Origin of the sequence: Pseudomonas sp. PDM30, assembly GCF_019218985.1 — a bacterium.
Classification (GTDB): domain Bacteria; phylum Pseudomonadota; class Gammaproteobacteria; order Pseudomonadales; family Pseudomonadaceae; genus Aquipseudomonas; species Aquipseudomonas jessenii.
Genome location: NZ_JAHUWM010000003.1, coordinates 115,344 through 228,873, shown reverse-complemented (window position 1 = coordinate 228,873; position 113,530 = coordinate 115,344). Strand labels below are relative to the sequence as shown.

General features: G+C 60.3%; 106 protein-coding genes and 2 pseudogenes (2 of these 108 only partly in view). 49 read left to right on the top strand and 59 right to left on the bottom strand.

Translation table 11 applies throughout. The features are described from left to right. On the top strand, window positions 1-599 hold the 3' portion of the coding sequence (locus KW840_RS08430) for a helix-turn-helix domain-containing protein (RefSeq protein WP_218494950.1). It extends 277 nt beyond the left edge of the window; only the last 599 of its 876 coding nucleotides appear in the window; its start codon lies off the left edge, out of view; it ends in the stop codon at window positions 597-599. 142 nt (window positions 600-741) lie between these two features. Here the strand turns inward: KW840_RS08430 and KW840_RS08425 are convergent, their stop codons facing one another. The 5 genes from KW840_RS08425 to KW840_RS08405 form a co-directional block, all read right to left on the bottom strand. Beyond that, window positions 742-3,171, bottom strand: a complete 2,430-nt coding sequence (locus tag KW840_RS08425) for a TonB-dependent receptor (protein ID WP_218494949.1) — start codon at window positions 3,169-3,171, stop codon at window positions 742-744. A gap of 237 nt (window positions 3,172-3,408) precedes the next feature. Further along, complete coding sequence (locus KW840_RS08420) at window positions 3,409-4,398, bottom strand: FecR family protein (protein WP_218494948.1); 990 nt, start codon at window positions 4,396-4,398, stop codon at window positions 3,409-3,411. Continuing rightward, on the bottom strand, window positions 4,395-4,973 hold the full coding sequence (locus KW840_RS08415; protein ID WP_218494947.1) for an RNA polymerase sigma factor: 579 nt from the start codon (window positions 4,971-4,973) through the stop codon (window positions 4,395-4,397). Before KW840_RS08415 ends, KW840_RS08420 begins: the two co-directional genes overlap by 4 nt. Window positions 4,974-5,196: 223 nt before the next feature. Next, window positions 5,197-5,604, bottom strand: a complete 408-nt coding sequence (locus KW840_RS08410; RefSeq protein ID WP_057716375.1) for an HPF/RaiA family ribosome-associated protein — start codon at window positions 5,602-5,604, stop codon at window positions 5,197-5,199. A gap of 214 nt (window positions 5,605-5,818) precedes the next feature. After that, entirely contained in the window at window positions 5,819-6,766 is a 948-nt protein-coding gene (locus tag KW840_RS08405; RefSeq protein ID WP_057716376.1) for a LysR substrate-binding domain-containing protein, read from the bottom strand. Window positions 6,767-6,901: 135 nt separating this feature from the next. On the opposite strand from KW840_RS08405, the gene KW840_RS08400 reads away from it, so the two are divergent. Further along, entirely contained in the window at window positions 6,902-8,278 is a 1,377-nt protein-coding gene (locus KW840_RS08400; RefSeq protein WP_218494946.1) for an L-serine ammonia-lyase, read from the top strand. 309 nt (window positions 8,279-8,587) lie between these two features. Then, a complete protein-coding gene (locus KW840_RS08395; RefSeq protein ID WP_218494945.1) occupies window positions 8,588-8,902 on the top strand; it encodes a DUF3509 domain-containing protein in 315 nt (104 codons plus the stop codon). Here KW840_RS08395 and KW840_RS08390 read toward each other — a convergent pair. After that, complete coding sequence (locus tag KW840_RS08390) at window positions 8,899-9,399, bottom strand: phosphate-starvation-inducible protein PsiE (protein WP_057716379.1); 501 nt, start codon at window positions 9,397-9,399, stop codon at window positions 8,899-8,901. The genes KW840_RS08395 and KW840_RS08390 overlap by 4 nt on opposite strands. 276 nt (window positions 9,400-9,675) lie before the next feature. Here KW840_RS08390 and KW840_RS08385 point away from each other — a divergent pair. Then, window positions 9,676-9,915, top strand: a pseudogene (locus tag KW840_RS08385) (YebG family protein); the annotation flags it as partial. A gap of 188 nt (window positions 9,916-10,103) precedes the next feature. Here the strand turns inward: KW840_RS08385 and KW840_RS08380 are convergent. Next, window positions 10,104-11,123 carry a Glu/Leu/Phe/Val dehydrogenase dimerization domain-containing protein gene (locus tag KW840_RS08380; protein ID WP_057716381.1) on the bottom strand — a complete coding sequence of 340 codons (1,020 nt, stop codon included), beginning with the start codon at window positions 11,121-11,123 and terminating at the stop codon, window positions 10,104-10,106. 183 nt (window positions 11,124-11,306) lie between these two features. Between KW840_RS08380 and KW840_RS08375 the strand changes: the two genes are divergently transcribed. Next, window positions 11,307-12,110, top strand: a complete 804-nt coding sequence (locus tag KW840_RS08375; RefSeq protein ID WP_218494944.1) for a SirB1 family protein — start codon at window positions 11,307-11,309, stop codon at window positions 12,108-12,110. A 57-nt stretch (window positions 12,111-12,167) separates the two neighbouring features. Here KW840_RS08375 and maiA read toward each other — a convergent pair whose 3' ends face one another. From maiA to hmgA, 3 genes are read right to left on the bottom strand one after another with little or no spacing between them, the layout of a single operon-like run. Next, complete coding sequence (gene maiA / locus KW840_RS08370) at window positions 12,168-12,803, bottom strand: maleylacetoacetate isomerase (protein ID WP_057716383.1); 636 nt, start codon at window positions 12,801-12,803, stop codon at window positions 12,168-12,170. 12 nt (window positions 12,804-12,815) lie between these two features. Next, a complete protein-coding gene (gene fahA, locus KW840_RS08365) occupies window positions 12,816-14,120 on the bottom strand; it encodes a fumarylacetoacetase (protein WP_150812783.1) in 1,305 nt (434 codons plus the stop codon). 3 nt (window positions 14,121-14,123) lie between these two features. Then, entirely contained in the window at window positions 14,124-15,428 is a 1,305-nt protein-coding gene (hmgA, locus tag KW840_RS08360) for a homogentisate 1,2-dioxygenase (protein WP_218494943.1), read from the bottom strand. Window positions 15,429-15,591: 163 nt separating this feature from the next. Here hmgA and KW840_RS08355 point away from each other — a divergent pair, with 163 nt between their 5' ends. Further along, window positions 15,592-16,389, top strand: coding sequence for an IclR family transcriptional regulator (locus KW840_RS08355; protein ID WP_218494942.1), 798 nt, complete (start codon window positions 15,592-15,594; stop codon window positions 16,387-16,389). A gap of 15 nt (window positions 16,390-16,404) precedes the next feature. On the opposite strand, the gene KW840_RS08350 is transcribed toward KW840_RS08355, so the two are convergent. From KW840_RS08350 to KW840_RS08340, 3 genes are all read right to left on the bottom strand, one after another. Continuing rightward, entirely contained in the window at window positions 16,405-18,948 is a 2,544-nt protein-coding gene (locus KW840_RS08350) for a LuxR C-terminal-related transcriptional regulator (RefSeq protein ID WP_218494941.1), read from the bottom strand. 141 nt (window positions 18,949-19,089) lie between these two features. After that, the gene (locus tag KW840_RS08345) at window positions 19,090-20,460 is read right to left on the bottom strand and encodes a DUF1329 domain-containing protein (protein WP_150812787.1); all 1,371 of its coding nucleotides are present in this window, start codon (window positions 20,458-20,460) and stop codon (window positions 19,090-19,092) included. Between the two features lie 23 nt (window positions 20,461-20,483). Then, the gene (locus KW840_RS08340) at window positions 20,484-22,277 is read right to left on the bottom strand and encodes a DUF1302 domain-containing protein (RefSeq protein ID WP_218494940.1); all 1,794 of its coding nucleotides are present in this window, start codon (window positions 22,275-22,277) and stop codon (window positions 20,484-20,486) included. 582 nt (window positions 22,278-22,859) lie between these two features. Here KW840_RS08340 and KW840_RS08335 point away from each other — a divergent pair. Beyond that, window positions 22,860-23,630, top strand: a complete 771-nt coding sequence (locus KW840_RS08335) for an N-acetylmuramoyl-L-alanine amidase (protein ID WP_218494939.1) — start codon at window positions 22,860-22,862, stop codon at window positions 23,628-23,630. A 74-nt stretch (window positions 23,631-23,704) separates the two neighbouring features. On the opposite strand, the gene KW840_RS08330 is transcribed toward KW840_RS08335, so the two are convergent. From KW840_RS08330 to KW840_RS08315, 4 genes are all read right to left on the bottom strand, one after another. Beyond that, the gene (locus KW840_RS08330; RefSeq protein WP_057716392.1) at window positions 23,705-24,616 is read right to left on the bottom strand and encodes an SDR family oxidoreductase; all 912 of its coding nucleotides are present in this window, start codon (window positions 24,614-24,616) and stop codon (window positions 23,705-23,707) included. Window positions 24,617-24,916: 300 nt separating this feature from the next. After that, complete coding sequence (locus KW840_RS08325) at window positions 24,917-25,819, bottom strand: alpha/beta fold hydrolase (RefSeq protein WP_057716393.1); 903 nt, start codon at window positions 25,817-25,819, stop codon at window positions 24,917-24,919. After that, window positions 25,819-26,601: a class II aldolase/adducin family protein gene (locus KW840_RS08320; RefSeq protein WP_218494938.1), complete on the bottom strand. Its 783-nt coding sequence runs from the start codon at window positions 26,599-26,601 to the stop codon at window positions 25,819-25,821. Before KW840_RS08320 ends, KW840_RS08325 begins: the two co-directional genes overlap by 1 nt. Window positions 26,602-26,792: 191 nt before the next feature. Further along, entirely contained in the window at window positions 26,793-27,248 is a 456-nt protein-coding gene (locus tag KW840_RS08315) for a flavodoxin (RefSeq protein WP_218494937.1), read from the bottom strand. 102 nt (window positions 27,249-27,350) lie between these two features. On the opposite strand from KW840_RS08315, the gene KW840_RS08310 reads away from it, so the two are divergent. Together KW840_RS08310 and KW840_RS08305 are read left to right on the top strand one after the other, a co-directional pair. Beyond that, a complete protein-coding gene (locus KW840_RS08310) occupies window positions 27,351-27,827 on the top strand; it encodes a PAS domain-containing protein (protein WP_218494936.1) in 477 nt (158 codons plus the stop codon). A gap of 54 nt (window positions 27,828-27,881) precedes the next feature. Beyond that, on the top strand, window positions 27,882-28,487 hold the full coding sequence (locus tag KW840_RS08305) for a hypothetical protein (RefSeq protein WP_057716397.1): 606 nt from the start codon (window positions 27,882-27,884) through the stop codon (window positions 28,485-28,487). A gap of 3 nt (window positions 28,488-28,490) precedes the next feature. On the opposite strand, the gene KW840_RS08300 is transcribed toward KW840_RS08305, so the two are convergent. Continuing rightward, window positions 28,491-29,450, bottom strand: a complete 960-nt coding sequence (locus KW840_RS08300) for a MerR family transcriptional regulator (protein WP_218494935.1) — start codon at window positions 29,448-29,450, stop codon at window positions 28,491-28,493. 224 nt (window positions 29,451-29,674) lie between these two features. Between KW840_RS08300 and KW840_RS08295 the strand changes: the two genes are divergently transcribed. The 7 genes from KW840_RS08295 to KW840_RS08265 all read left to right on the top strand — a co-directional run bounded on the left by KW840_RS08295 (window position 29,675) and on the right by KW840_RS08265 (window position 34,304). Next, complete coding sequence (locus tag KW840_RS08295) at window positions 29,675-30,244, top strand: antibiotic biosynthesis monooxygenase (protein ID WP_057716399.1); 570 nt, start codon at window positions 29,675-29,677, stop codon at window positions 30,242-30,244. Between the two features lie 171 nt (window positions 30,245-30,415). Further along, window positions 30,416-31,126 (top strand): dihydromonapterin reductase, encoded by a 711-nt coding sequence (folM, locus tag KW840_RS08290; protein WP_090453111.1) that lies wholly within the window; start codon window positions 30,416-30,418, stop codon window positions 31,124-31,126. Between the two features lie 19 nt (window positions 31,127-31,145). Continuing rightward, window positions 31,146-31,706, top strand: a complete 561-nt coding sequence (folE, locus tag KW840_RS08285) for a GTP cyclohydrolase I FolE (protein ID WP_008046221.1) — start codon at window positions 31,146-31,148, stop codon at window positions 31,704-31,706. Between the two features lie 2 nt (window positions 31,707-31,708). Further along, on the top strand, window positions 31,709-32,080 hold the full coding sequence (folX, locus tag KW840_RS08280) for a dihydroneopterin triphosphate 2'-epimerase (RefSeq protein ID WP_007970304.1): 372 nt from the start codon (window positions 31,709-31,711) through the stop codon (window positions 32,078-32,080). A 97-nt stretch (window positions 32,081-32,177) separates the two neighbouring features. After that, the gene (locus KW840_RS08275; RefSeq protein WP_046040093.1) at window positions 32,178-32,474 is read left to right on the top strand and encodes a DUF1244 domain-containing protein; all 297 of its coding nucleotides are present in this window, start codon (window positions 32,178-32,180) and stop codon (window positions 32,472-32,474) included. Beyond that, window positions 32,467-32,805, top strand: a complete 339-nt coding sequence (locus KW840_RS08270; protein WP_102669101.1) for a HopJ type III effector protein — start codon at window positions 32,467-32,469, stop codon at window positions 32,803-32,805. Before KW840_RS08275 ends, KW840_RS08270 begins: the two co-directional genes overlap by 8 nt. Window positions 32,806-33,053: 248 nt before the next feature. Continuing rightward, a complete protein-coding gene (locus KW840_RS08265; RefSeq protein WP_218494934.1) occupies window positions 33,054-34,304 on the top strand; it encodes an aspartate aminotransferase family protein in 1,251 nt (416 codons plus the stop codon). A gap of 9 nt (window positions 34,305-34,313) precedes the next feature. Here KW840_RS08265 and KW840_RS28460 read toward each other — a convergent pair. Both KW840_RS28460 and trxB read right to left on the bottom strand, forming a co-directional pair. After that, a pseudogene (locus KW840_RS28460) lies at window positions 34,314-34,394 on the bottom strand (outer membrane lipoprotein carrier protein LolA); the annotation flags it as partial. An 87-nt stretch (window positions 34,395-34,481) separates the two neighbouring features. Beyond that, window positions 34,482-35,438: a thioredoxin-disulfide reductase gene (trxB, locus tag KW840_RS08260; RefSeq protein WP_095965873.1), complete on the bottom strand. Its 957-nt coding sequence runs from the start codon at window positions 35,436-35,438 to the stop codon at window positions 34,482-34,484. Between the two features lie 314 nt (window positions 35,439-35,752). Between trxB and cysZ the strand changes: the two genes are divergently transcribed. Continuing rightward, window positions 35,753-36,505, top strand: a complete 753-nt coding sequence (cysZ, locus tag KW840_RS08255; RefSeq protein ID WP_057716404.1) for a sulfate transporter CysZ — start codon at window positions 35,753-35,755, stop codon at window positions 36,503-36,505. Window positions 36,506-36,541: 36 nt separating this feature from the next. Further along, the gene (locus tag KW840_RS08250) at window positions 36,542-37,741 is read left to right on the top strand and encodes a glycosyltransferase family 1 protein (protein ID WP_218494933.1); all 1,200 of its coding nucleotides are present in this window, start codon (window positions 36,542-36,544) and stop codon (window positions 37,739-37,741) included. A gap of 115 nt (window positions 37,742-37,856) precedes the next feature. Here KW840_RS08250 and KW840_RS08245 read toward each other — a convergent pair whose 3' ends face one another. From KW840_RS08245 to KW840_RS08235, 3 genes are all read right to left on the bottom strand, one after another. Beyond that, a complete protein-coding gene (locus KW840_RS08245; protein WP_218494932.1) occupies window positions 37,857-38,960 on the bottom strand; it encodes an NADH:flavin oxidoreductase in 1,104 nt (367 codons plus the stop codon). A gap of 191 nt (window positions 38,961-39,151) precedes the next feature. Further along, window positions 39,152-39,634, bottom strand: a complete 483-nt coding sequence (locus KW840_RS08240; protein ID WP_056728393.1) for a glutathione peroxidase — start codon at window positions 39,632-39,634, stop codon at window positions 39,152-39,154. A gap of 122 nt (window positions 39,635-39,756) precedes the next feature. Continuing rightward, on the bottom strand, window positions 39,757-40,242 hold the full coding sequence (locus tag KW840_RS08235) for a peptidylprolyl isomerase (protein WP_007942189.1): 486 nt from the start codon (window positions 40,240-40,242) through the stop codon (window positions 39,757-39,759). On the opposite strand from KW840_RS08235, the gene KW840_RS08230 reads away from it, so the two are divergent. The 3 genes from KW840_RS08230 to KW840_RS08220 are packed head-to-tail and all read left to right on the top strand — an operon-like array spanning window position 40,211 to window position 43,603. Beyond that, complete coding sequence (locus tag KW840_RS08230; RefSeq protein WP_057716672.1) at window positions 40,211-40,537, top strand: DUF3565 domain-containing protein; 327 nt, start codon at window positions 40,211-40,213, stop codon at window positions 40,535-40,537. The two genes, KW840_RS08235 and KW840_RS08230, sit on opposite strands and share 32 nt — an antisense overlap. 60 nt (window positions 40,538-40,597) lie before the next feature. Further along, window positions 40,598-42,697: a phosphate acetyltransferase gene (pta, locus tag KW840_RS08225; protein WP_218494931.1), complete on the top strand. Its 2,100-nt coding sequence runs from the start codon at window positions 40,598-40,600 to the stop codon at window positions 42,695-42,697. Then, window positions 42,698-43,603, top strand: coding sequence for an acyltransferase (locus KW840_RS08220; RefSeq protein WP_218494930.1), 906 nt, complete (start codon window positions 42,698-42,700; stop codon window positions 43,601-43,603). Window positions 43,604-43,786: 183 nt separating this feature from the next. Here the strand turns inward: KW840_RS08220 and cysN are convergent, their stop codons facing one another. From cysN to KW840_RS08205, 3 genes are all read right to left on the bottom strand, one after another. Next, the gene (cysN, locus tag KW840_RS08215) at window positions 43,787-45,685 is read right to left on the bottom strand and encodes a sulfate adenylyltransferase subunit CysN (RefSeq protein WP_218494929.1); all 1,899 of its coding nucleotides are present in this window, start codon (window positions 45,683-45,685) and stop codon (window positions 43,787-43,789) included. 9 nt (window positions 45,686-45,694) lie between these two features. Continuing rightward, the gene (gene cysD, locus KW840_RS08210; protein ID WP_008046199.1) at window positions 45,695-46,612 is read right to left on the bottom strand and encodes a sulfate adenylyltransferase subunit CysD; all 918 of its coding nucleotides are present in this window, start codon (window positions 46,610-46,612) and stop codon (window positions 45,695-45,697) included. Between the two features lie 247 nt (window positions 46,613-46,859). Then, window positions 46,860-47,618 carry a Nif3-like dinuclear metal center hexameric protein gene (locus tag KW840_RS08205; protein WP_057716409.1) on the bottom strand — a complete coding sequence of 253 codons (759 nt, stop codon included), beginning with the start codon at window positions 47,616-47,618 and terminating at the stop codon, window positions 46,860-46,862. A 103-nt stretch (window positions 47,619-47,721) separates the two neighbouring features. On the opposite strand from KW840_RS08205, the gene algW reads away from it, so the two are divergent. The 3 genes from algW (at window position 47,722) to KW840_RS08190 (ending at window position 51,807) form a co-directional block, all read left to right on the top strand. Continuing rightward, a complete protein-coding gene (algW, locus tag KW840_RS08200; protein WP_057716410.1) occupies window positions 47,722-48,882 on the top strand; it encodes a Do family serine endopeptidase AlgW in 1,161 nt (386 codons plus the stop codon). Window positions 48,883-48,969: 87 nt separating this feature from the next. Beyond that, window positions 48,970-51,075, top strand: coding sequence for a TonB-dependent siderophore receptor (locus tag KW840_RS08195; protein WP_218494928.1), 2,106 nt, complete (start codon window positions 48,970-48,972; stop codon window positions 51,073-51,075). 12 nt (window positions 51,076-51,087) lie between these two features. Continuing rightward, window positions 51,088-51,807: a DUF4198 domain-containing protein gene (locus KW840_RS08190; protein ID WP_218494927.1), complete on the top strand. Its 720-nt coding sequence runs from the start codon at window positions 51,088-51,090 to the stop codon at window positions 51,805-51,807. Window positions 51,808-51,945: 138 nt separating this feature from the next. Here the strand turns inward: KW840_RS08190 and hisC are convergent, their stop codons facing one another. The 10 genes from hisC to KW840_RS08140 all read right to left on the bottom strand — a co-directional run bounded on the left by hisC (window position 51,946) and on the right by KW840_RS08140 (window position 59,908). Continuing rightward, window positions 51,946-52,998 carry a histidinol-phosphate transaminase gene (gene hisC, locus KW840_RS08185; RefSeq protein WP_218494926.1) on the bottom strand — a complete coding sequence of 351 codons (1,053 nt, stop codon included), beginning with the start codon at window positions 52,996-52,998 and terminating at the stop codon, window positions 51,946-51,948. 2 nt (window positions 52,999-53,000) lie between these two features. Continuing rightward, window positions 53,001-54,338 carry a histidinol dehydrogenase gene (hisD, locus tag KW840_RS08180; RefSeq protein WP_057716412.1) on the bottom strand — a complete coding sequence of 446 codons (1,338 nt, stop codon included), beginning with the start codon at window positions 54,336-54,338 and terminating at the stop codon, window positions 53,001-53,003. 126 nt (window positions 54,339-54,464) lie between these two features. Next, window positions 54,465-55,100 carry an ATP phosphoribosyltransferase gene (gene hisG / locus KW840_RS08175; RefSeq protein WP_008018703.1) on the bottom strand — a complete coding sequence of 212 codons (636 nt, stop codon included), beginning with the start codon at window positions 55,098-55,100 and terminating at the stop codon, window positions 54,465-54,467. 125 nt (window positions 55,101-55,225) lie between these two features. Further along, window positions 55,226-56,491 carry a UDP-N-acetylglucosamine 1-carboxyvinyltransferase gene (gene murA, locus KW840_RS08170; protein ID WP_056728381.1) on the bottom strand — a complete coding sequence of 422 codons (1,266 nt, stop codon included), beginning with the start codon at window positions 56,489-56,491 and terminating at the stop codon, window positions 55,226-55,228. 22 nt (window positions 56,492-56,513) lie between these two features. Further along, window positions 56,514-56,753, bottom strand: a complete 240-nt coding sequence (locus KW840_RS08165; RefSeq protein WP_020796650.1) for a BolA family protein — start codon at window positions 56,751-56,753, stop codon at window positions 56,514-56,516. A 114-nt stretch (window positions 56,754-56,867) separates the two neighbouring features. Continuing rightward, window positions 56,868-57,173, bottom strand: a complete 306-nt coding sequence (locus KW840_RS08160; RefSeq protein WP_090453094.1) for a lipid asymmetry maintenance protein MlaB — start codon at window positions 57,171-57,173, stop codon at window positions 56,868-56,870. Further along, a complete protein-coding gene (locus KW840_RS08155; protein ID WP_057716414.1) occupies window positions 57,170-57,823 on the bottom strand; it encodes a phospholipid-binding protein MlaC in 654 nt (217 codons plus the stop codon). The genes KW840_RS08160 and KW840_RS08155 overlap by 4 nt, the downstream gene beginning before the upstream one ends. 11 nt (window positions 57,824-57,834) lie before the next feature. Continuing rightward, complete coding sequence (mlaD, locus tag KW840_RS08150) at window positions 57,835-58,302, bottom strand: outer membrane lipid asymmetry maintenance protein MlaD (protein ID WP_007970271.1); 468 nt, start codon at window positions 58,300-58,302, stop codon at window positions 57,835-57,837. Then, a complete protein-coding gene (gene mlaE / locus KW840_RS08145; protein WP_057716415.1) occupies window positions 58,302-59,099 on the bottom strand; it encodes a lipid asymmetry maintenance ABC transporter permease subunit MlaE in 798 nt (265 codons plus the stop codon). Before mlaE ends, mlaD begins: the two co-directional genes overlap by 1 nt. Beyond that, a complete protein-coding gene (locus KW840_RS08140) occupies window positions 59,099-59,908 on the bottom strand; it encodes an ATP-binding cassette domain-containing protein (RefSeq protein WP_007986707.1) in 810 nt (269 codons plus the stop codon). Before KW840_RS08140 ends, mlaE begins: the two co-directional genes overlap by 1 nt. A 275-nt stretch (window positions 59,909-60,183) precedes the next feature. Here KW840_RS08140 and KW840_RS08135 point away from each other — a divergent pair, with 275 nt between their 5' ends. From KW840_RS08135 to KW840_RS08090, 10 genes are all read left to right on the top strand, one after another. Beyond that, window positions 60,184-61,158 carry a KpsF/GutQ family sugar-phosphate isomerase gene (locus tag KW840_RS08135; RefSeq protein ID WP_218494925.1) on the top strand — a complete coding sequence of 325 codons (975 nt, stop codon included), beginning with the start codon at window positions 60,184-60,186 and terminating at the stop codon, window positions 61,156-61,158. After that, window positions 61,158-61,682 carry an HAD family hydrolase gene (locus KW840_RS08130; RefSeq protein ID WP_008018712.1) on the top strand — a complete coding sequence of 175 codons (525 nt, stop codon included), beginning with the start codon at window positions 61,158-61,160 and terminating at the stop codon, window positions 61,680-61,682. Before KW840_RS08135 ends, KW840_RS08130 begins: the two co-directional genes overlap by 1 nt. Window positions 61,683-61,689: 7 nt before the next feature. Next, window positions 61,690-62,262: an LPS export ABC transporter periplasmic protein LptC gene (gene lptC / locus KW840_RS08125; RefSeq protein ID WP_057716417.1), complete on the top strand. Its 573-nt coding sequence runs from the start codon at window positions 61,690-61,692 to the stop codon at window positions 62,260-62,262. Next, window positions 62,249-62,797, top strand: coding sequence for a lipopolysaccharide transport periplasmic protein LptA (lptA, locus tag KW840_RS08120; RefSeq protein WP_057716418.1), 549 nt, complete (start codon window positions 62,249-62,251; stop codon window positions 62,795-62,797). The genes lptC and lptA overlap by 14 nt, the downstream gene beginning before the upstream one ends. Then, window positions 62,797-63,522 (top strand): LPS export ABC transporter ATP-binding protein, encoded by a 726-nt coding sequence (gene lptB, locus KW840_RS08115; RefSeq protein WP_008054366.1) that lies wholly within the window; start codon window positions 62,797-62,799, stop codon window positions 63,520-63,522. Before lptA ends, lptB begins: the two co-directional genes overlap by 1 nt. A 246-nt stretch (window positions 63,523-63,768) precedes the next feature. Continuing rightward, a complete protein-coding gene (locus tag KW840_RS08110; protein WP_015093497.1) occupies window positions 63,769-65,262 on the top strand; it encodes an RNA polymerase factor sigma-54 in 1,494 nt (497 codons plus the stop codon). 74 nt (window positions 65,263-65,336) lie between these two features. Next, entirely contained in the window at window positions 65,337-65,645 is a 309-nt protein-coding gene (gene hpf / locus KW840_RS08105; RefSeq protein ID WP_007941242.1) for a ribosome hibernation-promoting factor, HPF/YfiA family, read from the top strand. A 12-nt stretch (window positions 65,646-65,657) separates the two neighbouring features. Continuing rightward, window positions 65,658-66,122, top strand: coding sequence for a PTS IIA-like nitrogen regulatory protein PtsN (gene ptsN, locus KW840_RS08100; protein ID WP_008046148.1), 465 nt, complete (start codon window positions 65,658-65,660; stop codon window positions 66,120-66,122). 2 nt (window positions 66,123-66,124) lie between these two features. Beyond that, complete coding sequence (gene rapZ / locus KW840_RS08095) at window positions 66,125-66,982, top strand: RNase adapter RapZ (protein ID WP_057716419.1); 858 nt, start codon at window positions 66,125-66,127, stop codon at window positions 66,980-66,982. Between the two features lie 15 nt (window positions 66,983-66,997). After that, on the top strand, window positions 66,998-67,270 hold the full coding sequence (locus KW840_RS08090; protein WP_057716420.1) for an HPr family phosphocarrier protein: 273 nt from the start codon (window positions 66,998-67,000) through the stop codon (window positions 67,268-67,270). A 28-nt stretch (window positions 67,271-67,298) separates the two neighbouring features. On the opposite strand, the gene KW840_RS08085 is transcribed toward KW840_RS08090, so the two are convergent. From KW840_RS08085 to pmbA, 6 genes are all read right to left on the bottom strand, one after another. Further along, complete coding sequence (locus tag KW840_RS08085) at window positions 67,299-68,192, bottom strand: ZIP family metal transporter (protein WP_218494924.1); 894 nt, start codon at window positions 68,190-68,192, stop codon at window positions 67,299-67,301. A 31-nt stretch (window positions 68,193-68,223) separates the two neighbouring features. Continuing rightward, window positions 68,224-68,835 carry a superoxide dismutase gene (locus KW840_RS08080; RefSeq protein WP_218494923.1) on the bottom strand — a complete coding sequence of 204 codons (612 nt, stop codon included), beginning with the start codon at window positions 68,833-68,835 and terminating at the stop codon, window positions 68,224-68,226. A gap of 2 nt (window positions 68,836-68,837) precedes the next feature. After that, window positions 68,838-69,266: a DUF2753 domain-containing protein gene (locus KW840_RS08075; protein ID WP_218494922.1), complete on the bottom strand. Its 429-nt coding sequence runs from the start codon at window positions 69,264-69,266 to the stop codon at window positions 68,838-68,840. A gap of 27 nt (window positions 69,267-69,293) precedes the next feature. After that, window positions 69,294-70,670 carry an aspartate ammonia-lyase gene (locus tag KW840_RS08070; protein ID WP_218494921.1) on the bottom strand — a complete coding sequence of 459 codons (1,377 nt, stop codon included), beginning with the start codon at window positions 70,668-70,670 and terminating at the stop codon, window positions 69,294-69,296. Further along, window positions 70,663-71,058, bottom strand: coding sequence for a hypothetical protein (locus KW840_RS08065; RefSeq protein ID WP_057716425.1), 396 nt, complete (start codon window positions 71,056-71,058; stop codon window positions 70,663-70,665). The genes KW840_RS08070 and KW840_RS08065 overlap by 8 nt, the downstream gene beginning before the upstream one ends. A 250-nt stretch (window positions 71,059-71,308) precedes the next feature. Further along, window positions 71,309-72,655 (bottom strand): metalloprotease PmbA, encoded by a 1,347-nt coding sequence (pmbA, locus tag KW840_RS08060; RefSeq protein ID WP_057716426.1) that lies wholly within the window; start codon window positions 72,653-72,655, stop codon window positions 71,309-71,311. Window positions 72,656-72,763: 108 nt separating this feature from the next. Between pmbA and yjgA the strand changes: the two genes are divergently transcribed. Further along, window positions 72,764-73,288 (top strand): ribosome biogenesis factor YjgA, encoded by a 525-nt coding sequence (yjgA, locus tag KW840_RS08055; RefSeq protein ID WP_056728351.1) that lies wholly within the window; start codon window positions 72,764-72,766, stop codon window positions 73,286-73,288. 48 nt (window positions 73,289-73,336) lie between these two features. Here the strand turns inward: yjgA and tldD are convergent, their stop codons facing one another. From tldD to mreB, 8 genes are all read right to left on the bottom strand, one after another. Further along, window positions 73,337-74,779, bottom strand: coding sequence for a metalloprotease TldD (gene tldD / locus KW840_RS08050; protein ID WP_057716428.1), 1,443 nt, complete (start codon window positions 74,777-74,779; stop codon window positions 73,337-73,339). Between the two features lie 12 nt (window positions 74,780-74,791). Then, complete coding sequence (locus KW840_RS08045) at window positions 74,792-75,646, bottom strand: carbon-nitrogen hydrolase family protein (protein WP_218494920.1); 855 nt, start codon at window positions 75,644-75,646, stop codon at window positions 74,792-74,794. 183 nt (window positions 75,647-75,829) lie between these two features. Next, the gene (locus tag KW840_RS08040) at window positions 75,830-79,633 is read right to left on the bottom strand and encodes a YhdP family protein (RefSeq protein ID WP_218494919.1); all 3,804 of its coding nucleotides are present in this window, start codon (window positions 79,631-79,633) and stop codon (window positions 75,830-75,832) included. Between the two features lie 75 nt (window positions 79,634-79,708). Further along, on the bottom strand, window positions 79,709-81,166 hold the full coding sequence (gene rng / locus KW840_RS08035; protein ID WP_008018726.1) for a ribonuclease G: 1,458 nt from the start codon (window positions 81,164-81,166) through the stop codon (window positions 79,709-79,711). 45 nt (window positions 81,167-81,211) lie between these two features. After that, window positions 81,212-81,820, bottom strand: a complete 609-nt coding sequence (locus KW840_RS08030; RefSeq protein WP_218494918.1) for a nucleoside triphosphate pyrophosphatase — start codon at window positions 81,818-81,820, stop codon at window positions 81,212-81,214. A 32-nt stretch (window positions 81,821-81,852) separates the two neighbouring features. Beyond that, entirely contained in the window at window positions 81,853-82,344 is a 492-nt protein-coding gene (gene mreD / locus KW840_RS08025) for a rod shape-determining protein MreD (RefSeq protein ID WP_007970244.1), read from the bottom strand. Beyond that, entirely contained in the window at window positions 82,344-83,417 is a 1,074-nt protein-coding gene (gene mreC, locus KW840_RS08020; protein WP_371318453.1) for a rod shape-determining protein MreC, read from the bottom strand. The genes mreD and mreC overlap by 1 nt, the downstream gene beginning before the upstream one ends. Window positions 83,418-83,608: 191 nt before the next feature. Next, complete coding sequence (gene mreB / locus KW840_RS08015; RefSeq protein WP_002555108.1) at window positions 83,609-84,646, bottom strand: rod shape-determining protein MreB; 1,038 nt, start codon at window positions 84,644-84,646, stop codon at window positions 83,609-83,611. 211 nt (window positions 84,647-84,857) lie between these two features. Here mreB and gatC point away from each other — a divergent pair, with 211 nt between their 5' ends. The 7 genes from gatC to KW840_RS07980 all read left to right on the top strand — a co-directional run bounded on the left by gatC (window position 84,858) and on the right by KW840_RS07980 (window position 91,768). Next, window positions 84,858-85,145, top strand: coding sequence for an Asp-tRNA(Asn)/Glu-tRNA(Gln) amidotransferase subunit GatC (gene gatC / locus KW840_RS08010; RefSeq protein WP_003221657.1), 288 nt, complete (start codon window positions 84,858-84,860; stop codon window positions 85,143-85,145). Window positions 85,146-85,162: 17 nt separating this feature from the next. After that, entirely contained in the window at window positions 85,163-86,614 is a 1,452-nt protein-coding gene (gene gatA / locus KW840_RS08005) for an Asp-tRNA(Asn)/Glu-tRNA(Gln) amidotransferase subunit GatA (RefSeq protein WP_218494917.1), read from the top strand. 10 nt (window positions 86,615-86,624) lie between these two features. Then, complete coding sequence (gatB, locus tag KW840_RS08000) at window positions 86,625-88,070, top strand: Asp-tRNA(Asn)/Glu-tRNA(Gln) amidotransferase subunit GatB (protein ID WP_090453075.1); 1,446 nt, start codon at window positions 86,625-86,627, stop codon at window positions 88,068-88,070. A gap of 149 nt (window positions 88,071-88,219) precedes the next feature. Continuing rightward, window positions 88,220-88,594: a septal ring lytic transglycosylase RlpA family protein gene (locus tag KW840_RS07995; RefSeq protein ID WP_008051680.1), complete on the top strand. Its 375-nt coding sequence runs from the start codon at window positions 88,220-88,222 to the stop codon at window positions 88,592-88,594. A 50-nt stretch (window positions 88,595-88,644) separates the two neighbouring features. After that, window positions 88,645-89,706: a calcium/sodium antiporter gene (locus KW840_RS07990; RefSeq protein WP_218494916.1), complete on the top strand. Its 1,062-nt coding sequence runs from the start codon at window positions 88,645-88,647 to the stop codon at window positions 89,704-89,706. After that, complete coding sequence (locus KW840_RS07985) at window positions 89,703-90,083, top strand: carboxymuconolactone decarboxylase family protein (protein WP_046040018.1); 381 nt, start codon at window positions 89,703-89,705, stop codon at window positions 90,081-90,083. Before KW840_RS07990 ends, KW840_RS07985 begins: the two co-directional genes overlap by 4 nt. Window positions 90,084-90,286: 203 nt before the next feature. Beyond that, the gene (locus KW840_RS07980) at window positions 90,287-91,768 is read left to right on the top strand and encodes a PhoPQ-activated pathogenicity-related family protein (RefSeq protein WP_218494915.1); all 1,482 of its coding nucleotides are present in this window, start codon (window positions 90,287-90,289) and stop codon (window positions 91,766-91,768) included. Here the strand turns inward: KW840_RS07980 and KW840_RS07975 are convergent. From KW840_RS07975 to KW840_RS07935, 9 genes are all read right to left on the bottom strand, one after another. Beyond that, window positions 91,765-92,706, bottom strand: a complete 942-nt coding sequence (locus KW840_RS07975) for an AEC family transporter (RefSeq protein WP_218494914.1) — start codon at window positions 92,704-92,706, stop codon at window positions 91,765-91,767. The genes KW840_RS07980 and KW840_RS07975 overlap by 4 nt on opposite strands. Before the next feature lie 188 nt (window positions 92,707-92,894). Beyond that, window positions 92,895-94,448 (bottom strand): galactarate dehydratase, encoded by a 1,554-nt coding sequence (garD, locus tag KW840_RS07970; RefSeq protein ID WP_218494913.1) that lies wholly within the window; start codon window positions 94,446-94,448, stop codon window positions 92,895-92,897. Between the two features lie 11 nt (window positions 94,449-94,459). Next, window positions 94,460-95,821 carry an MFS transporter gene (locus KW840_RS07965; protein WP_057716439.1) on the bottom strand — a complete coding sequence of 454 codons (1,362 nt, stop codon included), beginning with the start codon at window positions 95,819-95,821 and terminating at the stop codon, window positions 94,460-94,462. Window positions 95,822-96,009: 188 nt separating this feature from the next. Then, window positions 96,010-97,455 (bottom strand): aldehyde dehydrogenase family protein, encoded by a 1,446-nt coding sequence (locus tag KW840_RS07960; RefSeq protein ID WP_057716440.1) that lies wholly within the window; start codon window positions 97,453-97,455, stop codon window positions 96,010-96,012. 61 nt (window positions 97,456-97,516) lie between these two features. Continuing rightward, on the bottom strand, window positions 97,517-98,428 hold the full coding sequence (gene kdgD / locus KW840_RS07955; RefSeq protein ID WP_218494912.1) for a 5-dehydro-4-deoxyglucarate dehydratase: 912 nt from the start codon (window positions 98,426-98,428) through the stop codon (window positions 97,517-97,519). 405 nt (window positions 98,429-98,833) lie between these two features. Next, complete coding sequence (locus tag KW840_RS07950) at window positions 98,834-99,583, bottom strand: FadR/GntR family transcriptional regulator (protein WP_178081865.1); 750 nt, start codon at window positions 99,581-99,583, stop codon at window positions 98,834-98,836. A gap of 177 nt (window positions 99,584-99,760) precedes the next feature. Further along, window positions 99,761-101,488 (bottom strand): ABC transporter ATP-binding protein/permease, encoded by a 1,728-nt coding sequence (locus KW840_RS07945; protein ID WP_057716442.1) that lies wholly within the window; start codon window positions 101,486-101,488, stop codon window positions 99,761-99,763. A 97-nt stretch (window positions 101,489-101,585) separates the two neighbouring features. Continuing rightward, window positions 101,586-102,146: a response regulator transcription factor gene (locus KW840_RS07940; RefSeq protein ID WP_007973041.1), complete on the bottom strand. Its 561-nt coding sequence runs from the start codon at window positions 102,144-102,146 to the stop codon at window positions 101,586-101,588. Further along, on the bottom strand, window positions 102,139-103,401 hold the full coding sequence (locus tag KW840_RS07935; protein ID WP_057716443.1) for an ATP-binding protein: 1,263 nt from the start codon (window positions 103,399-103,401) through the stop codon (window positions 102,139-102,141). The genes KW840_RS07940 and KW840_RS07935 overlap by 8 nt, the downstream gene beginning before the upstream one ends. A gap of 372 nt (window positions 103,402-103,773) precedes the next feature. Here KW840_RS07935 and KW840_RS07930 point away from each other — a divergent pair, with 372 nt between their 5' ends. From KW840_RS07930 to KW840_RS07900, 7 genes are all read left to right on the top strand, one after another. Continuing rightward, complete coding sequence (locus KW840_RS07930) at window positions 103,774-104,490, top strand: SIMPL domain-containing protein (RefSeq protein WP_218494911.1); 717 nt, start codon at window positions 103,774-103,776, stop codon at window positions 104,488-104,490. Window positions 104,491-104,935: 445 nt separating this feature from the next. Beyond that, a complete protein-coding gene (locus tag KW840_RS07925; RefSeq protein WP_218494908.1) occupies window positions 104,936-106,561 on the top strand; it encodes an ABC transporter substrate-binding protein in 1,626 nt (541 codons plus the stop codon). Window positions 106,562-106,864: 303 nt separating this feature from the next. Continuing rightward, window positions 106,865-108,466: an ABC transporter substrate-binding protein gene (locus KW840_RS07920; protein WP_218494906.1), complete on the top strand. Its 1,602-nt coding sequence runs from the start codon at window positions 106,865-106,867 to the stop codon at window positions 108,464-108,466. Window positions 108,467-108,640: 174 nt separating this feature from the next. Then, window positions 108,641-110,074, top strand: coding sequence for an OprD family porin (locus tag KW840_RS07915; protein ID WP_057716447.1), 1,434 nt, complete (start codon window positions 108,641-108,643; stop codon window positions 110,072-110,074). A gap of 78 nt (window positions 110,075-110,152) precedes the next feature. Next, window positions 110,153-111,748 carry an ABC transporter substrate-binding protein gene (locus KW840_RS07910; RefSeq protein ID WP_057716448.1) on the top strand — a complete coding sequence of 532 codons (1,596 nt, stop codon included), beginning with the start codon at window positions 110,153-110,155 and terminating at the stop codon, window positions 111,746-111,748. Between the two features lie 72 nt (window positions 111,749-111,820). Beyond that, window positions 111,821-112,831 (top strand): ABC transporter permease subunit, encoded by a 1,011-nt coding sequence (locus tag KW840_RS07905; RefSeq protein ID WP_008051717.1) that lies wholly within the window; start codon window positions 111,821-111,823, stop codon window positions 112,829-112,831. Window positions 112,832-112,841: 10 nt separating this feature from the next. Beyond that, window positions 112,842-113,530, top strand: partial view of an ABC transporter permease subunit gene (locus KW840_RS07900; RefSeq protein ID WP_057716449.1) — the 5' portion only. 223 nt of this gene lie beyond the right edge of the window; 689 of the gene's 912 nt are visible here — the first part of the coding sequence; it begins with the start codon at window positions 112,842-112,844; its stop codon lies beyond the right edge, outside the window.

Genomic DNA, 113,530 nt, shown 5'->3' with positions numbered 1-113,530 from the left:
GCGATATTCGCCTGGCACACCTGTATTTCAGCCCCGAACAATTTGCCCTTGGCTGCGTCACCCTGCTCGATCGCGAGCCACGGGAAATGCAGCTGCGCGAGCAGACCTTTCTCGATGATCCGCAGCAGGCGCTGCGCTTTCGGCAGTTGGTCGCCTTGAACTGGGACGAGCCGGGCGAGCGCCTGCTCACCAGCAGCCTGGCTCACGAATTGCTCAGCCATGCCCTGCTCAGCCAGGTCAACGTGCGTCAGGGCTTACGCCTTAAAGGCGGGCTGGCCGCGCACCAGCGCCGGCATCTGGTGGAGTTCATCGACAGCCATCTGGACGAGGCCATCAGCCTCGGTCAATTGGCGGCGTTGTGTGCGTTGTCCGAATACCACTTCGCGCGGATGTTCCGCGAAAGCTTCGGCTTGCCACCCCACCAGTACGTGCTGGCGCGGCGCCTTGACCGGGCGCGGGAGTTGCTGCGCACGACCTCGCAGCCACTGGGGGAGATTGCACTGGCTTGTGGTTTTTCCAGCGCCAGCCATTTCACCAACCGGTTTCGCCAGTCACTTGGCGGGACGCCCGGCGAATATCGACAGGCGTTTTTGCGCTAGACCCGATTTTTTATCGCCTGTACTGCCGCCTTCGCGAGCAAGCCCGCTCCCACAAGGTTTGGTGATGCTTACCTGTTTTGTGGCTACCCTATTCCCCTGTGGGAGCGAGCTTGCTCGCGATGAACGATGACACGGTCTATCGTCAGAACTCCAAGGTGCTCGACAACGTCACCTGCCGCGAATCCCCCATCGACACAAAGAACCGACTCGCCGCCGAGGTGTAGTAGGTGCGATCGAACAGGTTCTTCACGTTGAGCTGGAACTTGACCTTCTGCCCTTCGACCCTGGTGTCGTAGGTGGCGAACGCATCGGCCACGGTGTAGCTCGGCAGGTCGAAATCGTTCACCGCGTTGCCCGCGCGCTCACCCACATAACGCGCCCCGGCGCCGACCCGCAGTTGATCACCGCCAATGACGCTGCCGAAGTCATAGACGGCCGACAACGAGCCGCTGTTCTTCGCCACGTTCTGCAACTGATTGCCTTTGTAATCCGGGTCTTCGGTGACTTCGGCATCGGTATAGGCGTAGCTGCCGATCATGCTCCAGCGATCGGTGAGCTGACCGCTCAGGTCCACTTCCAGGCCACGGGAACGCACTTCACCGGCGGCACTGTAAATCGTGGTCGGACCTTCGGCGTTGGCCACCAGCACATTGCGCTTCTTGATGTCGAACAGTGCGATGTTGCCGGTAACGCGGCCCGGCAGATCAAGCTTGGCACCCAGCTCCCAGGACTTGGCTTCTTCCGGAGCGATACCGCCGTCAAGCACGGTACTGCTGCCGCTCAATGGCGCGATGGTCGAGTTGGGTTTGAACGACTCGGTGTAGCTGCCGTAGAACGACAAGGCATCGGTGTATTTGTACACAAGGCCCGCGCGCGGCACCCATTTCTGCCCGTTGCTGTCGGTATTGGCGTGGAACGGTACGCCTTTGCCGGCGTACTGGTCGTACGCCTGGAAACGCGCGCCGGCCACCAGAATCCACTGGTCGGTGAGGTGGATGGAGTCTTGCAGGAAGACCGAATCGCTGCGCAGTTCATCGGTCTGTGCGCTGTCGGGCGCACTGACGGTGGTGCCCGGCACTTCCCGACCATAAACCGGATTGACGTAACTGAATGTGGTCAGGCTTTTCTGGCGGATCAGGTCTTCGCGGTAGATCTTGCGGTACTCATCGTCGATACCGAACAGCAGGTCATGCTGCATGCCGAGCACATTCACGTTGCCTTCGAGGCTGGCGGTGGTGAACCGGTCGGTGCTGATCGCATTCTGGGTGCCGTCCATGTTGCGGGTCAGGGTGCCCTTTTTGGTGTCGATGGCGGTCACGCGCACCTGACTGGCATCGTAGGTTTCGCGGTTATAGCTGTAGCCGAAATGGGCTTTCCAGTTGTCGTTGAGTTCGTGATCGGCCTCGAAGTGATAGAGGTCCGAGCGCCCTTCCATGTTGTTGAACGGTTCGTCGAGACGCTCGTTGCGCGAGATGTCCAGCGGATGGTTGGTCCGTGGATCGATCAGCGTGCCGCGGTCGAAGGGTGTGAGGAATTCGCGGTGCTCATAGGAGAACAGCAGCTTGGTGCTTTCGCCGTACCAGGCCAGCGACGGCGCGATCAGGCTCTCGCGATGCACACCGAAGTTACGCCAGTAATCTTCGTCTTCGTAGTCCAGCACCATGCGGTAGGCCAGTCCGGAATCGCCGAGGGCCCCAGTGCTGTCGAGGCTGCCACCGCTGCCGTTCTTGCCGTCGTCATAGCTCGAACCGCGCGCGGTCAGCGCGTTGTACCGCTCAAGTTCGGGCTTCTTGCTGACCATATTGACCACGCCACCCGGATCCTGGATGCCATAGAGCAACGAGGCCGGGCCCTTGAGCACTTCGACCCGGTCCACGCTGGCGTTGAGGCCACGACCCTGTACGATCGGCATGCCGTCGCGCATGATCGAGCCGTTACGGTTGTCGCCAAAGCCACGGACCATCACCGAGTCCTGGGTGCTGCCCAGAGTGTTGGCCTGGGTGATGCCGCTGACATTGGCCAGCGCGTCATCGAGATTGCGCGGCGCCTGGTCGCGGATGACCTGGGCCGGAACGACGTTGATCGTCTGCGGGATCTCCTGTACGGGGGCCGAGGAGCGCATCACTGAAGTGATGGGTGGCGGTTGATAGCTCATGGAGTCATCCATCACCGAGGTGATGGTGGTCGCGCCCAGGTTCAACGCCCCTTCAGTCGGCCGTGGTTCCAGTGCAATGGTGTGGCCGTCGGTGCGACGGAACGTCAAGCCCGAACCAGTGAGCAGACGTTGCAGAGCCTGTTCGGCGCTCATCTGGCCATTGATGGCCGGCGCATTGAGACCGTACGGCGCCTCATCGGTGTAGACGACGCTGATGCCGGTCACTCGGCTGAAATCACTCAGGGCCTGGGGCAACGGTTTGGCGGCCAGCGCAAAATTGAATTGCCCACGCGACTGACTGCTGCCTGCCTCTTCGGCCAGCGCTACGCTCAGCGGCAACAAGGCCAATGCCGAAAAGCTCAACGCAGACACACCCAACCATTGTTTGACCGAACCCGATTTTGCCCTGGACTTCATGACTCATGACCTGTGTAGAACCGCAACGGATGCGAATGACTCGCAGTTTCAGTCACTACACGGATGGCAATCGGGTTTACCTCAGCAAAAACTGAAAATATTTTTATTTGAGTGGTTGGGTGTCTGATCTGCCGTCATCGCGAGCAAGCTCGCTCCCACAGGTATTGAGTTGCTCAAAATATTGGGGCAACACGTAACCCTGTGGGAGCGGGCTTGCCCGCGAAGAGGCCAACAGCTTTAGCGCAGAATAATCAGATGCCCCAAAACCTGATGCTGCTCAAACCCCAACACCCCCTGCAACGAATTCAACACCGCCTGCGGGTTCCTGCTCGGAAAGCTGCCACTGACCCGGCGCATCGCCAGTTCATCATTGAGCAACACGATCCGTCCGGGGTAATAGCGCGCCAAATCCTGTACCACATCGGCCAACGTCGCCTTGTAGTAATTGAGCCAGCCCTGGCGCCATGCCAACTGCGCTTCGCTGTCCACCGAGTGGAGTGTTTGCGCCGAGCCTTCGCCATAGGCCACTTGCTGGCCGGCGGTGAGCACTTGCTGATCGGCTTTCTGGTGCGCCGTCACGCCGACCCGTCCCGACAGCACCGTGACCTGTGCACCGTGGGGCTGCAAACGGACTTCGAACTGCGTGCCCAGGACCCGCGTCTGGCCTTTCTCGGCGTCCACCACAAACGGCTCGCCGGTATGGGTAACGCTGAAAAAGCCGGCGCCGCGGCGCAGTTGCACATGCCGCTCACCGCGACTGAAATCCACGGCGATGGCGCTGTCGGCATCCAGTGTCACCTGCGACTGATCGGCCAGGGTAACGGTGCGAATTTCCCCCGGTGCCGAGACGTAATCCGCCCCCAGTGCATCAATCCAACGCATAGGCTGCCAGCCTGTACCGACACTGATCATCAACAGCAGACACGCGGCCATCGCCAGCGTACCGGACCAGCGCCCGAGCGTGCTGCGCCGCGGCTTGTCCATGGCGTTGAGATAGCCCTGCAAGGCAAAAGCGTCTTCATCGGCGAGTGTGCGCGCCGGTCCTTCGCTCAACTCCCACAGGACCTGCGCCCGGGCATAGGCCTCGGCATGGGCGGGGTCGGCCTGCAACCATTGGCTGAACGTCGCCTGGTCACCGCTGTTGGGCTGGTCATGCAACAGGCTCAGCCAGGCCAGCGCGGCCTGCTCCTGCGCCGGCGTCGGGGTGACGCGTTTGAAGTCGTTCACGGTGCTGTCCCTGGCGTACGCGGTTCGGGTTCCCGAAGGCTGGCCTTGCAGGCTTCGAGGGCGCGCATCATATGTTTTTCCACGGCACTTTGGGACAAGCCCATGGCCTTGGCGATCTCGGCGTATTTGCGGCCGTGAATGCGATTGAGCAAGAAGATCTGCCGCGTACGCTCCGGCAAGGCGCGCAATGCGGCTTCGACATGGCGCAGATCGTTGCCCGCCTCCAGCGCCGCTTGCGGTCCGCTGCCATGGCTGTCTGGTGATTCCACCATCAAACCTTCGCTGGCCCGGACCCTCGTGCCTTCACTGCGCAAGTGATCGATGGCGATGTTGCCGGCGCAGCGCAGCAGGTAGGTGCTGAGTTCCTCGACTTGCACCAACGGCCGCCGCCAGAATCGCAGGAACAAATCCTGTACCAGGTCAGCCGCCGTCGCCCGACAACCGACACGCCGGCTCACCAGTGCTTCCATTTGCGAACGCTGGGAGAGAAACACCTGGAGAAAATACGCACGGTCCCCGCGCTGTTGATCGCGCTCGATATCGTGGGGTTCGGGGGCGGAGTGATCATCGTTCATGTTTCGACCTGAAAACCGGGGAGGCCACGACAGCGTCAGGGGACCGGAAAGGCCGCAATATTAATGATAAATATTCTCATATGCAAAAGGATCGGGTGCAGCCCTTTATTACGCCCGTTGGTTGCACCAATGGCATAGCCATGGAATCCAAAAGCCACCGAAAACAAAACGGGCCTGCAATGCAGGCCCGTTTTCATGGGAAGGTAAAAAAGTGAATCAGGTGTCAGCCGTTAAGCGCTGCCTGTTCGTTCTCAAGAAACTCTTCTTCCAGCAGATGGTCGGCATGGGCGGCACTCTCGATGGGCACCACATTGGCTCGTTTGCCGCGTAATTTGCCGAACATATGCTCCAGCGCATGTTCAAGTTTGGTAGCCGCTCCGTCGATCGCCTGCTCCATGGTGGAGGCTTTATGGGTGACGGAAATCGGTTGATGGCCTTTTGGCCGCGCCTCCAGCTGGCAGCGCATGTCGTGGGGACCCGGCTTGTCGCCGTTCTCGTCCCGCAGGTGAACCTCGACTCGTGTCAGGTCCTCTTCGTAGCGTTCGAGCGTGCTCTCAATGGTCGTACGTACCCACTCCTCCAGTCGTTTACTGCCTTGAATATGGTTATCGCTATTGACTTGGATTTGCATAGTTCATCCCTTATTTCAGCTAGCTCGCGAGAGGCCGGTCAGCTAAGCCCTTGGGCGTCATCACCGTGACCTCTTACTTACACAATCGGTCTGTACGCTGAACAATTCAACCCCCTAAAAAAGATAAATTTTCAATCGCAAAAAAAGTCGGACAACCGGTAAAAGCGCTGTTAAGGTCGGGAGTTGGGTCGCCCTGCTCTTACGTAATAATTGCTCACATTTGCCGCTCCCCCAACGGGTGCAGGCTGCGAAAAGCACCCGCCTCCTCCACCAACCAATCGTGCACCGCGCGCACACCCGGATGGCTCAACGCCCCGGGTGCGTAAAGCAGCATGTAGCGCTTGTGATTGGGCACCGCCAGGCCGAACGGCACGATCAACGCCCCGCGCTCCAGCTCATCGTTGAGCAGTGTCCGTCGGGCAATCGCCACCCCCATCCCGGCGATGGCCGCTTCGATCGTCAGGTGATTGCGATTGAAGGTATGCCCGCGTCGCACATCCGCCCCCTCGAAGCCGATGGCATTGAGGTAAAACTCCCATTCCGCGTACTCGTAGCTGCCGCGCCAGGCGGTGATGTCGTGCAGCAAGGGAAAGTGCATCAGGTCCGCCGGACCATGCAGTGGTGGACGACCACGCAACAGGCTCGGCGCGCACACCGGAAAAATCTGTTCATCAAGCAAGGCTGTGGATAACAGTCCCGGATAACTGCCGTCGTTCAGGTCGATCGCCAGGTCGAAGTCACCTTCATGCAACGGCACGCTGCTGTCCTCGGCCACCAGGCGCAACTGGATGTCCGGAAAACGCTGCTGCAAACGCGGCAGTCGCGGCGTCAGCCATTTGCTCAGGAACGACGGAATCGAACGCACCCGCAGAATCCCGCTGATCATGCCCGCGTCCAGTCGCCGCAATTCCGAGTCGATGCTGCCAAAGGCCTCGTTGACGGTAATGGCCAGACGCTGACCCTCTGCGCTCAGCTCCACTCCGCGGGCGCGGCGGTGAAACAGGCGAAAGCCCAGGCGTTCTTCCAACTGGCGGATCTGCTGGCTGACCGCCCCCGGTGTGATGTGCAGCTCTTCGGCGCAGCGGGTGAACGACAGGTGCCGCGCGGCACAGGCAAACACGTTCAGCCAGACATACGTCTGGGCGTGTAATTGACGGCTCATCGTTTAGTCCTGCTAAAGGATGTCTTAGGAATTTTCGTTGGTCACGCAGGCTCGTGACAGGCAGTATCGCCTAAATTGCGCTTGTCCTACAGAAATGGCAGCGATTTCCCTTCCATTGCGTGTACAGGCTTTAGCATGGCTATCAGTGTTTTCGATCTCTTCAAAGTGGGTATCGGCCCGTCCAGTTCCCATACCGTCGGTCCGATGCGCGCTGCCGCAACCTTTGCCCAAGCGCTGGTCGATCACGGTTTTCTGAGCGACGTGCGACGCGTGGAAATCCGCCTCTATGGTTCTCTTTCAGCGACCGGCGTCGGCCACGCGACGGACCGCGCCTGCGTCATGGGCCTGATGGGCGAGTGGCCCGACCGCATCGATCCAACCACCATCGACAGCCGCATTCACACCCTGCGCGAAACCGGCAAACTGTGCCTGGCAGGCGTTGCGCAAATTGCCTTCGACTGGCAACGCGATCTCCTGCTACTGGACGAAAGCCTGCCCTACCACCCCAACGCCATGTCCCTGACAGCCTTCGGTGAAACCGGCGAACTGTTCGAGCAGACCTACTACTCGGTGGGCGGCGGTTTTATCATCGAAGCAGCCGAAGCCGAATCCGGAATCGCGCCGGCCGGCGACGTGGTGCTGCCTTACGATTTCTCCAGCGCCGCCGAACTGCTCAAACTCTGCAACGAGCACGGGCTGCGGGTGGGCGAACTGATGATGGCCAACGAACGGGCATGGCGCAGTGACGCGGAAATCCGCCAGGGCCTGTTGCATATCTGGTCGGTGATGCGCGAATGCGTCGAGCAGGGTTTGCGCCACGAAGGCATCTTGCCCGGCGGCCTGAGTGTTCCGCGTCGAGCGGCGAAACTGCATCGCAGCCTGCAGGAAATCGGCAAGCCGAATGTCATTACGTCCACCTTGTCAGCGATGGAATGGGTCAACCTGTACGCCCTTGCCGTGAACGAAGAAAACGCGGCCGGCGGGCGCATGGTCACGGCGCCGACCAACGGCGCGGCGGGGATCATTCCGGCGGTGCTGCACTACTACATGAAATTCAATGCCGATGCGTCTGACGATGACGTGGTCGCATTTTTCCTGGGTGCAGCTGCCGTCGGCATCCTGTGCAAGAAAAACGCTTCGATCTCCGGAGCCGAAGTCGGCTGCCAGGGCGAAGTCGGCTCCGCTTGCGCCATGGCCGCCGCAGGCCTGGCAGAGGTGCTTGGCGCCACCCCGGAGCAGCTGGAAAACGCCGCCGAAATCGGCCTGGAACACAACCTCGGCCTCACTTGCGACCCGGTTGGCGGACTGGTGCAAGTGCCGTGTATCGAGCGCAACGCGATCGCCGCGGTCAAGGCCATCAATGCCACGCAAATGGCCCTGCGCGGCGACGGCAAACACTTCATTTCCCTGGACCGGGTGATCCGCACCATGCGCGACACCGGGGCCGACATGCATGACAAGTACAAAGAGACGTCGCGGGGCGGACTGGCGGTGAACTGGGTGGAATGTTGACCGTTTTGGAGGCACGTCGAGGTTAATTGCCCTGAAACGTGCAGAAAACGCGGCCCCCCGTAGGAGCGAGCTTGCTCGCGAAAAACCCTCAGGCGCCGCAAACCATCTGGTTTGACGCGTTATCGTTCACGACCATCGCGAGCAGGCTCGCTCCTACAGAACGTGTTTTTTGTCCGACAATTTTCCGGCATGGGCCTTGCTACTTCCATGCTGGAACAATGATGGCGAGATGGCCGGTGGTCTGGCGTTGCGAACCAACCCGATCATGGCCGGTCAACAACTGCACGTTCAATCAGGCGGTGACGCATCATGGACAACCCTTTCCAGCTCATTACCGATGCCTTTGCAGCGGATTACCAGATCAACCTGAGCATTCAGGGCCTGGACGGCCGCATCATGCTGACCCTGTCCAACAGTGGCCGCGTGGTGGCCAAACGCATGATCAGCACCGAACAACGCAATGACCCCGAGCGCCTCAAACGATTGGTGCAAAGCATTCAGTTCGGCATTGCCATCGAGCAGGGCCACTGCGCCGTGGCCATCCTCGAATCAATGACCGACGACGGCACGCGCAACCTGCCCCCACCAGCCAGTGACCGCCACCGACCCACCATGGGGCTTTAAAGCTCGCCCTTTTCTACTTCCGGATGTTCACTGGAGCCCTTACCTGTTTTGCGGTGCGGGTTCTCAATCTTCACCGAAGGAAATTGCGACGAAGCGTAACGCACCACCAGAATCGCAAACGCCAACAGCAGAATCCCGCCGCACAGGTAGATGATCCCCAGGTCCGGCGGGTTGTGGTGCGATACGTTGGAAATCAGCAGCCGCGTCAGCGCGGTGATCGCCACGTAGATCAGGAAGCGCACGGGCATGTGGTTGGTCTTGAAGTAAATCCCGACCATCGCCCCCAGTTCCAGGTAGATGAACAGCAGCAAGATGTCATCGATCTTGATGTGCCCTTCTTCGATCATCCCGAGAAATTCCATCACCGCCGCCCATGCGGTCACCGCACCAATGGCGAACAGCGCCAGGTAGTGAAAGGTTTCGACAAACAGATTGCCCAGGGACTCGGCCAGTTCATGCACGTTCTGCCGCAGTTTTTCGGCCCAGTTGATTTTCACGATGATGCTTCCTTAGGTCGGCTCGACCGGATGATGCGGGTTGGACGTGACGGTTTTTCTGCATGCAGAAAAAAGGCCAGCCCATGATGGCGAGCCGCTCGGGATTGTGCGCCGTGGCGTTTGGTCGCACCTGTGCAGCGCCCCGCCTGACAAATCCCGAATTCGGTCTACATTAAAAAGCCACTACCCAAAAGGCAGGGATTCGCTTATCCTTTAGCTGTATATAGATACAGTAGTCGAAATCGACAACCAATGTGAAGGCATGTGAGGTGGTGAATGGCCGTCGAAGTGGTATACCGCAGCAGCCGAGATCTGGAGCGCTTGTTCATGGATAAAGCCGAAGCTGACCGTCATGACAAAATGCTCGAACTGGCCGAATTGCTGGCTGAAGTGTTGCAAAAAGCCGTTCCGTCCCTGACCGAGCAGCAAGTGGAAGAAGCCGGGATCTACATGGCGAAAAATCGCGACGTGTTCGCCAAGGCGTTCAAGAGCCAGCCGGACGCCCTGTCCGAACTGCTCAGCGCACCGGTTGAAGTCGCACAACCTGTTGCGGCAACCGAGGTCGTTGAGGCCGCTGAGCCGGTCACCCCGGCCAAGCCTGCCAAGGCCCCAAAAGCCGCCAAATAGGCAAAGCCCGAATTGAACAGGCCCTGAGTCGAATGACCCAGGGTCTTTTTCATGCCTGTGGAAAACTCATGCCAGTTTCACCGGTACAACACCTTCTCCGCCAACTCGTCGGCCACCCGCGCGGGGGAGCGTTTTTCCGCCTGGGCGTGGGCGAACACTTCAGTCAGGCGCGAGCTGATTTTCGACAGGTGCGCGGTGATGGTCGACAGTTCCTCGCCGCGGTGCTTGAGCGACACGTAAATCAGTCCGCCGGCGTTTATCACGTAATCCGGTGCGTACAGGATGCCGCGACGTTCCAGTTGGTCGGCAACATCCAGATGGGTCAGCTGATTGTTCGCCGAACCGGCCACTGCCGAGCAGCGCAGTTGCGTCACGCTGTGGCTGTTGAGCACCCCGCCCAAACCGCACGGCGCAAGAATATCGCAAGGCGTGCTGAGCAGTGCGTCGTTGGCGATGGGGTGAGCCCCGAGTTGCTCCATCGCCAGTTGCACCTTGCCGTGATCGATATCGCTGACCAGCAGTTCGGCCCCGGCGGCGTGCAACTGTTCTGCCAGGGCATAACCAACGTTGCCCAAGCCTTGAATGGCAACGCGCAGGCCTTCGAGGTTATCGCTGCCCAGTCGCGCCATCGCTGTGGCGCGAATGCCGGTGAATACGCCCATCGCCGCGTGTGGCGCAGGGTCGCCCGCCGCGGTGGTGCTGGTGACATGCTGGGTCTGCTGGGCGATGCAATCCATGTCCGCCACTGAGGTGCCACTGTCGATGGCCGTGATGTAGCGCCCGTCGAGCTGATTGATACAGCGCCCGAAGGCTTCGAACAGCGCCGCGCGGTTGGCCACATGAACGGGGCGAATGATCACCGCCACGCCGCCGCCCTGGGCCAGGCCGGCCAGTGCCGCCTTGTAACTCATGCCTTGGGCAAGGCGCACCGCATCCTCGACCGCAGACTCGTCGCTGGGATAGGCAAGGTAACGACAACCACCCAGGGCAGGCCCCAGCCGGCTGTTATGAATGGCAATGACCGCCTTCAACCCGGTGACCGAGTCAACGCTCAGATGCAGCGATTCAAGGCGAGTGCTTTGCATGAGAGCGAACATCGTAGGGCTCCCGAATCACTTCTTGTAGTCGCCAGTATAGGCTTGCGCCCAAAAATTGCAGAAGCGCACCGGAATAAGCACGGCCCCGATGCAGGCTTTCGGAAATAACCCGTGGTCGCTCTTGTACGGTACTGGACGAATGCCGGAGAGGGGGCTAAAACGAGGCATTGCCCGGAGATTTTGATGACCCCGCGCCAATCGTTCTTCGCCTGTCTGCAACGTTCACCGCCCGCGCTGTTCGAGGCGGCACTGTGGATTGCGGCCGAGCACGATAGCGAGGTGAAGCCGCAAGCACTGTTGGCCGATTTCCAGGCGTTGCAACAGCGGGTCAGTGGTGGCTTACCGATGCTGCCGGTCAGTGAACTGGCCCAACCGCTGCTGCGGCGCATGAATGACCTTGGCTTCGCCCAGGACGACTTCACGCCATTGCGCCCGCAAGTGGCACTGATGGACAAAGTACTGGAACGCCGACGTGGGCAACCCTTGACGCTGGGGCTGATTGCGCTGGAGTTGGCCAAGGGCCTGGAAATTCCCATGGTCGGGGTCAACTTCCCCGGGCATTTCCTGCTGCGGGTGCCGGGCGCCGATCATTTGCTCGACCCCTGCGGCGGCCGTCGCCTTTATCCCAACGATTGTCGGGAGTTGTTGCTCCGCCAGTACGGCCCGAACATCAAGCTCAGCGCCGAGCACCTGGAAACCGCCGAGCCAGTGCAGATGCTGCAACGGCTGTCGCGCAACCTGCGCCAGTTGTACCTGTCCCACGACGACGTCATCAATGCCTTGATCGACGCCGAACGCGTCCTGGAACTGGGCAACGCCAGCGCCGCCGACTATCTGGCCCGGGCCAGCCTGTACCAACGGCTGGACTGTCCGAACGCCGAGCGTTTTGACCTGGAGCATGCGCTGCTGCTCAGCGACGATCCGATCCAGCGGATTCGCCTGACGGAGCGGTTGGGGCATTTGCCGCCCAACTCCATCGTTCACTGATCACAAATCATTGTGGGAGCGAGCCTGCTCGCTCCCACATTGGAACGGTGTGAGGTTTCAGGGCGTGTCTGGCTGGTTCGCCGGATGCGCCTTGATGAACGCCGGGTGCGTCGCCGCCAATGCCGCCACTCGCCGGATGCGTGGATAAGCCTCAAGAGAAACATTGAAACGCTCGGCCGCGTACAGCTGCGGGATCAGGTAGACGTCCGCCAGCCCGGGTTCGGGGCCGAAGCAGTAACCGTCATCACCGATCAACTGCTCCACCGTGGCCAGCCCCTGGCCGATCCAGTGACCGATCCACTCCACCACCTGCGGTTCGTCGTGGCCCGACTGGCGCAGCCGATTGAGCACGCTGACGTTGTGCAGCGGGTGCACATCGCAGCCGATCACTGCCGCCACGCCGCGCTCGTGAGCACGGGCAGCCAGGTCTTTGGACAGCAGCGGGACCTGTGGATAACGTTCCTCCAGGTACTCGATGATCGCGGGAGACTGGATCAGCAACTCGCCTTCATCGGTGCGCAAGGCCGGCACGCGGCCCTGCGGGTTGATGCCCAGATAAGGCGGCTGACGATGCTCTCCACCCTGCGGTGCGATCAGGTTGACTGGCAAGGATTGATAATCCAGGCCCTTGAGCGCCAACGCGATACGCACCCGGTACGAAGATGTCGAACGGTAGTAGGTATAGAGTTCCATGCCCCGCTCCTGTTAGCGCGCCGGCAGCACTTTGCCGCGGCATTCGCCGAAACCGATGGAAGCAAAACCGTCGCGGCGGCAACGGCCGCGCAGGATGATTTCGTCACCGTCCTCAAGGAATTTACGCACCTCGCCCGAGGCCAGTTCGATCGGCTTTTTACCGCCTTCGGTGATTTCCAGCAGGCTGCCGAACTGACCGCTCTGCGGCCCCGACAACGTGCCCGAGCCGAACAAGTCACCAGCCTGCAATTGGCAACCATTGACGCTGTGGTGCGCGACCATTTGTGCCACGGTCCAGTACATGTGCCCGGTGTTGCTCAGGGTCAGGCGATGAGCTGGCAGGTTCTGTTCACGCATGGCCTCGGTGAGCAGCAATACTTCCAGTTCGATGTCGAACGCGCCAGCGGCCTGGTCGCGCTTGTCGAGCAGGTACGGCAGCGGCTGCGGATCGCCTTGGGGACGTGCAGGCTGGGCACGACGGAACGGCTCCAGCGCTTCGGCGGTGACCACCCACGGCGAGATGCTGGTGATGAAGCTTTTCGACAGGAACGGCCCCAGCGGCTGGTACTCCCAGGCCTGGATGTCCCGTGCCGACCAGTCGTTGAGCAGGCAGAAACCGGCGATGTGATCGGCAGCGTCGCCAATGGCAATCGAGTCGCCCATGTCGTTGCCCTGGCCGATCCAGATGCCCAGTTCCAGTTCGTAGTCCAGGCGCGCGCAAGGGCCGAACGTCGGTTCGCTCTGACCGGCCGGCAGCGTCTGGCCTTTCGGGCGGCGCACATCGGTACCGGACGGGCGAATGGTCGACGCACGACCGTGGTAGCCGATTGGCACGTACTTGTAGTTCGGCAGCAACGGGTTGTCCGGGCGGAACAGTTTGCCGACGTTCTGCGCGTGTTCGATACCGACATAGAAGTCGGTGTAATCGTTGATTTTCGCCGGCAGGTGCATCTCGCAATCCGCCGCCAGTGGCAGCAGTTTTGCGCCCTGGGCTTCGATCTTGCCGTGCAGGGTGCTGCCCTCGGCGAACAGTTCCAGCAAACGCTCGCGCAACGCGACGCGAGCCTCGCGGCCCAGTTCGAAGAACGCATTCAACTGGCCGCCACAGGTGGCCTCGACGGCAGCCTTCGCGGCGCCATCGAACAATCCGGCCTCCAGGGCCGCTTGCAGATCAAAGATATGCTCGCCAATCGCCACGCCACTGCGCGGTGCCGAGCCGTTGAGGCTGAACACGCCCAGCGGCAGGTTTTGCAGGGGAAAGTCCGCGTGGCCGTTGGCGGATGCAACCCAGCTGCGAGTGATGGAAGTCTGCGTCATGGGTTATCTCCGGGTCGGGTCGAAAGTGGCGGGCAGCGTAGCCCAGCAGGCGTCGTAGGTGTTTTGCAGTTGCGGGCAATCAAGGGCGAAACTGCTTGGGCGCAACACCTGGCTGGTCTCGAACATGAACGCCATGGTGTTGTCGATTTTCGCCGGCTTTAGCTCAGCGTTGATCGCTTTGGTGCAAGTCTCTCCGTCGGGACCGTGGGCGCTCATGCAGCTGTGCAACGAAGCACCGCCGGGCACAAAGCCTTCGGCCTTGGCGTCGTATTCGCCCTGGATCAACCCCATGAATTCGTTCATCAGGTTGCGATGGAACCACGGCGGACGGAAGGTTTTCTCGGCCACCATCCAGCGCGGCGGGAAGATCACGAAGTCGAGGTTGGCCAGGCCGTGAACGCTGGTCGGCGACGTCAGCACGGTGAAGATCGACGGATCGGGGTGATCGAAACTGACGGTGCCGATAGTGTTGAATCGGCGCAGGTCATATTTGTACGGCACGTTGTTACCGTGCCAGGCGACCACGTTCAGCGGCGAATGATTGAGCTCGCAGGCCCACAACTGGCCGAGGAATTTCTGCACCAGCGTAGTGGGTTGTTGCAGGTTTTCGTAGGCCGCCACCGGGGTCAAAAAGTCCCTCGGATTGGCCAGGCCATTGCTGCCAATCGGTCCCAGGTCCGGCAGACGCAGCGGTGCGCCATGGTTTTCGGCGACGTAACCGCGAGCTTGCGGGTCGAGCAGTTCGATGCGGAATTTAAGGCCACGTGGCAGTACGGCAATTTCCAGCGGCTCGAGTTCAAGCACGCCCAGTTCGCTGGCAATGCGCAGGCGCCCCAGTTCAGGCACCAGCAACATTTCGCCGTCCGCGTTGAAGAACACGCGTTCCATGGAACGGTTGGCGCGGTAGTTGTAGATGCTGATCCCGGCCGGTTTTTCTGCGCCCGAGTTGGCGGCCATGCTCACCAGGCCGTCGATGAAATCGGTCGGCTCGGCGGGAATGTCCAGCGGGTTCCAGCGCAGGCGGTTGGGGGTCACCTCACCCAGCGGGCCACCGGCCAGTTGCCGATCCAGTTTGACGAATGCCGGATGATTGGCCGACGGCTGAATGCGGTACATCCAGGTCCGCCGCGCTTCACTGCGCGCCATGGTGAACGCCGTGCCGGAGAACAGTTCGGTGTAAAGGCCGTACGGGGCTTTTTGCGGGGAGTTCTGGCCGACAGGCAATGCGCCGGGCAACGCTTCGCTGCTGAATTCGTTGCCGAAGCCTGACAGGTAGGCCAGCGCTGGCGTCGTTGAATCGGGGTTCATGGAGCCTCCTGAACAGGGAGTCGGCAGTGGCCGCTCGCTCTGTTGCAGAGGTCGAGGCACGCCTGGGTTGTTTTTATCGTAATTTGATTACGCATAACGTAATTTGATTGGTATTGACCGTCAAGCTATAAAGACGCCCATTCGTCCCGGGATCCCAGCCACCATGGAAAAAACCAGCGACAACAACGGTAAACAGAAAGTCCGCTCGGCCGAGGTTGGCACCGACATCCTCAAGGCCCTGGCCGAGTTGTCGCCTTCGACTTCGCTGTCGCGCCTGGCCGAACACGTGCAGATGCCGGCGAGCAAGGTTCACCGCTATTTGCAGGCCTTGATCGCCAGCGGATTCGCCGAACAGAACGCCGCCACCAACCATTACGGCCTGGGCCGCGAAGCCCTGCGCGTAGGGTTGGCGGCACTCAACAGTATGGACGTGCTGAAAGTCGCCGCCCTGCCCCTGGCTGAACTGCGCGATGACTTGAACGAAACCTGTTTCCTGGCGGTGTGGGGCAATCAGGGCGCGACCGTGGTGCATATCGAACCGGCGGTGCGTGCGGTGACCGTGGTGACACAACTGGGCTCGGTGTTGCCATTGCTCAGCTCTTCGACGGGACTGGTGTTTGGCGCCTACCTGCCTGCGCGTGAAACCGTGGATCTGCGTGAACAGGAACTGCAAAACGTTACCGCCCACGCCTTGGCGGATGATCAGGCCTACACAACGATGTGCGAACAGATCCGCCATCGGGGCCTGCATCATGTGCATGGTCTCTTGATGCCCGGAGTGGATGCCTTGTCGGCACCAGTGTTCAACGCCATGGGCAGGATCACGGCAGTACTGACCGTGGTCGGGCCGACCTCGCTGTTTCATGCCGATGAAAACGGCCCGGCGGCGCAGCGTTTGTTAGCCGCCACCCGCGCCGTGAGCTGGCGCATGGGCTTTGAGCCCGACTCATCGACAGCCTGAACGCAGCGGCGATGATCAGGCGGGCAGGATCAGGCCCAACTTCTTGACCATCGCCACCGCTTGCGTTCGACGTTCAACACCTAATTTGCTATGGATTCTCCGGGCATGGGTTTTCACCGTATGCAGCGAAATGAACAGCTGCTCGGCAATTTGCTGATTGGAATTACCCTGGGCAATCAGGCCGAGCACTTCCAGCTCCCGACAACTTAGCAGGCTGGCATCCAGGGTCAGTGCGGTCACCGTCTCCTCTCCTTGCAAACGACAGATCAGGTTCGGCTGTCGCAAGTTCAAATCACGCAATGCCTGTTGTCCCTGACAACGCTTGACCAACGCCAGCCCGGCCTCCAGCGCTGCGTGAGCCGTGTCCGGCTCACCCGTCAGGTCCGCCACTTCGCAGATTGCCAATTGCAGCTCCGTTTCCAGCGCCAGCATGGCGTGTTGTTGCGCGTGTTCGAGTAACGCCCTGAGTCGATCCAGTGGACGTTGCACCAGTTGCAGTTGAGTCTCGGCCAACACCAACTGGTATTCGATACGCGCAATCAGTTGCAGCGTGGCCGGCGGTGCCTGGCGCGCGTTGGCCCCACGATAATGACGCAAGACCCGGGTCAGCGCTTCCCGGGCCAGCTCCGGGCGCCCTTGTTGCAGCCAGAAATGACTGCTGATTTGCAGCAGCACGCCGCGATAAACCGTGTCGGGGATCTGCCGTTGCTGCATCAACCGTTCGGCCTCGCGCAGACGATCAAATGCATGGGCGTAATCACGTTGGTTGGCCGCCAGTTGCGCCTGCCCGAGAAACCCGTACAGGACATGCTTGTCCTGACTGTGGAGGCAGTCATCGAGGCCCGCCTGAAAACATTCACCGGCCAATTCATCCTGGCCCTGGCACAAGGCCAAGCGCCCACGCCGCAGGGCGATTCGTCCCAGCAGCGGCGTCGGTCGATCAGCCTGCCGTCCGAGCATTTCATGGATGTCGGCCAGCAACTGCCCTGCTCGCCGCGGTGCGCCACGCTGCTCCAGCAACTGCGCATGATCGAGTTCGAGCAAGCCTTCAAACAGCAACGAGCCTTGCGCCCGCGCCAGGCACAGGGCATCACGATTGAAGGCCTGGGCGGCATCGAGGTCGGCGTTGAGCAGTGCCTGCTGGGTCAGCCCGGACAGACACAACAATCGTGCGGGCCACGCCTCGGCCGCCAGTTCGTCCAGCGCCTCGATAAAATGCGCCCGTGCCGCCGGCAGGCGTCCCTGCAAATGCAGCAACCAACCCTGTTGCGCCTGCCAACGCGCCAGCAGTTGGCGTTGCAAGGATGCCGTCGGTTGCGGGGCAAATCGGGACAGTTGCCCAATGCAGGCAGCCGCCTGCTCGAAACGCCCGGCAAACAGCAACGCCGCGGTGATCAACCCCACCCGTTGCGGCGTGCCCAGGGTCAACTGTTCACCCAGCTGCTCGTGCAGTTTGAGTAACCAGCTGACGTTCTGACGCTTGAACAGATGCTCAAAACTGAAGTGTTGCAACAGGCTGACCGCGACCTCGTGCTCTTGCGCCAGCAACGCCTGCTCGAAGGCGCCCTGCCAGTCTTCTTCGGCGCTGAACCATTGGCACGCGCGGCGATGCCAGGACCGCCCGGCCGGGGTCAGTTCTTCACGCATCTCCCGGGCCAGTGGCTCGAAGACCCGCAACCACTCGACGGAGTCTTCCCAGGGTTCAATGAAGCAGCCCATGTCCTGCAACGCGTGCAACCACTGCGCGCCCTCACCCGTACCGAAAAGATGCTCGCACAAGCTGGCGTTGAAGCGTGGCAGATGAACCAACACCTTCCAGACCTCAACCAACTCCGACGGCAAGGTGTTGAACAACTCGTGTTGCAGATAATCGAGCAATGTCGCCGAACGCCCCTGCTCACCCGACCACGGACAACCATTAAGCAATGCGATCCGCACGCCAGCGCACCAGCCACCACTGCGCTGAGCCACCCTTTTGGCGGTTTGTGCCGCCAGGGCCGGCTCGACATGACCGAGCAACTGCCCGACCTCGGCCTCGGTAAACGCCAGCGTCCGGCCTTCGCACTCGTACAACTCATCATCGAGCAGCAGCCGCGGCCAGTTGCAGGGTGGTCGTCGACGGGAGCTCAGCCACCAGGTCAGCGCCGGGCTGTCGACGGCCAACAGGCGATCGAGCATCCGGTCGAGTTCCGGATTGGGTGCTCGACAGTAATCATCGATAAACAGCCAGGTCGGTGCCTGTAATCGGGCCAGATGCGCCAACAGCCCGGGCTCATCCGTCGAGGGCAGACCCAGCGCTTGCGTCAGGCGCAATAGTAAATCGGCTGCACTCAACGACGCCCCCGCCAGCGGCAGCCAACAGATCCGAGCGTGCTCCGGCGCCCGCAGCAGGCATTCGGTGAGCAACGCGCTCTTGCCACTACCGGCCGGTGCGCAAAGCAACTTCACCCGCGCAACCGAGACCAGCATGGGCTCGATCAGTCGCTCGCGGGACAGATGATGGGACGACAGTCGGGGCAGGAAGCCAGGGCGGTCCAGACAGTGCGTCATTGCAGTCATTGTGGTGCGCCTTTTTTATAATTCTGGCGCCACCCTAGCCCCCTCCCGAGCGCTTGTTGAAGAAGTATTCAACACACTGATCGACCGCTATAAAAAAGGTGACCGCAAAGTCACCCTTTTGTGTAAGACCCTGTAGGAAACCTACCTGACTCCCGTGCTCCGCAAGGCTGCTGGCGTGTAGTCCCCCGCTTTTGCATCGATATTGAATTCGAAGCTGCGCTTCTCTTCGTTCTTCATTCCCAGGGCGATATAGCGACCGGCGATCAGGTCATACAGCGCTTCGACGGTGTAGGCCGGCACCTGGTGATCGTAGTAGAACTGGGCATGCCCTTCGGCGACGCGCCAGAGTTGGCCACGCCCGTCGTAGTGGTCGGCCAGCGCCACTTGCCAGCTGTCTTCGTCGATGTACATGTGGCGCTTGGCGTACACGTGACGCTCGCTCGGCTTGACCGTGGCGACGACTTCCCAGACACGGTGCAACTCGTAGCGGGTCAGGTCCTGATTGATGTGCCCGGCCTTGATCACATCGGTGTACTTGAGGTTGGGCGAGTCGAGCTTGTAGCTGTTGTAGGGAATGTACATCTCCTTCTTGCCGATCAGTTTCCAATCGTAGCGATCCGGCGCGCCGGAAAACATGTCGAAGTTATCGGTAGTGCGCAGGCCGTCGGATGAGGTGCCGACACCGTCATAAGCGACCTGCGGCGCACGCCGTACCCGGCGCTGGCCAGCGTTGTAGATCCAGGCCTTGCGTGGCTCCTTGACCTGGTCGAGGGTCTCGTGGACCAGCAACACGTTGCCCGCCAGCCGCGCCGGCGCGGTCACTTCCTGCTTGAAGTAGTTGAGGACGTTATCGTCGCTGCCCGGTTTCAGATCGCTGAGCAACGACGGAACGGCGACTTCGTCCTTGAAGCGGATCACCGTGAAGTCGCCATTGGACTGCGGTGTTGCCTGGGTGATGGTGCGTCGCAGATTGCCGCCGTGGTAACGAGTGACATGGTTCCAGATCACTTCCACGCCATTCTTCGGAATCGGGAATGCGTAGTAGCGATTACCAGTGAAGTTGGCCAGACCGTTACCCTCGTTGATCGGTGTTACGTTCAGCGCACTGCGCTTGGCCGACTCATAGATTTCTGCCGGTAACGCCACGGTGCGATGGCTCGGGTAGACCGGAATCTTGTAGGTCTCTGGATAGCGCTTGAACATTGCGATCTGGCCGTCGGAGAGCTTGTCCTTGTACTTGTCGACGGTCGCCGCGGTGATCACGAACAACGGCTTTTCGTTGGCGAACGGGTCGGCCAGGAAACCTTTGCTGTCCACCGCGCCAGCGTTTTTCGGGATGCCGCCGGTCCAGGCCGGAATCGAGCCATCGGCATTGCCGGCCTTCTCGGCACCGAGCGGTGTAAGGCTGGTGCCGAGAAGGCCGGCTTCTTGCGGCGACACCGCCGCCATCACGTTGGCGGCCAGCAGACTCAGGGCCAGAACGGTGCCCAATTGCAGAATCATCTTGCGCATTGAATTCATCCTTTTCAGCCAGATCAGAAGTTCACACCAAAGCTCAACGCCACGAAGTCACGGTCGGCGAGGACGTTGTAGTCGCCGCCGAAAAAGTCGGTGTAACTGAGGCTGGCGGTATAGGTGTTGCGATAGTCCGCATCGACTCCGAGGCTGATGGCCTTGGCGCCTTCGTTGAACAGACCGTTAGGGCCAAAGCCTGCGACGTCGTGGGACCACGAGAGGTTGGGTCTGAAGTTGATCCCGGCGATGAGGTTGTTGTAGTCGAGGATGGCCCGGGCGCGATAACCCCATGAAGTCGAGGTCACGAAACCGTCGGTATCGCCGCCGAATCCATACTGGCCATACACCGAGTCGCGGCCGTAGCGCAGTTTGGTACGTGCTTCCAGACCACCGACCCGAACCACTGCCGCCTCGCCTACCAGGGTCAGGCGATCTGCACCCGCGACCTGATCGATGAAGTGCGTCAGGGTGCTCTGGATCTGCGTCACCTCCTTGCGGCGGTAGCCTTTGTTGTCGGCCCCCGGTGACGTGGCAATGGGCGATGCTGCTCCGCCCGCGATAGGGTTGAGCAAGGCCAGGGTCAGGTCATTGGTGTTGACCTGCACCGGGGCGTTGGGACGGTAGCTGATTTCCCCGCTCCACGCGGTGCCGGTGGATAACGTGGTGGCGAAGCTGGCGCCGTAGAGGCGGATGTCCTCCGGGTATTCGAGGTAATACTGGCCGCGACCGAGCATCACACTTTGGGCCAGGCCCGAACCGCTGCCGGGGGCGATGCGGTTGGCGGTGGCAACGATTCCCGGAATGCTTGCCAGCGTACCGGGGCCGGCGGTGGTGGTCCCGACATTCGGTGAACGGCTGTGGTAGTTCATGAAGTACAGGCCGTACTCGGTGTCGTCCCCCAGCCAGCGCAGCGCCGTACCCCACTGCCCGGAATCCCGGGCATCGCGGTCACCGCCAAGGGGCACGATCACCCCCTCCTTGCTGACCTCGAAGCCCTGACCAAAGGCAGCCGCAATCGGCTGCAAGGGTGCAATGGCCGGGCTGGCGACGGTGTAGCCCTTGTTGCAGCCGTCCGCCACCACATCGACACCAAAGAAAGTGCCGCAGTTATCGACGACCGTCTGGTCCCACTCCAGTTGATAGAAGCCTTCCACGGTCAGCTTTTCCGTCAGCCCCTGGGAGGCGAACAACATGTTGACCGGGATCAGGCCTTCCTTGATTTCGGCGCCAGGACGACGGAACGCGGAGACGTCAACCGGATTGATGCTGTTGATCGAGTTGCCGATGAACGTGCTCTCCCCCCAACTGACCACCTGCTTGCCGGCGCGGACCGTGCCCGGCAAATCGGCGAGGGAGTAGTTGTGATAGACGAAAGCGTCGAGGATTTGTCCGCCTGAAGACTTGGCGCCTTCTTTGCGATTGTGATCGCTGATGTCCTTGAAGGGGCGGCTTTCATCCTTGAGTTCAAAGTCGTACCAGTACTTGCCACGCACAAACGCACCGGTGTCGCCGTACTTCAGTTCGAGGTCGTGAATACCCTTGAAGATCTTCGAGAAGGTTTCACCTTTCTTGAAATTCAATCGCCCGTCGTCACCGGTCGAAGACTGGCCGGAGCCGCCGTTGACGATGCCCACCAGGGATTTATCCGCGTCACGCATGCCCCAGCTCGCGCCGACCGACAACGAGGAGTCGAACGTCCCCTCGATCTCCCCGATGTTGAATGAAAGGGCCTGCGCCTGGGCGCAACAGCCTAATGCGACCGCAACCGCCAACGCCTGCGGTGTGAAGATGGCGCGCATTGTTGTTTTTGTCATGCGTCTTCCCCGGTGAGTGACAGAAGGCCTCACCCTACTGCCGGGCACCGGGGTCGATAAGCGCACCAAGGAGGTATTCGTGGTGTACCTCTAAAGGATGACTGGCACAGACGACGAGCACCCGAATCCTGACTGTTGCCGGGGCTGCAACAGTGCATGTCGGGAATTGGTATTTTTCCTACAGCGTCGAGGGCTTATTCTTACCTCACTGTCACAGTAAACCACCGCAGGCACCCTGTACCGGCCTGCGCCGTGACTGAAAGATTTCAGATGAATCGAGGATTCGGTTCGTCGCCCTGTGTTCACTGACGTTGATTTGTAGCTCCTGATCCAACGTCTTACTTTGGCCGCTGCGTTTGCAGCGGCCTTTTTTATGGGCGATGGTTTTTGATAATTAACAGCTGCCAGTCAGTGCCCCCCCGGAGCATCCAGGTAAAACTTCGCATGCCTACATTTCTTTCAGAAAGTACCTACAAGCATGGGTAAACACCAAAAGCACTCGAGTCTTTAAGTTGAACAGCACGTCGGCGAACGACTTTTTATCTTCGTCCGACTTCAAACCTACTTATTGCGAGTGCAACCATGAAACCCATCAACTACAACCGGTATCGCTCAACCAGAAGTTTCAACAGTCGAATACGCTTTCTGATTCTTCACTACACAGCCGCTGACTTTTCAAGTTCTGTCAGTGCCCTGACCGGCCCCAATGTCAGCGCGCACTATCTGGTTCCGGATATTACGGACCCCAGTTACCTGAAGGCCGGCCATACCGGGCAGGAAGTTTTCAGCCTGGTGGATGAAACCTATCGCGCGTGGCACGCAGGTGTCAGTCAGTGGGGTAGCCGCAGCAATCTGAACGATACGTCCATCGGCATTGAAATCGTCAACCTGGCGACCGACAACAAGGGCGAATTCACCTTTCCGCCGTATCACCCCGAGCAGATTGCTGCGATTGAACAGCTGGCGCTGAATATCCTCATGCGCTACCCGGATATCACGCCGACGCAGGTTCTGGGCCACTCCGATGTTTCGATCGGCCGCAAAAGTGACCCGGGGCCGATGTTTCCCTGGCGGGAACTGTACTTGAAAGGCGTCGGCGCCTGGTTCGATGAAGCCACTCGGGACGAGTATCTGCGCCAATACAACACATCGGGGGTTCCAGCCCGAAGCGAATTGCTGGGGCTGTTCAAATCCTATGGATACGATGTTTCGGGAGCGTCCACGGAAGGCGGTTTTCAACAATTGGTGCGGGCATTCCAGATGCATTTTCGCCCGGAAAACTTCGATGGAAAAATGGACGCGCAAACAGCCGCCAACCTGAAGGCGCTGGTCGTCAAATACTTTCCCTGCTGACCATTGGCAAACCGCTTTGCAGCCGACAAATGCAACAACCGGCAAGGTCAGTCAATGTGACCTTGCCGGTGGTATCAAAGCGTATATTTCTGCAAATTCCCCATCATTTCCTTCAGCGCTTCGATGTTGTCCTTCGGATGCGCCGCGCCCTCGAAGTCGCAGATCTGCTGCCAGTGCGCCGCCACGTCTTCCGGGGAGAAGCCGGCCCGTGGATCGAAACCGATGCCGAGGCTGCGCTCCCAGCGGACCTTGCCCATCCAGCCGCCGCCGACTTCGAACAGACCGGAGGTTTCCTGACAGTTCTCGCTGGCCAGGTACACCACCAGCGGGCTGACCAGTTCGGGCTTGAGCTGTTCGAAGACTTGCGGCGGTATCAGGCCTTCGGTCATGCGCGTGCCGCCGGTGGGGGCGATGGCGTTGACCAGGATGTTGTTCTTGCGGCCTTCGATGGCCAGGGTGCGGGTCAGGCCATAGAGGCCGAGTTTGGCCATGCCGTAGTTGGACTGGCCGAAGTTGCCATAGATGCCCGAGGTCGACGCGGTGAAAATCACCCGGCCGTAATTCTGCTCGCGCATGTGCGGCCAGGCGGCGCGGGTGACTTTGTAGGCACCTTCGACGTGGACGCGGTAAACCAGGTCCCAGTCGGCGTCATCCATTTTGTGGAAGGTCTTGTCCCGCAGGATCCCGGCATTGTTGACCACCACGTCGACGCGACCGAAGACATCCAGGGCGTGCTGGACCAGTTTGTCACCGTCAGTGACCGAGTCGTGGTTGGCTTCGGCAATGCCGCCGGCCTCGCGAATCTCCGCGACCACGCGGTCGGCGGCCGAGGCATTGGCGCCTTCGCCCTGGGCCGAGCCGCCAAGATCGTTGACCAGCACCCTGGCGCCCTGTTTGGCGAACAACAGTGCATGCGTCCGTCCCAGGCCGCCACCGGCTCCGGTGATGATCACGACTTTATCTTCGAAGCGCACAGACTCATTCATGGGGGGACTCCAGCAGGCCAAAGGACAGTGAGTCCGAGTTTCAGGCACAGCGCAGCGGGTCACAATGAACACGGGAGAGGCTGAATGGTGCGCGATAAGGCAGGGGGATGATTGAAAGAGAAACAGGCATGAACCCTGTGGCGAGGGGGCTTGTCGGATCGCCGCATCGCCCCGTTCGGCTGCGAAGCAGTCGTAAACCGGCTAAACGCGTTATACCTGAATCACTGCGCCGTATGGTTTGGGGCCACTGCGCAGCCCAACGGGGGCAAGCCCCCTCGCCACAACAGTTCATCTTAAGGTTCAGGAACACGCCACCTTGCGCGGCGGCAAGAGCAATTGATCGCGAAACGCCAGGTAGTGCTTGAGCACCTCGCAGGGCGCCTCGATCTGCGGGTAGTGGCCAATGTCGGGCAACACTACCGTGTCCGCCTCCGGGATCAACTCCCGGTAACGCTCGACCATGTGCACGCCGGAGACTGGATCGACCCCGCCATCGATCACTCGCAGCGGCACTTCACCGCGTTGCATCGCGCTCACCCAGCGGTCGCGCCAGACGCGTCGCTCCGGGATGTAGCCGATCAATTTGTGCATGATCCGTGGCCCCTGATGGCTTTCGACCAGACTCCAGAAATCATCCATCTGGCTTTCACTGGGACGGGTTTGCGGACCGAAAATCTGCCGAAAGCTTCTTACCAGGCCATCACGGCTGAAGGCGCGGCCGATCATCCAGCCCAAAGGGCTGAGCAAGAGTTTTTGCATCAGTACCGGGCGGTGGGTTTCCGGAAACAACCCGCCATTGAGAAACACGCAACTGGCCAGCTCCACCCGCGATTCGTAATGCCGGGCCAGCAGTTCCTGAGCCACGCTGTCGCCGTAATCGTGGGCGAGCAGGTGCACTGGCTGCTCGACATTCAGGTGTTCAAGCAGTGCCTGTTGCAGATCCGCTTGTTCCAGCAGGCTGTATTCGTGATTCGCCGGTTTGGCCGAATCGCCGAAGCCCAGCATGTCGCAAGCGATCACGCGAAAGCGCTGGGCCAATGGCTGCCACAGGTAATGCCAGTCCCAACTGGCGGATGGAAAGCCGTGAATGAGCAACAGCGGCTCACCCTGGCCTGCTGCCCAGTAGCGGATGCTCTGGCCACGGAATACGAACGTCTGGCTGCGTTTGCGCCAGACACACAAGGGGATCTCGGCGAGCTCCATCAGAGTTTATAACCCGGGTCCAGTTTATCGAGTTTGCGCAGCAGTGCCGGCCAGGCCAGCGCTCCGCCCATTCCTTGAGCACTTCGGGTGACACCCGCGATCATGGCTTTGGCGCCGGCCAGAATCTGCGGTTCGATGGCGATCAGTTCAGCGGCACCGTTTTGCGCCATGACCTGAATGTCGCAGGCACGCTGAAAGGTGAACATCATCAGGAACGTATCGGCGATGGTGCTGCCGCAGGTCAGCAGACCGTGGTTATGCAACATCAGGAAATTGTTTTCACCGAGGTCGGCCTGTAGCCGCACTTTCTCTTCATGGTTGAGCGCCACGCCTTCGTAGGCGTGGTAGGCCAGACTGGAAAGCACGAACAACGACTGTTGGCTGATCGGCAAAACACCCTGCTTCTGCGCCGACACCGCCACCCCCGAAGCCGTGTGGGTGTGGAGCACGCAGACGACATCGTGACGGGCTTCATGCACGGCACTGTGGATGGTGTAACCCGCCGGATTGATCTCGTAAGGACTGTCCATCAACTTGTTGCCGGCCTGATCCACCTTGACCAGGCTCGACGCGGTAATTTCGTGAAACATCAACCCGAACGGGTTGATCAGGAAATCTTCGGTGCCAGGCACCTTGGCGGAGATATGGGTGAAGATCAGGTCATCCCAGCCATGTTGGGCGACCAGGCGATAACAGGCTGCCAGGTCGACGCGGGTCTGCCACTCGGCAGCACTGACCTGGTCTTTGACACTGGGTGGCGATTGGACGGGAGGGACAGTCACGGCAAGGAGCCTCGGTGTTTTTATTATGGAGTGTTTCCTATGTCCACCGAGTCTAGTCAGCCCTTGAGGTTCGTGTAGTTGCATTGGCAGCCAGCTTGATGGCCCAGCGAGTCAGCCGCCCTGCCGTCCTGGTTCCATGTCAAACGACCGGCGCCAGCAGGGGTCTGACAGGCATAGGGCCGGGGCAACGCTCAGTCGCGCAGTGCACTGATCAGGTCCGCCAGCCAAGGCTCGGCGTCCGTCTCTGGGGTCACCGTTTCGCTGGCATCCAGGCGCAGCATCGGCAGCACTTCGCGAATGCCAAGCTCAGCGAACAATTCGCGCATCTGCTCGCCGCCGCCACAAAAAGTATCGCCATAACTCGCATCGCCCAATCCGATCACCGCGCCCGGCAAACCGCGCCAGGCTGCTGGCAATTGATCACGAATGGTCGAATACAGCGGCTGCAGGTTGTCCGGCAGCTCACCCATGCCGGTGGTCGAGGTCACCGCCAGAAAGGCTTCAGGGCCAAACGCCTGGATGTCGGCGAGGGTCGCACGCGGGTTGTGCCAGGTTTCGAAACCGGCGGCGTTCAACAGGTTGGCTGCGTGGCGGGCAACTTCTTCGGCCGTGCCGTACACCGAGCCGGAAATGATGGCGACTTTCATCGAGCTGATCCTGAATCCGAGTGAAAGACCCGGATATTAACACCACGGTTGTGATTATTCTTTTAGAATGCAATTGACAATCAATCAGGAAAGGATACTCCGATGATTAATGCACAACTGCTGCAAATGGTGATCAACGCCTCCAACGACGGTATCGTGATTGCCGAAAAGGAAGGCGATCAGGACAAGATCCTCATTTACGTCAACCCCGCGTTCGAACGCCTGACGGGGTACTCCAGTGAAGAAATCCTCTATCAGGATTGTCGCTTCCTGCAGTCGGGGGACCGCGATCAGCAAGCGCTGCCGCTGATTCGCGATGCATTGAACCGTGAAGGATCCTGCCGGGAAATACTGCGCAACTACCGCAAGGACGGCACGCCGTTCTGGAACGAGCTGTCCCTTTCAACGGTGAAAAATCCAGCGGACGGGCAAACCTATTTTGTCGGCGTACAGAAAGACGTCACTGTGCAGATCAAGGCGCAACAGCGCGTGGCACAGCTGGAGAGGCAGTTGGCTGAACTCCAGGCCGAGCTTGCTGCGCTCAAGGCGACGAACGGCGCAAACGAAACTCAGAATTAATGGTCAGTAATTACAATCACCAATGACTTTGTAACTACATCTTTCGAGTTGGCCATGCAACGCGACGCGCTCCTGACCCAGGATGAGCTGGATTTCATCCAGACAATGCAACACAACCCGCAACTCAATGTGCGGGACGCGACGTCGAGCCTGCTCGTCAACGGTGGGTCGCAAATCCGTGACCTGCTCACCCGCCTGGCGGCCCATGAGCAGGTCACCATTCAAGCCAGCTTCGAAAACCAGCAAATGACCTTTCCCCTGCACTTGGTGGAAGACGAGTTCCATGCGCTGCATTTGCGCCTCGGCGTGCCCAGCATCTATGAAGACGGGCCGATGGTCCGGCCTTGGCGCCTGGTACTGGACGAACCGGTAGCGCTGGAAAACGCCAAGGGTCAACCCGGCACCCTGTGGGTACACGAAGTGTCGTGCAAAGGGGTTTTGCTGGAAGCTCGCAACAGGACCAAACCACCGAAGCATTTCGCCTTGTGGTTCAGCCCCTCAGGCTACGAGCGGATTGCCTTGCGCGGTACTTTCGAGAAAGAAAACGAACAGGGCTTCTACGCCTATCAACTGAGCCTGAGCGATACCGATGAAGCCGAGCGTCTGCGCCAGTTCATCCTGCAACAGCATCGTTTGACTCATCCCGCGCTGCATCTCTGAACGTCAAGTATCCAGAGTACCCGCCAGGAACTGCTTCAGACGCTGGCTCATGACCTCCCCTTCATTGCCCAGGCAACCGATCGATGACCCGGCCAGGCTTTCCTGTGCCAGATCAGAAGCATCGCCGGCCAACAACAATCGGCACTCCAGACTCATGGCCAGGCGATTCAGACGCCGCGGCAACTCGGGAGCCGGCACATGATTGGAAAACAGCACCAGAGCCAGGGGCTTGATCCTTTCACACATCAGCGCCAGTTCCTCGAATGGCTGGCCCATGTTCAGTACGCGAACGGCCAATGGCCCGGAACTCAGGAACAGGGCGGCGACCAATAGTTCCAGTTCCCGGCAATTGCCATCCAGGGCACAGATGACCACGCGACGCGGCTGTTTTTCGCGCATCAACAACAGACGCTGCAACACCCGGGAACGCAAAAAACCATCCAGGAACAGCCACTCGCTGGTGCCGCCGAACTGGTCCTGGCGTTGCAACAACCGCTTCCAGACGGGCATCAGAATGCCCTGGAACACCACCGGCAGGGAGTAGCTGGAAAAGACTTGCCCGTAGAGCTCCTCCAGCCGAAGCTCGTCAAACCCGTTGACCGCAACATGAATCTGCTGCCGCCACTGCGCGTAATCGGCTTCCACGAGGTTGTTGGGGATGATATGCGACAACGCCTGGAGTGGCTCGGTCCTGGCCAGGATCTTGCCGATCCTGCTGACGGCAACCCCGCGCTCGATCCAGCCGAGAATGCTATGGACACGCTCAATATCGGACATCGAATACAGTCGATGCCCACTGTCGGTGCGCGTTGGAACAATCAGGCCATATCGTCGCTCCCAGGCTCGAAGCGTGACCGGGTTTACACCTGTCAGTCGCGCCACCTCACGAATGGGAAAGAGCTCTTCCTGTTCGAGAGCGACGGCCTGCGTGGAGCCTGAAGCGACGTCTGTGAACATGGGCATCCTGTTGAAACATCCTTGTATCGTCCAAGGCGTATTCTAACGCCCCTGCCCCGTAAAGTTTCCGTAAAAAAATTCCATGCCGCGAACGAGCGAAAAACGCCGCAGACGCGATTGACTGAATCAGGAATAATCCTTGCTTGTTTCGAGTCGCAGCCCACCACCCCGGCGCTGTGCCTGGCGAAGTTCCTATCCGGAGCGACGCAAATGCCTTACGGAGATACACAATGTCTAGCCCTCCCGTCACGCTGATGGTTGCACGCCGCGTTGCCAATGGACGCTACCAGGACCTGATCGCCTGGCTGCGCGAAGGCGAACAACTGGCCACCGATTTTCCCGGTTATCTCGGCTCCGGTGTGCTCGCTCCGCCGCCCGGCGATGACGAATTCCAGATCATTTTCCGCTTCGCCGACGAGCAGACCCTGCAGGCCTGGGAACATTCCGCTTCGCGCAGCGCCTGGCTCGGACGTGGCGGCGACTTGTTCGCCCACCCGACAGAACACCGGGTCAGCGGCATCGAGGGCTGGTTCGGTGCCGTCGGTCAACGCCCGCCACGCTGGAAACAGGCCGTGGCGATCTGGCTGGCGTTCTTTCCGGTCTCGCTGCTGTTCAACTTTGTGCTGGGGCCGCTGTTGAGTGACATGAGCCTGCTGCCGCGGGTTTTCATCAGCACCCTGTGCCTGACGCCGCTGATGGTTTACCTGTTCATTCCATTGTCGACCCGTTTGCTGGCCGGCTGGCTGAACAGCACGCCGGCACGCCCATTGCGTGCCGAACCCTCCACACAGAATCATTGATCCCTTCTGTGGGAGCGAGCTTGCTTGCGATGAGGGCGTGTCAGTCAACATATGTGTCGTCTGACAGTCCGCAATCGCGAGCAAGCTCGCTCCCACACTTGTTTCCCTCGCAATAGGTAGAGCGCTCCCGTCGCTGGTATAGTTTTGCTCTCACCGCGATGCGAGCCGTTCATGACTTCTTCCGCAGCCCCTGTCCTCATTACCGGCGCCGGCCAGCGTGTCGGCCTGCACTGCGCCCGGCGATTGCTGGAAGATGGCCATCGGGTGATTTTCAGCTACCGCAGCGAGCGTCCCGGCGTACAAGCCCTGCGCGACCTGGGGGCCACCGCTGTGTTCGCGGACTTCGCCAGCGAGGCCGGGATCTTCGCCTTCATCAACGAGCTGAAAACCCATACCGACAGCCTGCGGGCAATCGTCCACAACGCTTCCGAATGGCTGGCTGAAACGCCGGACACCGACGCCGCGGCATTCACCCGCATGTTCAGCGTGCACATGCTGGCGCCCTACCTGATCAACCTGCATTGCGCCGACCTGCTGCAACGCTCGAGCCCCGCCGACATCGTGCACATCAGCGATGACGTGACCCGCAAGGGCAGCAGCAGGCATATCGGCTATTGCGCCAGCAAAGCCGGGCTCGACAGCCTGACCCTGTCCTTCGCCGCCCGGTACGCGCCGGCCATCAAGGTCAACGGGATCGCGCCGGCCCTGCTACTGTTCAACCCTGAAGACGACGCGGCCTACCGCGCCAAGGCGCTGGCCAAGTCCGCGCTGGGCATCGAACCCGGTTGCGAAGTGATCTACCAGAGCCTGCGCTATCTGCTCGACAACCCTTATGTCACCGGCACCACCCTGACCGTCAATGGCGGAAGGCACATCAAATAGTGTCCCGCGAGGATTTTCCATGACGTTATCCCTGCCCCAGAATTATCGAGAGATCCTCATCGGTCTCGGTGAAAACCCCGACCGCGAGGGCTTGCTCGATACGCCGACGCGTGCAGCCAAAGCCATGCAGTACCTTTGCCATGGCTATGAGCAAAGTGTCGAAGAGATCGTCAATGGCGCGCTGTTCGCCTCCGACAACGATGAAATGGTAATCGTCGACAACATCGAGCTGTACTCGCTGTGCGAACACCACATACTGCCCTTCATCGGCAAGGCGCATGTGGCTTATATTCCAACCGGCAAGGTGCTGGGCCTGTCGAAGATCGCGCGGCTGGTGGACATGTTCGCCCGGCGCCTGCAAATCCAGGAAAACCTCACCCGGCAAATCGCCGACGCGGTGCAGCAAGTGACCGGCGCGGCAGGCGTCGCAGTGGTCATCGAGGCGCAGCACATGTGCATGATGATGCGCGGCGTCGAGAAACAGAATTCGACCATGAACACCTCGGTGATGCTCGGTGCCTTCCGCGAGTCGAGCAATACCCGCCAGGAGTTCCTGCAATTGATTGGACGGAGCAAGTAGCAATGCCACAACTTCAGCCAGGCATGGCACGCATCCGGGTCAAAGACCTGTGCCTGCGTACCTTCATCGGCATCAACGAGGATGAAATCCTCAACAAGCAGGATGTGCTGATCAACCTCACCATTCTGTACGCAGCCCAGGAAGCGGTACGGGACAACGACATCGATCACGCGTTGAACTACCGGACCATTACCAAGGCAATCATCGCCCATGTGGAAGGCAACCGCTTTGCGCTGCTCGAACGCCTGACCCAGGAAATTCTCGACCTGGTGATGGCCAATGCATCGGTGCTGTACGCCGAGGTCGAGGTCGACAAGCCCCACGCGCTGCGATTCGCCGAGTCGGTGTCGATCACACTCGCGGCAAGCCGCTGAGCTTCAAGCTTCAAGCCGCAAGCGGTAGACTTCAAGCCACCGCCATCCAACTTGCAGCTTCAAGCCTGCCGCTTGAAGCTGTCTCGCAGAGACCGCCATGACCGATCAACAACGCCTGGAACTCGAAGCCGCCGCCTTTCGTCGGCTGGTGGCCCACCTGGACAGCCGCAAGGATGTGCAGAACATCGACCTGATGAACCTCTCGGGCTTTTGCCGCAACTGCCTGTCCAAGTGGTACAAGGCCGCGGCCGACGACCGCCAGATCGAGGTCAGCCTCGACGAAGCCCGCGAAGTGGTTTACGGCATGCCGTACGCCGAATGGAAAGCCCAATATCAGCAAGAAGCCAGCGCCGACCAGCAAGCGGCGTTCGCCAAAGGAAAACCCAATGAGTGATTTGAACACCCTGCGCGCCAGCCTCAAGACCGGCGAACACGCCTTCGCCGACACCCTGGCGTTCATTGCCGCCGGATACGACTACCAGCCTCAGGCCTTCAACAACGGTGGTGTGGAAAACGCGGCCGGGCAGAACGAAGGCTCGTGCAAGACCCTGGGCCTGGCGCTGCTCGAAGGCTTGAGCGATGAAGAAGCCCTGCTGGCTTTCGGCGAGCATTACCGCTCGGTGCTGGCAACGCCGGAAGGCAGCGACCACGGCAACATCCGCGCGCTGATCGCCCATGGTCTGGCCGGTGTGAAGTTCGCTCAACAGCCGCTGACACGCCGCTGATTTGATTTGTAGGAGCGAGCCCGCTCGCGATGGACTGAAGAACGCCACGGGGTGTCAGGCTCCCAGCGTCATCGTTCACCACCATCGCGAGCAAGCTCGCTCCTACAGGTTTTGCGTTCATGGCGCGCAATTGATCACAAGCACAACCCGACTTTTAAGATTGACCCGGCAACTTTATTTCGTTTGCCCCGTACCACCGCTCACGGCTTAGATAAAAAGAAGTCCTCCTTCTTCCGAGCCGGTCATTCATGCGCAGCGAAACCATCAGCCAGTCGATCAACATCGTTCACCCTGTCACGCTCAGCCACGGCAAGAATGCCGAGGTCTGGGACACCGATGGCAAACGCTACATCGACTTTGTCGGCGGCATCGGCGTGTTGAACCTCGGCCATTGCCATCCGCGCATCGTCGAAGCCATTCGCGAACAAGCCACCCGTCTGACCCACTACGCGTTCAACGCTGCACCCCATGAGCCTTACCTCGAACTGATGGATTGCCTCAGCGCATTCATGCCTGTGGCTTACCCGGTCAGCGGCATGCTCACCAACAGCGGCGCGGAAGCGGCGGAAAACGCCCTGAAGATCGTCCGTGGCGCCACCGGCCGCAGCGCGGTCATCGCCTTCGACGGCGCTTTCCACGGCCGCACACTGGCCACCCTCAACCTCAATGGCAAAGTCGCGCCGTACAAACAAAAAGTCGGCGTGTTGCCGGGGCCGGTGTTTCACTTGCCCTTCCCCAGCCGGGACAACGGCGTCACCTGTGCCGAGGCCCTCAAGGCCATGGAGCGCCTGTTCAGCGTCGAGATCGATGTCGAAGACGTCGCCTGCTTTATCGTCGAACCGGTGCAGGGTGAAGCGGGTTTCCTGGCCATGGACGTCGAGTTCGCCCAGGCGCTGCGCAAGTTCTGCGACGACAAGGGCATTGTGCTGATCGCCGATGAAATCCAGTCCGGTTTCGGCCGTACCGGCCAGCGCTTCGCGTTCTCGCGACTGGGCATCGAGCCCGATCTGATCCTGCTCGGCAAAAGCATCGCCGGCGGCGTGCCGCTGGGTGCGGTGGTCGGGCGCAAGTCACTGCTCGACAATTTGCCCAAGGGCGGACTCGGTGGCACTTACTCCGGCAATCCCATCGCCTGTGCAGCGGCACTGGCAACCCTGGACGAAATGACCGATGCCAACCTGCATGCCTGGGGCACCCAACAGGAAGAAGCGATTGTCGGTCGCCATGCAACCTGGCGCGCGAACAACCTGACGCCGTACCTGGGACGCCTGACCGGCGTCGGCGCCATGCGTGGTATCGAGCTGATCAACGCCGATGGCTCGCCCGCACCGACACAATTGACCCAACTGCTGGCACTGGCGCGCGACGCCGGTTTGCTGCTGATGCCCAGCGGCAAGTCGCGGCACATCATTCGCTTGCTGGCGCCGCTGACCATCGAGGCTGCGGTGCTGGAGGAAGGGCTGGATATCCTTGAGGCGTGTCTGAAGAAATTGGCCTGATCCAGCGCCCACTGTAGGAGCGAGCATGCTCGCGAAGAACCTGAGAGCCCTGCGGGGTGTCAGGCTCCCAGCGTTATCGTTGACGACCATCGCGAGCGCGCTCGCTCCTACAGGGACATGTGTATTTTCCGAAGGCACAAAAAAACCGGCCGAAGCCGGTTTTTCGTTTCTACAGAATCAAGCGTTCTGCAGATTATCCAGGTAACGCTCGGCATCCAGTGCCGCCATGCAACCTGCGCCAGCCGAGGTGATGGCCTGACGGTACACGTGGTCAGCCACGTCACCAGCGGCGAAGATACCTTCGAGGCTGGTGGCAGTGGCGTTGCCGTCACGGCCGCCCTGCACAACCAGGTAGCCGTCTTTGAGGGTCAACTGGCCTTCGAACAGCGAAGTGTTCGGGGTGTGGCCGATGGCGATGAACACGCCGTCGACTTTCACTTCGTCGAAACTGCCGTCGTTGTTCTTCAGGCGGGCACCGGTCACGCCCATGTTGTCGCCCAGCACTTCGTCCAGGGTCGCGTTCAGCTTCAGCTCGATCTTGCCTTCGGCGACACGGGCGTTCAGCTTGTCGATCAGGATCTTCTCGGCGCGGAAAGTTTCACGACGGTGGATCAGGGTGACTTTGCTGGCGATGTTGGCCAGGTACAGGGCTTCCTCAACAGCGGTGTTGCCGCCGCCGACCACGGCCACCGGCTTGTTGCGATAGAAGAAACCGTCGCAGGTCGCACAGGCCGAAACGCCTTTGCCCATGAACGCTTCTTCCGATGGCAGGCCCAGGTAACGAGCGCTGGCGCCGGTGGCGATGATCAGGGCGTCACAGGTGTAAGTCGCGCTGTCGCCGGTCAGGGTGTATGGCTTGGCGGCGAAGTCGACGGCATTGATGTGATCGAAAACGATCTCGGTTTCAAAGCGCTCGGCGTGCTCACGCATCCGCTCCATCAGCGCCGGGCCGGTCAGGCCGTGGACGTCGCCCGGCCAGTTGTCGACTTCGGTGGTGGTGGTCAGTTGACCGCCGGCCTGCATGCCGGTGATCAGCAGTGGCTTGAGGTTGGCACGGGCGGCATAGACCGCGGCGCTGTAACCGGCAGGGCCGGAACCGAGAATAATCACTCGCGAATGACGGACTTCAGACATGACCTGCTCCTGTTGACCGGCCCGGATTACCTGGCACGGAACGCCGGATTGCCGGCTGGAATAAAAAAGAACGGTTGAAAGCACTTGGGGAAGGCTTGACCCGACCGTCCTGTAAAAAGATTGGGTGCAGCGTATCGAGGGGGCGAAGATTAAGGAAATACGGTTTAACAATCCAGCTCATAGGTGGTCTCTATGGCATCTGACCGACGATATCGACGTCTTTGTTACAGTGAATGTCGATACCGCCACCGCGCTTTCGCCTGCAAGGCAAAGCCGGTAAGGTCGGCGCGTTTTCCCTCTGCTCGGAGCACCTTATGCCCGCCCCTGTACTGTCCGGCCCGCAATACCTGCGCGAAGGCCTCAAGCTGGTGTTGAGCCCCAGCCTGCGTTTGTTTGTGCTGTTGCCGTTGGCAATCAACCTGGTGCTGTTCGTCGGATTGATCTACCTGGCCAGCCATCAATTCAGCCTGTGGGTCGACACCTTGATGCCATCGCTGCCCGACTGGCTGAGTTTTCTCAGCTACATCCTCTGGCCATTGTTCGTGGTGCTGGTGGTGTTGATGGTGTTCTTCACCTTCACCATGCTCGCCAACGTCATTGCCGCGCCGTTCAACGGCTTCCTCGCAGAAAAAGTCGAAGTGGTGGTACGCGGCACCGACGACTTCCCGGCCTTCAGTTGGGGCGAGTTGATCGCCATGATTCCGCGTACCCTGGCCCGGGAAATGCGCAAGCTTGGCTATTTTCTGCCCCGGGCGATCGGGTTGTTCATCCTCTCGTTCATCCCGGTGGTGAACATCATCGCCGCGCCGCTGTGGCTGTTGTTCGGGGTGTGGATGATGGCGATCCAGTACATCGACTACCCGGCGGACAACCACAAGCTGGGCTGGAACGAGATGCTCGCCTGGCTGCGCGAGAAGCGCTGGCAGAGCATGAGCTTCGGCGGCAGCGTGTACCTGGTGCTGCTGATCCCTGTGGTGAACATTCTGATGATGCCGGCTGCCGTGGCCGGGGCGACGCTGTTCTGGGTGCGTGAGCGCGGGGCAGAAAACCTGGTGACCCAGCGCTGAGTCACAAATCCATCATCCCGACGTCACACTGACGACATGGCCCCAGCCGACACTGGGGTCATGACGACAGCTCTGCATATCACCCTGATCACCGAAACCTTCCCACCGGAAATCAACGGCGTGGCCAATACCCTTGGTCGCTTGTGCGACGGTTTGCGCGCGCGCGGGCATCAAGTGGAGCTGGTGCGGCCGCGTCAGGGCTGCGACCAGCAACTGGGCAGCGACGATGAATTGCTGCTGTGCCGCGGCTGGCCACTGCCGGGCTATCCCGGCCTGCAATGGGGTCAGTCGTCGATGCACAAGCTGCTGCGGCGCTGGACGCGTCACCGCCCGGATGTGCTCTACATCGCCACCGAGGGCCCGCTGGGGCTCTCTGCGTTGCGTGCGGCACGGCGACTGGGAATTTCCGTGGTCAGCGGTTTCCACACCAATTTCCAACAGTACTCCAACCAGTACGGGCTTGGTTTGCTCACGCGCCTGCTGACTCACTACCTGCGCTGGTTCCACAACCGCTCGACCATGACCCTGGTGCCCAGCGTCAGCCAACGCATGGAACTGGAGCGGCGGCATTTCGAGCGCCTGGCGTTGCTGTCCCGAGGGGTCGACAGCGAATTGTTTCACCCGGCCAAACGCTTGAATGCCCTGCGCGAGCAATGGGGGCTGGCCGAGGCAGACATCGCCGTCATTCATGTCGGACGCCTGGCCCCGGAAAAGAATCTCGGCCTGCTCAAGCGCACCTTCAATACCCTCAAGGCGAGTTATCCCCAGCGCACGCTGAAACTGGTCGTGGTCGGCGATGGCCCGCAGCGCCAGGAACTGGAAAACGAAATGCCCGAGGCGATTTTCTGCGGCACCCAACGGGGTGAAGCCCTGGCGTGTCACTACGCGTCAGGCGACGTGTTTCTGTTTCCGAGCCTGACCGAAACCTTTGGCAATGTGGTGCTTGAAGCACTTGCCTCGGGGCTCGGCGTGGTGGCCTACGACCAGGCGGCGGCGGCCCAGCATATTCGTCATGGCTACAACGGCGTATTGGCGATGCCGGGGGATGAAGAAGCGTTCTGCGATGCAGCGGCATGGCTGCTGGAGGAAAGGGAAGCCTTGCGCAATGTCAGGCTCAATGCGCGCCAGCATGCCAGTCGCCAGGGTTGGGCGACGATTATCGAGCAGTTCGAGGGACAGTTGCGCGGTGCCTGTGCCGGGGAGATGGTGGTGCCGAATGCGCCGACTGTGCTCTGATTTTTCAGTGATCTTGAGTCAGTCATCGCGAGCAAGCTCGCTCCTACAGGATTTGTGTACAACGCACACCCTGTGGGAGCGAGCTTGCTCGCGATGAGGCCTTCCCGGTCGCCGCTTAAACCAGCGTCATCAACGCCTCACGACTGAACGGCAGAATGTCCTCTTCACGGCCGTCGCGCACTTTCTGCGCCCAGTCCGGGTCCACCAGCAAGGCACGACCGACCGCCACCAGGTCGAACTCATCGTTGTTCAGGCGCTCCAGCAGTTTTTCCAGGCTGGCAGGCTGCGCGACCTTGTCGGTGCTAACCATGAACTGCAGGAACTCGCCGTCCAGGCCGACACTGCCCACGGTGATGGTCGGCTTGCCGGTGAGTTGGCGGGTCCAGCCAGCCAGGTTCAGCTCGGAACCGTCGAACTCCGGCTCCCAGAAGCGGCGGGTCGAACAATGGAAAATGTCCACGCCCGCGTCGGCCAACGGCTTGAGGAACTCGCCCAAGGCTTCAGGGGTTTGCACCAGACGTGCGGTGTAGTCCTGCTGCTTCCACTGGGAGAAACGGAAGATGATCGGGAAACCTTCACCGACCGCGGCACGCACGGCCTGAACCAATTCAATGGCGAAGCGCGAACGGTTGGCCAGGCTGCCGCCGTATTCGTCGGTGCGCTGGTTGCTGCCTTCCCAGAAGAACTGGTCCACCAGATAACCGTGGGCACCGTGGATTTCCACGCCGTCCATGCCGATGCTCTGGGCATCCCTGGCGGCCTGGGCGAACGCGGCGATCACGTCCTGGATATCCTGTTTGGTCATGCCGTGAACCACGACCTGACCTTCCTTCAGTTTTTCCGACGGGCCATAACCCGGCACGCTGGCGTCCGGCTCGGTGCCGATCCGGCGCACGCTGCCCACATGCCACAACTGCGGAACGATCTTGCCGCCTTCGGCGTGAACGGCGTCGACGACTTTCTTCCAACCGGCCAGGGCTGCTTCGCCATAGAAATGCGGAACGTTCGGGTAGCCGTTGGAAGCCTTGTGACCGACGGTGGTGCCTTCGGTGATGATCAGGCCGACGCCGGCTGCGGCGCGGCGACGGTAGTATTCGATCACTTTGGAATTAGGCACGCCACCTGGGGAAAAGGAGCGGGTCATCGGCGCCATGACGACGCGGGTCGGCAGTTCGAGGGTGCCGAGGTGGAACGGTTTGAACAGGGCTTTGACGGGCATGGGACGCTCCACAGAAATGACTTTATGACGGCGATAATATGGAGGTTCGCACGTACTGAACAGCACTATTGATTTGGGTGATGTAGGAGCGAGCTTGCTCGCGATGGTGGTCAACGATAACGCTGGCGGTCTGATGCCCCGCGGTGTTCCTACAACCATCGCGAGCGAGCTCGCGCCTACAGGGGGGGATATCAGCTCAGCGCTTTTTCAATCGCGTGAACGATGGTCGGATCATCCGGCGCCGTGCGTGGCGAGAACCGTGCCAGCACACGCCCGTCCTTGCCCAGCAGGAACTTCTCGAAGTTCCAGGTGATATCGCCGGGAAATTCCGCGCCCTCTCCCGCCAGCAGGCGATACAACTGATGACGTTCATGCCCGTTGACTTCCAGCTTGCTGGACAACGGAAAGGTCACGCCATAGTTGAGGCTGCAGAAATCCTTGATTTCCTGCTCGGTCCCCGGTTCCTGCCCGGCAAACTGGTTGCACGGCAAGCCCAGGACGCTGAAGCCCTTGGCCTTGAATTGCTGATAGAGGTTTTCCAGCGCCGCGTACTGCGGGGTCAGGCCGCATTTGGAGGCGACGTTGACCACCAGTACGACTTGGCCTTTGAAAGGCGCCAGAGGTAGCTCCTGTCCATCCAGGGCTGTCAATTTAAGGTCGTGAAAAGCACTCATGGCGTACTCCAGATTCCCGTGTTCTTCTCGAAACAGCCACTTGGCGGTGTCATCAGGGACGGCCGCAGACTAAAAAGGCGCCCACAAGGCGCCTCTCCAGTTATCTGAGCTTAGCGCAGAAATCAGTGGTGATGGCCACCTTCGCCATGGACGTGACCATGAGCGATTTCTTCCTGGCTGGCGTCACGGATGGCAACGATCTTGACCTGGAAATTCAGGCGCTGACCGGCCAACGGGTGGTTGCCGTCAACGGTGACGTCGTCGCCGTCCAGATCACGGATGGTCACGATCTGCATCTGGCCGTCCGGAGCGGAAGCGTGGAACTGCATGCCCACTTCCAGCTCGTCGACGCCTTCGAACATGCTGCGGCTCAGGGTGCTGACCAGTTCGGCGGCGTATTCGCCGTAAGCGTCTTCCGGTTCAACGGCTACGGTCAGCTCGTCGCCGACAGCCTTGCCTTCCAGAGCCTTTTCCAGGCCCGGGATGATGTTGCCTGCACCTTGCAGGTAGACCAGCGGCGCGCCGCCGGCGGAGCTGTCGATGACCTCACCAGCGTCGTTGGTCAGGGTATAGTCGATGGAGACAGCCTTATTGGCGGCGATCAGCATGGGGCGAGACCTTTTGCATAGGAAAATTGAAAGGCCAAGTTTAGCGAAGCAATCGTCCGAAAGCGAACACAACCCGGACAGACGGGATTCGACGATCACAGGCTTCCATCAGGACGAGGACGGACACTGGGTGGCCGAGCTTTCCTGCGGCCACACCCAGCACCTGCGGCACCAGCCACCCTGGCAATCCCGCGCCTGGGTCATGGACCCTGTGCAACGCCTTGAAAAAATAGGCCAGCCCTTTGCTTGCGGTTGGTGCGCACAGGGCTCGGTTAGCGATAACCTTGGCGACTGAATTTCGGTAGATCGTCAGATATAGATGATCACCTTTGCCATGCTCCTTCAGAGAATCCGCATGCAAACTTTTTTTATCGCGCCCACCGATTTTGGTGTGGGTCTGACCTCCATCAGCCTAGGGCTGGTACGCACCCTTGAGCGGGCCGGGCTCAAGGTCGGTTTTTTCAAACCGATTGCCCAGCCGCATCCGGGCGACACGGGCCCGGAACGTTCCACCGAACTGGTGGCGCGTACCCACGGCTTGAAACCGCCGCAGCCCCTGGGCCTGGCCCATGTCGAGCGCATGCTCGGCGACGGCCAGCTCGATGAGTTGCTCGAAGAAATCATCACCCTTTATCAGCAGGCTGCCATCGGCAAGGACGTGCTGATCGTCGAAGGCATGGTGCCGACCCGCAGCGCCAGTTATGCCGCGCGGGTCAACCTGCACCTGGCCAAGAGCCTCGACGCCGAGGTGATCCTGGTCTCGGCACCGGAAAACGAAGTGCTGACCGAGCTCTCCGGTCGCGTCGAGTTGCAGGCGCAGTTGTTCGGCGGCCCGAAAGACCCGAAAGTCCTCGGTGTGATCCTCAACAAGGTCAAGACCGAAGAAAGCATGGAGGCCTTCGCCACGCGCCTGAAAGAGCATTCGCCGTTGCTGCGCAGTGGTGATTTCCGCTTGCTCGGCTGCATTCCGTTCCAGCCGGAACTGAACGCCCCGCGCACCCGCGACGTCGCCGACCTGATGGGCGCGCAAGTGCTCAACGCCGGTGATTACGAAACCCGGCGCATGACCAAGATCATCATTTGCGCCCGCACCATGCGTAACACCGTGGAGTTGCTCAAGCCCGGCGTGCTGGTGGTGACCCCTGGCGACCGCGACGACATCATCCTCGCCGTCAGCCTTGCGGCCTTGAACGGCGTGCCTCTGGCCGGCCTGCTGCTGACCAGCGACACCCTGCCCGACCCACGCATCATGGACCTGTGTCGCGGTGCCCTGCAGGCCGGATTGCCGGTGCTGTCGGTGAGTACCGGCTCCTACGACACCGCCAACCTGCTCAATGGCCTGAACAAGGAAATCCCCATCGATGACCGCGAGCGCGCCGAAATCATCACCGATTTCATCGCCAGCCACCTCGATGCCAACTGGCTGCATCAGCGCTGCGGCACACCACGGGAGATGCGCCTGTCGCCAGCGGTGTTCCGCTATCAACTGATCCAGCGCGCCCAGGCGGCCAACAAACGCATAGTGTTGCCCGAAGGCAGCGAGCCGTTCACCGTGCAGGCTGCCGCGATCTGCCAGGCCCGTGGCATCGCTCGCTGTGTGTTGCTGGCCAAGCCCGAGGACGTGCAGGCCGTCGCCCGTGCCCAGGGCATCGAGTTGCCACCGGGCCTGGAAATCATTGATCCGGACTCGATCCGCGAACGCTATGTCGAGCCGATGGTCGCGCTGCGCAAAAGCAAAAGCCTCAATGCGCCGATGGCCGAGCAACAACTGGAAGACACCGTGGTGATCGGCACCATGATGCTGGCCCTGGATGAAGTCGACGGCCTCGTATCGGGCGTGATCAACACCACAGCCAACACCATCCGCCCGGCCCTGCAGCTGATTAAAACCGCGCCAGGCTGCACCCTGGTGTCGTCGGTGTTCTTCATGCTGTTTCCGGAAGAGGTGCTGGTCTACGGCGACTGCGTGATGAACCCGCACCCGAGCGCCAGTGAACTGGCCGAGATCGCCCTGCAAAGCGCTGATTCGGCCGCCGCGTTCGGCATCACGCCACGGGTGGCGATGATCAGCTACTCCAGCGGTGAGTCGGCCAGCGGTGAAGAAGTCGAGAAGGTCCGCGAGGCAACCCTGCTCGCCCACGAACAACAGCACTCGCTGCTGATTGACGGCCCCTTGCAGTACGACGCCGCCGCCAACGAAAGCGTGGCTCGGCAACTGGCGCCGAACAGTCAGGTGGCCGGTCGTGCCACGGTGTACGTATTCCCCGACCTCAACACCGGCAATACCACGCACAAGGCCGTACAGCGCAGCGCCGACTGCGTCAGCCTCGGCCCGATGCTGCAAGGCCTGCGCAAACCGGTGAACGATTTGCCGCGCGGCGCGCAGGTCGATGACATCGTCTACACCATCGCCCTGACCGCGATTCAAGCCGCCAACCGACCTATGGATGTGTAAATGCTGGATTTCTTACCTGCTGCGCTGCGGGGCGTGATCGCCTCGCTGCTGTTGGCATTGAACACGATTCTGCTCTGCTCATTCCTGTTCTGCGTGGCACTCGTCAAGGTATTGCCGTTCGCCCTCACCCAGCGCCTCGCGGGCTGGCTGATGAGCCATACCCACGAAGCCTGGATCAGCATCAACAAAGGCTGGATGAACCTGGTGCGCCGCACACGCTGGCACGTCAGCGGCCTGCAAGGCCTCGACTATCAGCATTCGTACCTGATCACCAGCAACCACCAGAGCTGGGTCGACATCCTGGTGCTGCAATACGTGCTAAACCGGCGCATTCAGCCACTGAAGTTCTTTCTCAAGCAGGAGCTGATCTGGGTTCCGGTGATCGGTCTGGCCTGGTGGGCGCTGGGCTTTCCGTTCATGAAGCGTTACTCCAAGGCCTATCTGGAAAAGCACCCGGAGAAGAAAGGCAAGGACCTGGAAACCACCCGCAAGACCTGTGCGAAATTCCGCGACAACCCGGTGGGCATTTTCAACTTCGTAGAAGGCACGCGCTTCACCGAGGGCAAGCACAAGCAACAGCAGTCACCCTTCAAGTACCTGCTCAAGGCCAAGGCCGGCGGCATTGCCTTTGTGCTGGATGCGATGGGTGAGCAGCTTGAATCCCTGGTCAACGTGACCATCCACTACCCCGCCGGGCGCCCGGGTTTCTGGGATTTGCTGTGCGGGAACGTTGCGGACGTGGTGGTGCACTTCGAAGAGCTGAAGATCCCGCCGCAGTTCATCGGCAGGAACTACGACCAGGACGGTGAATACCGCCTGCAGTTTCAGGGCTGGATCAATCAGTTGTGGCAGGACAAGGATGCGTTGCTGGACCAGATGCACCACGAATTCCCAGGCAAACACTAATCCCCTGTGGGAGCGAGCTTGCTCGCGATTTCGGACTGACATTCAACATTGATGTCGACTGATCCGCCGCTATCGCGAGCAAGCTCGCTCCCACAGGTTTAGTGTTTGTTTTGACTGATTACCAGACACAAAAAAACCCGCCGATGATCACTCATCGACGGGTTTCTTTTTACCGGTCAGCGCTTAGATCGCGCCACGCTCACGCAGCAGACCCAGCACTTGCTTGACGCCTTCCTCCAGCGACACGGACTGGGTGTCGATCACCAGGTCGGCATCCAGCGGCACATCGTACGGGAAGGACTCGCCCGGGATGTTATCCCCGGCCGCCGCATACAAACCTTGCGGATCACGCTCGGCGCAGACCGTCGGCGAAGCCTGGACGTAGACCGTCAGCAGACGCTCCTTGCCGATCAGTTCCCGGGCCTGTTCACGCCCTTCGGCACTCGGGGCAACGAACGCAGCGAGGGTCAGCAGGCCGGCTTCGTTGAACTGACGCGCCACGTGCGCGGCACGACGCCAGTTCTCGGTACGCCCGGCACGATCCTGTGGCAGACCTTTGTTCAGGTCGTGACGCAGGTTCTGGCCATCGAGCACGAACACCGCACGACCCATGTCGAACAACTTGCGTTCAACCGCATACGCCAGGGTGCTTTTGCCCGCGCCCGACAAGCCGCTGAACAACACGGTGGCCGGTTGCTGGCCGAAGCGCTGTGCGCGTTCTTCGGTGGCAACGTGGGCCAGTTTGCCGTGGTGCGTACTGGTGCCATGGGCCAAAGGCTGGGCGACGATCATGCCCGCGCCAACGGTGCCGTTGGTCAAGCGGTCGATGATGATGAAGGCGCCGGTGGTGCGGTTGCTGTCGTAACCGTCGAGGGCAATCGGCGCATCGAGCGCGATCTTGACCTTGCCGATTTCGTTCAGCTGCAACGCACTGGCCGGACCTTCTTCCAGGGTGTTCACGTCGACCTTGTTGACGATGCTGGCGATGGAGCCAGGCACGTAACTGGTGGCGCGTTTGATGTCGTACTTCTTGCCCGGCAGCATCGGCTCTTCAGCCATCCACACCAGCATCGCTTCGAAGCTGTCGGTGACTGGCGGCACGTTGTCGGCATGTACCAACAGGTCGCCACGGGAAATATCGATTTCGTCTTCCATGGTCAGCGTTACAGCCTGACCAGGACCTGCGTGCTCCAGTTCACCTTCGAAGGTGACGATGGATTTCACGCGGCTGCTCTTGCCCGACGGCAGGACCACGACTTCGTCGCCTTTCTTGACGATGCCGCTGGCCAGGGTGCCGGCGAAGCCACGGAAGTTCAGGTTCGGACGGTTGACGTACTGAACCGGGAAACGCAAGTCGGTGAAGTTGCGATCGCCCGCCACTTCCACGGTCTCGAGGATCTCCATCAGCGATTGGCCGGTGTACCACGGCGAGCGCTCGGACTTGTTCACCACGTTGTCGCCTTTCAGCGCAGACATCGGCACGAAGTGCATGCTGGTGGGCTTGAGCTTCAAGCCTTCGGCGAACTGCAGGTAGTCGGCCTTGATCGACTCGAACACACCCTGGTCGAAGTCCTTGAGGTCCATCTTGTTGATGGCCACGACTATGTGCTTGATGCCCAGCAACGAGGCGATGAAGCTGTGGCGACGGGTCTGGGTCTGCACGCCGTAACGGGCGTCGACCAGGATGATCGCCAGGTCACAGGTGGAGGCACCGGTGGCCATGTTGCGGGTGTACTGCTCATGGCCAGGGGTGTCGGCGATGATGAATTTGCGCTTGGCGGTGGAGAAGTAGCGGTACGCGACATCGATGGTGATGCCTTGTTCACGCTCGGCCTGCAGGCCGTCGACCAGCAGCGCCAGGTCGATGTCTTCGCCGGTGGTGCCGACTTTTTTCGAATCGCGGGTAATGGCTTCCAGGTGATCTTCGTAGATCATCTTGGAGTCGTGCAGCAGGCGCCCGATCAGGGTGCTCTTGCCGTCGTCGACGTTACCGCAGGTCAGAAAGCGCAGCAGCTCTTTACGTTCGTGCTGGCCCAGGTAGGCGAGGATGTCCTCGCTGATCAAATCAGATGCGTGCGACATGACAACCCCTTAGAAATAACCCTGACGTTTTTTGTCTTCCATCGAGCCTGCGCCATCGTGGTCGATGACACGGCCCTGGCGCTCGGAAGTTCGCGTCAGGAGCATTTCCTGAATGATGTCCGTGAGGCTTTCGGCCTCGGACTCCACCGCGCCCGTCAACGGGTAGCAACCAAGGGTACGGAAACGCACTTTCTTTTTGACGATGCGCGCTTTGTCTTCGTCGCTCAGATGCTCGAGGATGCGCTCGTCGTCGATCATGATCAGCGTGCCGTTCTTCTCGATGACTTCACGCTCGGCGGCGAAATACAGCGGAACGATCGGGATGCCTTCAAGGTAGATGTACTGCCAGATGTCCAGCTCGGTCCAGTTCGACAGCGGGAAGACGCGGATCGACTCGCCCTTGTTGACCTTGCCGTTGTAGACGTTCCACAGCTCGGGGCGCTGGTTTTTCGGATCCCAGCGGTGCTTGCTGTCGCGGAACGAGTACACGCGCTCTTTGGCGCGGGATTTCTCTTCATCGCGACGAGCGCCGCCGAATGCTGCGTCGAAACCATACTTGTCGAGTGCCTGCTTGAGGCCCTCGGTCTTCATGATGTCGGTGTGCTTGGCGCTGCCGTGGGTGAACGGGTTGATGTCCTGCGCCACGCCGTCCGGGTTGACGTGGGTGATCAGGTCGAGGCCCAGCTCGGCGACCATCTTGTCGCGGAAGCTGTACATCTCCTTGAATTTCCAGCGAGTGTCGACGTGCATCACCGGAAACGGCAGCTTGCCCGGGAAGAACGCCTTGCGTGCCAGATGCAGCATCACGGCGGAGTCTTTACCGATGGAGTACAGCATCACCGGGTTATCGAACTCGGCGGCCACCTCGCGGATGATGTGGATGCTTTCCGCCTCCAGCTGTTTCAGATGCGTCAGTTTGTCGACCATGGCTACTCACGAAAACTTTCTTATGAACGGCCACCGGGCCGTGTTCGAGCGGGGATCCTAGCACAGCGCCCCCTTCTAATCAGGACGCCAACTAGATCGAAAGAGCATATGAATATGCCTGCCTGTTTGGCCTGTAGGAGCGAGCCCGCTCGCGATGGTCGTCAACGATAACGCTGGGAGCCTGACACCCTGCGGTGTTCTCGGGTACATCGCGAGCAAGGCTCGCTCCTACAGGGATAGCGTTTCGTCAGATCGGATTCGGGCAATCGATGAAGATGTGCTCCAGCGCAAACCGGCGGGCCAGATAATCCCCCAGCGCCTGAACGCCGTAGCGCTCGGTCGCATGGTGACCGGCGGCGATGAAGCTGATGTCGTTTTCCCTGGCGCTGTGGAAGGTTTGCTCGGAAGCCTCGCCGCTGAGGTACAGATCGACACCCGCCAGAATGGCTTGATCGATGTAACCCTGGCCACCACCGGTGCACCAGCCGACGCGGCGTACCATGGCGCTGCCTTCGATCAACAGCGGCTCACGCCCCATCACTTCCTGGACGCGGCGGGCGAAATCCCGGGGCATCATTGGCTCGTTCAGCGAGCCGACCAGGCCGACAATCTTCAGGTTGTCCGGATCCAGCGGTCCTTCGACGGTGATGTCGAGCTGTCGCGCGAGCTGCGCGTTATTGCCGACGTCCGGGTGCAGGTCCAGCGGCAGGTGATAGGACAACAGGCTGATATCGTGCTTGAGCAGGGTCTTCAAGCGGCGCTGCTTCATGCCGGTGATGCACGGGTTTTCACCTTTCCAGAAGTAGCCATGATGCACCAGCACCAGGTCTGCGTTGGCCTCCACGGCCGCATCGAGCAAGGCCTGGCTGGCGGTGACCCCACTGACAATGCGCATCACTTGTGGCCGCCCCTCGACCTGCAGGCCGTTGGGGCAATAATCGGCGATTTTGGCGCTGTTGAGGTAGCGGTCGGCTTCTTCGACCAGGGTGCTCAGGGCGACGGCCATAAAAGACTCCTAAATATCCCGTTCAGAGGCGCGTGCGGCCTCGTATAATGCGCGTCATTATGAGCGGTCTCAGACCGCCTGCAACTCTCTCAGGAACTGCTTAATGCTCAAGGCGCTGCGTTTTTCCGGCTGGCCGCTGTTGGCCGGCGTGCTTGTCGCTCTTTTGATAATCCAGCGTTACCCGCAATGGGTCGGGCTCCCGAGCCTCGACGTCAATCTGCAACAGGCGCCGCAAACCACCAGCATGCAGCAGGGTCCGGTGTCTTATGCCGAAGCGGTATCCACTGCCGCGCCATCGGTGGTGAACCTGTACACCACCAAAGTCATCAACAAACCCAACCATCCGCTGTTCGAAGATCCGCAGTTTCGTCGCTTCTTCGGCGATAACTCGCCCAAGCAGAAACGCATGGAGTCGAGCCTCGGTTCCGGCGTGATCATGAGCCCGGAAGGCTACATCCTGACCAACAACCACGTGACCAGCGGTGCCGACCAGATCGTGGTGGCGCTCAAGGACGGCCGGGAAACCCTGGCGCGAGTGATCGGCAGCGACCCGGAGACTGACCTCGCGGTTCTGAAAATCGACTTGAAAAACTTGCCGGCGATCACCGTGGGGCGTTCCGACAACATCCGCATCGGCGATGTCGCGCTGGCCATCGGCAACCCGTTCGGCGTCGGCCAGACCGTAACCATGGGCATCATCAGCGCCACCGGGCGCAATCAATTGGGCCTGAACAACTACGAAGACTTCATCCAGACCGATGCGGCGATCAACCCGGGCAACTCTGGCGGTGCGCTGGTGGATGCCATCGGCAACCTGACCGGCATCAACACGGCGATCTTTTCCAAGTCCGGGGGCTCCCAGGGCATTGGGTTCGCAATCCCCGTGAAGCTGGCGATGGAAGTGATGAAGTCGATCATCGAGCACGGCCAGGTGATTCGTGGCTGGCTGGGTATCGAGGTGCAGCCGCTGACCCAGGAACTGGCCGAGTCGTTCGGCTTGTCCGGTCGTCCAGGCATTGTCGTGGCGGGAATTTTCCGCGATGGCCCGGCACAGAAGGCCGGTCTGCAACTGGGTGATGTGATTCTTGCCATCGATGGCGAACCGGCCGGTGATGGCCGTCGCTCGATGAATCAGGTAGCGCGGATCAAGCCGACCGACAAGGTCGCGATCGAGGTGATGCGCAACGGCAAGGAGCTCAAGCTGATGGCTGAAGTCGGCCTGCGTCCGCCGCCGGCTCCGATCAAGGAAAAAGAAGAGGAATAAGCCAGACCCGATCATTTCGGGTCGATGGAAGACATTCTCATTAGTTATGTTATGTTGTTTCAATTCTTGAAATTGGAACAACATAACATGTCGTCTCGAATAAAGGCCTCGGTGGCAAGTCTTGCCCTCGGGCTGTTGGGAGAACCGGCCTTCGCCGAAGAACCCCAAGCGTTGGAACTGGATGCCATCAGCGTCACTTCCGACTACGAATCCCCTACCGGGCCTGTCGCTGGCTACCGCGCCACCCGTTCCGCCAGCGCGACCAAAACCGACACCGCCATTCGCGACATCCCGCAATCGATCAGCGTGGTCCCCATCAGCGTGCTCAACGATCTGGGCAGCACCAGCGTTGAGCGCGCGCTGGACTTTGCCGGCGGCGTTTCGAAGCAGAACAACTTCGGTGGCCTGACGCTATACGAATACAGCGTACGCGGCTTCACCACGTCGGAGTTCTACAAGGACGGCTTCAGCGCCAACCGTGGCTACCCAAGCACGCCGGATGTGGCGAACATCGAGCGCATCGAGGTGCTCAAAGGCCCCGCCGCCAGTTTGTATGGCCGAGGTGATCCGGGCGGCACAGTCAACATCGTCACCAAGAAACCTCAGCCCGAAGCCTTCGCGACCCTGAACACCAGCGCGGGCAGCTGGGATCGTTATCGCACGGCGCTGGACGTCAACACGCCACTGGATGACCAAGGCAACGTGCTGTCGCGGGTCAACCTGGCCATAGAGGACAACCACAGCTTCCGCGATCACGTCGACAGCCAGCGCGTATTTGTCGCGCCCTCCTTCAGCTGGCAACTGAACCAGGACACGAGCCTGTTGGTGGAAAGCGAATTCGTTCGCCACAGCTCGACCTTCGATCGCGGCATCGTCGCCCCCAACAACACCTGGAGCGGCGTCTCCCGTTCGACCTTCCTCGGCGAACCCGATGATGGAGACATCGACAACCACAACAACATGCTGCAGGCCGCCCTCGAACATCAGCTCGGCGACAGCTGGAAACTGCGCCTGGCCAGCCATTACAAGGAAGGCAAACTCTGGGGTTTCGCGTCAGAAGCGCGCCCGCTGAATGCCGACGGCCGTACCGTCAACCGCCGCTATCGCGAGCGTGACAACGATTGGCACGACAGCATTACCCAACTCGAACTGCGCGGCTTTTTCGACACCGGCAGTTTGCAGCACGAACTGTTGATCGGCAGCGAATACGAGAACTACCGCAAGAACGAACGGGTGACGACCATTGCCGGCAGCCCCTACGCCATCGACATCTACCAACCGGTCTATGGCCAGCCAAAACCCAACGGCGCGCGCTCTGGCACGGATTTCTTCGAACACGTCGAAAGCCATGCACTGAACCTGCAGGACCAGATCATCTTCACCGATAAGCTGCGGGGCATGCTCGGTGTGCGCTTCGAACATTTCGAGCAACACATCGACGATCACACCCGTGGCGCTACCAGCACTCAGAGCCACGACGCGCTGACCCAACGGGCCGGCTTGCTTTATCAACTGACACCTGAAGTCGGCCTGTTCGCCAACGCCTCGACCTCGTTCAAGCCGAACAATGGCCTGGACGCGGCCGGTAAATCCTTCGACCCGGAAGAAGGCATCGGCTACGAAATCGGGATCAAGAGCGAGCTGTTCGATGACCGTTTGAGCAGCACCCTCGCCGCTTTCCATATCGAGAAAGAAAACGTCCTCGCCCTCGACCCGGGTACAGACACCAGCCGCGCCATGGGAAAGGCACGCAGTCAGGGCATCGATCTGCAAGTCACCGGACATGTCAGCGACGCTGTTCGCGTGATTGGCGCCTTCGCCTACATCGACGCTGAAGTCACTGAGGGCGACAAGGTCATTCCCGCCGGCAGCCGCATTCTCGGCGTGGCCAAACGCAGTGGCAGCCTGTTGGGTGTTTATGAGTTCCAGGACGGTCGACTGCGCGGCTCGGACCTTGGCGCCGCGTTCACTTATGTCGGCGATCGCTCGGGCGAAGCTGGCAGCGACTTTGAGTTACCCGCGTATCACACCGTCGACCTGCTGGCCCATTACAAGACCAGCGACAACATCACGGTGGGCCTGAACCTGAACAACATTTTCGACGAAAAGTATTTCGAGCGCTCCTACAGCAACTACTGGGTCAACCCCGGCGAGCCGCGCAATTTCACCGTCAGCCTGACACTCACTCTGTAAAAGGACGTCCCCATGCACCCACTCAAACCCCTGGCACTGCTCGGCTTGCTGTTTGCCACCGAGGTCTCGGCCCACGGCCTGTGGACCGAACAACGTCGTGGAAACATCGAGGTCATTTACGGGCACGGCGCCGAAGACAACACCTTCAAGGCACAGAAAATCAGCGGTGCCTGGGCCTATGACGTCAATGGAAAAATGATTCCGGTGACGGTGCAGCGCCTGCCTGATCACGCGCGCCTGCAACCGCTTAAACCACCCGCCGTGATGGCGGTGGCGCTCGACAATGGGATGTGGTCGCAGACCGCCGACAAGAAATGGATCAACGAAGGACGCAGCAAAGTGCCGGGAGCGATCGAGGCGACGCAGACGTTCAAGTACAGCCTGGCGATCTATCAGCCGGGTGCAAAGCTGCCCAAGCTGGATCAAATGAAATTGCTGATTCTGCCTGAGGTCGATCCGCTGACCGTAGGGCCGGGCCAGTCGCTGCCAGTCCAAGTGTTACTGGATGGCAAACCCGCTGCGGGCGTGAAGCTGGTGGGGGACTATCGCAACGCACCGAATACCTTGAGCACCGAAACCGATGCAAACGGCCGGGCGCAGGTGCTGGTGCGCAATGAAGGCTTGAACGTGATTTCGGCGCAGGTGGAAGTGCCGGTGAAGGACAGCATTGATGTGAATAGTCGCGGGCTGTTCAGTTCACTGACGTTCCTGGGCGAGCCGCATCACGAATAAGTCAAAGCGACACTAAACACTGTGGGAGCGAGCTTGCTCCGGGCGGCGTTCCGACGATGTCGGTGTGACATTCAACAAAATATTGAATGTTATGGCCTCATCGCGAGCAAGCTCGCTCCCACAGGTTCGGGGGATGGTTTAGAGATCGCCTAAACCGTCGATCAGCGCCTGATTCTGCTCCGGCGTGCCGATGGAGATCCGCAGGAACTGGGCAATCCGCTCCTGCTTGAAGTGCCGAACGATCACGCCTTGCTCGCGCAGCTTCGCCGCAAGCCCCGCCGCATCGTGCCGGGGGTGACGGGCAAAAATGAAGTTCGCCGCCGATGGCAGCACTTCAAAACCCTTCTCCTCCAGCTGTGCAACGACCTTCTCGCGATTCTCGATCACCAACCGGCAGGTCTTGTCGAAATACTCGCGATCCTCGAACGCGGCGGCAGCGCCGACATTCGCCATGCGATCCAGCGGATAGGAGTTGAAGCTGTTCTTGATCCGCTCCAGCGCCTCGATCAGGTCCGGATGGCCGACCGCCAATCCAACCCGCAGGCCCGCCAGGGAACGGGACTTGGACAGGGTCTGGGTCACCAGCAGGTTCGGATAACGGTCCACCAGGGTGATTGCCGTCTCGCCACCGAAGTCGATGTAGGCCTCGTCGACCACCACCACCGAATCCGGGCTTGCCTTGAGAATCTGCTCCACCGCTTCCAGCGCCAACAGGCAGCCGGTCGGCGCGTTCGGGTTGGGGAAGATGATCCCGCCGTTCGGCCTGGCATAGTCCGCCGGGTTGATCTGGAACTGCTCGTCCAGCGGCACCGCGTCGAACTTGATGCCGTACAAACCGCAGTAGACCGGGTAGAAGCTGTAGCTGATGTCCGGGAACAACAGCGGCTGATCGTGCTGCAGCAAACCGTGGAAGATGTGCGCCAGCACTTCATCGGAACCGTTGCCGAGGAACACTTGATTACTTTGCACACCGTAGTACCTGGCGACCGCGTTCTTCAGCAGATCGCTGTTCGGGTCCGGGTACAGACGCAGGTTGTCGTTCAGTTCGGTTTGCATCGCGGACAAGGCTTTGGGCGATGGACCGTACGGATTTTCATTGGTGTTGAGCTTCACCAGTTTTGCCAGCTTCGGCTGCTCGCCCGGGACGTAAGGCACCAGATTCTTGACGAACGGGCTCCAGAATTTACTCATGTTCAGTTCCCCTGCCCTTGTGGAAAGTCTTCGTCGACGATGCGGTACTCGGCGCTACGCGCGTGGGCGGTCAGCGATTCGCCACGGGCCAGCACGGAAGCGGTTTTGCCCAACTCGGAAGCGCCCTGCTCGGAACAGAAGATGATCGACGAGCGTTTCTGGAAGTCGTACACACCCAGCGGCGAGGAGAAACGCGCGGTGCCGGAGGTCGGCAATACGTGGTTGGGACCTGCGCAGTAGTCGCCCAAGGCTTCAGAGGTGTGGCGGCCCATGAAGATCGCGCCGGCGTGGCGGATCTGCGGCAGCCAGGCTTGTGGATCGGCAACGGACAATTCGAGGTGCTCCGGCGCGATGCGGTTGGCCACTTCGATGGCTTGCTCCATGTCGCGCACCTTGATCAGTGCACCACGGCCATTGATCGAGGTTTCGATGATCGCGGCGCGCTCCATGGTCGGCATCAGCTTGGCGATGCTGGCGGCGACCTTGTCGAGGAATTCGGCGTCGGGGCTGACCAGAATCGCCTGGGCGTCTTCGTCGTGCTCGGCCTGGGAGAACAGGTCCATGGCGATCCAGTCCGGATCGGTCTGGCCGTCGCACACCACCAGGATCTCGGAGGGACCGGCGATCATGTCGATTCCGACCTGGCCAAACACGTGGCGCTTGGCGGTGGCGACATAGATGTTGCCCGGGCCGACCACTTTATCGACCTTCGGCACGCTTTCGGTGCCGTAAGCCAATGCGGCAACGGCTTGAGCGCCACCGATGGTGAACACACGGTCGACGCCGGCGATGCAGGCAGCGGCCAGCACCAGTTCATTGATTTCACCGCGCGGGGTCGGCACGACCATGACCACTTCGGTGACGCCGGCGACCTTGGCCGGAATCGCGTTCATCAACACCGACGACGGGTACGACGCCTTGCCACCGGGTACGTACAGGCCGGCACGGTCCAGCGGCGTGACTTTCTGGCCCAGCACGGTGCCGTCGGCCTCGGTGTAGCTCCAGGAGTCCTGCTTCTGTTTTTCGTGATAGCTGCGCACACGGGCGGCGGCGACTTCCAGCGCTTCGCGCTGAGCCACGGTAATGCGCGTCAGTGCCAATTCCAGACGCTCACGCGGCAGGATCAGGTCGGCCATGGACTTCACGTCCAGGCCGTCGAACTGGCGGGTAAAGTCCACCAGTGCCGCGTCGCCACGCTCACGCACAGCCTTGATGATGTCCAGCACCCGCTGATTGACCGAGTCGTCAGACACACTTTCCCAGCTCAGCAGATGATCCAGATGATGCGCGAAATCCGGGTCAGCAGCGTTGAGTCGGCGAATTGCAGTCGGTGCGGTCATAGCGAGAGCCTCATAGGAATGGCAAAAACTCAGGCGCCCTAACTTAGCAGTCGTTTCCGCTTGGGCACCTGAGAATTCTGGCTATGAGGCGGATAGACGGGCGCGACTTAACGTCGCGCAGGTGAATCAGCCGCGGTGTCGAGACTCCACTGCCTTGCGCAGGGTGTCGATCAACGCCTGGATACGGGCGTGCTGCATCTTCATCGAAGCTTTGTTGACGATCAGCCGGGAGCTGATGGCAGCAATGAAATCCTGTGGCTCCAGACCGTTGGCCCGTAGCGTGTTACCAGTGTCGACCACGTCGATAATCTTGTCCGCCAGGCCGATCAACGGCGCCAGCTCCATCGAACCGTAGAGCTTGATGATGTCGACCTGACGACCCTGTTCGGCGTAGTAGCGCTTGGCAACGTTGACGAACTTGGTGGCGATACGCAGGCGGCCCTTGGGCTCGACCGCGCCGACCTTGCCGGCGGTCATCAGCTTGCACTGGGCAATTTGCAGGTCCAGCGGCTCATACAGGCCCTGGCCGCCGTACTCCATCAGCACATCTTTACCGGCGACACCGAGGTCGGCGGCACCATGCTCGACGTAAGTCGGCACATCGGTGGCACGCACGATCAGCAGGCGTACATCTTCCTGGGTCGTGGGAATGATCAGCTTGCGGCTCTTGTCCGGATTCTCGGTCGGCACGATGCCCGCTTCAGCCAGAAGCGGCAGGGTGTCGTCAAGGATGCGGCCCTTGGACAGTGCGATGGTCAACATGGGAAACGTCAGTCCTTATCAAGGTACTCATGCCCGGTCGCAAATGGCGCCGGACACACATCGAGCCGAAAACGGCTCGACTTCAACAAATCAACGGGCATGTCCTTATGCCCATACAGCAGGGACTAGCCCGGAACGCGGCGGATCTTGGCGCCCAGCATCTGCAGTTTTTCTTCGATGCACTCGTAGCCACGGTCTATGTGGTAGATGCGGTCGATCAGCGTGTCGCCTTCGGCGATCAGGGCCGAGATCACCAGGCTGGCCGAAGCACGCAGGTCGGTCGCCATCACTGGCGCGCCCTTGAGCTTTTCGGTGCCGGTGACGATGGCGGTGTTGCCTTCGACCTGGATCTTGGCGCCCATGCGGTGCAGCTCGTAGACGTGCATGAAGCGGTTTTCGAAGATCGTCTCGATCACAGCGCCGGTGCCTTCGGCAATGGCGTTGAGGGAGATGAACTGCGCCTGCATGTCGGTCGGGAACGCCGGGTACGGAGCGGTCCGCACGTTGACGGCTTTCGGACGCTTACCGTGCATGTTCAGCTCGATCCAGTCTTCGCCACAGGTGATTTCGGCACCGGACTCACGGAGTTTTTCCAGAACGGCTTCGAGGATGGTCGGATCCGTATCCTTGACCTTCACACGACCACCGGTCACCGCCGCCGCCACCAGATAGGTGCCGGTTTCGATGCGGTCAGGCATTACTTTATAAGTGGTGGTGTGCAGACGCTCGACGCCATCGATGGTGATGGTATCGGTACCGGCGCCGGAAACCTTGGCGCCCATGGCGTTCAGGAAGTTCGCCAGGTCGACCACTTCAGGCTCGCGAGCGGCGTTTTGCAGGACGCTACGGCCCTTGGCCAAGGCCGCGGCCATCATGATGTTTTCGGTACCGGTCACACTGACGGTATCGAAGAAGAAGTGCGCACCGCGCAGGCCACCTTCAGGCGCCTTGGCCTTGATGTAGCCGCCTTCGACGTCGATGACGGCGCCCATGGCTTCCAGGCCACGGATGTGCAGGTCAACCGGACGCGAACCGATGGCGCAACCGCCAGGCAAGGCGACTTCGGCTTCACCGAAACGAGCAACCATAGGACCGAGTACCAGAATCGACGCACGCATGGTTTTAACCAGTTCGTAAGGTGCGACCAGGGTCTTGATGGTGCGCGGGTCGATTTCGACGGCCAGCTTCTCGTCGATCACAGGTTCGATACCCATGCGCCCGAACAGCTCGATCATGGTGGTGATGTCGTGCAGGTGCGGCAGGTTGGCCACAGTCACCGGGCCATCGCACAGCAGGGTAGCCGCCAGGATCGGCAGGGCAGAGTTCTTTGCCCCGGAGATGCGGATCTCGCCGTCAAGACGAGCACCGCCAGTAATAATCAATTTATCCATAAGAATCTCGACGCCCTTGGGCTCAGGTGCGCTCGGCCCAGGCCGCGCTGCTGAAAAATTTCATAGTGACCGCATGGATGCTGCCATCGGTGATCCATGGGTTCAAATGGGCATAGACCTGCTGCTGACGCTTGACCGGGCTCAACGCCGCCAGTTCATCGCTAATCACGTTCAGCTGGAAATTGCAGCCTTCGCCCTCGACTTCTACTTTCGTTCCGGGCAGCTTTCCTTCAAGAAAGCTCTTAACTTCGTTGGCCTGCATGCTCAACCTCAATCGGCGCCCTGTGCGCGCGGGTCGGACATCATACAAAAAAGCCCCGCGCCTGCGAACCCCGCCAAGCAGGACTCAGACGGGGGGCTTATTCATAGATGCGGGTTAGGGATGCGCCAACAGCTCGGTCAGCTCGCTGACCTGAGCGATTTCACGCATGTCTTCCGGCATCCCACGGATGCTCAGGGCCTTGCCGGCCTCCTGCGCATCACGGATAAAGCACAGCAGCAACGACAAACCGACACTGCTGGACTTGGTTACCGCCGAGCAATCGACCACCAGCGCTGCAGCGTTGCTGGCTTTGATCAGCGCCTTGCCCTGCTCGCGCAGGCCAGGGCCGGTGCGGTAATCCAGCACGCCACTGAGTCGCAGCTCGCCCGCTTCGTCCATCTGGACTGCCGACTCACTCATTGGGCTGACTGCTCTGGTTTCTTGTCGGTGGCTTCCTTGGCCTTGGCGACTTCCCCGGCCCAACCATTGATGGTCTTGTCCAGGTCGTTGCCATTGCGCTGCATCGCATCGGCGAACTGATCGCGGAACAGCTTGCCGATATTGATGCCATTGATGATGACGTTACGCAGTTTCCACTCGCCGTTGATCTTTTCCAGCGTGTAGGACACTGGATAGATCGCGCCGCTGCTGCCTTTGACAGTCATGCCTACACTGGTACGGTCGCCCGACTCGTCTTTGGCCGGTTCAACGGTGATGCCCTGGTTGTTGTACTCCAGCAAGGCATTGCCATAGAACTGGAACAGACCCTTCTTGAAGTTTTCTTCGAAGGTCTTCATCTGTGCAGGCGTAGCTTTACGCGAGTACTTGACCGTCATGATGCTTTTGGAAATACCCTCGGCATCCACGACCGGCCCGACGATGGTGTTCAGCGCCGCATAAAAGTCTTGCGGATCCTGCTTGTACTTCTCTTTGTTTGCCGCCAGGTCCGCGAGCATACGGTTGGTTGTGTCCTGCACCAGATCGTGCGCCGAAGTCGCCGCTACGGCGTGGGACACCAACGGAAACACCGCGAGCATTACCAACAGGCCACGTCGCAAGATAGAGATCATTTAACAGTTCCTCATTTAGCTTCTTTGCTAACGGTATTGAGCAGGAATTTACCGATCAGGTCTTCGAGCACCAGCGATGACTGCGTGTCATGGATGGTTCCACCATCCTTGAGCAGGGTGTCTTCCCCGCCCACGCTGATACCGATGTACTTCTCGCCCAACAGGCCAGCAGTCAGGATAGATGCAGTGGAGTCCGCCGGCAGATTATCGATGCGTTTTTCCAGCTGCATGGTCACCCGACCGGTGAAACTGTCGCGATCCAGATCGATGGCCGTGACCTTGCCGATGGTCACACCGGCCATGGTCACCTTTGCTCTGACCGTCAAACCGGCGATATTGTCGAAGTAGGCGTAAAGTTTATACGTGTCGGTGCTCGGAGTCGGGGACAGGCCACTGACCCGCAACGCCAACAAGAGCAAAGCCAGGATGCCAGCCAGCAAGAAAAGGCCGACACCGATTTCCAGGGTGCGGTTTTGCATCAGAAATCTCCAAACATCAAGGCGGTCAGAATAAAGTCCAGGCCGAGTACTGCCAACGAGGCATATACAACGGTCTTGGTAGTGGCACGACTGATCCCCTCGGAAGTGGGTTCGCAGTCATAGCCTTGGAATACGGCGATCCAGGTCACGACAAAGGCAAAGACGATACTTTTGATGATCCCGTTGAGCACATCGTCGGCGAACGTCACGCTGTTCTGCATGTTCGACCAGTAGGAGCCCTCATAGACCCCCAGCCAGTCGACCGCTACCCACGAGCCGCCCCAGATACCCACCACGCTGAAAATCATCGCCAGCACCGGCAGGGAAATGAAACCGGCCCACAGGCGTGGCGCGATGATGTACTTGAGCGGGTCGACCCCGATCATTTCCAGGCTGGACAACTGCTCGGTAGACTTCATGTTGCCGATTTCGGCAGTCAACGCCGAACCTGCGCGCCCGGCGAACAGCAAGGCGGTCACCACCGGCCCCAGTTCACGCAGCAGCGTCAGCGCCACCATCTGCCCGACAGCCTGCTCCGAACCATAGCTGGAAAGAATGTTGAAGCCCTGCAGCGCCAGCACCATGCCGATGAACACCCCGGAGACCACGATGATCACCAGGGACATCACGCCCACCGAATGCAACTGCTTGACCAGCAGCCCGAAGCCGCCACCGATACCGCCCCGGCCGAGCAAGGCATGGAACAGGAACAGGCTCGAACGCCCGAACACCGCCAGCACATCGATGCCGGCCTGGCCGAAGCGGCGAACGCGCTCCATCAATGAAATTCTGCGCATCAGCGCTTCCCCAGAAGATCTGCGCGGTAATCCGTCGCTGGAAAGTGGTACGGAACCGGGCCATCGGGTTCGCCGGTCATGAACTGACGAATGCGCGGTTCATCCGAATTCATCAACTCGTCAGGCGTCCCCTGCCCCAACACCTGACCATCGCCCACCACATAAATGTAGTCGGCAATGCTCGCGGTCTCGGCCAGGTCGTGGGATACCACGATGCTGGTGATGCCCAGCGCATCGTTGAGCAACCGGATGAGGCGCACCAGAACGCCCATTGCGATGGGGTCCTGGCCGACAAAGGGCTCGTCGTACATGAGGATCTGCGGGTCGAGCGCAATCGCCCGGGCCAGCGCAACACGGCGCTTCATGCCGCCGGAAAGCTCGTCGGGCATCAGTTCTATGGCACCGCGCAAGCCCACGGCCTGCAATTTGAGCAGGACAATGTCGCGGATCATTTCATCCGGCAGTTGGGTATGAACACGCAACGGAAAAGCGACGTTCTCGAAGACATCGAGGTCGGTAAACAGTGCGCCGCTCTGAAACAGCACGCCCATGTGCTTGCGCGCGTCGAACAGGTCGCTGCGCGACAGTTTTGGCAGGTTCTGACCGTTGACCCAGACTTCGCCCTTGGTGGGCCGCAACTGGGCGCCCATCAGACGCAAGAGCGTGGTCTTGCCACACCCGGAAGGCCCCATGATGCCGGTGACCTTGCCGCGCGGGATACGGATATCGACATTATTGAAAATGCTGCGCGCACCGCGCTTGAAGGACAGTCCCTTCAGCTCGACCGCGTAGGCGTTATCGGCACTCATCTAAACTCCTTGCGATGCAGCCTCTCACTCGGACGCCTGGCTTTCTGACAAAAGCACATACCTCCCGGGCAGGCCGAACTGGCGGCGAACTATATCACTGCAACGGCTGCGCGCCCAAGGCCAAAGCCAGGTCATGTTCAACTGCACGACAGGTTGAAGGCCCCGTTTAGAGGGTTTCCGGCAACAAGGATGGCAATGCGCGACGAACTAGCGTGAGGGATTCGATCATAACCGTTATAATCGCCGCCTTTTCATCAGGCTATACGATTTCTGACATGAGCCAATCCAGCGACCTGATTCAATCTGCACAACGCACCATCCGCCTCGAGGTAGAAGCCGTGCAAGGCCTGCTACCCCATATCGACGCAGATTTCGTACGCGCTTGCGAGATGATTCTGGCCAGCAAAGGCCGCGTAGTCGTGGTCGGCATGGGCAAGTCGGGACACATCGGCAACAAGATTGCCGCGACCTTGGCCAGCACCGGCACCACGGCGTTTTTTGTGCACCCGGCTGAAGCCAGCCACGGTGACATGGGCATGATTACCCGCGACGACATCATTCTGGCGCTCTCGAATTCCGGCTCCACCAATGAAATCGTGACCCTGCTGCCACTGATCAAGCGCCTGGGCATTCAGTTGATCAGCGTGACCGGCAAGCCTGACTCGCCGCTAGCCAAGGCCGCCGAGGTCAACCTGAATGTTCACGTCGAGCACGAAGCCTGTCCGTTGAACCTGGCCCCCACCTCGTCGACCACCGCCGCCCTGGTCATGGGCGATGCCTTGGCAGTCGCGCTGCTGGAAGCCCGTGGCTTTACCGCGGAAGACTTCGCCTTTTCCCATCCCGGCGGCGCCCTGGGCCGACGCCTGCTGCTGAAAGTGGAAAATGTCATGCACGCCGGGCAAGAGTTACCGCAGGTACAGCGCGGCACCCTGCTGAAGGACGCGCTAATGGAAATGACCCGCAAAGGCCTGGGCATGACCGTGATCCTGGAAGCCGACGGAAAACTGGCCGGGATCTTTACTGACGGTGACTTGCGTCGCACGCTGGACCGTAGCATCGACATCCATAGCGCTACCATCGAACAGGTCATGACAGCACACGGCAAGACTGCCCGCGCCGAGATGCTCGCCGCCGAAGCGCTGAAAATCATGGAAGACCATAAAATCAACGCGCTGGTCGTAGTCGACAGTGAAGACCGCCCGGTTGGCGCCTTGAACATGCACGACTTGCTGCGTGCAGGAGTAATGTGATGAGTGCGGACCTGCTGCAACGCGGCAAACAGATCAAGCTGGCGGTGTTCGATGTCGATGGCGTGCTGACCGATGGGCGCCTGTACTTCCTCGAAGACGGCAGCGAGTTCAAGACGTTCAACACCCTCGACGGCCAGGGCATCAAGATGCTGATGGCCGCCGGCGTGCAGACCGCCATCATCAGTGGCCGCAAGACCCCGGTGGTCGAGCGGCGGGCCAAAAACCTCGGTATCCCGCACCTCTATCAGGGGCGCGAGGATAAACTGGTGGTACTCGACGAACTGCTGGCCCAACTCAACTTGAGCTATGAACAGGTGGCCTACCTCGGCGATGACCTGCCGGACCTGCCGGTGATTCGCCGCGTCGGCCTGGGCATGGCGGTGGCCAATGCCGCCAGCTTCGTGCGTGAACACGCCCACGGCATCACCCTCGCCCGTGGCGGCGAAGGTGCCGCTCGCGAATTCTGCGAATTGATCCTGCGCGCCCAGGACCGCCTCGACGCGGCCAATGCGGCGTACCTGTGAGCCCACTATGCTGAGCAAAAAATTTCGCAACACCCTGATGTTCAGTTGCATCGCGGCGATATTCGCTGCGGTTGGCTACTGGAACATCAGCCCGGAACGCTTCCTCGACAAGCCGGTAACGCCGGTCGATGAAAGCGCGATCGACTATTACGCCATCAACGCCCACAGCGTGCAGTACCTGCCCGACGGCAAGCTGCAATATGATCTGGTGTCCGACAAGGTCGAGCACGTGAAAGCGACCGAGGTGACATTGCTGACCAACCCCGACCTGAATGTGTTCCGCGGCACTGAATTCCCGTGGCACGTCCAGAGCCTGCGCGGCGAGGTCAACCCTGATGGCACACAGGTCGAACTGATCGATGACGTGCGCATCACGCGCTTCGACGAGAAAAACCGTAGAACCCTGATCACCAGCACCCGCATGACCGTGTTCCCGCAGCAGCAATATGCGCAGACCGAGCAAGACGTTAGAATCGACGGCGCTGGCGGTGTATCGACTGGCAAGGGAATGAAAGCGTATTTGAAAGAAAGCAGGATACACCTGCTATCGAACGTAAGAGGACAGTATGAGGCTCGTTAAAACCCTCCCGATTTTGCTCAGTCTGGGCGCAGCACTGGGAAGCGTGAGCGCCTGGGCTCTGCCGGAAGACCAACAGCAGCCTATCCGTATTCAGGCCGACGATGCCCAACTGGACGACAAGCAAGGTATTGCTACCTATAAGGGTGACGTGATCATCACCCAAGGCTCGATGAAGGTGACAGGCAACACCGTTACCATCACCCGCACCCCGGCTGGCGACATTGACGTAGTGACCTCGGTGGGCAACCTGGCGTACTTCGAGCAATTGCAAACGGCTGGCGATACCAAGCCTGTCCAGGGTTGGGGCGTGACGATCCAGTATCACGCTTCGCAAAATCGCGTCGTACTGATCGACAAGGCCAAAGTTGTCGACAAGGACAACAACGTCACCCAAGGCGAGAAAATTGTCTACGACACGGACAAGAAACTCGCCAGCGCCGGTCGCGCCACAGGCAGCAAAGTCACCGAGGCGCGTCCGCGTATCGACATGGTGATCCAGCCGAAGAAGAAAACCGACGAGAAAAAGGCCCAGTAATGGCAACTCTGAAAGCTCAGCATCTGGCCAAGAGCTACAAGAGCCGCCAGGTCGTGCGTGACGTCAGCCTGTCCATCGACAGCGGCCAGATCGTCGGCCTGCTTGGCCCGAACGGCGCCGGCAAGACCACCTGCTTCTACATGATCGTCGGCCTGGTGCAAGCCGATCAGGGCCGTGTCCTGATCGATGACCTGGACGTCAGCCACCAACCGATGCACGGTCGCGCAAAGGCCGGTATCGGCTACTTGCCGCAGGAAGCATCGATCTTCCGCAAACTGTCGGTGGCCGACAACATCATGGCCATCCTCGAGACCCGCAAGGAACTCGACAAGGCCGGTCGTCGCAAGGAGCTGGAAAGCCTGCTGCAGGAATTCCACATCAGCCACATCCGCGACAACCTGGGCATGAGCCTGTCCGGTGGTGAGCGCCGTCGCGTGGAAATCGCCCGCGCCCTGGCCACCAACCCGAAATTCATCCTCCTCGACGAGCCCTTCGCCGGCGTGGACCCGATTTCGGTCGGCGACATCAAGCAGATCATTCACCACCTCAAGGCCAAGGGCATTGGCGTGCTGATCACGGACCACAACGTTCGTGAAACCCTGGATATCTGTGAAACCGCCTATATCGTCAATGACGGCCAACTGATTGCCGAAGGCGACGCAGAGACCATCCTGGCCAACGACCTGGTCAAGGAAGTGTATCTGGGCCATGAGTTCCGTCTGTAAGCGCTGAGCCGTGCCCAGGCAGTTGCCCGGGCACCTGAGCAGCCACTCACCAGCGCCTCCGTGCCGACAAGCGTGGTCAGCCCTCGACAAGGGCAGCGCAGCAACACCGCTTTATAGTTTTTTATTGTTACAGCGCTCTAGGCAAACCCTTTAGTTTCAGGCATATAATTTGCTTAAGTTTGGCGCCCCGGCGCCCTGTAGTGGATGGCGCATGTGCGCCGGCGAATAAGGTGTTAAGCCCCTGCCATGAAACCATCGCTAGTCTTGAGAATGGGCCAGCAGCTGACGATGACACCGCAGCTGCAACAGGCCATCCGCCTGCTCCAATTGTCGACCCTGGACCTGCAACAGGAAATCCAGGAGGCCCTGGAGTCCAATCCGATGCTCGAACGCCAGGAAGAAGGCGACGACTTCGACAATTCCGACCCCCTGGCCGATAACGCCGAACAAAAGCCCAACACCGACATCCAGGAGCCCTCCTACCAGGAAAGCGCCCCGACGGTTGATAACCTCGATGAGGGTGACTGGAACGAGCGTATCCCCAACGAACTCCCCGTCGACACCGCGTGGGAAGACGTTTACCAGACCAGCGCCAGCAGCCTGCCCAGCAATGATGATGACGAGTGGGACTTCACCACCCGCACCTCGGCCGGCGAAAGCCTGCAGAGCCACTTACTGTGGCAACTGAACCTGGCCCCGATGTCCGACACCGATCGCCTGATCGCCGTAACCCTGATCGACTGCATCAACAATCAGGGCTACCTGGACGAAACCCTCGAGGAAATCCTCGAAGCGTTCGACCCGGAACTGGACATCGAACTGGACGAAATCGAAGCCGTCCTGCACCGCATCCAGCAATTCGAGCCCGCCGGCATCGGCGCCCGCAACCTGGGCGAATGCCTGCTGCTGCAATTGCGCCAGCTGCCTGCCAAGACCCCTTGGCTGGCCGAGGCCAAGCGCCTGGTCACCGATTACATCGACCTGCTTGGCAGCCGCGACTACAGCCAGTTGATGCGTCGCATGAAGCTCAAGGAAGATGAGCTGCGCCAGGTCATCGAGCTGGTCCAGAGCCTCAACCCGCGCCCGGGCTCGCAGATCGAGTCCACCGAAGCCGAGTACGTCGTTCCTGACGTCATCGTGCGCAAGGACAACGAGCGCTGGCTGGTGGAGCTCAATCAGGAGTCGGTGCCACGGCTGCGGGTCAATGCCCAGTACGCCGGTTTCGTGCGCCGCGCCGACACCAGCGCCGACAATACCTTCATGCGCAATCAGTTGCAGGAGGCCCGCTGGTTCATCAAGAGCCTGCAAAGCCGCAATGAAACCCTGATGAAGGTTGCCACCCAGATCGTCGAGCATCAGCGCGGCTTTCTGGAGTACGGCGACGAAGCCATGAAGCCGCTGGTCCTGCATGACATCGCCGAAGCGGTCGGCATGCATGAATCGACGATTTCACGGGTGACCACCCAGAAGTTCATGCACACCCCCCGGGGCATTTATGAACTGAAGTACTTTTTTTCCAGTCACGTAAGCACCTCCGAAGGCGGCGAATGCTCGTCCACGGCGATCCGGGCGATCATCAAAAAACTGGTTGCAGCGGAAAATCAGAAAAAGCCGTTGAGTGACAGCAAGATCGCTGGTTTACTGGAGGCACAAGGCATTCAGGTGGCTCGCCGCACCGTCGCCAAGTACCGCGAATCCCTCGGGATCGCGCCTTCGAGCGAACGCAAGCGGTTGATGTAGGGCCACGCCACAGCGTTCCAGTGGTAGATCATCTGATCTACCGCTTTATGCACTGGCAACGAAGGAGAAGCTGTATGCAAGTCAACATCAGTGGACACCAACTGGAAGTGACCGAACCTCTTCGCACCTACATCGGCGAAAAACTCGAACGATTGGAGCGACATTTCGACAAGATCACTAATGTGCAGGTCACGATGACCGTCGAAAAACTGAAGCAGAAAATCGAAGCCACGCTGCATATTCCCGGGAATGAAGTGGTCGCCAACGCGGAACATACCGATATGTATGCCGCGATCGACGCACTCACCGACAAGCTGGATAAACAACTCAAAAAGCATAAGGAAAAGACCCAGAGCCTCCTCCAGGGCGCAACCGGTCGTTAACACTCCCAACCCATGATCCGACTTGAAAGTATCCTGACCCCCGGCCGTTCCCTGGTGAACGTGCCGGGAGGCAGTAAAAAGAAAGCCCTCGAACAAATTGCCAATCTTATCGCCCGCGAAGTGCCGGCCCTGGAGATGCAAGATGTCTTCGAGGCGCTGATCGCCCGTGAAAAACTCGGCTCCACCGGGTTTGGCAATGGCATCGCTATTCCACATTGCCGTCTCAAGGGCTGTGTTTCGCCCATCAGTGCATTGATGCACCTGGACGCCCCTATCGATTTCGACGCCATCGACGGCGCGCCGGTTGACCTGCTGTTCGTGCTGTTGGTCCCGGAAGCCGCCACCGATGCGCACCTTGAGCTGCTGCGACAGATCGCCAGCATGCTCGACCGCAAGGAAGTTCGCGAAAAGCTGCGTAGTGCTGCAAGCAACGAAGCCCTGTATCAGGTTGTCCTTGACGAGCAAAACGGTCAGTAATCATGCGCTTGATCATCGTCAGTGGCCGTTCCGGCTCAGGTAAAAGTACCGCCCTCGACGTTCTTGAGGACAGCGGCTACTACTGCATCGACAACCTGCCAGCCGGTCTGCTGCCGGAGCTGGCCGAACGCGCCCTGGTTCATACCGAGATGTTGCAGCCGCTGGTCGCCGTTTCCATTGACGCGCGCAACCTGCCCAGCCACCTGTCACGCTTCCCCGACCTGCTCGAGGAAGTCCGTGCCCGCCACATCCAGTGCGATGTGCTGTACCTGGACGCCGACGAAGAAACCCTGCTCAAGCGTTTCTCGGAAACCCGCCGACGTCACCCCCTGACCAACGCCAACCGCTCGCTGGCCGAAGCCATCAGCGTCGAGAGCGTCCTGCTCGGGCCGATTGCCGACCTCGCCGATCTCAAGATCAACACTACCAGCCTGAACCTGTATCAACTGCGCGATGCCATCAAACTGCGCCTGTTGAATCAACCGGAACCCGGTACTGCGTTCCTGGTGGAATCCTTCGGCTTCAAGCGCGGCATGCCGGTGGACGCCGACCTGGTGTTCGATGTGCGCTGCCTGCCCAACCCTTACTGGAAACCGGAGTTGCGCGAACAGTCCGGGCTCGATCAACCGGTTGCCGAATACCTGGCGGCTCAGCCGGATGTCGAAGAGATGTTCCAGGACATTTCCACATACCTGCTAAAGTGGCTGCCTCGCTTTGCCGCCAGCAACCGCGCCTACGTCACCATTGCCATTGGCTGCACTGGCGGACATCACCGTTCCGTCTACCTGACCGAGCGTCTGGGGCAAACGCTGCAACAATCCCTGAAGAACGTCCAGGTCCGCCACCGCGACCTCAGCTAAAGGATTCACATCGCGATGCCTGCTCTGGAAATCGAAATCATCAATAAACTGGGTCTGCACGCTCGCGCTTCTGCAAAATTCGTTGGGGTAGCAGGTCAGTTCCCGTGCCAGATCAGGGCCGGACGTACACCACAGTCCATGGTCGATGGCAAAAGCATCATGGCGATGATGATGCTGGCCGCCGGCAAAGGCACCACGATCCACTTGAGCACAGAAGGCGAGCAGGAACAGGAAGCGCTGGATGCTCTGGTGGCGTTGATCAACAACTTCTTCGACGAAGGCGAGTAATACAACCACAAAAGCCCCTCACCACAAATCAAGCGAGGGCCGTATCCATCACCATCATCAAACAGAACCCCATCAGCAGCCCGAGGCTGGCAAGCTTGTCATGACCATTGCGGCGCGACTCGGGAATGACTTCGTGGGTCACCACCAGCAGCATCGCCCCCGCCGCCAGCGCCAATCCCAAAGGCAGCAGCAGTTCGGCCAGGCTCACCAGCCACGCGCATAGAAGTGCGAACACCGGTTCTACCAAACCTGACGCCGCACCGATCAGGAACGCCTTGCCCCGGGACATCCCTGCCCCGGCCAGCACCAAAGCGATGACCAACCCTTCCGGTACATCCTGCAAGGCAATGCCCATGGCCAGGCTGTCGGCGTCAGGCATTGCGCCACCGGCCGAAACACCTACCGCCATGCCTTCCGGGATGTTGTGGGCGATGATGGCAAATACGAACAGCCAGATCCGCGGAGCAATGACCGGTCGTTCCAGCGTGCCGACCAGCATGTCCGGGCTGGCGCCAGAGACCTTCCGATCCACCAGGAACAACAGGAAGGCGCCGAGCATAATGCCGAAGCTGATCAGCCCACTGGACGCCCAAGGTGACAGTCCAAGCCCTTCGGCGGCAGAGATGCCCGGAACGATCAGCGAAAATGCCGTCGCAGCCAGCATCACGCCAGCACCAAAGCCAAGCAAAGTGTCGCTGAGCATCTGCGGCATCCGCCGAATCACCAACACCGGCACCGCGCCCAACGCGGTACCCAAGGCGCAGATCGCACCGCCCTGCAGTGCGCGCAGCAACTTCGGCTCAAGGTCGAGCCATGCCAGCCCATGGGCAACCAAAAGGCTCATTCCCGCCAGCAGTAACAGCGATCCAAACGCGTAACGAAACATCCGTCCATTTCCGATCGCCAGTGTTTCAGTGCCCATAGTCCAGTCTTGGATTGTTTTTATGGAAGACTTAAACCAGTGCGGCCTGATAGCGCGCAGCGACTTGCGGCCAATTGATCACGCGGTAGAACGCGCTGATGTACTCCGGACGACGGTTCTGATAACGCAGGTAATAGGCGTGCTCCCAGACGTCGAGGCCCAGAATCGGGGTATTGCCGTTCATCAACGGGCTGTCCTGGTTACCGCTGCTTTCCACCACCAAGGTCTTTTGCGGGGTCACGCTCAGCCAGGCCCAGCCGCTGCCGAAGCGGGTCAACGCGGCCTTGGTAAAGGCTTCCTTGAAGCTGTCGAGACCGCCCAGTTGTTCATCGATGGCCTTGGCCAACACGCCTTCGGGCTCGCCACCACCGTCGGGCGCCATGACTTCCCAGAACAACGAATGATTGGCGTGGCCGCCACCTTGGTTGATCACCGCCGTCCGTAGTTTTTCCGGCAGTTGCTGAACGGCGGACACCAGCTTCTCCACGGGCCACTCGGCATACTCGGTGCCTTCAACAGCCGCGTTCAGGTTATTGATGTAGGTCTGGTGATGCTTGGTGTAGTGGATCTCCATGGTCTGCGCATCGATGTGCGGCTCCAGGGCGTCGTAGGCGTACGGCAAGGCAGGCAAGGTAAAAGCCATGTTCAATGGACTCCATGATGATGAGGCGCAGGCGAAGCGGCATCGATGTGCAGCAGCCGATGGGTACGCGGATACTCGCCGTGCTCACTGATGAAATTCAGCAGCTCGACGTAGGTCTTGCTGCTCTGGCGCAACGCGGCTTCTCGCAATGTTTGAGGTAGCCGTGGGTCCTGCATGGTGTGCAACAGCCGTTGGTGGATGGCACACAAGTATTCGGCGCTCTCCTCCGGCTGATTCAGACGCAAGTGCAGGTCCGCCAGGTTGTGATGGGAAATCACGCAGGCCGCTACCGCTTCGTCGGCATCCGCCCAGCGCTCGAACAGCACCTGGGCCAGAGCCAATGCCTGCAGGTACGCCTCGCGGGCATCGACCAGTTCACCCAGCATGAAAAAGCGATTGGCTCTTTCGATCGTGCGTTTCCAGTGCTCCATGGTGCGCCTCCAAAGCGGTAACGGGGCTTAGACGCCGCCCGCAGTGAGTTTTTCCGGGTTGAGCAATTCTTCCAGCTGGCTGCGCGTCAGGTCGGTATGTTCCAGTGCGACGTCAATCACCGGCCGACCTTGCTGATAGGCCTTCTTGGCAATCTCGGCAGCCTTCTGGTAACCGATGATCGGGTTGAGCGCGGTAACCAGAATCGGGTTGCGTGACAGAGCTTCCTTGATCCGGCCTTCGTTGACCTTGAAGCTGGCGATGGCCTTGTCTGCCAGCAGACGACTGGAATTGGCCAGCAACTCGATACTGCTCAGCAGGTTCTGGGCGATGATCGGCAGCATCACGTTCAGTTCGAAATTGCCCGACTGACCGGCGATGGTGATAACACTGTCGTTGCCGATGACCTGAGCCGCGACCATCGCGGTGGCCTCTGGAATGACCGGGTTGACCTTGCCCGGCATGATCGAAGAGCCCGGCTGCAAGGCTTGCAGTTCGATCTCGCCAAGGCCGGCCAGTGGGCCGGAGTTCATCCAGCGCAGATCGTTGGCGATTTTCATCAGCGATACGGCGGTGGCCTTTAGCTGTCCGGAGACGGCAACGGCAGTGTCCTGGGAGCCGATCAGCGCGAACAGGTCCTTGCCTGGCTGGAACTCGACCCGGGTCAATTTGCTTAGCTGCTGGCTGAAACGCGCCGCGAACTCGGGGTGGGCGTTGACACCCGTGCCCACCGCCGTGCCGCCTTGAGCCAGGGATTGCAGGCTTGGCTGCAAGCCCTGCAGATGGCCGATGTTGGCCTTGAGCTGCTGCGCCCAACCGTTGAGCACCTGGCTCATGCGCACCGGCATGGCGTCCATCAGGTGCGTACGCCCGGTTTTGACGTGGTGATGAACCTGCTCGGCCTTGCGCTCGATGACCTGCACCAGATGTGTCAGCGCCGGCAGCAGTTGCTCATGGAGCGCCAGTGCTGCGCTGACGTGAATGGTGGTCGGGATGATGTCGTTGCTGCTCTGCCCGCAATTGACGTGATCGTTGGGGTTCACCGCCTCGCCCAGCAAACGGCTGGCCAGCGTGGCGATCACTTCGTTGGCGTTCATGTTCGAGCTGGTGCCGGAACCGGTCTGGAACACATCCACCGGGAAGTGCTGCATGAAATCACCTTCGAGCAAGCCCTGGGCTGCGTCGACGATGGCTTTGCCCTGGGCTTCGCCGATCTGCTTGAGCTCGACGTTGGCGCGGGCGGCCGCTGCCTTGGCCAGGATCAACGCGCGGATGAACTGAACCGGCATCGGTTTGCCGCTGATCGGGAAGTTATCCACCGCACGCTGGGTCTGTGCGCCGTAGAGGGCGTCTTCCGGGACCTGAAGCTCGCCCATACTGTCGCGTTCGATACGGGTATTACTCATCGGGAGATCCTTGCATCAGTTCTATGAGAGGAATCGAGGGCTGCAACTCACAGGTAGCGAGTTGCCAGGTGTAGCTCTGCCAGCGCTTGAGGCGGCATTTGCACAACGAGAGGCGTTCCAGTTCGCGCAGCGGGCGCCAGGCCTGGTCAAGACAGTAAGTGCGCCAATGCCACGGCAGCGCGACATCGGCGGCGGTATCGAGCAACAATCGGAAGGCAGTTTCGGCGACGGTCCAGGGTGAGGTGGCCGTGCAACACGCCAGGTACCGGCCTTCGGCCAGGTAGTGGTCGATCAGGCGAGGCTCGTCGGGGTTCATCGCGCAACGGATCTGGCGACTCATCCAGCGCCAGCTTTCGAGGTAAGGCTGCTCGTGCAAGGCAGAACTCATGATCCGGGGCTCATTCGGTAATGAGATTTATTATTATATGATAATGAGAACCAAAACAAGGCCGTGCCGACATGGCAGATCCATTGTGGGAGCGAGCCTGCTCGCGAAGGCGTCATCACTTTCAACATTGATTTCGTCTGACACGCTGCTATCGCGAGCAGGCTCGCTCCCACAGGGGATCTGAGTTGTAGCCAACAAAAAAGGCGCGCCACCCAATGGGTGGCGCGCCTTTTGGTGAAGCGGCCGAGGCTTAGCTACCCGCCACCGTCATCCGCTCGATCAACACCGAGCCCGTGCGAATGTTACTGCGCAGTTCCAGATCATTACCCACGGCAACGATCTGCTTGAACATGTCGCGCATGTTGCCGGCGATGGTCACCTCCTGGACCGCGAACTGGATTTCACCGTTCTCGACCCAATAACCCGCTGCACCACGGGAGTAATCGCCGGTCACCATGTTGAGGCCCTGCCCCATCAATTCAGTCACCAGCAAGCCACGCCCCATGCGCCGCAGCAACGCCGCCTGGTCTTCGTCGCCATGGGTGACGAACAGGTTGTGCACGCCGCCGGCGTTGGCCGTGCTCGGCATACCGAGCTTGCGGCCGGAATAGGTGCCGAGGATGTAAGACACCAACTCGCCCTTTTCGACGAACGGTTTGGCGTAGGTTGCCAAACCATCACCGTCGAACGCTGCACTGCCCATGGCACGCATCAGATGCGGACGTTCGTCGATGGTCAGCCACTCCGGAAACAGCTTCTGCCCGAGAGTGCCCTCAAGGAAGGACGACTTGCGATACAGGCTGCCGCCGGAAATCGCCGACAGGAAACTGCCGAACAGCCCCCCAGCCAACTCTGCGGAAAACAGCACCGGCACCTCGCAAGTCGGCACCGGACGCGCGCCCAGACGACTCGCCGCCCGTTGCGCAGCGCGTTGACCGATGCTCACCGGGTCGGCGAGCAGATTGCCCTGGCGGTTCACGTCGTACCAGTAATCGCGCTGCATCTGGCCATCGGCCTCGGCGATCATCACGCAGCTCAGGCTGTGCCGAGTCGATGCGTAACCGCCGATAAAGCCGTGGCTATTGCCATAAACGCGGCAGCCCTGATGGGTACTGAGGGTGGTGCCGTCGGCGTTCTTGATCCGGCTGTCGGCGGCAAACGCCGCGGCTTCACAGGCCAGGGCCTGTTCGATGGCTTGTTCCGGAGTGATGTCCCATTGGTGGAACAGGTCGAAATCCGGAATATCGCGCGCCATCAGCGCGGCATCCGCAAGGCCCGAGGCTTCGTCTTCCGAAGTGTGTTTGGCAATGGCCAGTGCAGCGGCGACGGTTTCGCGAATCGCATCAGGACCGCTGGCCGAAGTGCTGGCCGAGCCTTTGCGTTGCCCCACGTACAAGGTGATGCCAAACCCCTGGTCGCGGTTGAACTCAACGGTTTCGACTTCACGCTGGCGCACCGAAGTCGACAACCCCTGCTCCAGCGACACCGCCACTTCACAGGCGCTGGCCCCCTGGCGCTTGGCTTCAGCGATGATCTGCTCGACTTGTTCCTGCAGTGCCGGCAACGCTTGTGGGCCGACGCTTTCAACTGCACTCATGCTGTTCTCCACTCAAATTCTGCTTTCGGTAACGGTCATCGAGCGACCGGGCCGGACAAGCGGCCCCCGACTGGTTATCATGGCGGCGTTTCTTTGCGGACGGCCACCATGGTTGATTCTTACGACGACTCCCTCGATACGGGAGAAAAAAGCAAATCCCAGGTCAAACGCGAGCTGCATGCTCTGGTTGACCTTGGCGAGCGCCTTACAACACTCAAGCCTGACTTGCTGGCAAAACTGCCCTTGACCGACGGAATGCGTCGGGCTCTGGCCGATGCGCCCAAGCACACCGCGAACATCGCGCGAAAACGGCACCTTCAGTTCATCGGCAAACTGATGCGCGATCAGGACACTGCCGCCATTCTGGTTCTGCTCGATCAACTCGATGCCTCCACCCGTCAATACAACGAACGCTTCCATAACCTGGAACGCTGGCGCGATCGTCTGATTGCCGGCGACGATGCCGTACTGGAAAAATTCGTCGTCGACTACCCGGACGCGGACCGCCAGCAATTGCGCTCCCTGATCCGTCAGGCCCAGCATGAGGTTGCGCAAAACAAACCTCCTGCTTCCAGCCGTAAAATCTTCAAGTACATCCGTGAGCTGGACGAGACTCAACGCGGTCTGCGTTAATTCTCGAAGCGGGTGAGCTGCCTCGCAGCTCACCCGCAGCCTCACTTCTTACGACCCCGTGCCACCCACGGTGATCGCATCAATCTTCAGCGTTGGCTGGCCGACACCCACCGGCACCGACTGCCCATCCTTGCCACACGTACCCACGCCGCTGTCCAGCGACAGATCATTACCGACCATCGACACCTTGCTCATGGCTTCCGGCCCGTTGCCGATCAGGGTCGCGCCCTTGACCGGAGCGGTAATCTTGCCGTCCTCGATCAGGTACGCCTCGCTGGTGGAGAACACGAACTTGCCGCTGGTGATGTCCACTTGACCGCCACCCAGGTTGGCGCAGTAAATGCCGCGCTTCACCGAAGCGATGATTTCCGCCGGGTCGCTTTCGCCGGCGAGCATGTAGGTGTTGGTCATGCGCGGCATCGGCAGGTGCGCGTAGGATTCGCGACGGCCGTTACCGGTGCGTGCCACGCCCATCAGGCGGGCGTTGAGCTTGTCCTGCATGTAGCCTTTGAGTACGCCGTTTTCGATCAGCGTGGTGCACTCGGTCGGCGTGCCTTCGTCGTCGACACTCAACGAGCCACGGCGACCGGCCAGGGTGCCGTCATCGACAATGGTGCACAGCTTCGACGCAACCATCTCGCCCATGCGACCGCTGTAGGCCGAACTGCCCTTGCGGTTGAAGTCGCCTTCCAGACCATGACCGACCGCTTCGTGCAGCAACACGCCCGACCAGCCGGAACCGAGCACCACCGGCAAGGTACCGGCCGGTGCCGGAATGGCTTCGAGGTTGACCAGCGCCTGGCGCAACGCTTCACGGGCATAGCCCATGGCGCGGTCTTCGCCGAGGAAATAACGGTAATCGGTCCGACCGCCACCGCCATGCCCCCCGCGCTCGCGGCGACCGTTCTGCTCGACGATCACGCTGACGTTGAAGCGCACCAGCGGCCGTACATCCGCCGCCAGACCGCCGTCGGTGGAAGCCACCAGAATCCGTTCCCAGACACCGGCCATGCTCACGGTGACTTGCTGGATGCGAGGGTCGAGGGCGCGGGTCGCGGCATCGATTCGCTTGAGCAAATCGACTTTCTCGGCACGGGTCAGCACTTCCAGGGGATTGTCCGGCGCATACAACTGCGCGACATCCTGGCTGGTGAATGCCTGCACAGTGCCATTCTGGCCAGCGCGGGAAATCGAACGGGCGGCCCGCGCCGCCGCGCCAAGGGCTTCCAGGGTGATGGCATTGCTGTAGGCAAAACCGGTTTTTTCACCCGATTGCGCGCGCACGCCCACACCTTGGTCAAGGTTGAAGCTACCTTCCTTGACGATGCCGTCTTCCAGCGCCCAGGACTCGGAGATCTGCCCCTGGAAATACAGGTCGGCCGCATCGATGCCCGGCCCGGCCAGGTCGCCTAGCACGCCTTGCAGGCTCTCGATCGTGACGCCACCGGGCGCCAGCAGGTGTTCACTGACTGAGGACAACAACTCGCTCATATGCTTTACGCCTTAAATTCGTCGTTCTGATGCAGGTCGCTGGGCGCCCTGCGAGAAAAAGCGCCGGTGACTGGACACCGGCATCCGCGCCCGGATGGACGCCTGTTCGCTGCTGTCGCGTTCGGCCAGCAGCACGGCCTCGCCTTGATCCTGTTGTGCCAGCACACGCCCCCACGGGTCGATGATGGCAGCATGACCGAAAGTTTCCCGCGGCCCCGGATGCGTCCCACCCTGGGCAGCCGCGAGCACATAACATTGTGTCTCGATGGCCCGTGCGCGAATCAGCACATCCCAATGCGCCGCGCCGGTCACCGCCGTGAAAGCCGAAGGGGCGGTAATCAGTTCCGCGCCGGCCGCGCGCAATTCGCTGTACAGCTCCGGGAAGCGCAAGTCGTAACAGACCGTCAGGCCAACCCGCCCAACCGGTGTGTCCGCCACCACGACCCCACTGCCATAAGCATAGTCATCGGATTCACGATAACGGCCGCGATTGTCGGCCACGTCGACGTCGAACAGGTGCAGCTTGTCGTAGCGCGCCACCGTTTCACCCTGGTCATCGACCAGCAACGAACAGGCATGCACCTTGGCCGCCGGTTGATCCACCGGCGGCAACGGCAACGTGCCGGCCACAATCCATAACTTGAGGTCGCGTGCGGTCTGTTTCAACCAGGGCAGGATCGGGCCTTCGCCCAGTGCTTCGGCGCGCCCGATGTCGGCAATGTCGCGCCGGCCCATGGCGGCGAAGTTTTCCGGCAATACCGCGAGCTTCGCGCCACCGGCGGCCGCTTGCTCGAGCAGCCGACGGGCCTGGGCCAGATTGGCCAGCACATCGCTCTGGCTGACCATTTGAATCACCGCTAGAGACATGGCCTTTTCCTTATTGAAACCAACACAGACCTTGTAGGAGCGAGCTTGCTCGCGATGAGTTTGAATGCGACGCGTTTTTTCAGACAGCCTGCGTCATCGTTCACGTCCATCGCGAGCGGGCTCGCTCCTACAGGGGGCGAGCCGCAATGGCCATGCTACTCCATAGGCCCGAAGGATGGCGTTTCAAAAAGCCTTGTCGAAGGCAATCTTCGGTTCTTTCCAAGGCCCTTTGACGGTGTACTTCACACTGGCGAAACGGGCGACCCGGTCTCCGATCAGCTTGTCGATCAGGAACAGCGCCCCGCCGACCGCGGGTGCACCGACGATCAATGCGGCAATCGGCAGGTTATTGGTCACCGGCAAGGTCACCATCAGTTTCGCATCGATCTGATCGGCCACCATGTTCAGGGTGCCGTCGAGTTCAATGGTGCTCGACGGGCCCGTCAGCTGGATCGGCTTACGGGTGACATACACACCATTGGTCCCGACCAGCAGCCCCTTGACCCGGTCATAACTCAGGCCTTTGCCGAACAGGTCGGAGAAATCCAGGCGCAGGCGCCGGCCGATGGAGTTGAAGTTGAGCAAGCCAAATACCCGCAGCGCCTGGGCACTGCCCTCAACCTCGACGAACTGACCCTGATTGAGGGTCGCATCAAGCGTGCCGGAGAAACGCTTGGTCGCCACCCAGGCCGGTGAGCCAGGCCAGCGGCCATCGACATCCATATAGAAGTCCTGGCTGGTGACGCTCGGCGCAAACCCCCAGCCCTTGAGCACATCGGCGAGGTTCTTGCCGCTGATACGACCCTTGTACCAGCTGTTGCTGGCGCCAGGCACGCCTTCCCAACCACCGCTGCCCACCAACAGCATGCCCTTGAGGCCCAGGTCCAGGGAGTTGAACTCTATGCCCTTGGGCGTCGGACGAATTTTCAGCGACCAGCCCCCCACCAGATCCTGCCCCTGGAATAGCTGATTGATGGTGATGTCCATCGCGGGGATTTTTGTCGGGTCCACCGACGCCAGCGGATCCGGCGAGTTTTCATCGGCCAGCACGGTCGGGTCCGGTGCGGGCAGGCGCACAGTTTGCAGATTGATCGTGATCGGCGTGGCTTTCGCATCGGGAAGGCTGGCGCTGCCATTGATCTGCTGGCTGCCCAGTTGTAGCGCCCAGGCGGAAGGCTTGCGCGCCAGCTGGATCGAGGCCTGATCGAGGGTGGTGCCGATACCGCTGAGTTTGCCCACCTTGAAATCCGCGCCGCTGAGCAGTTGCCTGGCGCTGCCGCCGGGGTCTTGTCCGGCGTATCTGTCCACCAGATCCTTCCACGGGCCAACGTCCAGCTCCGACAGCACGCCCCGTATCCGCAAGCCTTTGGTACCAGGCAAGACGGACTCGCCGCCACCGAGGAACAACTCCCCGCGACCGTCGGCGAAACTACTGGCCGGGGCCGCGAACGTGAAACTCGCCAAGTCCCCGTAGTTGACCCAATAACGCCGCTCGGCGCCCTGCAAGGTCATGCGGAACGTGGTGTCGCGCCCGGCCTCGGAGGTAATGCCGAACGGTGCAGGCAAATCGACGGCCACGCCCTTGAGGCTGGAATTGACCATCAACTGGCTGTCGGCGCCGTCCAGGGTCAGTTGCAGTTGATACGGGATCACACCGCTCACCGGCAGAGGCTGGGTGACCTTCAGCCAGTCGGTCAGTTTCTTGACCTCGACCTGCCCTGACGCGGCCACCCGGGTACTGTGCTTGCCCGGGCTGCCATCGGCAAATATCTGTGCGGTGACCGGTTTGTCGAACGCCCGGGCGCTGATGTTCTGCCCGGTCAGGCCTTTGCCGCTGTCGAAACGGAAATCACCTTTGAGTTGGGTCAGTTCCAGCGCAGGTTCGGCCAGCTTCAAGCGCGCCCTGGCGGTCTTGAAATCGACGAGGATCTTCGGCTCCTCGCCTTTTGCCAGGGGAATATCGAGTTTCAACTTGCCTTGCAGGTCACCCTCGCCTTCCCAGCCGGCAAAGGTTGCTGCGGTGCCGATCGGTGCTTCCTGGAGGATTTTCAGGCCATCGCCCAAACCGCCGGCAAATCCGCCATCGAGGAACAAATGAACGTTCTGCCCGGCCGGCACATGGGGAATGTCGACGTAGATATCGTTGACCTGGGTGTCGAGCAACTGGCCCGTGCTGGCCAGAATCCGCACGCCGCTGTCTTCGACAAACACATCGCCGCTGACCTTGCTGACATGGGGCCAGCCCGGCTGGAAGGCCAGTTCGGCATCGTGAACCTTGAAGTACAGGCTGATGCTGCGATCGACATCCGCGGCACCGGGGCTGAGCGACCCTTGATACTGGAAGAAGCCTTGATCCACCGCGCCCTTGAGAATCGCCGTGCGCAACCATTCGTCCAGCGCCGGACTGAGGACCGTGGGCAAGTACTTGGCGGTGTAGCGACCGTCACCGTCCACCAGGCCGACCCGCAGGTCCATGTAGTCTTCCCGGGTGTGATCGAAATACAGGCGAATCAGGAAGTCGCCGGCGATCTTGCCTTCCTCGCCCAGCACTTTCAGATACGGCGCGATCAGGGTGAAACCTTCTTTATCGAGTTTCCAGGTCAGCCGCGCATTGGCCTGAATGTACTGCCATGGCTTGGCGAAAATCGGGTCCAGGTGCAGCATGAAATCCTTGCTGTCCATGCGCAGTTCGCCGTGCCCCAGATCACCGCTGATGCTGCCGCTGACATTTCGCGCCGCCGGCGCACCGTGATAGGCGTCGAAGCCCACCTGGTCGAGGTTGGCGGCAAACCCGAACTTGCTGTCGTCGGTGGCATTGGGGCGGAAGTCGATCAGCACGTTACGCAGGCCACCCGTGACCTTGAGCCGCTCGACGACCGTGGCAAAACCCTCTGGTAACGGCGCCAGGGCGTTGAGCAGCGGGGTCAGCGGCGTGAGATCAACCCGGTCGGCTTGCAGGTGCCAGAGTTCTTCGGTTTTATCGGTGGCGGCGTTTTGCGTGAGCTGCAGATGCGTTTCCCAGCGAGTCTCGCCGAAGTTCATCGCCAGGGAGTCCAGAGTCACTGACGCACCTTTGGCACTGCGCTGGAAGTAACCATTGAGCGCCAGGTTATTGATCTGGATCGGCTTGCGCTCGGCGTAGGCGCCCTTGAGTTGTGGCGCGTTCACGCGCACCGCAGCGCTTTGCAAGGCGCCTTTGCCCCAAGTCACCCACAGCTCGCCGCCGGCCTTGATCTCGGAAAAATTCCACTGTTGGGTCAGACGTTCAGGCAACCACTTCGACCAGTCGCTTTGCGGCAGGCTCAGGTAGACCTCGGCTTCACCGTCCTTCCATTGGCTGGCTCGAATACGGGTACGCAGACTCATGGCCACTGGTTGCCCGTCCGGCAGGGTCAGCCGTGCGTCGAGCCGCTGCCGTGACGCTCCGGTTTTCAGACTCAGGCCGACATAAGTCAGGGTCAGCGGCGATTCGCCAAACGGCTGCAAGGTCACCTGGCTGTCGAGCACCGACAGTTGCTGGATCATCTGCATCTGATTGAGCAGTTGCTCCGGATCGGTGGGCTGGTCCTGGCGCATCGGCAAACCTTCCAGAGCCCACTGACCGCCCTCACCTTGCCTGAGGTTGATCTTGAGGCCGCTGAACTCCAGATGAGCGATGCGTACCTGGCGGGCCAACAAGCTGGCCCAAAGGTCCGGCACCGCGCGCACCTGATCCAGGTGCAAGGCATTGGCGCCGTCGCCGACCGTCACGTCGCGGGCCATCAATATAGGGGCGAATCCACTCCAGTTGCCTTCAAGCTCGCCGATCTGCAACGGCATGCCCAAGGCATCGCTGGCTTTGGTTTCGATGTCGGCGCGGTACTCGGCGACTAACGGCGTCAGCTCCCGGCCAAGGCTGACGTAGAGCGCCATCAACACCAAAACCAACGCGCACAGGCCCAGACCCCAGCGGGTCAGTGCGGCCAATATGCGTGTCAGACGGTCCATGTCAGGTGGCTCCCATGGCAAAAGTTTTGCAAAAAGCTGAGGCCAGCCATTCTCGAACAATCAAAACAAAACGCTTCAGAGCAGCACCACGTCGTATTGTTCCTGGGAATACATGGTTTCGACCTGGAAGCGGATGGTGCGCCCGATAAACCCTTCCAGTTCGGCAACGTTGCCCGACTCTTCGTCGAGCAGGCGGTCCACCACTTTCTGGTTTGCCAATACACGATAGCCTTCCGCCTGATAGGCGCGAGCCTCGCGCAAGATTTCACGGAAGATTTCGTAGCAAACGGTTTCCGGGGTCTTGAGCTTGCCCCGTCCCTGACAGGCATTGCACGGCTCGCACAACACCTGTTCAAGGCTTTCGCGGGTGCGCTTGCGGGTCATCTGCACCAGGCCCAGCTCGGTGATACCGATGATGTTGGTCTTGGCGTGATCGCGCTCCAGTTGCTTTTCGAGCGTGCGCAACACCTGGCGCTGGTGCTCTTCATCTTCCATGTCGATGAAGTCGATGATGATGATTCCGCCCAGGTTACGCAGGCGCAATTGACGGGCGATGGCCGTCGCGGCTTCGAGGTTGGTCTTGAAGATGGTCTCTTCGAGATTGCGGTGGCCGACGAACGCCCCGGTATTGACGTCGATGGTGCTCATGGCTTCCGCCGGATCGACCACCAGATAACCGCCGGACTTGAGCGGGACCTTGCGTTCGAGTGCCTTCTGGATTTCGTCTTCGACGCCATACAGGTCGAAAATCGGCCGCTCGCCCGGGTAATGCTCCAGGCGGTCAGCAATCTCGGGCATCAGTTCAGCGACGAATTGCGTGGTTTTCTGAAAGGTTTCCCGGGAGTCGATGCGGATCTTCTCGATTTTCGGGCTCACCAGGTCACGCAGGGTGCGCAGCGCCAGGCCAAGGTCTTCGTAGATTACGCTAGGCGCACTGATGGTTTTGATCTGGGCGTTGATCTGATCCCAGAGACGGCGCAGATAACGGATGTCCATGAGGATTTCATCCGCGCCGGCGCCTTCGGCTGCCGTGCGCAGGATGAAACCGCCAGCTTCCTTGATACCTTCCTTGGCCACGCAATCAGTGACCACCTGTTTGAGGCGTTCGCGCTCGGCTTCGTCTTCAATCTTCAGAGAAATGCCGACATGGGCCGTGCGCGGCATGTACACCAGATAGCGTGAAGGAATCGAAAGCTGGGTGGTCAGGCGTGCGCCTTTGGAACCGATCGGATCCTTGGTCACCTGCACCACCAGGCTCTGGCCCTCGTGCACCAGTGCACTGATGCTCTCGACCGCCGGGCCTTCGCGCAGGGAAATTTCCGACGCATGAATGAACGCGGCACGGTCCAGGCCGATATCGACGAATGCCGCCTGCATTCCAGGCAATACCCGCACGACTTTGCCTTTATAGATGTTGCCGACGATCCCGCGCTTTTGCGTACGCTCGACGTGGACCTCTTGCAGGACACCGTTTTCGACCACCGCCACGCGCGACTCCATCGGCGTGATGTTGATCAGAATCTCTTCACTCATGGCAGGGTCTCGTTCAGGCATGTTCACGATAATGGCCGCATCTGTTCAGAACGTTGCTTGGTGTGCGTTCCGGGGTTGCCAACAGGGTATGCCGAAATGGCCGAGCAGTTCCGCGGTTTCGCAAAGCGGTAGTCCGACCACCGCTGAATAACTTCCATCGAGCCCGGCGACAAACACCGCACCCAGTCCTTGAATGCCATAACCGCCCGCCTTGTCCCGTGGTTCGCCGCTGGCCCAGTAGGCTGCGGCTTCCTCACGACTGATATCTCGAAAACGTACCCGGCTGGTGACAACCCGGGATTCGCAACGTCCGCCATCGAGCACGGCAATCGCGGTCAGGACTTCATGTTCACACCCTGACAGCATCGTCAGCATGGCGCACGCATCCGCTTGATCAACCGGTTTGCCGAGAATTTTTCCATCGAGTACCACGGCGGTATCGGCACCGAGCACGCAGAATGGTTCGTCAGACACGACGCCGCCGCGCCCGGCCTCGGCCTTGCCGCGTGCCAGACGCTCGACGTAGGCCGATGGGGATTCTTGAGCTAAAGGAGTTTCATCGATGTCCGCATTGACGGCGCAGAACGCAACGCCGATCTGCGTGAGCAATTCACGTCGACGCGGCGAACCAGAGGCGAGGTACAACCGTTTCATCAAGACCTCTCCCTGTCCAATGCCTGAGCGAATTAATTAATTTTGTAGCGTCGACGCAGTCCGCGCAAACCGAAACTGATCCAGGGCCAGAGCAGCGCACTGACCAGTGCCGGCAGCACCAGCGCCAACGTCGGCTGACGATTGCCGGTCAAGGCACTGAGCCACAGCTGTACTAGCTGGGCGAGGCCGAAGATCACCAGGATCACCAGGCTCTGCTGCCACATCGGGAACATCCGCAGGCGTTGCTGCAGCGCCAGCACCAGATAGGTGATGAGCGTCAGGATCAAGGCATTCTGACCCAGCAAGGTACCGTAGAGAACGTCTTCAGCCAGCCCCAGGCAAAACGCCGTCACCATCCCGACGGTCTGCGGCAGGTTCAACGCCCAGAATGCCAGCAACAAGGCCAGCCACAGCGGGCGCAGGATTTCCATGAATTGCGGCAGAGGCGAAACGCTCAACAGCAGACCGACGGCGAACGTCAGCCAGACTATCCAGCCGTTTCGGGATGCTTTCACACCGCCCATTATTCTCTCCCCACTGGAGTGGCCGGCGCGGACACTGGCGGTTTGGCGGCAGGCTTCGCGGCAGCGGGTTGCGCCGCCGGCGGTTTAGCCGCCGCAGGCTTGGCTGGCGTGGTGGTTGGCTTGGCTGGCGCGGTGGCCGCAGGCGCCGCCGTCGCAGGAATCGCCGGTGCGGCGGCCGGTACAGCGGGTACCGCGGGGCTGACCGGTTTCGGAACCGTCGACGGAATGATCGGCCCACCGCCCTGCGCATCCAGGCTTTCCTGGGCCTGGGCGGCAGCGTTGACGCGCTCTTCGGCAGTCCGGTTGTCGCTGAACACCAGCAACAGGTAACGGCTACGGTTCAAGGCGGCGGTCGGAACGGCGCGGACAATGGCAAACGGCTGGCCGGAATCGTGAATCACTTCCTTGACCGTCGCCACCGGATAACCCGCCGGGAAACGCTGACCGAGGCCGGAGCTGACCAGCAGGTCGCCCTCCTTGATGTCGGCGGTATCGGCCACATGCCGCAACTCGAGACGTTCCGGGTTGCCGGTGCCGCTGGCAATCGCCCGCAAACCGTTACGGTTCACCTGCACCGGAATGCTGTGGGTGGTATCGGTCAGCAGCAAGACGCGGGAGGTGTAGGGCATCAACTCGACCACCTGCCCCATCAGGCCACGGGCATCGAGTACCGGCTGACCGAGGACCACGCCATCGCGCTCACCTTTATTGATGATGATGCGATGGGTGAAGGGGTTGGGGTCCATGCCGATCAACTCGGCCACTTCGACCTTCTCGTTGACCAGGGCCGAAGAGTTGAGCAACTCGCGCAGCCGAACGTTCTGCTCGGTCAGGGCGGCAAGCTTCTGCATGCGCCCCTGCAACAGCAGGTTCTCGGTCTTGAGTTTTTCGTTTTCGGCGACGAGTTCGGTCCGGCTGCCAAACTGACTGGCAACGCCTTCCCACAACCGTCCGGGCAGGTCGGTGATCCAGTAGGCGTCCATCAGCACCAGCGACATCTGGCTGCGTGCAGGCTTGAGCAGACTGAAACGGGCATCGACCACCATCAGCGCGACCGATAGCACGACCAGCACCAACAGGCGCACGCCAAGTGAAGGGCCCTTGGTGAAAAGCGGTTTAATAAGCCGCTCCTCCCAGGCAAATGTTCTGTTTATTCATACGACAGCAATCCGGCCTGGATGCAGACTGACAGAAGATAAACGCGAACAGGCAGCACTGCAAAGTGCCGCCTGCGCGCTCAACAGCATAGAGGCAATCCGGCGACTTATTCGCTGGAAAGCAGGTCCATGGTGTGTTTATCCATCATTTCCAATGCACGGCCACCGCCGCGAGCAACGCAGGTCAGCGGGTCTTCGGCAACGATCACCGGCAGACCGGTTTCCTGGGCCAGCAATTTGTCCAGGTCACGCAGCAAGGCGCCACCACCGGTCAGTACCAGGCCACGTTCGGCGATATCGGAAGCCAGCTCCGGAGGCGATTGCTCCAGGGCGCTTTTCACGGCCTGAACGATGGTTGCCAGGGACTCTTGCAGAGCTTCCAGCACTTCGTTGGAGTTCAGGGTGAATGCGCGTGGAACGCCTTCGGCCAGGTTACGGCCGCGAACGTCGACTTCGCGAACTTCGCCGCCCGGATACGCGGTACCGATTTCCTGCTTGATGCGCTCGGCGGTGGATTCACCGATCAGGCTGCCGTAGTTGCGACGCACGTAGGTGATGATCGCTTCGTCGAAGCGGTCGCCGCCCACACGTACGGATTCGGCGTAAACCACACCGTTCAGGGAGATCAGCGCGATTTCAGTGGTACCGCCACCGATATCCACGACCATCGAACCGCGAGCTTCTTCAACCGGCAGGCCGGCACCGATCGCAGCGGCCATTGGCTCTTCGATCAGGAACACTTCACGGGCACCGGCGCCAAGGGCCGATTCACGGATGGCACGACGCTCAACCTGGGTGGATTTGCATGGAACGCAGATCAACACGCGTGGGCTAGGCTGCAGGAAGCTGTTTTCGTGAACCTTGTTGATGAAGTACTGCAGCATTTTTTCGCACACGCTGAAGTCGGCGATCACGCCGTCTTTCATCGGACGAATGGCAGCAATGTTGCCCGGCGTACGACCCAGCATGCGCTTGGCTTCGGTGCCGACAGCAACGACACTTTTCTGGTTACCGTGTGTCCGAATGGCCACAACGGAGGGCTCATTCAGGACGATACCGCGCTCGCGCACGTAAATAAGGGTGTTGGCAGTGCCCAGGTCAATGGAAAGATCGCTGGAAAACATGCCACGCAGTTTCTTGAACATGGGAAAGGGACCCTAGGCAACGCGTGGGTAAAAAAGTGCGGCAAACTCTAACAACGACAGGGATTTTGGGCAAGGCGCCAATATGTTAAATTGGCCGCTTTTCTGTGCACCAAGCCCCACAATCGCGGCCTTATGACCGTAGAAGTGCGGTAGTGTTCCGACAATCTAACACACGGACGCCGTCCGTTTTGTTTTCCACTGGAGAATCCCAATGGCGCTTGAACGCTCCGACGTGGAAAAAATCGCTCATCTGGCCTGCCTTGGCCTTAATGATGCCGATCTTCCACACATCACTTCGGCCCTTAACAGCATTCTCGGGCTGGTCGACGAAATGCAGGCGGTCGATACCGATGGTATCGAACCGCTGGCCCACCCACTGGAAGCCAGCCAGCGCCTGCGCGCAGACGTCGTGACCGAGACCAATCACCGCGAGGCCTACCAGTCCATCGCACCAGCGGTCGAAAACGGCCTGTACCTGGTTCCGAAAGTCATCGACTAATAGGGAAAGAGCCTGCAATGCATCAATTGACTCTGGCCGAGATCGCCCGCGGACTCGCCGATAAAAAGTTTTCCTCCGAAGAGCTGACCAAGGTCCTGCTGGCGCGCATCGCCCAGCTCGATCCGCAGCTCAACAGTTTCATCAGCCTCACCGAAGACCTGGCGCTGACGCAGGCGAAAGCCGCTGACGCCCGCCGGGCCAATGGTGAGAGCGGCGCCCTGCTCGGCGCGCCGATCGCCCACAAGGACCTGTTCTGCACCCAGGGCATTCGCACCAGCTGCGGCTCGAAGATGCTCGACAACTTCAAGGCCCCGTACGACGCCACCGTCGTCGCCAAGCTGGCCGCTGCCGGCGCCGTGACCCTGGGCAAGACCAACATGGACGAATTCGCCATGGGTTCGGCCAACGAGTCGAGCTACTACGGCGCGGTGAAAAACCCGTGGAACCTGGAACACGTGCCAGGCGGTTCGTCCGGCGGTTCGGCGGCGGCGGTTGCCGCTCGTCTGCTGCCTGCGGCTACCGGCACCGACACTGGCGGCTCGATCCGCCAGCCAGCGGCATTGACCAACCTCACCGGCCTGAAACCGACGTACGGTCGCGTATCGCGCTGGGGCATGATCGCTTACGCCTCCAGCCTCGATCAGGGCGGCCCGTTGGCGCGCACGGCCGAAGACTGCGCAATTTTGTTGCAAGGTATGGCTGGCTTTGATCCGAATGACTCCACCAGCATCGACGAACCCGTGCCGGACTACAGCGCCAGCCTCAACGGTTCGCTGCAAGGCCTGCGTATCGGTGTGCCGAAAGAGTACTTCAGCGCCGGTCTCGACCCGCGCATTGCCGACCTGGTCATGGCCAGCGTCGAAGAGCTGAAAAAGCTCGGCGCCGTGTTCAAGGAAATCAGCCTGCCGAACATGCAGCACGCGATTCCTGCGTACTACGTGATCGCCCCGGCGGAAGCGTCCTCCAACCTGTCGCGTTTCGACGGCGTACGTTTCGGCTACCGTTGCGCAGACCCGAAAAACCTGGAAGACCTGTACAAGCGCTCCCGTGGCGAAGGTTTCGGGACAGAAGTGCAGCGCCGGATCATGGTCGGTGCCTACGCCCTGTCCGCCGGTTACTACGACGCCTACTACCTGAAGGCGCAGAAGATTCGTCGCTTGATCAAGAACGACTTCATGGCCGCTTTCAATGAGGTCGACATCATCCTCGGCCCAACCACGCCGAACCCGGCCTGGAAGCTTGGCGCCAAGAACAGCGACCCGGTCGCTGCGTACCTGGAAGACGTCTACACCATCACCGCCAACCTCGCAGGCCTGCCCGGCCTGTCGATGCCGGCCGGTTTTGTCGACGGCCTGCCGGTCGGCGTGCAATTGCTCGCTCCGTATTTCCAGGAAGGTCGCCTGTTGAACGTTGCCCACCAGTATCAGTTGAACACTGACTGGCACACCCGCACCCCAACCGGCTTCTGAGGAGACACACATGCAATGGGAAGTCGTGATCGGGCTGGAGATTCATACCCAGCTCACCACCCGGTCGAAAATCTTTTCCGGTAGTTCCACCACCTTCGGTTCCGAGCCGAACACCCAGGCCAGCCTGGTAGACCTGGGCATGCCGGGCGTATTGCCGGTGCTGAACCAGGAAGCGGTACGCATGGCGGTGATGTTCGGTCTGGCGATTGACGCCGAGATCGGCCAGCACAACGTGTTCGCCCGTAAAAACTACTTCTACCCGGATTTGCCCAAGGGCTACCAGATCAGCCAGATGGAGCTGCCGATCGTCGGCAAGGGCCACCTGGACATCGCCCTCGAGGACGGCACGGTCAAACGCGTAGGCATCACCCGTGCGCACCTGGAAGAAGACGCCGGCAAGAGCCTGCACGAAGAATTCAGCGGCGCCACCGGCATCGACCTGAACCGTGCCGGCACGCCGCTGCTGGAAATCGTTTCCGAGCCGGACATGCGCAGTGCCAAGGAAGCCGTGGCCTACGTCAAGGCGATCCACGCCCTGGTGCGTTACTTAGGGATCTGCGACGGCAACATGGCCGAAGGTTCGCTGCGTTGCGACTGCAACGTATCGATCCGCCCGAAAGGCCAGGCCGAGTTCGGCACCCGCTGCGAGATCAAGAACGTCAACTCGTTCCGCTTCATCGAGAAGGCGATCAACAGCGAAATCCAGCGTCAGATCGAATTGATCGAAGACGGCGGCAAGGTGATCCAGCAGACCCGCCTGTACGACCCGAACAAGGACGAGACCCGTCCGATGCGCAGCAAAGAGGAAGCCAACGACTACCGTTACTTCCCCGATCCGGACCTGTTGCCAGTGGTCATCGAGAACTCGTTCCTCGACGACGTGCGCGCCACCCTGCCGGAATTGCCACCGCAAAAGCGCGAGCGCTTCCAGGAGCAGTTCGGTCTGTCGGTCTACGACGCCAGCGTGCTGGCCACCAGCCGCGAGCAAGCCGATTACTTCGAGAAAGTCGCGAGCATCGGCGGCGACGCCAAACTGGCGGCGAACTGGGTGATGGTCGAGTTGGGCAGCCTGCTCAACAAGCAAGGCCTGGACATCGAAGAGTCGCCGGTTTCCGCCGAGCTTCTGGGCGGCATGCTGCTGCGCATCAAGGACAACACTATCTCCGGCAAGATCGCCAAGGTGGTGTTTGAAGCGATGGCCAACGGCGAAGGCAGCGCAGACGAGATCATCGACAAGCGCGGCCTCAAGCAAGTGACCGACACCGGCGCCATCTCGGCGGTGCTGGACGAAATGCTCGCGGCCAACGCCGAGCAGGTCGAACAATACCGCGCGGCAGACGAAGCCAAGCGCGGCAAGATGTTCGGCTTCTTCGTCGGTCAGGCCATGAAAGCCTCCAAAGGCAAGGCCAACCCGCAACAGGTCAACGAACTGCTCAAAAGCAAGCTCGAAGGCTGATGAGAATGGAGCCAGCTCTAAAATCTGGCTCCATTCCCTGTGGGAGCCAGCTTGCTCGCGATAGCGGTCCGGCACTCAACACAAAGTTGACTGTCAGAATGCCAATCGCGAGCAAGCTCGCTCCCACATTTGTTTTCGGAAGCTTTCAAATGAAGCGTCTACTTGGACTTTGCGCCCTCCTTTCGCTCCTGGCCGGTTGCGCCAGCACCGACACCGTCGATCCGCATGGCTACGACAAAACCGGCGTGGCTTCGTACTACGGCGCCAAACACCAAGGCAAACGCACCGCCAACGGCGAGCGTTTCAACATGAATTCCATGACCGCCGCCCATCGCCAGCTACCCTTCGGTACACGGGTGAAGGTCACCAATCTGAATAACGACAAATCCTGCGTGGTGCGCATCAATGATCGCGGGCCGCACACCCGGGGCCGCCTGATCGACCTGTCCAAGGAAGCCGCCGAGCGCCTGGGCATGCTGCGCAGCGGCACCGCGCGGGTTCGCGTGCAAGCCCTCGACGACTGACCGATGGAGCCCCGACCATTTTCGGATTAGCCGATTTACCCCTGATCAGCGTGATCGAATTGCTCAGCGGATTGCTCCTGCTGATTGTCGGCGCCGAATTGATGGTGCGCGCCGCCGTACGCATCGCCGCGCGATTGCACGTACGACCGCTGATCATCGGCCTGACTATCGTCGCCCTCGGCAGCAGCGCACCGCAGATGGCGGTCAGCCTGCAAGCGACCCTGGCGCACAATGCCGACATCGCCGTCGGCAGTGTGATCGGCAGCAGCATTTTCAACATCCTCGTCACCCTCGGGTTGTCTGCGCTGATCATTCCGCTGCGGGTTTCCCGACAATTGGTGCGCCTGGATATTCCGTTGATGATCGGCGCCAGCCTGTTGGTGTTCGTACTCGCCTGGAATGAAGATCTGACCCGGGCCGACGGCGTGATGTTGCTGACGGCGCTGGCGATTTACCTGGGCTTGTTGCTGCGTCAGTCGCGACACTCGGCACGCCCGGTATCGAGCCATGATCACAACGGCCAGGCGCCATGGCTGAGCAGCCTGCTGATGATCGTCGCCGGACTGGCGATGCTGGTGTACGCCGGGCACTTGCTGCTGGGGGCGGCCGTTGCGGTCGCTACCGACCTTGGGTTGTCGGAGCGGATCATCGGCCTGACCATCGTCGCCGTCAGCACCTCACTGCCTGAGCTCGCCACTTCGTTGATCGCGGCTATACGCGGCGAACGCGATATTGCCGTGGGCAACGTGATTGGCAGCAACCTGTTCAACCTCCTGGGCGTGCTCGGCTTTACCGCGCTCGTGGCACCGTCACCGCTGTCGGTGTCGCCCAACGCCCTGGATTTCGACCTGCCGGTGATGCTCGGCATCGCGGCGCTGTGCCTGCCGGTGTTCTACTCCGGCTATCGGGTGACCCGCGCCGAAGGCCTGCTGTTTCTGGGTTTGTACCTGGCGTATGGGCTGCACGTGGTGTCGTTCACCACCGGCATGCCACTGGCCGGCAAGCTGGAACACTTGATGCTGTTATTCGTCCTGCCAGCGCTGGTAGCGTTTTTGCTGTTCACGTCACTTCGCGCCTGGCGTCGCCAACACCATAAGAAGGAAGTCCCATGACCGAGAATAAAAAACCCGGCGTTGAAGTCCGCCGCCAAGTGATGGGCGACGCCTTCGTCGACCGCGCACTGGGCAACGCCACCGAGTTCACCCAGCCGCTGCAGGACTTCGTCAATGAGCACGCCTGGGGCGGCGTGTGGAATCGCGAAGGCCTGCCGCTGAAAACCCGCAGCCTGATCACCCTTGCCGCCCTGACCGCACTCAAGTGCCCGCAGGAGCTGAAAGGTCACGTACGCGGTGCGCTGAACAACGGCTGCACTGTGGATGAAATTCGCGAAGCGCTGCTGCATTGCGCGGTGTATGCCGGTGTGCCGGCGGCGATCGATGCGTTTCGGGCGGCGCAGGAAGTGATCGACAGTTACCAGAAGCCGGAGTGATCACCATCGCCAGAGCGGACCACAGCCCTCGGTAACGCTCGTGACTGAACGGCTCAACCACATATTTCGACAATAAAAGGCGCCCCGCCAAACCTGTTCATCCACACCTCCTTTCGACACACTGCGCCGACTAAAAACCGCCAGGGGAAGGCCGGCGCATCTTCGTTGTACCCAGCCCCCCCGGCTTTACAAGGAAGGTTCCCATGGGATTGCCCGCCCGGTACGTATTGTCGAAATTGATGTTATCCAGTCTGCTCGTCAGCAGCTCGATACATGCCTCTGCCCAGGCGTGTTTCGAGGCCAGCAATCAAGACTTCAGCGAAGTGCTTGCCTGCTACAAGAAAGCCGAAGACGCCAATCCACTGGTTTACACCGCCAAAGGCAACACGACATTTCCAGGTGTGGAAAAGCGCAGTTTCGACCTGTCCTCCCAGCAATGGTCGCCGCAGGGATTGGTCAGCCCCGCGCAGTGGAAACACACCGTGGACATCTACATCCCGGACAATGCCCTGCGCGCCCAGTCACTGCTGGTGGCCAATAACGGAACCCCCAACGCAGGGCAGAACAACGCCGACGATCCGACGGACTTTACCGAAGCCATGGCACTTGAAGTGGCGCGCAAAACACGCACGATTGTCATTTCAGTCAGCAACGTTCCGAACCAGTACCTGACCTATGCCGACGACGGCATAGCGCGCACGGAAGATGCCAGTGTCGCCCACAGCTGGAAACTCTTTCTCGATGCCCCGCACCAGCGCCCGTACATGTCGGTGCGCCTGCCCATGGTGGTGTCGATGGTCAAGGCCATGGACCTCGCGCAAAAGGAGCTGCAACCCTGGGGAATAGACCGTTTCATTGCCAGCGGCGCATCAAAACGTGGCTGGACCACTTGGCTGGCGGCGATTGCAGATGACCGGATCATGGCCATCGTGCCTTTTGTGATCGACGTACTGGGCACGGACAATGTGCTTGAACATACCTGGCAAGCCTATGGAAAGAACTGGCCACTGGCATTTTTTGACTACCATCACGAGGGCATCACCCAACAGATCAAGACTGAAAACTTCGCACACCTGATGAAAATCGAAGACCCGTTAAGCTACCTGCAAACCCGCTATGCCGATCGCCTGGCGATTCCGAAATACATCGTCAATGCCAGCAGCGACGATTTTTTCCTGCCAGACAATTCGCAGTATTTCTTCGATCAATTGCCAGGTCCGAAAGCTTTGCGAGTCGCTCCCAATGCGAGCCACTACGGTATCAACCGGTTCATCGAGAACTCGCTGATACCGGTCATCAATCGCTGGCAACAGGACAAGCCTTTGCCGGTCATTTCCATGCGCTCGAACCCGCACGTTTCATCACAAGGGATGGGGCTGCACTTTTCCGAGACACCGGTGCGAGTGGTTCAGTGGACGGCGGTAAATCCGGTCGCCCGGGACTTTCGTCACCCCTGTGGCATCCAGTACGCGCCTGAAGACGTAAAACTCACGGACCCGTTCAACGCCGACATGCAGATCGACACACCGGAAAATGGCTGGAAAGCGACCTTTGTCGAAACGACTTTTGCCGATGGCTTCGTCGTGACGACCCCGGTTCAGGTCATACCCACGCACTATCCGACCCAGGCGCCTCCGGTTATCGAACCGGCGTGCAAAACCCTGGCCGATGAACAGAGGCGTTAAATCCAGCCACCCCACTGCAAAAAGAAGATCCCGACGTTAGTGGTCACCGCCGCCATCAACGTGGTGATCACGATAATCGCCGCCGCCAGTTCATGATTGCCATCCGCCGCCCGGGCCATGACGAAACTGGCCGCTGCCGTCGGGCTGCCGAAGTACAAAAACAGAATCCCCAGCTCCGCACCACGGAAGCCCCAGAGCCACGCACCGAGTGTCGCCAGGATCGGCAGACCGAGCATTTTCACCAGGCTCGAACTGAACGCCATCGAACCGCTTTTGCGCAGCGCCGCCAGCGACAGCGTGCCGCCGATGCAGATCAGCGCCAGCGGCAACGTGGTTTGCGCCAGGTACTGGCCGGAGGTTTCCAGCCAGCCGGGCAAGCCGATCTTGAAATAGGCGAAGGGTGCAGCCGCAATCACGCTGATGATCAGCGGATTGCTGAACACGCTTTTGCAGATGCTCCACGGATCGGACTTGATCACCGGGCTGTACACCGCCAGCACGATGGTCGAAAGGGTGTTGTAGAACAGGATCACCAGCGCCGCCAGGATCGCTCCGAGGGAAATCCCGTAGTCGCCGTACATGCTTGCCGCCAGCGCCAGGCCAATGACCCCGTTGTTACCGCGAAAGGCACCTTGGGTGTAGATCCCCCGATCTTCCCGCGGGCACTTCCAGATCGCCCAAACCCAGGCGATGGCAAAACACACCAGGGTCGCAAGGGAAAAATAGATCAGCAGCGCCGGCTGCAATGCCGCGTGCAGGTCGGCATGCAGGATGCCCAAAAACAGCAACGCCGGCATGGTGACGTTGAACACCAATTCTGACGCGGTGTGGATGAAATTGTCGTTGATCCAGTCGATGCGCTTGAGCAGCCCCCCCAGAAACAGCATGACGAACACCGGCGCGGTGATGTTCAGGGTTTCGAGGAAAATTGCCAGCATGCCGGGATGACCTTGGGGGGTGGGTGTCGTTAGGGGGCTAATGATAAGCCACCAAGTCCCCTGGCGTCTGTTAGACCGATATCGCGAGCAAGCTCGCTCCCACATTTTTCCAGTGCCGAACACAAAATCTGTGCACGGCGAAAATCCACTGTGGGAGCGAGCTTGCTCGCGATGAAGGCGACTCGGTCTTAGGTGATCGGCGCCGGGTTAAACAAGGTGATGTCGTTATGCAGCTTGTGCTGCTCGGCCCACGTCTGCTTCTTGCCGCTGGCCACGTCCAGATAGTAGTGGAACAACTCCCAGCCAAGATCTTCGATGGAAGCCCGGCCGGTGGCAATACGCCCGGCGTCGATGTCGATCAGGTCCGGCCAGCGTTGCGCCAGTTCGGTCCGGGTCGATACCTTCACCACCGGCGCCATGGCCAGCCCGTAAGGCGTGCCACGACCGGTGGTGAACACGTGCAGGTTCATCCCCGCCGCCAACTGCAAGGTCCCGCAGACAAAGTCGCTGGCCGGGGTCGCGCAGAAGATCAGGCCTTTGCGCTTGAATCGCTCGCCAGGGCCAAGCACGCCGTTGATCGCGCTGCTGCCGGACTTGACGATCGAGCCCAGGGATTTCTCGACAATGTTCGACAACCCGCCCTTCTTGTTGCCCGGCGTGGTGTTGGCACTGCGATCCGCCTCGCCCTTGGCCAGGTAGCGGTCGTACCAGTCCATTTCCCGCACCAGTTCCTGGGCGACGTCCTGGTTTTCCGCGCGGGAGGTCAGCAGATAAATCGCATCGCGCACTTCGGTGACTTCGGAGAACATCACCGTCGCACCGGCCCGCAGCAGCAGGTCCGAGGCATAACCGAGCGCCGGGTTGGCGGTGATGCCGGAGAACGCATCACTGCCACCGCATTGCATGCCCAGGATCAACTCGGATGCCGGCACGGTTTCCCGGCGACGTTGATCGAGCTTCTTCAAGCGCGTCTCGGCCAGTTCCATGATCTGCTCGATCATCTCGGTGAAGCCGTGACTGGAATCCTGCAAGCGGTACAGCCATGGCTCGCTCAAATCCACCGAGCTGTCGTTCTCGTGCATCACTTGCCCAGCCTGCAATTTCTCGCAGCCCAGACTGATCACCAAGGCTTCGCCACCCAGGTTCGGGTTGCGTGCCAGGTTGCGCACGGTGCGGATCGGGATGTACGCGTCGGTGGCGGTGATGGCCACGCCACAGCCGTAGCTGTGGGTCAGCGCCACCACGTCATCGACGTGCGGGTACTTGGGCAGCAACTCGTCCTTGATACGCTTGACCGCATGATCCAGTACTCCGGTCACGCACTGCACGGTGGTAGTGATGCCGAGAATGTTGCGCGTGCCGACGGTGCCGTCGGCGTTGCGATAACCCTCGAAAGTGAAGCCCTCCAGCGGTGCCTGCGCGGCCGGCACGTCGGTGGACAGCGGCAGGCTGTCCAGCGGTGGCGCGGTCGGCATGCGCAGTTGATCTTCCTTGACCCAACTGCCGCGGGGAATCGGCTGCAAGGCATAGCCAATGACCTGGCCATAACGAATCACCTGGCCACCTTCGGGAATGTCTTCCAGGGTGACCTTGTGGCTCTGCGGCACGAAATCCACGGTAACCAGACCGTCCGCAAACTCGGTGCCGGCCGGTACACCCTGATCATTGACCACGATCACTACGTTGTCCCGCTCGTGCATGCGGATGTAGCGCGGCGAGTCGGAATGTTCAATCAACTGCATGACGCCGCTCCTCAGGAATGCGCTTGAGACAATTTGCCTGGGGCTTCAGTACCGTTCGCTGGTGGCTCTTTGAGCACCACGCGCTTGATCGGGCCCACGATCACCAGGTAGCTGAACACCGCAACCAGTGCGTTGCAACCGACGAACACCAACGCCCACTTGAATGAACCGGTGGAGCTGATGATGTAACCGATCACGATTGGAGTGGTGATCGAAGCAATGTTACCGAAGGTGTTGAACAGGCCGCCGCTCAGACCGGCGATCTGCTTCGGCGAAGTGTCGGACACCACGGCCCAGCCCAGTGCGCCGACGCCTTTGCCGAAGAACGCTAGGGCCATGAAGCCGACGACCATCCATTCTACGTCCACGTAGTTGCACGCCACGATGCTGCTGGAAACCAGCAGGCCAGCAATGATCGGCGCCTTGCGGGCGAAGGTCAGGGAATGGCCCTTGCGCAACAGGTAATCGGAAATCACCCCGCCGAGCACACCACCGATGAAGCCGCAGATTGCCGGCAAGGACGCGATGAAACCGGCCTTGAGGATGGTCATGCCGCGCTCCTGCACCAGGTACACCGGGAACCAGGTCAGGAAGAAGTAAGTGATGCCGTTGATGCAGTACTGGCCCAGGTACACGCCGAGCATCATGCGGTTGGTCAGTAATTGGCGGATGTAATCCCACTTCGGACCGTCGGACTTCTTGCCCTTCTGGTCCATGTCGACCATGCCGCCGTTTTCGGAGATGTGCTTGAACTCAGCATCGTTGATCCGTGGGTGTTCGCGCGGGCTGTAGATCACTTTCAGCCAGACCAGCGAGAAGATGATGCCCAGGATACCCATGACGATGAACACGTGCTCCCAGCCGAAGGAGTAGACGATCCAGCCCATCAGCGGAGCGAACAGCACGGTGGCGAAGTATTGCGCCGAGTTGAAGATCGCCGAGGCCGTACCGCGTTCAGCAGTCGGGAACCACGCCGCAACGATTCGGGCGTTACCAGGGAAAGACGGCGCTTCAGCCAGGCCCACCAGGAAGCGCAGCATGAACAGCGCAACCACCGCCGTGGACATGCCGAATTCACCGACGAAGCCTTGCAGCACGGTGAACAGCGACCAGGTGAAGATGCTCAATGCGTAGATTTTTTTCGAGCCAAAACGGTCCAGTAGCCACCCGCCGGGGATTTGCCCGGCCACATAGGCCCAACCGAATGCGGAGAAGATGTAGCCGAGGGTCACGGCGTCGATGCCGAGGTCTTTTTGCAGGCTGGAGCCAGCGATTGCGATGGTAGCCCGGTCGGCGTAGTTGATTGTGGTCACCAGAAACAGCATGAGCAGGATCAAATAGCGGACGTGAGTCGGCTTCTGGGTCGATTGCATGTAGATGTACTCCCACTGATTATTTTTATGCGGGTAATAACGGTGCTTTGTAGGAGCGAGCTTGCTCGCGATGGTCGTCAACGATGACGCTGGGCATCAGGCTGAACTTCGCGATCTCGAGACCATCGCGAGCAGAGCTCGCTCCTACAGGGGGCGCGGTATCGTTGCCAATACCGCGGTGTTTCTTGTTACGAACCGATGTAGCTGGTCTTCACGACCGTGTAGAACTCTTGCGCATAGCGACCTTGCTCACGTGATCCATAGGATGAACCTTTACGCCCACCGAACGGAACGTGGTAATCCACACCGGCGGTCGGCAGGTTGACCATCACCATCCCGGCCTGGGAGTGGCGTTTGAAGTGGTTGGCGTACTTCAGCGAGGTGGTGGCAATGCCCGCCGACAGCCCGAACTCGGTGTCGTTGGCCATGGCCAGCGCGGCTTCGTAATCGGCGACGCGGACGATGTTGGCCACTGGGCCGAAGATCTCTTCCTGGCTGATGCGCATCGAAGCTTCGCTGTCGGCAAACAGGGTTGGCGCGAGGAAGTAGCCCTCGGTGTCGCACGTCACCAGACCACCGCCGCTGACCAGACGCGCACCTTCGGACTGGCCGATGTCGATGTACTTCATGTCCTGCTCGAGTTGCGCTTGCGAGACCACCGGACCTATATCGGTACCCGCCTTCAATGCATGGCCGACCTTGATCGACTTCATGCGCTCGGCCATGGCTTCGACGAACTGGTCGTGAATCCCGGCGGTGACGATAAAGCGGCTGGAAGCGGTGCAACGCTGGCCGGTGGAGTAGAACGCGCTCTGCACTGACAACTCGACCGCTTGCTTGAGGTCGGCGTCGTCGAGAATGATCTGCGGGTTCTTGCCGCCCATTTCCAACTGGACTTTGGCCTGGCGCGATACACAGCTGACAGCGATCTGACGACCCACGCCCACGGAGCCTGTGAAGCTGATGCCGTCGACTTTCGGGCTGTGGACCAGTGCATCGCCCACCACGCGACCGCTGCCCATCACCAGGTTGAACACACCGGCCGGGAAGCCTGCGCGGGAGATGATTTCGGCCAGGGCCCAGGCGCAACCTGGAACCAGGTCTGCGGGTTTGAGCACGACGCAGTTGCCGTAGGCCAGGGCCGGGGCGATTTTCCATGCCGGGATGGCGATCGGGAAGTTCCACGGGGTGATCAGACCGACCACGCCCAAAGCTTCGCGAGTGACTTCAACGTTGACGCCCGGACGCACCGACGGCAGGTAGTCGCCGGACAGGCGCAGGCACTCGCCAGCGAAGAACTTGAAGATATTGCCGGCGCGGGTCACTTCGCCGATGGCTTCAGGCAGGGTCTTGCCCTCTTCCCGGGCCAGCAGGGTGCCGAGTTCTTCGCGACGGGCGAGGATCTCAGTGCCGACTTTATCCAGGGAATCGTGACGCGCCTGAATGCCGGACGTGGACCAGGCCGGGAACGCGGCACGGGCGGCGTCGATGGCAGCGTGGACCTGAGCCAGATCAGCCTTGGCGTAGTCGCCGATGGCGTCGGTCAGTTCGGACGGGTTGATGTTGGTCGAATAATCGCCACCGGCAACCCATTCGCCGTTGATGTAGTTATCGAAACGCTTTGTATCTGCCACTTTGAGATCTCCTCACGCAAAAGGCCGCTGATTGCTCAGCGGCCTTACTTGAACGGATGTGTTACTGCGCACCCTGCTTGTCGATCAGCGCGGCGAGCATTTCGTACTCTTCGCCGGTCAGATCGGTCAGCGGTGCACGCACAGGACCTGCGTCGTAGCCGGCAATTTTTGCCCCGGCCTTGACGATGCTTACGGCATAACCGGCTTTGCGGTTACGGATGTCCAGGTACGGCAGGAAGAAGTCGTCGATGATCTTGCCGACGGTGGCGTGATCTTCGCGAGCGATCGCGTGGTAGAAGTCCATCGCGGTTTTCGGAATGAAGTTGAACACCGCCGAGGAGTAGACCGGCACGCCCAGTGCCTTGTAGGCCGCGGCGTAGACTTCGGCGGTCGGCAAGCCACCCAGGTAGCTGAAGCGATCACCGAGGCGGTGACGGATCGACACCATCAACTCGATATCACCCAGGCCATCCTTGTAGCCGATCAGGTTCGGGCAGCGCTCGGCCAGACGCTCCAGCAGCGGCGCGGTCAGGCGGCAGACGTTACGGTTGTAGACCACCACGCCGATGTTGACCGACTTGCACACGGCTTCAACGTGGGCGGCAACGCCGTCCTGGCTGGCTTCGGTCAGGTAGTGCGGCAGCAGCAGCAGACCTTTGGCGCCCAGACGCTCGGCTTCCTGTGCATATTCGATCGCCTGGCGGGTCGAACCGCCGACACCCGCCAGGATTGGCACGCTGGTGGCGCAAGTGTCGACCGCAGTCTTGATGATTTGCGAATATTCGCTGGCCGCCAGAGAGAAGAACTCACCGGTGCCGCCTGCGGCGAACAGAGCCGAGGCACCGTATGGGGCCAGCCATTCCAGACGCTTGATGTAACCCGCGCGGTTGAAGTCGCCCTGTGCATTGAAATCGGTAACCGGGAAAGACAGCAGACCGGAAGAGAGGATGGACTTCAGTTCTTGTGGATTCATTATTCGAACACCCTGGATTGCGACGTTGTGTGAGAAAACCGTTCAGCCTGCGCTGAAGTTGTAGGTCATCGTACAACTTAAAATACAACCGTCAACTGCATTTCATCGCTGCGGGTGAAAATTGTTGGACAAACGGATCAGGAAACCAGCAAATCAGAGGCTCTCCAACCTAAGAGCGCGGAGGAAAAAAGTCGCGACCGTAGGCGTATCAGAGATACGTTGTCAGAAGAGAAATCAGTAGGAACGAGGCTTTTTCTGGTGTGGCTTACGGCCCAATCGCGAGCAAGCTCGCTCCCACAGGGGGCTGTGTGTGATCTCGACTCTACGATCGACACAAGACACTGTGGGAGCGAGCTTGCTCGCGATGGCGGCAGATCAGGCGAGGGATTACCGGAGTCAGATTTCTTATCCGCGCTGCGCCTCAGCCTCTTCATGGGCATGACGCAACCGCTCACGGCTGTTGGTCAGGTGCAAACGCATGGCGGCCCGCGCCGCATCGGAATCCTGACGGGCAATGGCGTCGTAGATTTCTTCGTGCTCACGGCTCAGGCGACTCATGTAGTGCTGCTGGTCGTCATGGGCCAGACGCGCGGAGTTCAGCCGTGTGCGCGGAATGATGCTGGTGCCCAGGTGGGTCATGATGTCGGTGAAGTAGCGGTTGCCGGTGGACAGCGCGATTTCGAGGTGGAAGGCGAAGTCCGAAGCCACGGCGTCACTGGCGTGAGCGGCACTTTCATTCAACGCATCGAGGGCGGCGCGCATGTTGGCCAGTTGTTCCGGACTGCGACGTTGCGCCGCCAGCCCAGCAGACTCCACTTCCAGACTGATGCGCAGTTCCAGGATCGCCAGCACATCTCGCAGGGTTACCACAGTCGCCGGGTCGATACGGAAACCGCTCGGGCTCGGCGTGTCGAGCACGAAGGTGCCGATACCGTGGCGGGTTTCCACTTGCCCTGCCGCCTGCAAACGGGAAATCGCCTCGCGCACCACCGTGCGGCTGACACCATGGGCATCCATGATGGCCGACTCGGTGGGCAACTTGTCGCCACGCTTGAGATGGCCGTCGCGGATCTGCTCCGACAGCACCGTCACCAGTTCCTGAGCGAGGCTGCGGCGCTTGCGTGGGAGGCGTGGTACGTCGTTCGGGTTTTCCATGGTGAACATCTGTCTCGAAAAAATCGGCGGCTGAAACCGCATCATAGCGCAACGCGGTTGTACGATCACCACCACCCCTGCTCGCGATGGACTGGCAAGCGCCGCGTGTCTTCAGGAAGCACGCGTTATCGTTAGCCACCATCGCGAGCAAGCTCGCTCCTACAAGGGATTGTGGTGTTATGCAGTCACAGCCTGGTCCACCAGATGGCCATTCTCGATACGAATGTGCCGAGGGTGGAAGCGCTTCAGGCTGCTGCGATGGCCGACACTGACGATGCTCAGCCCCGGCAATTCGTCGATCAGCGCCTGATAAAGCGTGGCCTCGTCTTCTTCGTCCATCGCCGAGGTGGCCTCATCCATGTACAGCCATTGCGGTGCATAAAGCAGCGCACGGGCGAAGGCCAGGCGCTGCTGCTCACCCGGCGACAACATGCGCTGCCAGTGGTTGGCTTCGTCGAGACGGGCAATCAGGTGCGGCAAGCGGCAGGTTTCCAGCACCTGCGCGTAGCGCTCGTTCGGATAGGTATCGCCGGGCTGTGGATAACTGAGGACATCACGCAGGGTGCCAATCGGCAAATACGGTTTTTGCGGCAGGAACAGGTAGCGCGCCGATGGCAGGCGAATACTGCCGTGGCCGGTCGGCCACAGATGCCCCATCGCCCGCAGCAGGGTCGACTTGCCGCTGCCGGAACGACCGCTGAGCATCACACGCTCGCCCTCCTTCACGGTCATGTCGGCGTTGGTCAGCAGGTGACGACCTTCAGCCAGGTCGAGGCCGAGGTTGTGCACCTTCAGCACCGAGCCCGAATTCTGGACGTCGATGGCCGGCGCACGTTCTTCGTTGTCACGCATGGCCTGGTGGAAGCTCAACAGACGATCGCAGGTGGCGCGCCAGGAAGCGAGGCTCTGGTAGGCACTGATAAACCAGCTGAAGCTCTCCTGCACATTGCCGAACGCCGAGCTGATTTGCATCAGCTCGCCCAGTTCGATCTTGCCGGAAAGGTAACGCGGGGCGGCAACCATGAAGGGGAAGATGATCGCGGCCTGGCTGTAACCTGCGGTGAAGAACGTCAGGCGCTTGGACACCTTCATGATGTCCCAGAAGTTATGCCAGACCATCCCGAAGCGGCTGCTCAACCGGCGGTTTTCGTTCGGCTCTCCGTTGTACAACGCGATGCTTTCGGCATTCTCGCGAATTCGCACCATGGAGAAACGCAGGTCAGCTTCGAAGCGTTGTTGCTGGTTGTTCAGGCCGATCAGGCGACGACCGATCAAATGCGTCAACCAGCTGCCGACCACCGCGTAAACCAGCACGCACCAGAACATGTAGCCGGGAATGGTGATGCCGAATACTTCAATACTGCCCGACACACCCCACAGGATGATCGAGAACGACACCAGGCTGACGATATTGCGCAGCAGCCCGATACCCAGCTCAAGGGTGTTGGAGGTGAAGTTGTTGAGGTCTTCGGAAATCCGCTGGTCCGGGTTATCGGTGTAACCGCCCTGCTCCAGCTGGTAGTAGTTTTTGTCACCCAGCCAGCGGGTGAAATGCTTTTCGGTGAGCCATGCCCGCCAGCGGATCGTCAGCATCTGCGTCAGGTACAGCCGATACACCGCGCCGACGATCGCCACCGCAGCAATCCCGCAGAAATACAGGATCAGCCGCCAGAATGCCTCCTCGTCCTTTTGTTGCAGCGCGTTGTAGAAATCCTTGTACCAGGTGTTGAACCACACCGAGATCCCTACGCTGATCAGCGACAGCGCAATCACGGCGATCAGCAGAGTCCAGGCTTTGACCTTTTCTTCACTGCGCCAGTAAGGCGTGATCATCGCCCACACTTTGCGAAAAAACTGCCCGCGCACAGCGTCGTTGACCGCGGAATACTCAGCGTTCTGATTCATGGATAAGGCTCGATAGAAAAAAGTACACACACGAACCGATCATAGATGATCGGCCCGGTTTTTCGCGAGATACGGCCCGCATTCGTTCAGCGCAGGTTCAGCGGCGAACGGGACGCTTCTGCAGTTTGCGCTGCAGGGTGCGGCGGTGCATGCCCAGGGCACGGGCGGTGGCGGAGATGTTGCCTTCGTGTTCGGTCAGCACGCGCTGGATGTGCTCCCACTGCAGGCGGTCCACGGACATCGGGTTTTCCGGCACCAGGCTGTCGAGGTCGGCGTGCTCGGACAGCAGCGCCGCCAGCACGTCGTCGGCGTCCGCCGGCTTGCACAGGTAGTTGCAGGCACCGCGCTTGATCGCCTCGACGGCAGTGGCAATGCTCGAGTAACCGGTGAGGATCACCACGCGCATTTCCGGGTCCATTTCCAGCAATTTGGGCAGCAGCACCAGGCCGGAATCGCCGTCCATCTTCAGGTCCAGGGCGGCGTAATCCGGCAGATCGGCCTTGGCCAGCTCCAGGCCTTCCTCGGCGGAACCGGCAGTGCTGACGCGAAAACCGCGGCGGGCCATGGCGCGGGCCATGACGCGGGTGAATGTGGCGTCGTCATCGACCAGCAACAAATGCGGCAGTTCTTCGCCTTCGACTTGGATCTCTTCACTCATGTTCGTCTCCTCGGGCGACACGGGGCAGGCGCAGCTCGGTGAGCGTGCCACCTTCCTCATGACTGTAGAGTTTCACTGAGCCGCCGGCGCGTGTCACGCTGGCCTTGCTCAAAAACAGGCCCAGGCCGAAGCCTTTGCCCTTGGTGGTAAAAAACGGCTTGCCGATTTGCTCGGCGATGGCCAGCGGCACACCGGCGCCATGGTCACGAATGCTGATGGTGAGGTTTTCCCAATCCCAGTCCAGCGTCACTTGCAGCCCTTCGGGGCAGGCATCGGCAGCGTTGTTCAACAGATTCAGCAAAGCCTGGGTCAGGTCCGGCGGCGGCGCCATCCGGGGGACCGGGCCCTGGCCGAGGCGCTGGAAGCGATAACTGGCTTCCGGACGCATCAGGTGCCAGCGATTGAGGGCTTCATCAAGCCAATCGGTGACGTCCTGCATCTCCACCGCCAACCGACGATTGGCCTCGGCGGCGCGTACCAGATGCTGCAAGGTCTCTTTACACAGCTTGACCTGATCCTGCAGCACGCTCAGGTCGTCCTGCAACATCGGATCATGATGATCCTGGCGCATTTCCTTGAGTAGCACACTCATGGTCGCCAACGGCGTGCCCAGTTCATGGGCCGCACCGGCGGCCTGGGTGGCGACGGCCAGCAGTTGCTGATCGCGCAGGCCTTCTTCGCGGCGAATGGCGCGCAACTCTTCCTGACGACGCAGCTCTTCGGCCATGCGCGCGGCGAAAAACGTGATCACCGCTGCAGCCAGGGCGAAGCTCAGCCACATTCCGTACACCTGCAGGTTTTCCCGGGCGATCGGGAAGGTTTGCAGCGGATAGAACTGCGCCAGCAACAGCGTGTACATCGTCAACGCGATACCCGACAGGATCACCGAGTAACGCCACGGCAAGGTCACGGCGGCAATGGTCAGCGGCACCAGGTAATAGGAGACGAAGGGGTTGGTCGAGCCACCGGAGAAATACAGCAATGCGCTGTGGATAAACAGATCGCAGGCCAGTTGCACGGCGTATTCGAGCTCGGTCACCGGCCACGAGGTACGCAGGCGAATGGCCGTGAACACGCACAGCAGCATTGAACATGCGAGCGTCGCCGCCAATTGAAACCAGGGCAGCGGCAGCAATTCGAGCCAGTAGGCCAGGCCAACGGAACCGGCCTGGGCGGCCAGCACCAACGTGCGGATGAACGTCAGCCGCCAGAGGTTCTGGCGAGTGGCGGAAGTGATTTGAACGGGGGCGAGCATGAGCTCTCCTGATGAGCGCTCCAGGCGGATCGCAGGGAGTATAACCAAGCGCGGGGGCTGACAGGCAAAAGTGCGGCAAACGGCCACAGTGCTACCCAAAATTTCGCGGGCGATGACAACTGTGGCGAGGGGGCTTGCCCCCGTTCGGCTGCGAAGCAGTCGCAAATAGGTCGATGCGATCTAACTGTCATAACGCGGTGCAGGTTTTGGGACTGCTGCGCAGTCCGACGGGGGCAAGCCCCCTCGCCACAGGGCCACCTGAGTTCCATCTGTATAGAAGTTGTAACTGTGCGAACCGGAGCTTAAAAGCTAGAGTCTGATGGTTTCACGCAGGTCCGGACCATACCCCTGCGCACCTTTCAAGGAGCCTTCATGCACACATTCCGCCGCAGCGCCGCCCTCCTCGCCATGAGCGTTGGCACCGTCGCCAGCCTCCCGGCCCTGGCCGCCGACGAGCTTCATTACAACCAGATTTCCCTGCGCGCCGAAGTCAGTCAGGAAGTGGCCCGCGACCTGATGATCGTGACCCTCTACACCGAAGAACAGAACACCGACCCGGCCAAACTCGCCGCCGATGTCAGCACCACCATGAACAAGGCGCTGGCCAAGGCCAAGCAAGTCAAGGACATCACTCTGCGCCAGGGCAGCCGCAACAGCTACCCGATCTATGACACCAAGGGCCAGAAAATCACCGGCTGGCGCGAGCGCGCCGAATTGCGCCTGGAAAGCCCGGACTTCGCTGCGCTGTCGAAGCTGACCGGCGAACTGCTCACCGACCTGAAAATGGGCGGCATGGACTTCGCTATCGCCACCCCGACCCGCAAGGCCAGCGAAGACGCCTTGCTCAAGGACGCCGTGACCGCCTTCAAGGCCCGCGCCCAACTGGCCACCGACGCCCTTGGCGGCAAGAGCTACAAAATCGTCAACCTGAACCTCAACAGCAACGGTTATCCACAGCCTTACATGCGCGCGCCGATGATGATGAAAGCCGCCGCCATGGACAGCGCACCGGTGACGCCGGATGTCGAGGCCGGCACCAGCCAGGTCAGCATGACCGCCGATGGCTCGATTGAAGTGCTGATGCCTTGAATCGGTAGCCCGTAAACAAAAACGGCGATCATGAAAATGATCGCCGTTTTTTTTGGCAGTTTTCAGGCATGAGCTATAACTGGATAGGTCCCCCGAGAAAAGCCGTCGATTGGCCACTATCGGTACAACAATAACCACTCTTATTCACGCCATGCCCACCCCTCAATCCGGGGTATGAATAAGTAACACCCCGCCCCACGCGGGAGCAACCCGAGTCAGGAGCGCACTGTAAAAGTGCGTCATTTGCACCATAAAAACGCCGCGCAAACGGTCAAATGCGTCAGGAATTATACAAATGCGACATTAAGGTACGTTCGTGCCACCGTTTAAGGCTTGTAGTCACTCTGGATCTTGCATTGGGTATGGCCCCTGCATAAGTATCCGCAGGCACGACTCACGAGGTCGTCCTCTAATTCCAAAAATGACAACAAATCATGAGGCCACCATGCTTAAACACGCGGTCATTCCGTTCTTAGTTGGCGCAAGCTTGTTAGCCAGCGCACCGTTCGCCCAAGCAGCGACTAACCTGGTGTTCTGCTCCGAAGGGAGCCCGGCCGGTTTCGATCCAGGTCAATACACCACCGGAACCGACTTCGACGCCTCTGCAGAAACCATGTTCAACCGCCTCACCCAGTTCGAACGTGGCGGCACCGCCGTGGTTCCTGGGCTGGCGACCAAGTGGGACGTTTCCGATGACGGCCTGACCTACACCTTCCACCTGCGTGAAGGCGTCAAGTTCCACACTACCCCGTATTTCAAACCGACTCGTGAGTTCAACGCCGACGACGTGCTGTTCACCTTTAATCGCATGATTAACAAGGATGATCCATTCCGCAAAGCGTACCCGACCGAATTCCCGTACTTCACCGACATGGGGATGGATACCAACATCACCAAGATCGATAAAGTCGACGACCACACGGTCAAGTTCACCCTCAAGGACGTTGATGCCGCGTTCATCCAGAACATGGCCATGAGCTTCGCCTCGATCCAGTCCGCCGAGTACGCTGCCCAGCTGCTCAAGGAAGGCAAGGCCGCCGACATCAACCAGAAGCCGGTCGGCACCGGCCCGTTCGTGTTCAAGAGCTACCAGAAAGACTCCAACATCCGCTACACAGGAAACAAGGACTACTGGAAGCCTGACGACGTGAAGATCGACAACCTGATCTTCGCCATCACCACCGACCCGTCGGTACGCATCCAGAAGCTGAAGAAGAACGAGTGCCAGGTCACCCTGTTCCCTCGTCCGGCCGACCTGAAGGCGCTCAAGGAAGACAAGTCCTTGAAGATGCCTGAGCAGGCGGGGTTCAACCTGGGCTACATCGCCTACAACGTGATGGACAAGATCAAGGGCGACGACAAGCCAAACCCGATGTCGCAGTTGAAAGTGCGCCAGGCCATGGACATGGCCGTCAACAAGCAGCAGATCATCGACTCCGTGTACCAGGGCGCCGGCCAACTGGCGGTCAACGCCATGCCGCCGACCCAGTGGTCCTACGACACCACCATCAAGGACGCCAAGTACGATCCCGAGAAAGCCAAGGAGCTGCTCAAGGAAGCCGGCGTCAAGGAAGGTACCGAAATCGTCCTGTGGGCGATGCCGGTTCAGCGTCCGTACAACCCGAACGCCAAGCTGATGGCAGAAATGCTGCAGTCCGACTGGGCCAAGATCGGCCTCAAGGTCAAGATCCAGAGCTACGAGTGGGGCGAGTACATCAAGCGCTCCAAGGGCGGCGAGAACGGCGCGATGCTGATTGGCTGGAGCGGCGACAACGGTGACCCGGACAACTGGCTGAACGTGCTGTTCGGCTGCGACTCGCTGGAAGGCAACAACTTCTCCAAATGGTGCGACAAGAAGTTTGACGACATCGTCAAGCAAGCCAAGCGCACTTCGGACCAAAGCAAACGCACCGAACTGTACAAACAGGCGCAACACGTCCTCAAGGATGCTGTGCCTATGACACCTATCGCTCACTCGACGGTGTTCCAACCCATGCGCGCCAACGTGCAGGACTTCAAGATCAGCCCATTTGGCTTGAACTCCTTCTACGGCGTCAGCGTCAGCAAATAAGGTTTTGCAACGGCGACGTTCCTGACGTCGCCGTTGCTTTATCTTCCGAGAAAGCAGGAATTCGCCTACATCCTAGTCCGCAGCTGACTACAGCATCGGGCGAGGACGCGTTGCCATTTCCTACGAGTCTTTAGGACTCTACGCATTTACTGCCGGACCCGTGGCTCATACCGTCGGGATCTGACCAGTGCACGCGTGGGTCATCGGTTAATGCTGCGCGCATGGCTTGAAATCAGTGATGCCTCTACGTCCGCGGACGGGACGGCGACTCATTGAAAACACTTTGAGAGAGAAGGGAGCGTTATGCGCCATACCTTGGTTTTATCCGCATTGCTGGGCACCGGCCTGTTGGTCGCCACTTCCATCAGCCAGGCCGCCAACAACAGCCTGGTGTTCTGCTCCGAAGGCAGCCCCGCCGGTTTCGACACGGCGCAGTACACCACTGCGACCGACAACGACGCCGCCGAGCCGCTGTACAACCGGTTGGCTGAGTTTGAAAAAGGCGCGACCAACGTCGTACCGGGCCTGGCCACGAGCTGGGATATTTCCGAGGACGGCCTCAAATACACGTTTCACCTGCGCGAAGGGGTGAAGTTTCATACCACCAAATACTTCACGCCGACCCGCGACTTCAACGCCGACGACGTGCTGTTCACTTTCAATCGCATGCTCGACCCGCAGCAACCTTTCCGTAAGGCTTATCCGACAGAGTTTCCGTACTTCAACGGCATGAGCCTGAACAAGAACATCGCCAAGGTCGAAAAGACCGGGCCACTGACCGTGGTCTTTATGCTCAATAGCGTGGACGCCGCGTTCATCCAGAACATCGCCATGAGCTTCGCCGCCATCCTTTCGGCCGAATACGCCGACAAGCTGCTGGCCGAAGGCAAGCCGAGCGACATCAACCAGAAGCCGATCGGCACCGGGCCGTTCGTGTTCAAGAGCTACCAGAAAGACTCGAACATCCGTTACACCGGCAACAAGCATTACTGGGCCCCTGACCGGGTCAAGCTCGATAACCTGATTTTCGCCATCAACACCGACGCCTCGGTGCGCGTGCAGAAACTCAAGGCCGGCGAGTGCCAGATCACCCTGCACCCGCGCCCTGCCGATGTGCCCGCACTGAAGAACGACACGGCCCTGCAACTGATCGAGAAGCCCGGTTTCAACCTTGGCTACATCGCCTACAACGTGCGCCACAAACCGTTCGACCAGCTTGAAGTACGCCAGGCGCTGGACATGGCGGTGAACAAGCAAGGCATTCTCAATGCCGTCTACCAGGGCGCGGGGCAACTGGCGGTAAACGCCATGCCGCCGACCCAATGGTCCTACGACGAGACTATCAAGGACGCCGCCTATAACCCGGAAAAAGCCAAGGAATTGCTCAAGGCTGCCGGCGTCAAGGAAGGCACCGAAATCACCCTCTGGGCCATGCCGGTCCAGCGTCCGTACAACCCCAACGCCAAGTTGATGGCCGAGATGCTCCAGGCTGACTGGGCGAAGATCGGCCTCAAGGTCAAGATCGTCAGTTATGAGTGGGGCGAGTACATCAAGCGCACCAAGAATGGCGAACACGACATCAGCCTGATCGGCTGGACCGGCGACAACGGTGACCCGGACAACTGGCTGGGCACGCTCTACAGCTGTGACGCCATTGGCGGCAACAACTACTCGATGTGGTGTGATCCGGCTTACGACAAGCTGATCAAGCAGGCCAAGGTCGTCACCGACCGCGACCAGCGCACCCTGCTCTACAAACAGGCGCAGCAATTGCTCAAGCAGCAAGTGCCGATGACGCCAGTCGCCCACTCGACGGTCAACCAGCCGCTGAGCGCCAAAATCGAAGGGTTCAAGGTGAGCCCGTTCGGTCGCAATGTTTTCTCGGGTGTCAGCATAGAAAAATAACCGATTAGCCAGAAATGCCGGAGGGCGGATTTTCCGCCCTCACGCAGACGCTTTGCCGTCTTTTGCCAATTTGGCTGACAGCAAACGTTTGCGATGCCGTGAATGAGTTCTAAACCAATAGCCGGATCACAAAAAAAGACCGGCATAAAAAAAAGAAAGTAAGGAGCTTTACCCATGAAACTGAGCAGCACCGCGTTATTGGCCATGGCCATCAGCAGCGTAACCGCCACGGCTTACGCAGAAACCCAAAGCCAGGCTTTCACCCCGGTTACCGTGAACGAGAAAAGCGCCCAAAGCGAAGCCACCGGCTTTATCGAAGGCCAGTCGATCACCGGCACCACGCGCAACTGGTACGCCAACGAACAACTGCAACGCGGCGCCAAGTTCGCCTACAAAAAAGACGGCGTTTCGACCCCGACCGATCGCCGGATCAACTGGGTCCAGGGCACCATCCTCAAGTACAACTCGGGCTTCACCGAAGGCACCGTTGGCTTCAGCACTGAGGTGGCGGCGTACAACGCCATCGCACTGGACCAGGACCGCAAAGACCTGGCGTCCAACAACGGCGGCGCACCGGGCACTCGTCCAGGCGCGGGCAACAACCGTACCCTGACCAAAGAGGGCGGCGACGCTCAAGGCCAGTGGAGCAAACTGGGCCTGGCCAACGTCAAGGCTCGTGTCTCCAACAGCACCCTGACCGCCGGCCGCATGAACTTCAGCAGCCCGATGGTCGACGTGATCGGTAACCGTGCACTGCCTTCGAGCTTCCAGGGCGTAGCCCTCCACAGCGAAGAGCTGAACAACCTGGCCTTCGACCTGGCCACCTTCGACCGCAACTCACCGCGTACCGAAGAAAGCCAGCGCAAATTCCGCACCGAATACGCAAACGGCATCGTCGAAACCGACCACGTCTACACCGGCGGTATCACCTACAACCCGTTCGCCAGCCTGACCACCAGTCTCTGGGCGACCCAGGCTGAAGATATCTGGAACCAGTACTACTTCGGCGCCTCTCACGTACTGGGCGACAGCCAGGTACTGAGCCTGACCACCGGCCTGAACTACTACAAAACCAAGGAAACCGGTAAAGCCCTGATCGGCGACATCGACAACGACACCTACTCGCTGTCGTTCGGCCTGACCCACCAGGCCCACACCCTGACCTTCTCGTACCAGGAAGTGAACGGTAACGAGTACTTCGACTACCTGCACGAAACCAACGGCATCTACCTGGCCAACTCCCTGTTGTCGGACTTCAACGGCCCGAACGAAAAATCGTTCCAGGTTGCCTACGGTCTGAACATGGCCGAATACGGCGTGCCGGGCCTGAAGTTCAACATCTACCAGGCTCGCGGCTGGGGTATCGACGGCACTCACTACACCGGCAACGGCGGCGTGGCAGGCAAGGGTTACGACGGCATCCAGTCCCAGGATGGCGAACACCATTATGAATACGGCATCGGCGCGACCTACGCCGTGCAGAGCGGCCCGCTCAAGGCCACCACGATTCGCGGCACCTACACCGCTCACCGTGCCAGCGAAAACCAGGCTGACGGCAGCATCAACGAGTTCCGCCTCGTGACCACGGTTCCGTTCAACATCCTGTAATGCCCGTGCCGAACGGCTGATTCAGTGACGAATCGGCCGTTCGGCTTTTGTCCTTTAACTGATTGCAGAGGGTTCTTGATGAAAATGCTTCCCCTACGTGCGGCCATCGCGGCCGCGTTGCTCAGTGTCGCTGTCGGTGTTTCGGCCAAGCCCCTGGTGGTTTGCACGGAAGCCAGCCCCGAAGGCTTCGACATGGTCCAGTACACGACTGCAGTCACCGCCGATGCCGTGGCCGAAACCATCTTCAATCGCCTGGCAGACTTCAAGCCCGGCACCACCGACGTGATTCCGGCACTGGCCGACTCCTGGGACATCAGCGAAGACGGCCTGACCTACACGTTCCATCTGCGTAAAGGCGTAAAGTTCCACACCACCGAATACTTCAAGCCGACCCGCGACATGAATGCCGACGACGTGGTCTGGAGCTTCCAGCGTCAGCTGGACCCGAATCATCCGTGGCACAAGCTGTCGAGCGTGGGCTTCCCGTACTTTGAAAGCATGGGCTTCAAGGAACTGCTCAAGAGCGTCGAGAAAGTCGACGACAACACGGTCAAGTTCACCCTGACCCGTCGCGAAGCACCGTTTCTGGCCGACATCGCCATGGCTTTCTCCTCGATCTACTCCGCCGAGTACGCCGACCTGTTGCTCAAAGCGAACAAGACCGGCGACCTGAACAACAAGCCGATCGGCACTGGCCCGTTCGTCTTCCAGCGCTATAACAAGGACGCCCAGGTCCGCTTCAAGGCCAACCCGGACTACTTCCGTGGCAAACCGCCAGCCGATGCGTTGATCCTGGCCATCGCCACCGACAACAACGTGCGCCTGCAGAAGCTCAAGGCCAACGAGTGCCAGGTCGCGCTCTATCCAAAGCCGGATGACATTCCGAGCATCAAGAAAGACGACAAGCTGAAAGTCGATGAACTGAACGCGATGACCGTTTCCTACATCGCCATGAACACCACGCACAAATACATGAGTGATGTGCGGGTGCGCAAAGCCATCGACATCGCCTTCGACAAAGAGGCATACGTCAATGCGTTGTTCGGCAAGGGCAATGCGACCGCCGCGGTCAACCCGTACCCGGACACCCTGCTGGGCTACAACCACAGCCTGAAAAACCCGGCCCGTGATCTGGACAAGGCTCGCGCCCTGCTCAAGGAAGCCGGCGTACCGGAAGGCACCACCTTCACCCTGTTCACCCGCAACGGTGGCGGTCCGACCAACCCGAACCCGATGCTCGGCGCGCAGATGATGCAAGCCGACCTGGCCAAGGTCGGGATCAAGATCGACATCCGCGTGATGGAATGGGGCGAAATGCTCAAACGCGCCAAAAACGGCGAGCACGACATGGTTTCCGCCGGATGGGCGGGTGATAACGGCGACCCGGATAACTTCCTGACGCCTATGCTCAGTTGTGAAGCGGCCAAGAACGGAGAAAACTACGCACGCTGGTGCAATGACAAGTTCCAGGCGCTGCTCGACCAGGCCCGGGAAAAAACCGATCCGGCCGAACGCGCAGCGCTCTACGAACAGGCCCAGGTTATTTTCAACCAGGACCAGCCGTGGATCAGCATGGCGCACACTAGAATGTTTACCGCAATGCGCAACAACGTAGAGGGCTATCACATTAGCCCCCTCACCACGAATAACTTCGCCACCACCCAGGTGAAGTAATAAGAAAACTCCCGGCATTCCTGACCCAGGCATGCCGGGCACGCCTAACCGGCTGATGAGGTACAACACACGATGTTTAGTTTTATTGCCCGCCGACTGGGGTTACTGATCCCCACGTTCTTCGGCATCACCTTGCTGACTTTCGCGTTGATTCGCATGATCCCGGGCGACCCCGTAGAAGTCATGATGGGAGAACGTAGGGTCGATCCCGAAATGCACGCTCAGGCAATGGAACGCCTAGGTCTGAACAAACCCCTGTATGCCCAGTACCTGGATTACATCGGCAAGCTGGCCCACGGCGATCTCGGGGAATCCCTGCGTACCCGTGAAAGCGTGTGGAGCGAATTCACCTCCCTGTTCCCCGCGACCCTGGAACTGTCCATGGCCGCCCTGTTGTTCGCCGGCATCCTGGGCCTTCTGGCCGGGGTGATCGCGGCACTCAAGCGAGGATCCCTGTTCGACCATGGAGTGATGGGTGTCTCCCTGGCGGGATACTCGATGCCGATCTTCTGGTGGGGCCTGATCCTGATCATGTTCTTCTCGGTAAGTCTGGGCTGGACCCCGGTATCCGGGCGGATCGACCTGCTGTATGACATCGAGCCACGCACCGGCTTCATGCTGATCGATACGCTGCTGGCCGACGAGCCGGACGCCTTCTTCGACGCCCTGCACCACCTGATCCTGCCGGCCATTGTGCTCGGCACCATTCCGCTGGCCGTGATCGCGCGGATGACCCGTTCGTCGATGCTCGAAGTGCTGCGTGAAGACTACATCCGCACCGCCAAGGCCAAAGGCCTGTCGCCGGCACGCGTGGTGTTCGTACACGGCCTGCGCAACGCGCTGATCCCGGTGCTCACCGTGGTCGGCCTGCAAGTCGGCACCCTGTTGGCCGGTGCGGTCCTGACCGAAACCATCTTCTCGTGGCCCGGCATCGGCAAATGGCTGATCGAAGCCATTGGCGCCCGGGATTATCCCGTTGTGCAAAACGGCATCCTGTTAATCGCCTGCCTGGTGATTGTGGTCAACTTCGTAGTGGACATCCTCTACGGCTTTGCCAACCCTCGCATCCGTCATCAGCGCTGAGATCATGACCATGACCACTCCAATTCCATCGGTAGCAGTCGATCAAAGCCTGCTGTACCCGTCTCCGTACAAAGAATTCTGGCAAGCGTTTTCCAAGAACAAAGGTGCCGTCGCCGGCCTGATGTTCATGCTGCTGGTGATTTTCTGCGCCATCTTCGCCCCGTGGGTTGCCCCTCACGACCCGAGCGAGCAATACCGTGATTTCCTGCTGACCCCGCCGGCCTGGTTGGAAGGTGGACAGATGCAGTTCCTGCTCGGCACCGATGAACTGGGTCGCGACCTGCTGTCGCGCCTGATCCAGGGCTCGCGCCTGTCGTTGCTGATCGGTTTGTCGTCGGTGGTGATGTCGCTGATCCCTGGGATCCTGCTGGGTCTGTTCGCCGGGTTCTTCCCGCGCATACTTGGCCCGAGCATCATGCGTCTGATGGACATCATGCTGGCCCTGCCGTCCCTGCTGCTGGCCGTGGCGATCGTCGCCATCCTCGGCCCTGGCCTGATCAATACCGTGATCGCCATCGCCGTGGTGTCCCTGCCGTCCTACGTTCGTCTGACCCGCGCTGCGGTGATGGGCGAACTGAACCGCGACTACGTAACCGCCGCGCGCCTGGCCGGTGCCGGTCTGCCGCGCCTGATGTTCGTCACCGTGCTGCCTAATTGCATGGCGCCGCTGATCGTTCAGGCCACCCTGAGCTTCTCCTC

Excerpts from the sequence above, each read along its gene's own strand:
- KW840_RS08425 (WP_218494949.1), bottom strand. The coding sequence starts at position 3,171 with ATGAAGTCCAGGGCAAAATCGGGTTCGGTCAAACAATGGTTGGGTGTG.
- KW840_RS08415 (WP_218494947.1), bottom strand. The coding sequence starts at position 4,973 with ATGAACGATGATCACTCCGCCCCCGAACCCCACGATATCGAGCGCGAT.
- KW840_RS08410 (WP_057716375.1), bottom strand. The coding sequence starts at position 5,604 with ATGCAAATCCAAGTCAATAGCGATAACCATATTCAAGGCAGTAAACGA.
- KW840_RS08405 (WP_057716376.1), bottom strand. The coding sequence starts at position 6,766 with ATGAGCCGTCAATTACACGCCCAGACGTATGTCTGGCTGAACGTGTTT.
- KW840_RS08400 (WP_218494946.1), top strand. The coding sequence starts at position 6,902 with ATGGCTATCAGTGTTTTCGATCTCTTCAAAGTGGGTATCGGCCCGTCC.
- KW840_RS08395 (WP_218494945.1), top strand. The coding sequence starts at position 8,588 with ATGGACAACCCTTTCCAGCTCATTACCGATGCCTTTGCAGCGGATTAC.
- KW840_RS08380 (WP_057716381.1), bottom strand. The coding sequence starts at position 11,123 with ATGTTCGCTCTCATGCAAAGCACTCGCCTTGAATCGCTGCATCTGAGC.
- KW840_RS08375 (WP_218494944.1), top strand. The coding sequence starts at position 11,307 with ATGACCCCGCGCCAATCGTTCTTCGCCTGTCTGCAACGTTCACCGCCC.
- maiA (WP_057716383.1), bottom strand. The coding sequence starts at position 12,803 with ATGGAACTCTATACCTACTACCGTTCGACATCTTCGTACCGGGTGCGT.
- fahA (WP_150812783.1), bottom strand. The coding sequence starts at position 14,120 with ATGACGCAGACTTCCATCACTCGCAGCTGGGTTGCATCCGCCAACGGC.
- hmgA (WP_218494943.1), bottom strand. The coding sequence starts at position 15,428 with ATGAACCCCGATTCAACGACGCCAGCGCTGGCCTACCTGTCAGGCTTC.
- KW840_RS08355 (WP_218494942.1), top strand. The coding sequence starts at position 15,592 with ATGGAAAAAACCAGCGACAACAACGGTAAACAGAAAGTCCGCTCGGCC.
- KW840_RS08350 (WP_218494941.1), bottom strand. The coding sequence starts at position 18,948 with ATGACTGCAATGACGCACTGTCTGGACCGCCCTGGCTTCCTGCCCCGA.
- KW840_RS08345 (WP_150812787.1), bottom strand. The coding sequence starts at position 20,460 with ATGCGCAAGATGATTCTGCAATTGGGCACCGTTCTGGCCCTGAGTCTG.
- KW840_RS08340 (WP_218494940.1), bottom strand. The coding sequence starts at position 22,277 with ATGACAAAAACAACAATGCGCGCCATCTTCACACCGCAGGCGTTGGCG.
- KW840_RS08335 (WP_218494939.1), top strand. The coding sequence starts at position 22,860 with ATGAAACCCATCAACTACAACCGGTATCGCTCAACCAGAAGTTTCAAC.
- KW840_RS08330 (WP_057716392.1), bottom strand. The coding sequence starts at position 24,616 with ATGAATGAGTCTGTGCGCTTCGAAGATAAAGTCGTGATCATCACCGGA.
- KW840_RS08325 (WP_057716393.1), bottom strand. The coding sequence starts at position 25,819 with ATGGAGCTCGCCGAGATCCCCTTGTGTGTCTGGCGCAAACGCAGCCAG.
- KW840_RS08315 (WP_218494937.1), bottom strand. The coding sequence starts at position 27,248 with ATGAAAGTCGCCATCATTTCCGGCTCGGTGTACGGCACGGCCGAAGAA.
- KW840_RS08310 (WP_218494936.1), top strand. The coding sequence starts at position 27,351 with ATGATTAATGCACAACTGCTGCAAATGGTGATCAACGCCTCCAACGAC.
- KW840_RS08305 (WP_057716397.1), top strand. The coding sequence starts at position 27,882 with ATGCAACGCGACGCGCTCCTGACCCAGGATGAGCTGGATTTCATCCAG.
- KW840_RS08300 (WP_218494935.1), bottom strand. The coding sequence starts at position 29,450 with ATGCCCATGTTCACAGACGTCGCTTCAGGCTCCACGCAGGCCGTCGCT.
- KW840_RS08295 (WP_057716399.1), top strand. The coding sequence starts at position 29,675 with ATGTCTAGCCCTCCCGTCACGCTGATGGTTGCACGCCGCGTTGCCAAT.
- folM (WP_090453111.1), top strand. The coding sequence starts at position 30,416 with ATGACTTCTTCCGCAGCCCCTGTCCTCATTACCGGCGCCGGCCAGCGT.
- folE (WP_008046221.1), top strand. The coding sequence starts at position 31,146 with ATGACGTTATCCCTGCCCCAGAATTATCGAGAGATCCTCATCGGTCTC.
- folX (WP_007970304.1), top strand. The coding sequence starts at position 31,709 with ATGCCACAACTTCAGCCAGGCATGGCACGCATCCGGGTCAAAGACCTG.
- KW840_RS08275 (WP_046040093.1), top strand. The coding sequence starts at position 32,178 with ATGACCGATCAACAACGCCTGGAACTCGAAGCCGCCGCCTTTCGTCGG.
- KW840_RS08270 (WP_102669101.1), top strand. The coding sequence starts at position 32,467 with ATGAGTGATTTGAACACCCTGCGCGCCAGCCTCAAGACCGGCGAACAC.
- KW840_RS08265 (WP_218494934.1), top strand. The coding sequence starts at position 33,054 with ATGCGCAGCGAAACCATCAGCCAGTCGATCAACATCGTTCACCCTGTC.
- trxB (WP_095965873.1), bottom strand. The coding sequence starts at position 35,438 with ATGTCTGAAGTCCGTCATTCGCGAGTGATTATTCTCGGTTCCGGCCCT.
- cysZ (WP_057716404.1), top strand. The coding sequence starts at position 35,753 with ATGCCCGCCCCTGTACTGTCCGGCCCGCAATACCTGCGCGAAGGCCTC.
- KW840_RS08250 (WP_218494933.1), top strand. The coding sequence starts at position 36,542 with ATGGCCCCAGCCGACACTGGGGTCATGACGACAGCTCTGCATATCACC.
- KW840_RS08245 (WP_218494932.1), bottom strand. The coding sequence starts at position 38,960 with ATGCCCGTCAAAGCCCTGTTCAAACCGTTCCACCTCGGCACCCTCGAA.
- KW840_RS08240 (WP_056728393.1), bottom strand. The coding sequence starts at position 39,634 with ATGAGTGCTTTTCACGACCTTAAATTGACAGCCCTGGATGGACAGGAG.
- KW840_RS08230 (WP_057716672.1), top strand. The coding sequence starts at position 40,211 with ATGGAGACAGCCTTATTGGCGGCGATCAGCATGGGGCGAGACCTTTTG.
- KW840_RS08235 (WP_007942189.1), bottom strand. The coding sequence starts at position 40,242 with ATGCTGATCGCCGCCAATAAGGCTGTCTCCATCGACTATACCCTGACC.
- pta (WP_218494931.1), top strand. The coding sequence starts at position 40,598 with ATGCAAACTTTTTTTATCGCGCCCACCGATTTTGGTGTGGGTCTGACC.
- KW840_RS08220 (WP_218494930.1), top strand. The coding sequence starts at position 42,698 with ATGCTGGATTTCTTACCTGCTGCGCTGCGGGGCGTGATCGCCTCGCTG.
- cysN (WP_218494929.1), bottom strand. The coding sequence starts at position 45,685 with ATGTCGCACGCATCTGATTTGATCAGCGAGGACATCCTCGCCTACCTG.
- cysD (WP_008046199.1), bottom strand. The coding sequence starts at position 46,612 with ATGGTCGACAAACTGACGCATCTGAAACAGCTGGAGGCGGAAAGCATC.
- KW840_RS08205 (WP_057716409.1), bottom strand. The coding sequence starts at position 47,618 with ATGGCCGTCGCCCTGAGCACCCTGGTCGAAGAAGCCGACCGCTACCTC.
- algW (WP_057716410.1), top strand. The coding sequence starts at position 47,722 with ATGCTCAAGGCGCTGCGTTTTTCCGGCTGGCCGCTGTTGGCCGGCGTG.
- KW840_RS08195 (WP_218494928.1), top strand. The coding sequence starts at position 48,970 with ATGTCGTCTCGAATAAAGGCCTCGGTGGCAAGTCTTGCCCTCGGGCTG.
- KW840_RS08190 (WP_218494927.1), top strand. The coding sequence starts at position 51,088 with ATGCACCCACTCAAACCCCTGGCACTGCTCGGCTTGCTGTTTGCCACC.
- hisC (WP_218494926.1), bottom strand. The coding sequence starts at position 52,998 with ATGAGTAAATTCTGGAGCCCGTTCGTCAAGAATCTGGTGCCTTACGTC.
- hisD (WP_057716412.1), bottom strand. The coding sequence starts at position 54,338 with ATGACCGCACCGACTGCAATTCGCCGACTCAACGCTGCTGACCCGGAT.
- hisG (WP_008018703.1), bottom strand. The coding sequence starts at position 55,100 with ATGTTGACCATCGCACTGTCCAAGGGCCGCATCCTTGACGACACCCTG.
- murA (WP_056728381.1), bottom strand. The coding sequence starts at position 56,491 with ATGGATAAATTGATTATTACTGGCGGTGCTCGTCTTGACGGCGAGATC.
- KW840_RS08165 (WP_020796650.1), bottom strand. The coding sequence starts at position 56,753 with ATGCAGGCCAACGAAGTTAAGAGCTTTCTTGAAGGAAAGCTGCCCGGA.
- KW840_RS08160 (WP_090453094.1), bottom strand. The coding sequence starts at position 57,173 with ATGAGTGAGTCGGCAGTCCAGATGGACGAAGCGGGCGAGCTGCGACTC.
- KW840_RS08155 (WP_057716414.1), bottom strand. The coding sequence starts at position 57,823 with ATGATCTCTATCTTGCGACGTGGCCTGTTGGTAATGCTCGCGGTGTTT.
- mlaD (WP_007970271.1), bottom strand. The coding sequence starts at position 58,302 with ATGCAAAACCGCACCCTGGAAATCGGTGTCGGCCTTTTCTTGCTGGCT.
- mlaE (WP_057716415.1), bottom strand. The coding sequence starts at position 59,099 with ATGCGCAGAATTTCATTGATGGAGCGCGTTCGCCGCTTCGGCCAGGCC.
- KW840_RS08140 (WP_007986707.1), bottom strand. The coding sequence starts at position 59,908 with ATGAGTGCCGATAACGCCTACGCGGTCGAGCTGAAGGGACTGTCCTTC.
- KW840_RS08135 (WP_218494925.1), top strand. The coding sequence starts at position 60,184 with ATGAGCCAATCCAGCGACCTGATTCAATCTGCACAACGCACCATCCGC.
- KW840_RS08130 (WP_008018712.1), top strand. The coding sequence starts at position 61,158 with ATGAGTGCGGACCTGCTGCAACGCGGCAAACAGATCAAGCTGGCGGTG.
- lptC (WP_057716417.1), top strand. The coding sequence starts at position 61,690 with ATGCTGAGCAAAAAATTTCGCAACACCCTGATGTTCAGTTGCATCGCG.
- lptA (WP_057716418.1), top strand. The coding sequence starts at position 62,249 with ATGAGGCTCGTTAAAACCCTCCCGATTTTGCTCAGTCTGGGCGCAGCA.
- lptB (WP_008054366.1), top strand. The coding sequence starts at position 62,797 with ATGGCAACTCTGAAAGCTCAGCATCTGGCCAAGAGCTACAAGAGCCGC.
- KW840_RS08110 (WP_015093497.1), top strand. The coding sequence starts at position 63,769 with ATGAAACCATCGCTAGTCTTGAGAATGGGCCAGCAGCTGACGATGACA.
- hpf (WP_007941242.1), top strand. The coding sequence starts at position 65,337 with ATGCAAGTCAACATCAGTGGACACCAACTGGAAGTGACCGAACCTCTT.
- ptsN (WP_008046148.1), top strand. The coding sequence starts at position 65,658 with ATGATCCGACTTGAAAGTATCCTGACCCCCGGCCGTTCCCTGGTGAAC.
- rapZ (WP_057716419.1), top strand. The coding sequence starts at position 66,125 with ATGCGCTTGATCATCGTCAGTGGCCGTTCCGGCTCAGGTAAAAGTACC.
- KW840_RS08090 (WP_057716420.1), top strand. The coding sequence starts at position 66,998 with ATGCCTGCTCTGGAAATCGAAATCATCAATAAACTGGGTCTGCACGCT.
- KW840_RS08085 (WP_218494924.1), bottom strand. The coding sequence starts at position 68,192 with ATGGGCACTGAAACACTGGCGATCGGAAATGGACGGATGTTTCGTTAC.
- KW840_RS08080 (WP_218494923.1), bottom strand. The coding sequence starts at position 68,835 with ATGGCTTTTACCTTGCCTGCCTTGCCGTACGCCTACGACGCCCTGGAG.
- KW840_RS08075 (WP_218494922.1), bottom strand. The coding sequence starts at position 69,266 with ATGGAGCACTGGAAACGCACGATCGAAAGAGCCAATCGCTTTTTCATG.
- KW840_RS08070 (WP_218494921.1), bottom strand. The coding sequence starts at position 70,670 with ATGAGTAATACCCGTATCGAACGCGACAGTATGGGCGAGCTTCAGGTC.
- KW840_RS08065 (WP_057716425.1), bottom strand. The coding sequence starts at position 71,058 with ATGAGTTCTGCCTTGCACGAGCAGCCTTACCTCGAAAGCTGGCGCTGG.
- pmbA (WP_057716426.1), bottom strand. The coding sequence starts at position 72,655 with ATGAGTGCAGTTGAAAGCGTCGGCCCACAAGCGTTGCCGGCACTGCAG.
- yjgA (WP_056728351.1), top strand. The coding sequence starts at position 72,764 with ATGGTTGATTCTTACGACGACTCCCTCGATACGGGAGAAAAAAGCAAA.
- tldD (WP_057716428.1), bottom strand. The coding sequence starts at position 74,779 with ATGAGCGAGTTGTTGTCCTCAGTCAGTGAACACCTGCTGGCGCCCGGT.
- KW840_RS08045 (WP_218494920.1), bottom strand. The coding sequence starts at position 75,646 with ATGTCTCTAGCGGTGATTCAAATGGTCAGCCAGAGCGATGTGCTGGCC.
- KW840_RS08040 (WP_218494919.1), bottom strand. The coding sequence starts at position 79,633 with ATGGACCGTCTGACACGCATATTGGCCGCACTGACCCGCTGGGGTCTG.
- rng (WP_008018726.1), bottom strand. The coding sequence starts at position 81,166 with ATGAGTGAAGAGATTCTGATCAACATCACGCCGATGGAGTCGCGCGTG.
- KW840_RS08030 (WP_218494918.1), bottom strand. The coding sequence starts at position 81,820 with ATGAAACGGTTGTACCTCGCCTCTGGTTCGCCGCGTCGACGTGAATTG.
- mreD (WP_007970244.1), bottom strand. The coding sequence starts at position 82,344 with ATGGGCGGTGTGAAAGCATCCCGAAACGGCTGGATAGTCTGGCTGACG.
- mreB (WP_002555108.1), bottom strand. The coding sequence starts at position 84,646 with ATGTTCAAGAAACTGCGTGGCATGTTTTCCAGCGATCTTTCCATTGAC.
- gatC (WP_003221657.1), top strand. The coding sequence starts at position 84,858 with ATGGCGCTTGAACGCTCCGACGTGGAAAAAATCGCTCATCTGGCCTGC.
- gatA (WP_218494917.1), top strand. The coding sequence starts at position 85,163 with ATGCATCAATTGACTCTGGCCGAGATCGCCCGCGGACTCGCCGATAAA.
- gatB (WP_090453075.1), top strand. The coding sequence starts at position 86,625 with ATGCAATGGGAAGTCGTGATCGGGCTGGAGATTCATACCCAGCTCACC.
- KW840_RS07995 (WP_008051680.1), top strand. The coding sequence starts at position 88,220 with ATGAAGCGTCTACTTGGACTTTGCGCCCTCCTTTCGCTCCTGGCCGGT.
- KW840_RS07985 (WP_046040018.1), top strand. The coding sequence starts at position 89,703 with ATGACCGAGAATAAAAAACCCGGCGTTGAAGTCCGCCGCCAAGTGATG.
- KW840_RS07980 (WP_218494915.1), top strand. The coding sequence starts at position 90,287 with ATGGGATTGCCCGCCCGGTACGTATTGTCGAAATTGATGTTATCCAGT.
- KW840_RS07975 (WP_218494914.1), bottom strand. The coding sequence starts at position 92,706 with ATGCTGGCAATTTTCCTCGAAACCCTGAACATCACCGCGCCGGTGTTC.
- garD (WP_218494913.1), bottom strand. The coding sequence starts at position 94,448 with ATGCAGTTGATTGAACATTCCGACTCGCCGCGCTACATCCGCATGCAC.
- KW840_RS07965 (WP_057716439.1), bottom strand. The coding sequence starts at position 95,821 with ATGCAATCGACCCAGAAGCCGACTCACGTCCGCTATTTGATCCTGCTC.
- kdgD (WP_218494912.1), bottom strand. The coding sequence starts at position 98,428 with ATGAATCCACAAGAACTGAAGTCCATCCTCTCTTCCGGTCTGCTGTCT.
- KW840_RS07950 (WP_178081865.1), bottom strand. The coding sequence starts at position 99,583 with ATGGAAAACCCGAACGACGTACCACGCCTCCCACGCAAGCGCCGCAGC.
- KW840_RS07945 (WP_057716442.1), bottom strand. The coding sequence starts at position 101,488 with ATGAATCAGAACGCTGAGTATTCCGCGGTCAACGACGCTGTGCGCGGG.
- KW840_RS07940 (WP_007973041.1), bottom strand. The coding sequence starts at position 102,146 with ATGAGTGAAGAGATCCAAGTCGAAGGCGAAGAACTGCCGCATTTGTTG.
- KW840_RS07935 (WP_057716443.1), bottom strand. The coding sequence starts at position 103,401 with ATGCTCGCCCCCGTTCAAATCACTTCCGCCACTCGCCAGAACCTCTGG.
- KW840_RS07930 (WP_218494911.1), top strand. The coding sequence starts at position 103,774 with ATGCACACATTCCGCCGCAGCGCCGCCCTCCTCGCCATGAGCGTTGGC.
- KW840_RS07925 (WP_218494908.1), top strand. The coding sequence starts at position 104,936 with ATGCTTAAACACGCGGTCATTCCGTTCTTAGTTGGCGCAAGCTTGTTA.
- KW840_RS07920 (WP_218494906.1), top strand. The coding sequence starts at position 106,865 with ATGCGCCATACCTTGGTTTTATCCGCATTGCTGGGCACCGGCCTGTTG.
- KW840_RS07915 (WP_057716447.1), top strand. The coding sequence starts at position 108,641 with ATGAAACTGAGCAGCACCGCGTTATTGGCCATGGCCATCAGCAGCGTA.
- KW840_RS07910 (WP_057716448.1), top strand. The coding sequence starts at position 110,153 with ATGAAAATGCTTCCCCTACGTGCGGCCATCGCGGCCGCGTTGCTCAGT.
- KW840_RS07905 (WP_008051717.1), top strand. The coding sequence starts at position 111,821 with ATGTTTAGTTTTATTGCCCGCCGACTGGGGTTACTGATCCCCACGTTC.